Source organism: Streptomyces sp. RB17, assembly GCF_009604455.1.
Classification (GTDB): Bacteria; Actinomycetota; Actinomycetes; order Streptomycetales; family Streptomycetaceae; genus Streptomyces.
On the sequence record NZ_WEGL01000010.1, the window covers coordinates 171,412 to 286,754 of the forward strand.

Genomic DNA, 115,343 nt, shown 5'->3' on the forward strand with positions numbered 1-115,343 from the left:
CGCTGATGCGTCCGGACGAGGGCGGGTGCGCTGATCTGCGGAGAAGCTTCACAGCTCCTACCAAGCTGGTGCGTAGTCCGCGCTACGACCCCGCATGTAGACCCCGGTACGAGTGTCGGCGGCGGTTGCGCAAGAGACCTTTCGGCCGCTCTCGTCGTGAGGCCTCACTCCGGTCAGCGTCCGTGACGCGCGTGACGTTACCCCGCGCCGTCCGACCCCCCGGCACCGGCCGGTACCCCCGGAGCGGACACCGTACGGCCATCCAGGTTGCCGGGATGTGAAATCTCGCCACACCCGCGCCCGCACCCCAAGCAGGGCCCCACGACCCCTGGACGGGGCAGCGAGCCGGGAGTTACCTGGCATACGTGGGAAGTACGCGCGCACGGCACGGGGGCCACGCAACCGGGCACAGCGGTGAACTCTCGGCGGATTGGGGCGCTTATCCATGACACCTACGCTCGTGCGGCAGCACGTGCCTCACGCGGAGTCCGCACCCCGCGTGGGCCTGTGCGCACGCGCGCGTGACTGGTCCGAGATCCAGGAGCGGATGCTGGTGCCGCTCTACGAAGCCGTCTACGAACGACTCGAAGTGGGCCCCGCCACCCGGCTGCTGGGCCTGCGCTGCGGCGCCGGGCTCGCGCTGCTGCTGGCGGCCGGCAGAGGCGCCGAAGTGACCGGTGTCGACGCCGTCTCGCCCGAGCGGCTCGCCCTCGCCCGCGAACGCCTGCTGCCGGACGCCCGGCGCGGCGCCGCCGGAGGCGTCTTCGGCCTGCCCGGGGAGCAAGCGGAGCACGGGGGGAGCCGTGGCGGGCCGGGTGTGCCCGGCGGGCGCGATGCGCGCGGGGGTGGCGGTGACCGTCCCGGTCGGGCCGGGACGCAGGGCACCGACGACGCCGAGCGCGGCGTCCCCGGAACACATCGCGGCGCCGGATCCGCCGAGCCCGGTGTGCGTCGCGAGGGCACGGGGTGCGGCACGAGCGGCCGTACACGCGCGCGTGCCGCCGTGGAACTCGTCGCGGGCTCACCCGTCGACGCGGCCGGCGCGAAGACGGCCCCGTACACCCTGGTGACCGTCTTCGAGCCGATCGGGTGCCTCGCGGGCGACTCCGAGGGGCTCGGTGAGCTGCTGGCCGACGCGCTGCCGCTGGCCGCGCGCGGGGCCGCCGTGGTGCTGGCCGGCTGGGGCCCGCCGGAGCGCTGCGCCACCTCCTCGGTGCTGCGGGTGGCGACGAAACTGGCCGATCCCCTGCGCAGCGCGCGCAGCTGGCGGCCCGCCCGGCGGGACGACCTGGAGGAGGTCGCCCAGCGGGCGGGGCTGAAGCCGGACGGCTCGGGGCGGGTGGCCTGCCCGTTCGGGTACGCCGACGTCGACAGCGCCGTACGGGGCCTGCTGTCGACCGGTCTGTTCGACGCGGCGATCGCGGCGACGGACGCCAAGCAGGTCGACAAGGAGCTGACGGAGGCCCTGCACCCCTACCGGCGCCCGGACGGGACGGTGTGGATGCCGAACGTCTTCCGCTACCTGGTCGCGCGCGTGCCCTAGGTGCACTCGGCCCTGTCGTCGAACTGTCGAACTCCCCCAGCCCCGCGACGCCATGCGCACTCCCCCAGCCTCCGGCCGGGAGGTGCCCGCACTCGCCGCGGCGGGCGCGAGGCACGCCCTCCGGGCGGACGACGGGAGTTCGACGACAGGACCGGCCTAGGAGTCGCTCTCCTTGGTCAGGCGGGTGATCCCGGCGATCCGGTACGCGTCCGCCTCCTCAAGCGTCTCGTTCTCCAGCAGCGCCTGGGCGAGGGCGTCCAACTGGCCGCGGTGGTCGCGGAGTTTGCGGCACGCCTCCTCGTAGCAGCCGTCCACGATCCGCCGCATCTCGGTGTCGATCACGTCGAGGGTCTGCGGGGCGGCGGAGAGGCCGTAGGCCTGCTGGGCGTCGCTCGGGAGGGCGGACAGGCGGCCGACCCGCTCGCTCATCCCCCAGCGGGCCACCATCCCGCGCGCGATGTTGGTGACCTGTTCGAGGTCGTTCTCCGCACCCGTGGTGACCACTCCGTAGACGACGTCCTCCGCCGCCATCCCGCCCAGGGCGCCGATGATGCGGCCGCGCAGATAGTCCTCCGAGTGGGCGTACCGCTCCACCTCGGGCGTGGACATGGTCACCCCGAGTGCCCGGCCACGCGGCACGATGGTGATCTTGCGGACCGGGTCGGCGCCGGGCTGCAGCATGCCCAGGAGGGCGTGGCCGCTCTCGTGGTACGCGGTGCGCCGGCGGTCCTCCTCGGGCATCACCAGGGTGCGCTCGGCCCCCAGCTGGACCTTTTCCAGCGCCTCGGACATGTCCGAGGCGGTCACCTGCTCCTGCTTGCGCTTCACCGCGAGCAGTGCGCCCTCGTTGGCGAGATTGGCCAGGTCCGCGCCCGTCATGCCCGGGGTGACACGGGCCAGCTGGGCCAGGTCGACGTCGGGCGCGAGCGGGATCTCCCGGGTGTGGATGCGCAGGATCGCCTCACGGCCGCCGCGGTCCGGCGGGGCCACGTTGACCACCCGGTCGAAGCGGCCGGGACGGGTGAGGGCCGGATCCAGGATGTCCGCGCGGTTGGTCGCGGCGATGACGATCACACCCTCCGAGCCGGAGAAGCCGTCCATCTCCGTGAGGATCTGGTTCAGCGTCTGCTCGCGCTCGTCGTGCCCGCCCATCGAGGCACCGCCGGCGCGCGCCCGGCCGATGGTGTCGATCTCGTCGATGAAGATGATCGAGGGCGCCACCTTCCGGGCCTCGGCGAACAGTTCGCGGACGCGGGACGCGCCGACGCCGACGATCATCTCGATGAACTCGGACGCCGAGGCGGAGAAGAAGGGCACGCCGGCCTCGCCCGCGACCGCGCGTGCGAGCAGCGTCTTGCCGGTGCCGGGCGGACCCGCGAGCAGCACACCGCGAGGCAGCTTCGCGCCCATCCTGCGGTAGACGTCGGGGTGCTCCAGGAAGTCGACGACGTCGTCCAACTCGCCCTTGACCTCGTCGATGCCGGCCACGTCGGCGAAGGTCGTGCGCTCCGTGCCCGGCTGCAGCCCGACCGGTTTGGGCGGCGCCCGGCGGCCGAACAGGCCACCCGCGCCGGGCAGGGCCCCGCCGAGCCGCCGCGCGAAGAAGATCCACACCACGACCAGGACCGCGATCGGGATCAGGGACATCAGCACGTTGGCCAGGAGGCTGCGCTCCTGCACGACCGGCCGCGCGGTCACCGTCACCCCGTGGCTGGTCAGGTTCTGCCAGAGCCTGTCGTTCGCGAAGGCCGGGCGCTGTGTCTTGAACCTGGTGTACTTCCCGCCGCCCTCGGGGTTGGCCCGCGCGCTTTTGAGCTGGCCCTGGATCGCGTCGCCCTTGGAGTAGATCTTGGCGACGTTGCCGGCGGCGACCTGCCGGCTGAACTCCGTGTACGAGATGGTCGGCTGGTTGCCCTGGCCGAGATAGTTCAGTCCGACATAGGCCAGCAGGAAGACGATCACCGCGGTGACGAGCAGTCCCCACCACTTTCCGCCGCGGATCCGTCCGCCACCGGGCCGCCGGGGCGATTCGTCGGGGGTGCCCTCGGTGCGCCACGGCTGATCAGGCGTCTTGCGTGGTGGCGCCGCATCGCTCATATCTGGACGTTAAGGCATACGGCGGACCTCGGCATGCGCTGAGGGCGCCCCCCTTCGGCCGGGGGGCGCCCTCGGTGTCCTACGAGGGGAACTCAGCCCATGAACTTCTTGAACTCGTCCGGCAGCTCGAAGTCCTGGCCGCCCTGCTGCGGCAGCCCGAAGGCGTTCCCGCCCTGTGCGGCGGCCTCGCGGCGCTGGGCCTCCTCCAGTTCCTGCTGCTTGCGCTTCATCGGGTTGCCGGAGCGCTGCTTGCCCTTGGCCTTCTTCGTCTGCTTCTTCTGCCGGCCGGGGCCGCCGCCCATGCCCGGGATCCCCGGCATGCCCGGCATGCCGCCGCCCTGCGCCATGCGGGACATCATCTTGCGGGCCTCGAAGAACCGCTCGACCAGGTTCTTCACCGCGCTCACCTCGACACCGGAGCCCCTGGCGATACGGGCGCGGCGGGAGCCGTTGATGATCGTCGGGTCCTGGCGCTCGCCCGGGGTCATCGACTTGATGATCGCGGCGGTGCGGTCGACGTCCCGCTCGTCGATGTTGTTGATCTGGTCCTTGATCTGGCCCATGCCCGGGAGCATGCCGAGCAGCTTGCTGATGCTGCCCATCTTCCGGACCTGTTCCATCTGGGCCAGGAAGTCGTCCAGGGTGAAGTCCTGGCCCTTCTTGGACGCCAGCTTCGAGGCCATCTTGGCGGCCTCTTCCTGGCTGAAGGTCTTCTCCGCCTGCTCGATCAGGGTGAGCAGGTCACCCAGGTCGAGGATGCGGGAGGCCATCCGGTCCGGGTGGAATGCGTCGAAGTCGTCCAGCTTCTCGCCGTTCGACGCGAACATGATCGGCTTGCCGGTGATCTGCCGGATCGACAGGGCGGCACCACCGCGGGCGTCGCCGTCGAGCTTGGAGAGCACCACACCGTCGAAGCCGACGCCGTCGCGGAAGGCCTCGGCGGTGTTGACGGCGTCCTGACCGATCATCGCGTCGACGACGAACAGGATCTCGTCCGGGGAGACGGCGTCCCGGATGTCCGCGGCCTGCTGCATCATCTCGGCGTCGATACCGAGGCGGCCGGCGGTGTCCACGATCACGATGTCGTGGACCTTGGACTTCGCGAAGTCGATGGAGTCCTTGGCGACCTTGACCGGGTCGCCGACGCCGTTGCCCGGCTCGGGCGCGTAGACGGCGACACCGGCGCGCTCGGCGACGACGCTCAGCTGGTTGACGGCGTTCGGGCGCTGGAGGTCGGCGGCGACCAGCAGCGGCGAGTGGCCCTGCTCCTTGAGCCACTTGGCGAGCTTGCCCGCGAGGGTGGTCTTACCGGCACCCTGCAGACCCGCCAGCATGATCACGGTGGGCGGCTGCTTGGCGAAGCGCAGGCGCCGGGTCTCGCCGCCGAGGATGGTGACGAGCTCGTCGTTGACGATCTTCAGGACCTGCTGGGCGGGGTTCAGCGCGCGCGAGACCTCGGCGCCCAGTGCCCGTTCCTTGACGTTCTTGATGAAGGTCCGGACGACAGGCAGGGCGACGTCCGCTTCGAGGAGCGCGATACGGATCTCGCGCGCCGTGGCGTCGATGTCCGCCTCGCTGAGGCGCCCCTTGCCGCGGAGATTCTTGAAAGTCGCGCTGAGGCGGTCGGAGAGGGTATCGAACACGGTGGCGTCGGTCCTCGGGAGTCGGAGACGGTTCGGGCTGCCCTCCAGGGTATCCGGCCGGGCAAGCAATTCGTCCCCGCCCGGTGTGTCCGGCGCACGGGGACGCCCCACGCGCCCCCCGGGTCACGCCCGCAGCGTCTCCTCCAGCACCCGCGCCAGCGACCCGGCGTCCTCTCCCGGCAGCGGCTGCCCCGCGCCGGTCGTGACATAGAACGCATCCACCGCGTTGGAGCCCAGCGTCGACACGTGCATGCTCCGCACCCGCACCCCCGCCTTCTCCAGGGCCATCCCGATCCGGTACAGCAGGCCCGGGGCGTCCTGTGCGCGGACCTCGATCACCGTGGCGTGGTGGGAGGCCGCCGGAGCGACGGTCACCCTCGGTGGCGGGGCCACCCAGCCGCGCCGGCGGGGATAGGCCGCGTCCCGTTCGGCGAGGCGGCCGGCGATGTCCAGGGTGCCGTCCAGGGCGCGGACGAGGTCGGCGCGCAGCCGGGTGGCCTGCGGCAGCGAGCCGTACTCGGCGGCCACCCGCCAGTTGAGCAGCAGCACCGAGCCGTCGTCGACGTCGTCGGGCAGGCGCAGGGCGCGCAGCTCGGCCGTGCGAACCGTGAGCCGGTGCACGGCGAGGACCCCGGCGACGGCGGGCAGGACGGCGGGCTGGTCGGGTACGGCGATGAGCAGCTCGACACCGAGGGGTTCCTGGGCGGACTCCTGCTCCGGGACCGGTTCCGTCTGGGCGCGCAGCGCGAGGACCGGGCCGCCCGTGCGGTACGCCTCGATGGCCAGCCGCTCCTGCTCGGCCGTGGGCGCGGCGGGCTCCGGTTCGTCGGGGGCGTCGCCGGCGAGCACGGCGGATACCCGCCGGACCAGGTCGGCGACGAGGGAGCCGCGCCAGGAGGACCAGGCCGCGGGGCCGGTGGCGAGCGCGTCGGCCTCGGTCAGGGCGTGCAGCAGCTCCAGGGTGCTCTGGGTGCCGACCGCCTCGGCGACCGCGCGGACGGTGACCGGGTCGTCGAGGTCGCGGCGGGTGGCCGTCTCGATCAGCAGCAGGTGGTGGCGGACCAGCGCGGACAGCACGGCCACGTCCGCGCGGTCGAAGCCGATCCGCGCCGCGACGTCCTTGGCGATGATCTCGCCGGCCACCGAGTGGTCGCCGGGCCAGCCCTTTCCGATGTCGTGCAGCAGGGCGGCGACCAGGAGCAGGTCGGGGCGGCTGACGCGGCGGGTCAGTTCGGAGGCGCGGACGGCCGTCTCGATCAGGTGCCGGTCGACCGTCCACACATGGACGGCGTTGCGCTGCGGGCGGCAGCGGACCCGTTCCCAGTCCGGCAGCAGGCGGCTGATCAGGCCCTCCGCCTCCAGGGCTTCCCAGACGTCGACGGTCGGGCGGCCGGAGCCGAGCAGGGTGACCAGCTGCTCACGGGCCTCCGCGGGCCAGGGCGTGGGCAGGGGGCGCACGGTGGCGGCCATGCGCCGTACGGCGTGCAGGGAGAGCGGGAGGCCGGCCTGTGCGGCGGCGGCCGCGGCGCGCAAGGGGAGCACGGGGTCGCGTTCGGGGCGTGCGGCGCGGGCGAGCACCACCTCGCCGTCCTGCTCCACCACGCCCTCGGCGAGCGGGGAGCGCTCGGCGACGGGCTTGCCGCCGCCGAGCATGGCGCGCAGGCGGGGCCGTACGGCGCGCGAGCGCAGCACGCGCCCCACCTCGCGCCAGGTGACGTCACTGGCGTACGAGATGACCCGCGCCGCCTCGTAGACCTGCCGCAGCAGCGTGTCCGCGTCCAGCAGCCCCAGCTCGGCCGCCACCTGGTCCTGCTCCTGGAGCGCGAGCCGGTCGGTGGCGCGGCCCGTCGCCAGATGCAGCGCGTCCCGTACGTCGAGCAGGCGCCGGCGCGCGTCCGCGAGGCCCTCGCGCGGGGCGTCGGCGAGCCAGGAGGCGGCGACGGCGCGCAGCGCGGTGGCGTCCCGAAGCCCTCCGCGGGCCTCCTTGAGGTCCGGCTCCAGCAGGTACTGCAGCTCCCCCTGGCGTTCGGCGCGTTCAGCACAGAGTTCTTGCAGCTCGGGGAGGCGTTTGGGGGCCTGGTTGCGCCAGTCGGCGAGGACGGCGGTGCGCAGGCCGGCGGTGAGTCCGAGGTCGCCGGCGAGATGGCGGGCGTCCAGGAGGCCGAGTTGGACTTTCAAATCCTCCCCGGCGGTCTTGCGGGCCTCCGCGGGGGTGCGCACGGAGTGGTCGAGGGCGAGACCGAGGTCCCAGATGGGATACCAGAGGCGGTCGGCGACGGCGGCGACGGCCTTGGGGTCACTGCCGTCGTGCAGCAGGAGCAGGTCCAGGTCGCTGCGCGGGGACAGCTCGCCGCGGCCGTAGCCGCCGACGGCGACCAGGGAGGCCCCCGGGAGCCCTTCGGCGGCCGCCGTGAACAGTCCGGCGAGCCAGTCGTCGGTCAGTTCGGCGAGGGCGGCACGGCGCGGCGGCCCGGACCGCGCCCCCTCGGTGAGGAGGCGCAGCCGGGCCGCCGCGTAGCCGCTGGGTCCCGAGTCCTCTGCTTCGGTCCGCATGTCCGTACCCGTCACCCAGTGACTCCCGTTCTCGGAGATATCGGTCAGAGCGCGTCCGGGCCGCGCTCGCCGGTGCGGACCCGTACGGCCGTCTCGACCGGCAGCGACCAGACCTTGCCGTCACCGATCTTGCCGGTGCGGGCGGCCTTGACGACGACCTCGATCAGCTGCTCGGCGTCGTCGTCCTCGGCCAGCACCTCTATGCGGATCTTGGGGACCAGGTCGACGGTGTACTCGGCACCGCGGTAGACCTCGGTGTGTCCCCGCTGACGACCGTAACCGCTGGCCTCGGTGACCGTCAGACCGTGGACGCCGAAGGCCTGCAGGGCCTCCTTGATCTCGTCCAGCCGGTGGGGCTTGACGACGGCGGTGATGAGCTTCATGCGTCCACCTTCTTGGTCTGCGTGGCGGCCAGGGCGGGGGCGTGGGCGGTGGAGCCGATGACACCGCCGCCGGTGCCGCTGAAGTCGTAGGCGGTCTCGGCGTGCTCGGCCTGGTCGATGCCGGAGATCTCCTCGTCCTCGGTGACCCGCATGCCGATCGTCTTGTCGAGCAGGAAGGCGAGGACGGCGGAGACGATCAGCGAGTAGGCGAGGACCGCGCCGACACCGGCGCACTGCTTCCACAGCTGGGTGAACGTGTGGGGGCCGTAGAAGACGCCGGTCGCGGTGGACTGGCCCTTGCCGGTGGCGAAGAAGCCGATCAGCAGGGAGCCGATGATGCCGCCGACCATGTGGACGCCGACCACGTCGAGGGAGTCGTCGTACCCGAACTTGAACTTCAGGCCCACGGCCGCGGCGCAGGCGACACCGGCGATGGCGCCGACGCAGATCGCGCCGAGCGGGGAGACCGCGCCGCCGGACGGGGTGATCGCGACCAGACCGGCGACCGCGCCGGAGGCGGCGCCCAGCGTGGTGAACGCGCCGTGCCGGATCTTCTCGTAGGCGAGCCAGGCCAGCATGGCCGCGGCCGTCGCGACCTGCGTGTTGACGAACATCAGCGCGCCGACGCCGTCGTCGTTGCCGAGCCACGAGCCCGCGTTGAAGCCGAACCAGCCGAACCAGAGCAGACCGGCACCGAGCATGACCAGCGGGAGGCTGTGCGGGCGCATCGGGTCCTTCTTGAAGCCGACGCGCTTGCCGATGACGAGGATGACACCGAGCGCCGCCGCACCCGCGTTGATGTGGACCGCCGTACCACCCGCGAAGTCGATCACGCCGAGCTTGTAGGCCCAGCCGTCCGCGCCCCACACCCAGTGCGCGACCGGGACGTACACGAGCGTGAGCCACAGGGCGATGAAGAGCGACCAGGCCGAGAACTTGACGCGGTCCGCGAGGGCGCCGCTTATCAGGGCCGGCGTAATGATCGCGAACATCATCTGGAAGACCATGAACACGAAGATCGGGATGGTGTACCCGGGCCAGAGCTCGGTCAGACCGATCTTGCGGAGGCCGAACCAGTCGGAGTCCCAGCCGATGAGGCCGTTGTTCGTGCCGAAGGCGAGGGAGAAGCCGTAGAGCACCCACAGAATGGTGACGATGCCCATGCTGATAAAGCTCATCATGAGCATGTTCAGGGTGCTCTTGACGCGGACCATGCCTCCGTAGAAGAAGGCGAGACCCGGCGTCATGATCAGCACCAGGGCGGAAGCAATGAGCATGAAGCCTGTGTTCGCGGACGACAGCTTGGGTGCCTCCGCGGCAAGCGTGATGGCTGGTGCCATCGGCGTCTCCTCGTCGGTTGGTGCGGCCCCGTGCGGGCGGTGCCTGAGCGGTCCGGCGGGTCGTGGGGTGTGGGCCGGTTATGCGCCACGAGATTGACGCAGCGCGGTTTCGATGGAAGCCCCTGGTTGTTTCGCCGGGGTGACGAAGGCGCCTGGCGTGTTACACGTCCATGAACTGCCGGATCTCGGCCGCGCCGATCGTTATCGTGGCGCAACCTGCTTCGGCGGACCCTCGGGGTACACACAGGCCGGCCGCGGCGGGCCTCTCCGATGACCTGGCGTGGGGGAGCCGAGTCGGGCAGTTCGGGAGGACCGGCCGCGGCCGGGGCAGGGGAGCCGGGTGGGTCATACCGCTTCGGCGGTCTCCGGCAGGTCGACGGCGAGCTGATCGGTGAGGCCGACGACGGCGGCGAGGTCGCCGTAGTCGCGTACGGCCGTGTCGACCGTCTTTCGAATACGAGTGTTCACACGCTCGGAGCGGACTTTCTTGGCGATCTCCATGGCCTGGGCGGCATGGGTGGCGCTCCGCTCGGGCTCGCGCTGGAGCAGGTACACGGTGGCCATGCCGATCAGGTTCAGCGCGTACGACCGCTGGTGCTCGCTGTCCTGGGCGAACTTCTCCACCGCCTTGCGCATCAGCGGCTCGGCGAGGGAGGCGTAGGTGGGGCTGCGTCCGGCGACGTAGGCGAGGTCGCGGAAGGAGTGGGAGTTCTCGCCGTACAGCTCGGCCTCGGAGAAGAAGCGGATCCAGTCGGGGTCCGGCTCGTCCCACTCGTCGGCCTCGGCGAAGGTGTCCTCGGCCATGCGGACCGCGCGCTTGGTCTTGCCGGGCTGGCCCATGTTGGCGTAGGCGCGGGCCTCCATCGCATACAGCATGGACTGGGTGCGCGGGCTCGCGCAGTCGCGGCTGCCGTACTGGGCGAGGTGGATCAGCTCCAGGGCGTCGTCGGGCCGGCCGAGATGGATCATCTGGCGGCTCATGCTGGAGAGGATGTACGAGCCGAGCGGCTTGTCGCCGGCCTCCTTGGCCGCGTGCAGGGCGAGGACGAAGTACTTCTGCGCGGTGGGCTGGAGCCCCACGTCGTACGACATCCAGCCGGCCAGTTCGGCCAGTTCGGCGGCGACCTTGAAGAGCTTGCGGGTGGTGGCCTCGGGCTGGGGTTCCTGGAGCAGGTCGGTGACCTCGTGCAGCTGCCCGACGACCGCCTTGCGGCGCAGACCGCCGCCGCACTGGGCGTCCCACTGCCGGAACATCCGGGTGGTGGACTCCAGCAGGTCCAGCTCCGGCTTGGACAGCCGGCCGGGCCTGCGGGAGTCGAGGAGGGGCTCGGGCTCGACGGCGACCGGCGCGGTGGGGCCCGGGACGAGCCAGCGCTGCATGGGCTCGATGAGGGAGGGGCCGGCGGACAGCGCGAGGGAGGTGCCGAGGAAGCCGCGCCGGGCCAGCATCAGGTCGCTGCGCGAGAACTCGCCGAGCAGGGCGACCGTCTGCGGGGCCGTCCAGGGCAGGTCGACGCCGGACGCGGAGGGTGTCTGGCGGGCGGCGCGCAGGCCGAGGTCCTCGATGGAGACCACACAGCCGAAGCGCTCGGAGAACAGCTCCGAGAGGATGCGCGGGATCGGCTCGCGCGGGTTCTCCCCGTCCAGCCAGCGGCGCACGCGCGAGGTGTCGGTGGAGATGTGGTTGGCACCCAACTGGCGAGCCCGGCGGTTGACTTGGCGGGCCAGCTCGCCCTTGGACCAGCCACTGCGCACGAACCACGAGCCGAGCAGCTCATTGGGGCGCCTGTCAGCGTTCGCTCCGCTACCGCCGTTGCCGCTCACTGGAACGCCCCCATCCCTGAGACCACTTGTCGTCGAGTGCGCCAAGCCTTATCAGAATGCCGGTAAATACGGCCCCTTGTCCGCCGGTTCTCACCCTTCGAACGAGCTGACGACTCGCCTCCGGCATACCCATCCATGCATATGCCGCTCGGACTCGCACACTCACAGTAATCCTACGATCACCCGCTCAGCCACGGGGATCCCGGAAACGCCACCATTCGCCACCCCTTCGAATGAACTCACGGTCGCCCGTACGCGATTCACTTGACATAGGACGGCCGGAAGTGGGCGGAGTGATGCACAGGGGGGCGCGAGCACCTCGATGCGCCACCCCTTGCACCTCAAGGCGACGCCTTGGCCTGGCATCGACCGGGGGAGGCGGAGCCGTAGCGTTACGTTCCGCTTCCGTCTCGTTCCGTGTCGTAACCACCGGCGCGCTGGACCCGTTGGAGGGGGCATGGGCTTCACGATCGGCGGCATTCGCGAGATCCGCTCCGGCACGCGCCGGCGCGGCCGTTCGTCGGAGTGCACCGCCGTCGCCGAGTTCACCGGGCTGTGGGGCTGGGACGTGGTGCCGGGGGCGCGGGCCGCGGCGGGCGCGTGCTCGTGCGGACGCGCCGACTGTACGGCACCGGGCGCGCATCCGCTGGACTTCGCGCCCCAGGTACCGGCCGGGGCCACGCTGGACGAGGTGAGCAAGGCCTGGTCGGAGTTCCCGGGCTCCGCGGTGATGCTCCCGGTGGGCCGGGCGTTCGACGTCGTCGAGGTCTCCGAGGCCGCCGGCCGCCGCGCCCTGGCCCGCCTGGAGCGGATGGGTCTCCCCCTCGGTCCGGTGACCGCGACCCCGGACGGCCGCGCCCATTTCTTCGTCGCGCCCGGCGCCGCCGCCGACCTCCCCCGGCTGCTCTACCGCATGGGCTGGGACGACCCCTCGGCTCTGGACCTGCGGGGCCTCGGCCCCGGTGCGCACATCACCGCGCCGCCCTCCGACCGGGGCGGCCTGGGCCCGGTGCGCTGGCTGCGCCCGCCCGCGCTGGACTCGGCCACCCGGCCTCCGGCGGCCCGGCTGCTGCTGGGGACGCTGGCGTACGTTGCGCATCGGTCGCGGGCACGGGCCTGATCCACCGCCCAGGCACAGCAACCATCGATTGAGTCACCACGACGGCGAGCAACCACATCCGCGAGAGCGGCGCCGGTTCAGGCGCAAAAAGGCCGGCGCCCGACCCAACTGCACCTTGGGGCGGGCGCTTCTTCACACATAGCAATCTCGGTCAGCGGCCCTCAGTCACCGATCAGCGCGTCCACGAACGCCTCCGGCTCGAACGGCGCCAGATCGTCCGCGCCCTCGCCGAGTCCGACCAGCTTGACCGGCACGCCCAGCTCGCGCTGGACCGCGACGACGATGCCGCCCTTGGCCGTACCGTCCAGCTTGGTCAGCACGATGCCGGTGATGTCCACGACCTCCGCGAAGACGCGGGCCTGCACCAGGCCGTTCTGGCCGGTGGTGGCGTCGAGGACGAGCAGCACCTCGTCGAGCGGCGCGTGCTTCTCCACGACCCGCTTGACCTTGCCGAGCTCGTCCATGAGGCCGGTCTTCGTGTGCAGGCGGCCGGCGGTGTCGATGAGGACGACGTCGACCCCCATCTCCTTGCCTTCCTTGACCGCGTCGAAGGCGACGGAGGCGGGGTCGCCGGCCTCCGGGCCGCGCACGGTGTAGGCGCCGACCCGCTCGCCCCAGGTCTGCAGCTGGTCGGCGGCGGCGGCGCGGAAGGTGTCGGCGGCGCCCAGGACGACCGTGCGGCCGTCGGCGACCAGGACGCGCGCGAGCTTGCCGGTGGTGGTGGTCTTGCCGGTGCCGTTGACGCCGACGACCATCACGATGCCGGGCTTGCGGTCCGCGGGCTCGGTCTTGACCGTGCGGTCGAAGTCCGTGCCGACGACCTTGAGCAGCTCCTCGCGCAGCAGGCCGCGCAGGTCCTCGGGGGTGCGGGTGCCGAGCACCTTCACGCGCTCGCGCAGGCTCTCGACCAGTTCCTGGGTCGGTTGCACACCGACGTCGGCGGTGAGCAGCGTGTCCTCGATCTCCTCCCAGGTGTCGTCGTCCAGGTGCTCGCGCGAGAGCAGCGTGAGCAGTCCCTTGCCGAGGGCGGTCTGGGAGCGGGACAGGCGGGCGCGCAGCCGGATCAGCCGGCCCGCGGTGGGCTCCGGGATCTCGATCTCGGGAGCCTCGATGGACGGAGGCTCCTCCACGACGACCGGTGCGGGGCCGCCGGGGAGATCCACCTCCTCGATGGTCCGGCGCGGTTCTTCGCGCGGTGTCTCGGCCTCTTCGCCGACGTGCGGCTCGGCCGGGGGCGCGGTGATGTCGGGCGCCTTCGGGGGCGGCGGAGGCAGCGGCTTCTTGCGCCGGGTGCCCACCACCAGCCCGCCGAGCGCCACGATCACGACGACGGCGATGACTACAGCAAGGATGACGGTTTCCATAACGGCTCCAGTATCAGCCATGGGTTGCCGCCGGAGCCTGTTTGTGTGTTCCTCCGAGAGACAAACGCCACTTAATACCAGGACTCGGAGCAAAGTACGATGGTGGCGACTCCGTCGACGCGCGTAGAGTCCGACCGTCCCCGTCCCCCCACGTCTGGTGCCCCTTTTCCATGAGCAAAACCGTCGAGACCGAAGGCGCTCTCGAGACCCGAGGTATCGAGCAGGTCCCCGATCACGAGCGCACCGCGAAGACCCGTGAGCTGTTCCCCACCTGGGTCGGCGCCAACATCAGCGTGCTGCTGCTGACGATGGGCGCGAGCCTCGTCGTGGCGTACCACCTGAACATCTGGCAGGCGCTCGTCGTCGCGGTGGCGGCGCCGGTCGTGTCGTACGGACTGGTGGGGCTGATCGGTATCGCGGGCAAGCGCGGCGGCGCGCCCGGCATGGCGCTCTCGCGCGCGGTCTTCGGCCAGCGCGGCAACCTGCTGCCCGGCTCGCTGATCTGGGTGGCGCGCTGGGGCTGGGAGACGATCAACGCGGTCACCGGCGCCTACGCGATGCTCACCATCCTGAACATCCTGTTCGGCATCAAGGCGAACAGTGTGCTGGACATGGTGATGCTGCTGGTGTTCGTCGTGGCGACCTTCGCGATCTCGGGCCTCGGCATCAACGCCGTTCAGAAGTGCAACAAGTACGCCACGTACCTCTTCGGCGTCTTCTCGGTGCTGGTCCTGGTCTACCTGGTGGCGAACACCGACTGGTCGAAGGTGCTGCACCACGGCGGCGGCTCCGCGGCCGCCGTGATCACCGGTGTCGGCATGATCGCAGCGGGCGGTGTCAGCTGGATCCCGACGGCTCCCGACTTCACCCGCTACCTGCCGCGCACGGCGTCCTCGAAGGCGATCGTGGGTACGGCGGTCGGCGGTGCCGGCATCGTCGTGCTGCCCATGGTCCTCATGGGCGCGGTGATGGCGGTGTCGACGCCGGACCTGGCCTCGGCCACCGACCCGGTGTCCTTCCTCGGCCAGATCCTGCCGACGTGGATCGCGGTGCCGTACCTGTTCATCGCGCTGATCGGCATGCTGCTGATCAACTCGATGTCGATGTACTCCGCGGGCTTCACCGCGCAGACCCTCGGCTTCAAGGTGCCGCGCCACTGGGCGGTCTCGGTGAACGCCGTGATCTCCCTGGCCTTCGGCGGTGTGCTGATGCTGGTGGCGACGAGCTTCATGGGCTCCTTCATCGCCTTCCTGTCGCTGCTGGCGGTCGCGTTCTCCGCCTGGGTCGGCGTCTTCGGCGCGGACATGCTGCGCCGCACCGAGTACGACGGCGAGGCGATGACCGACACCACCCGCACCAGCGCCTACTGGTACAGGGGCGGCTTCTCCCCCGCCGCCGTGGCCGCCTGGGCGATCGGCCTGGTGTCGGGCCTGATGTTCACGACCTCGGACTGGTTCACCGGCCCGCTCGCGAAGAACAACGTCATCGGCGAGTACGGCCTCGGCTGGGTCGCCACGATCGTGATCTCGGGCCTGCTGTACCTGGCGCTGCCGAAGCCGGCGGTGACGAAGCCGACGGCGGTGGAGGCCGTCGAGCCGGCCGAGGAGCGCGCGACCGTCGACGCCTGACGGACGTCAGCCGGCGCAGATCCTCCGGATCGAGCCGGAGGGCGCCCCGGCCCCGACCGGCTTCCGCCCGCGGATCGGTGGGTACGGCGTCGGTCATCCCGCGAGCCCGCCGCCCGCCCCCATGGCTATCTGACGCTACGTCAGCTACCGTCCCCCTCCACCGCATAGCACCGGAGGGGGACTTCCCATGCCCGTCACGGTCGTCCGTTTCAACCTCGTCGCTCCCGGCGCCACCCCGGCCGCCCTCTCCGCCCGCTACCGGGCCGCCCTGGAAATGGCCGCGTACGCGGACGAGCACGGGATCAGCACCGTGCAGACCGAGGAGCACCACGGCGCCGACGACAACTGGCTGCCGTCGCCGTTCGCCTTCGCGGGCGCGGTGTTCGGAGCGACCCGCCGGATCGCGGTGACCGTGTCCGCGGTGATCGGCCCGCTGCACGACCCGCTGCGGCTGGCCGAGGAGATCGCCGTACTGGACCTGCTGAGCGGCGGACGGCTGGTGACGGTGGCCGGGATCGGCTACCGGCCCGAGGAGTACGCCCTGTTCGACGTCGACTACAAACGGCGAGGCCGGCTCCAGGACGAGTTGCTGGAGACGCTGCTGAAGGCGTGGTCCGGCGAGGAGTTCGCCTACCGGGGCCGCATGGTACGGCTCACCCCGCGCCCGTACACCGACCCGCACCCCCTCCTGCTGGTCGGCGGCTCCTCCAGGGCCGCCGCCCGCCGGGCCGCCCGCCTCGGCCTGCCGTTCTTCCCGAGCGCGCACCTGCCGGAGCTGGAGTCCTCCTACAAGGAGATGCTCACCGAGTACGGCACCGAGGGCTGGGTCATGATGCCCGCGGCCGAGACTCCCCTGCTGCACATCGCCGAGGACCCGGACCGGGCGTGGGCGGCGTACGGCGAGCACTTCCTCCACGAGGCCCGGACCTACGCCTCCTGGCAGTCGGGCGGGGTTCGCTCGGCGGTGAAGTCGGCGGCCACGACCGTGGCGGAGCTGCGCGCGGAGGGCGTGTACCGGATTCTCACGCCGGAGGACTGCGTGGCGCTGGGTGCCGACAGTCTCGTCCTGCATCCGCTGGCGGGCGGGATGCCGGTGGAGGAGGGGTGGCGCAGCCTCACGCTCTTCGCGGAGCGGGTGCTTCCGGCGCTGGAGGATCGAGCCGCGCGATGAGGGTGCGGCCGAGCCGCTGGAGTTCCTCGTCGTGCTCGACGCTCTGGAATCTGCCGCCGCGCCGGGGCCGGGCCAACCGCTCGCGGAGCAGGGGCGGGGCCGGTGCCGCGAGGGGACCCATCCGGTCCAGGCGTACGAGGACGGCGGCCCGGTCGGGCGTGGCGTCGTCGGCGGTCAGCTCGAACGGGAACGGCAGACCGGGCGCCGTGGACGGGTACACACCGCCCTGGTGGTGCACCGCGCCGTAGAACCGGTCGAGTGCCTTGCCGCGATTCTCCGCGTCCGGGGAGCGCAGCGCCGTGAGCAGCGCCGGGACCTCCTGGGCCGTGCCGTACGCGTGGTCCATCGACGCCCAGTCGAAGTCATGGAGTCCGTCGAACATGTGGATCACTGTGCCGGGCGGCACTGACAACGGGGGTGCGCCGTGGCGAGGGGCCGTACGACACCGCCGCCCCCGGTCCGGGCAGTGGCCGGACCGGGGGCGGCGGAGGGTACGAGGAGAGGGGCAGCGGGGACTTGGCCCTTCTCCTCGGGCTCACGGGGCGGTCAGCCCATCTCCTCCAGCGACTTGCCCTTCGTCTCCTTGACGAACTTCAGGACGAACGGGATCGAGAGCGCGGCGAAGACCGTGTAGATGACGTAGGTGCCGGAGAGGTTCCAGTCGGCCAGCGACGGGAAGCTCGCGGTGATGGCCCAGTTGGCGATCCACTGCGCGGCGGCGGCGACACCGAGCGCGGCGGCGCGGATCTTGTTCGGGAACATCTCGCCGAGCATGACCCAGACCACCACACCCCACGACAGGGCGAAGAACAGGACGAACACGTGGGCGGCGATCAGGGCGACCCAGCCCTGGGTGCTCGGGAGCCTGCCGTCGACGAGGTGGTACGAGAACGCCCAGGCCTCCAGCGCCAGGCCGACGGCCATGCCGACCGAGCCGATGAGGGCGAGCGGCTTGCGGCCGACGCGGTCCACGAAGATCATCGCGATCACGGTGCCGATGATGTTGATGATCGACGTCGTGAAGGAGTAGAAGAACGAGTCCGCCGGGTCGACGCCGACCGACTGCCACAGCGTCGAGGAGTAGTAGAACGCGACGTTGATGCCGACGAACTGCTGGAAGACCGACAGACCGATACCGACCCAGACGATCGGCTTGAAGAAGAAGCCGCCGCCGAGCAGGTCCTTGAAGGTGGACTTGTGCTCGCTCTTCATCGCGTGCTCGATCTCGGCGACGCGGGCGTCCAGTTCGACGTCCTTGCCCTCGACCTCGGCGAGGATCTCCTTGGCGCGCTCACGCTTGCCGACGGAGAGCAGGAAACGCGGGGACTCGGGGATCGCGAAGGACAGCATGCCGTAGAGGACGGCCGGGACGACCATGACGCCGAGCATGACCTGCCAGGCCTCCAGGCCCATCAGGTGACCGCGCTGGTTGCCGCCGGCGGCGTTGAGCAGGCCCCAGTTGACCAGCTGGGAGATGGCGATGCCGACGACGATCGCGGCCTGCTGGAAGGAGCCGAGCCGGCCGCGGTAGGCGGGCGGGGCGACCTCGGCGATGTAGGCGGGGCCGATGACGGAGGCCATGCCGATGGCGAAGCCGCCGACGATGCGCCAGAGGGCGAGGTCCCACAGGGCGAACGGGAGCGCGGAGCCGACGGCGCTGATCGTGAAGAGGACCGCGGCGATCTGCATGCAGCGGATGCGGCCGATCCGGTCGGCTATGCGGCCGGCGGTCGCGGCGCCGATGGCACAGCCGATCAGGGCGACCGCGATGACCTGGGCGAGGGCCGCGGAGCCGATGTCGTACTTGGTGCGGATGGCCTCGACCGCGCCATTGATCACGGAGCTGTCGTAACCGAAGAGGAAACCGCCCATGGCGGCAGCCGCCGCGATGAAGATGACATGCCCGAGATGCTCGGGCTGAGCCGTCCTGGCTCCTGACGTAGGTGCCTGCGTTGTGCTGGTCACGGATATCTCCTCGGGCCACGGCAGCGCTGCCGTGTGGGGTGAGCCCTTCCAGGTGAGTCCTGAAGGTAAAAGCAACGTTGCAGAGACTATGCCTTCAAGTTTCGAAGTCAATAGTTCAGCACTGTGACCTTTTCGATGAGCCCGAGGCACTTAATGTTCACTTCTTGAACACGGAGGGAAGGTTGATCTTGAGTGGCGGCGCTAGCGAAGGCGCTGGGAGATGACCTTGGAGACGCCGTCGCCCTGCATCGACACGCCGTAGAGCGCGTCGGCGACCTCCATCGTGCGCTTCTGGTGCGTGATCACGATCAGCTGCGAGGCCTCCTGCAGCTCCTGCATGATCCGGATCAGCCGCTGGAGGTTGGTGTCGTCCAGTGCCGCCTCGACCTCGTCCATGACATAGAACGGGCTCGGCCGTGCCTTGAAGATCGACACCAGCAGTGCCACGGCGGTCAGCGAGCGCTCGCCACCGGAGAGGAGGCTGAGCCGCTTGACCTTCTTGCCGGGCGGGCGCGCCTCGACGTCCACGCCCGTGGTGAGCATGTTGTCGGGGTCGGTCAGGACCAGGCGCCCCTCGCCGCCCGGGAAGAGGCGGCTGAAGACGCCCTCGAACTCCCGGGCCGTGTCCCGGTAGGCCTCGGTGAAGACCTGCTCGACGCGCTCGTCGACCTCCTTCACCACCTGGAGCAGGTCGGCGCGGGTCTTCTTCAGGTCCTCCAGCTGCTCGCTGAGGAACTTGTGCCGCTCCTCCAGCGCCGCGAACTCCTCCAGCGCCAACGGGTTGACCTTGCCAAGCTGCTGGTACGCCCGCTCGGCGGCCTTGAGCCGCCGCTCCTGTTCGGCGCGGTGGAAGGTCCTGGGCTGGTTGCGCGGGTGCTCGGGGTCGTCCGGCAGCACCTCGCCCTCGGCCGGCAGCGAGGGCGGCACGGGCTGGTGCGGGCCGTACTCGGCCACCAACCCCTCCGGTTCGACCCCCAGCTCCTCCAGCGCCTTGGTCTCCAACTGCTCTATGCGCAGCCGCTTCTCGGCGCCGAGCACCTCGCCGCGGTGGACGGAGTCGGTGAGTTTGTCGAGCTCGGCCTTGAGGTCGCGGCCCTGGGTGCGTGCGGTGCTCAGCTCCTGTTCCCGTCGCGCCTTCGCGGCCTCGGCGGCGGTGCGTTCCTGCTCGGCGCGGGCGAGGGACACCTCGATGTGCGCGAGCAGCTGCCGGGCGCCGGAGGCGACGGCCTCCGCCACGGCCGCCTCGTGCCGCAGTCGGGCGCGGCGCTGCTCGGCACGCACGCGTGCCTCGCGTTCCGCGCGGGCGGCCCGGTCGAGCGAGTCGGCCCGTCCGGCGAGCCCCTTCACCCGCTCCTCGTGGGTACGGACCTGGAGCCGGGCCTCCATCTCGGTCTGCCGGGCGTTGGCGCCGTCGGCGGCGAGCCGGTCGCGCACCGAGGTGTCCGGCTCGTCCTCGACCGGCATCTCCTCGGCGACCGCCAGCCGCTCGGCGAGTTCCTCGGCCTCCTGTACGGCCCGGTCCAGCGCCTCCTGCGCGCGTGCGGCGGCCGCGGCCGACCGCTCGGCCTCGCCCGCGGCGCCGCGTGCCTGTCCGGCCAGCCGGCCGAGCTGCTGGGCTACGGACGACTTCTCCCGGTCGGCGGCGCGGCGCCGCTCTGCGAGGTCTTCCACGCGCGCGGCGGCCTGCTTGCGGTGCTCGGCCGCCGTTCGCTGTGCCTCGGCCAGCTCCTCGCAGCGCACCGCCAGCTCGGTCAGCTCGGCAGCGGCCTCGTCGACGGAGGCCTGTACTTCCAGCAGGCTGGGCGCCCCGGCGGAGCCGCCGTGCGCGAAGTGCGCGCCGAGGAGGTCGCCTTCGGTGGTGACGGCGGTGAGTTCCGGGTGCGCGTAGACAAGGTCTTCGGCGTCCTCCAGGGTGCCGACGACCACGATTCCTCGCAGGAGGCGGTGGACGGCGGGCATCAGTTCGGCGGGGCCACGGACCAGGTCGGCGGCGAAGCGCCCACCGGGGGGTGCCGTGCGCTCCGCGGGGAGGGCGGTGACCGAAAGTTCGGCGGCCGCGGGTTCGTCGTGGCTGAGCGCGCCGTTCCCCGCGCCCCTTTGGGGCGCTGCCCACGGCGTCGGCTCCACGGACCCCGCCAGCAACAGCGCTGCCCGGCCCCCGTCCTGCTTGCGCAGCATGCGGATCGCCTCGGCCGCCGATGCGGGGGTCGCCACGGCGATCGCGTCCGCCGCCGCGCCGAAGGCCGCTGCCAGCGGCACCTCGTAGCCCGGGGTGACCGTCAGCAGCTCCGCCGCCGGGCCCAGGACTCCGGTGAGGCGGTCGCGGGCGCCGAGGAGTATGCCGGTGCCGTCCTTGCGGCGCAGACCCAGTGCGAGCGCCTCGTGGCGGGCCTGGGTCGCGGCGCGGGTGCGCTCGGTGGAGGTGAAGGCCTCGCGGGCCGCGCCGAGGGCCGCGTCGGCCTCCGTGAGCTGCCGCTTGGCCGCCTCGTGCTGTTCGGCCAGGTCCGCGTCGTCGGCGTCGAGGCCGTCCACCTCGGCCTTCAGGGCCTCGTACTCCTCCTGGGCCCGCACCGCGCGGTCCTGTGCCTCGTCGCGGGCCGTGGCCAGGCGGTCGATCTCGGCCTGTGCGGAGGCCGCCCGGGAGCGGGCCGCGTTGACCTGGCCGGACAGCCGGGCCAGGCCCTCGCGGCGGTCGGCGATGGCGCGGGCGACGTCCTTCAGCCGGCGTTCCTCGACGGCCAGCTCCCGCTCCAGTTCGGCACGGTGGGCGACGGTGTCCTCCAGCGCGCGCTCGGCCGCCTCCAGGGCCGCCTCCAGCTCGGCCTCCTGCTCACGGATCCGGGCGGCCTCGCGCTCCAGATCCTCGGGGTCGCGGCCGCGCCGCTCGTCGGGGGGCGCGGACGTCGCGCTCTTCACGCGCGCGTCGGCCAGCGAGATCGTGCCCCGGACGCGTTCGGCCAGCTGGGACAGCTCGTACCAGGTCTGCTGGGCGCGCTGGAGGCGCGGCGTGAGCTGCCGTACCTCGTCCTCCAGGAGGCCCTCGCGCTGCAGGGCCTTCTTCAGCTCCTGCTCGGCCGCCTCCTTGCGCTCCTTCAGGGCGGCCTCGTCGGCGATCTCGGCCTTGAGGGCCTCGCGCAGCCGTACGAGGTCGTCGGCCAGCAGCCGCAACCGTGCGTCCCGCAGATCCGCCTGGATCACGGCGGCCCGTCGCGCCACCGCCGCCTGCCGGCCCAGTGGCTTCAGCTGGCGGCGCAGTTCGTCCGTCAGGTCCTGCACGCGCGAGAGGTTGGCCTGCATCGCGTCCAGCTTGCGCAGGGCCTTCTCCTTGCGCTTGCGGTGCTTGAGGACGCCGGCGGCCTCCTCGATGAAGGCGCGTCGGCCCATCGGGTCGGCGTGCAGGACGGAGTCGAGCTGGCCCTGGCCGACGATGACGTGCATCTCGCGGCCGATGCCGGAGTCGGAGAGGAGTTCCTGGATGTCCAGCAGACGACACGTGTCGCCATTGATCTGGTACTCGCTGCCGCCGTTGCGGAACATGATCCGCGTGATGGTGACCTCGGCGTACTCGATGGGCAGCGCCCCGTCGGAGTTGTCGATCGTCAGGGACACCTCGGCGCGGCCCAGCGGGGGGCGGCCGGTGGTGCCGGCGAAGATGACGTCCTCCATCTTGCCGCCGCGCAGCGACTTGGCGCCCTGTTCGCCCATGACCCAGCTGAGCGCGTCCACGACATTGGACTTGCCCGAGCCGTTCGGACCGACGACACACGTGATCCCCGGCTCGAACCGGAGCGTGGTCGCCGAGGCGAACGACTTGAACCCGCGGAGGGTCAGGGCCTTGAGGTGCACGCCGCTGGACTCTACCGGGCGCCGCTATCTCACTCCACGAACACTCGCAACCCCACGGTTTCGCCATTGAACATGCAGGGCACACCGTACGTTAAAGACAGTGAAAGAATGCGCGGGACAAAGAAAGAAGGGACGCCGAAGCGTCCCTTGCAACTCTGACGGCCGGGTTGCGGTCGTCCGATCAACTGAGCGGTTGATTACGGCAGCCCGATCGCTGCGACTGCTGTCGTGGAGCGATGCAGGGATCAGGTGAGCGCAGGCTCCGCCTGGTGTGCGTCGATGCTCTCCATGATCCTGTCCTGAGAGGCGGCAGCCGTCAGCGCTTCGTTCTCCGCCTGGATCCGGACGAGCTCGGACTCCAGGTCCTGAACGCGCTGCTGCAGCCGTCGCATCTCGGCGAGGAGTCGAGGGTCGGAGCCGCCGACGTAACCGAGAAGCGCCTTTGCCATGATGGATGGTCCTCCACAATGAGTGACCGACCGATGCGGTGTGGGTCGTGAGGGATCGCACCCGCGGTGCTTGGCACATCCGGGTGTTGCTCTGCTGTTGCTCCATGCCAAACAGCTAAGGTGCGCGGGGCTTTCAGCGTCTCACCAAAAAGTTTGACGGTCAACACGATCACGCCCCGTATTGGCGGGCAAACCGGGGCGCGCGGCCGGAAAATCGGCGGCGCAGCGAGTCATCCGGGGCCCTCAGGGCGTGGCGATCAGCTTTTCCTGCGGAGCCTGCCATGCCGGGCCGTTCTTGGCAACCACCAGGTCGTTTCTGCTGTACGCATGTGCTCCCGGCAGCTTCCTGTGCGCCGGCCTGCGCGCCTTTACAGAACCGGCTCAGCGGATGGCGAAGCCGTCGTAGCCGCCGCGAGGTGTGTCCCAGATCTCGGTGACTCCGGCCACGTGTCCGGGCGTGTCGTCGCCCTGGAGCCAGTCCAGCAGGCCCTCGCAGCCCTCGCGCGAGCCCTCCGCTACCACCTGAACGCGGCCGTCGGCCAAATTGAGAGCAAAACCACTCAGGCCGCCGATCTCCAGCGCCTTGGCGCGCGTGAACCAGCGAAAACCCACGCCCTGCACGCGTCCACGCACCCAGGCGACCAGTCGTACATCCTCGCTCATGGGTGCAACCTAACCGGCCGATGTCGCTCGGGACACATCGCCCGTCGGCGGCATGCGGTACCGTCCCGACCCGATGCATCTCAGATGAAACTCACTCGATCGAGTGAATCGGGTTGGCCATGGGAGTCACTCGCCACGCACGGCGCCGGTCGACCGCGAGGACGAGGAAGAGGGCAAGGACATGGGTCGCCACCGACGCTCCCCCGCCGGCCGCGCCACCTCGGGCCGCGCCACAGGGGTCACCCGCACACAGCGGTCCGCCACCGGCAGCGGCACCCCGCAGGACCCGTTCCCCGGGGAGGCCTGGCAGGACCCGTTCCGGGGTGGGGCGTGGCCGGACTCGTTCGCACCGGACTCGTTCGCAGGTGAGGCCTGGCAGGGCACATACGAGGGTGGCGCCCTGCAGGATCCGTACGCAGGCGGGATATCCGGGCGGGATCCCTACACCGGTGAGATCGCCCGGCAGGACTCGTACGCAGGCGAGATCGCCCGGCAGGGCTCGTACGCAGGCGAGATCGCCCGGCAGGACCGGTACTCGGGTGAGATCGTCCGGCGCGGGCAGGCGCCCCGGGGAATCGCGCCGTATCTGAACCCTGAGGCCTACACCCCGGCGACCGGTCTGCGGCCGCTGGCCTACGCCGACGCGACCGCCAAGGCGCACGCCTATCTGTTCGCGGCGGAGGGCGACGGCCCGGGCGGCTTCGGGGGCGGTGGCCTCACCATGGCCCGCGACTCCTCCTCCGGCCACCGGCGCCGCAGGACGCGGCGGCCGGTGCGCTCGGGCCTGCTCGGGGTGTCCGTGGCCGTGGCCCTCGGTACGGCCGCGGTGGCCACCGGTGTGATACCGGGTCTGCAGAACTACCGGCTCGGCGGCGATACGCACACCACCGGCGGCGAGCGGGTGCAGGCGGCGGCCGCGCCGAGCAACACGGCCGCCGAGCAGGGCGGCACCTCGGGCAGCGCCGGCACCCCGGGGGGCGCCGCCGGCCTGAACTCCGGGCCCTCGACGTCCCCGATCCCGTCGAGCCCGTCCGCCTCCGCGTCGCAGTCCGCGTCCGCGTCGCAGTCCGCGTCCGCGTCGCAGTCCGCGTCGGCGTCGGCCTCTCCCGCGTCCACCCCGTCGAGGACGGCGTCCGGGACGCCGACGCCGGGGGCGACGCCGGCCGGCAAGCCGACGAGCACCCCGTCGCGTACGGCGTCCACGGCACCGAAGGCACCGACGGCGCCGAAGACGAGTACCGGACCGGTCGCGGTGTCCACGGCGAACGCCGCCGAGGCAGAGGTGCTGAAGCTCGTGAACGAGGAACGGGCGAAGGTCGGGTGCAGCCCGCTGGCGGCGAACTCCTCGCTGACGAAGCTGGCCGAGTCGTTCAGCGACGACATGGCGGCACGGGGCTTCTTCGACCACACCGACCCGGACGGCAGGACGCCGTGGGACCGGGCCGCCGCGGCGGGGATCACCGACCTCGGCGGCGAGAACATAGCCCGCGGCCAGGCCGACGCGGCGGCCGTGATGCAGGCCTGGATGAACAGCCCCGGCCACCGCGCCAACATCCTCAACTGCGACTTCAAGACCCTCGGCGTCGGCGTCCACTTCGGCCCGGGCGGGCCTTGGTGGACGCAGGACTTCGGGTACTGAGACACGTACCGGGCCACCGGACGGACGCCGGGCGCGATCACGACAAGGGAAGAACCCCGCTGTGGCCGGGGCGGCCGGCTCCACGACTTCAGCCGGCCACCTTCGGCGCCGAACGCGGCCTCGGACATGCGCACGGCTACGGATGGTCGACCCGGGTGCGCCCGGCGCCATCGGCCGCCGGCGGACCAGCGACCGAGGTGGGGGAGTTGAGCAGGCACAACGCCACGCAGGGACAGTGGTTCGAGCGGAACGCCGATGCGGTGAGCCGATGGTCTGAGCGGGTGATATTTCTCGGCGCCTGCGCCATCGGCATCCAACGCGTCCACCAACACGCCTTCATCCACGCCTGCCTGTGGTTCGCCGCCGGCGTTGGCGGCACATGGATGCACATCGCTGACGCACGACGCGCGAGGCGCGACGCCGAGCGAGCACGACAGCAGCAACTGCACAGGCTCGCCGAATTGCTCCGCGAGGCCTCAGCACGGAAGACGGAGCAAAGCCGCAGGTCGCAGGCCTGAACCGGCACTGAGCCCTCAGGCCGCGCGCCCCCGCGTGAACACGCGCGCCGTCTCGGTGACGCGGCGCCCCAGGTGCTCGGCCGTGGCGATGTCGGACTTGTGCACGGCGTCCGGGCCCTCGTCCACGTTGGTCTGGGCCGCCGCGCCCGCGAAGACGCCGAGGCGGTTGAGGTCGTTCTCGGAGCCCGCGCTGTTGTTCCAGCCGGGGTGCAGGCCGAGGTTGATCCAGTTCATCCCGTGCTGCGCGGCAAGGATCTGGAAGAACTGCAGGGTGTGCAGCTTGTCGCCGCTCTTGGAACCGGAGTTGGTGAAGCCGGCGGCCAGCTTGTCCTTCCAGTCCTGGCCGAACCAGCGCTTGGAGGTCGCCTCGGCGAACACGTGGAAGGCACCGGAGGCGGTGCCCATGTAGGTGGGCGAGCCGAAGACGATCGCGTCGGAGCGGTCCAGCGTCTCCCACTGCTCGTCGGTGATCTCGTCGACCTTGATCAGGTGCACCTCGGCGCCCGCCTCGGCGGCACCGGCGCGGACGGCCTCGGCGAGGACGGCGGTGTGGCCGTAGCCGGAGTGGTAGGCGATGGAAACGACAGGGGTGGTCACGATGCGTACTCCTGGGATGGGCAGGTCACTGGCACTGATGGAAGGAAAGCACTAACTTTTAGATAGTGCAACCCGCCGGTTAGCGCTGCGTTCGAGTACGCTTACGGGATGGACACCACGCAGGAGCGCACCGAGGCACAGGACCTCCCGTACAACGTGTTCGCCAAGGCCTGCCCCTCGCGCGGCACGCTGGAGCACGTCACAGGACGCTGGGGCGCGCTCACGCTGGGCGCGCTGCACGAGGGCTCACTGCGCTTCAACGAGCTGCGCCGCCGCGTGGACGGGGTGAGCGAGAAGATGCTGTCCCAGACGCTGCACGCGCTGGAGCGCGACGGCCTGGTGCACCGCGAGGCACAGCCCACCAACCCGCCGCGCGTGGACTACGAACTGACCCCCCTGGGCCGTCAGGTGGCCGAGCGGCTGCTGGCGCTCATCCACTGCGTGGAGGGCGCCATGGACGACGTCCTCACGGCACGCGCGCGTTACGACGAGACGCGCGGCGCCCTCTGACACTTCGGGCAGAAGTAGCTGGAGCGGTTCATCCAGGGGCGGCGGCGCATCGGGGTGCCGCACCGCTTGCAGGGCAGGCCCTCACGGCCGTACGCGTCCAGGGACCGGTCGAAGTACCCCGACTCGCCGTTGACGTTGACGTACAGGCTGTCGAAGCTGGTGCCGCCGACGGCGAGGGCGGCGTTCATCACGTCCCGGACGTGGCCCAGGAGTTCGGTCGTGACCGGTCGGGTGAAGTTCGCCGTCGGGCGCTCGTAGTGGATACGGGCGCGCCACAGCGCCTCGTCCGCGTAGATGTTGCCGACCCCGCTGATCAGCGACTGGTCCAGCAGGGCCCGCTTGATGGTGGTCCGCTTGCGGCGCAGCGCCAGGTGGAAGGCCTCGTCGTCGAACAGCGGGTCGAGGGGGTCGCGGGCGATGTGCGCGATGACGTCGGGCAGGCCGTCGGGGGTGTTGTCGTGCAACGACAGCCCGCCGAAGGTGCGTTGGTCGACGAAGCGGAGTTCGGTGCCGAGGGAGTCGGCGAACCGGACGCGGATGCGCAGGTGCTTCTCGTCCGGTGCCTCGTGCGGCTGCACCAGCAGCTGACCGCTCATCCCGAGGTGGGCGAGGACGGACTGGTTCGTCTCCTCCAGCGGCAGCCACAGGTACTTGCCACGGCGGCTGGGGGTGCCGATGTGGTGGCCCTTGAGCCGGTGCGCGAAGTCCTCGGGCCCCGCCAGGTGCCGGCGTACGGCGCGCGGATGCAGCACCTCGGCCTCGGCGACGGTGCGGTGGGCGACCCAGCGCGCGAGGCCGCGCCGGACGACCTCGACCTCGGGCAACTCGGGCATCGGAACCCCCGTACGAAGCGGTGGACGAGCTGAGCGCCCGCCCCGTCGGGAACGGCGGGGCGGGCGCTCGGTACTGCTGTGGATCAGGCGGGAGCGGACGACGACTCGCCGTCCTGGACAGCCTGCTTGGCCTCCGCGTCGGCCTGCTGGGCCTCCTGGGCTGCCTTGGCGCGCTCGTCCGCCGCGGCCCGGATGGACCGCCAGGCGGACTCGGCGGCCTGCTGCTCCGCCTCCTTCTTGCTGCGGCCGGTGCCGGTGCCGTACGAGACGCCTCCGACGCGGGCGGCAGCAGTGAAGGTCTTCTCGTGATCGGGGCCGGTCTCCGTGACCAGGTACTCGGGCACGCCGAGTCCTTCGGTCGCGGTCAGCTCCTGGAGGGAGGTCTTCCAGTCCAGGCCGGCACCGAGGTTCGAGGACTTCTCGATCAGCGGGTCGAAGAGCCGGTGCACCAGCTCGGACGCCGCGTCGAGGCCCTGGTCGAGATAGACCGCGCCGATCACCGCTTCCAGGGTGTCGGCAAGGATGGACGCCTTGTCCCGGCCGCCCGTGCCCTCTTCACCGCGGCCCAGCCGGATGAAGGAGCCCAGGTCGAGGCCGCGGCCGACCTCCGCCAGCGCACGCGAGTTGACCACCGCGGCCCGCAACTTGGCCAGCTGGCCTTCGGGCAGGTCGGGGTGGATGCGGTACAGCGTGTCCGTGACGACGAGGCCGAGCACGGAGTCCCCGAGGAACTCCAGCCGCTCGTTCGTCGGCAGACCGCCGTTCTCGTACGCGTAGGAACGGTGGGTCAGCGCGCGCACCAGAAGGGCGGACTCGACCTTGTAGCCGAGCCGCCCTTCCAGAAGCGTGTGGGACGAGGCCTGGTTGTCCGCCTTCTTCTTGGCGGGTGCGTCCGCCTTGGCGTCTTCCGCCTTCTTGGGACTGGACACAGTGCCTCTCACCAGCCCGCTCAGACTTCGAGGACCTGGCGCTTGTTGTAGGTGCCGCAAGACGGGCACGCGATGTGCTGCTGCTTGGGCTCGTGGCAGCGCTCGCACGCAACCAGGGTGGGGACCGCAGCCTTCCACTGCGACCGGCGGTGGCGCGTGTTGCTGCGCGACATCTTCCGCTTCGGAACAGCCACGGCTACTTCTCCTGCTTCTCGTCGGCGCGTGCTGACTGAGGCGCGCCGCCGCTCATCTCGTCCTTCTCGCCGTCTTCGAGTGAACCGGCGAGTCCCTGCAAAGCCGCCCAACGGATGTCGACGGCGTCGTGGTGGTGGTCCGGGTCGTCCGCGAGCCGCGCTCCGCACTCGGAGCACAGGCCCGGACAGTCTTCCTGGCACACCGGCTGCATCGGCAGTGCGAGCACCACCGCATCGCGCAGCAGAGGTTCGAGGTCGAAGAGTCCGTCCTCGAGGAAGAACCTGTCCTCGTCGTCCTCGGCGTCGTCGCCCGGTTCCGCGATCACACGGCCCCGGTCGTCGGCGTCAGGGTACGAGAACAGTTCCTGGAAGTCCGCTTCGAGCTCCAGCCCGACCGGCTCCAGACACCTTACGCACTCCCCCTCGGCCTGTGCACGGGCGGTGCCTGTGACGAGCACCCCTTCCATGACCGACTCGAGCCGGAGGTCGAGCTCCACCGGGGCGCCTTCCGGCACTCCGATGACCCCCTGGATGCCGAGATCGGCGGGAGCGTCGATCGTGCGGGTCAGGCGCTGGAGCGCGCCTGGACGCCGACCCAGCTCGTGCGTGTCGAACACGAGGGGGTTGCGGTGGTCGAGGCGGGCGTTGGAGGCCATTCCTGCTTTCGATCTTCGAACTCGGAGGGCCGCCGCCCGACGGTGTCGTGGGCAGCGGTGATCGCGGACGTACGCGCGACCGAAGAGCCAGGATACTGGACCTTTCGCTCAGGGCCCAATCCGGAGGTCGGCGGGCCGTCGCGTGGGGCGGCGTCCCGCCCGCCACTGGCCCGGCCCGCTACAGGCCCCGGCCCTGCTCGTACGCCCTCAGCTGCTCCGCGCTGATCATGCTGGTGTCGAAGAGGCTGGTCTCGTCGAGAGCGTAGCCCTGCTGCGCCTGGTGCTGGGGCTGCTGCTGGTGGGCCTGCTGGGGGTCGTAGGCGGCCTGCTGCTGGTCGTAGCCCTGATAGGCGGCGTACGGGTCCGCCTGCTGGTAGCCGTACGGGTCCTGCTGGCCGTAGGCGGGCTGCTGCGGGAAGCCGCCGTAGGGGTCCGGCTGCTGCTGGTCGTACGCATAGGCCGGCTGCGGCTCGTACGACGGCTGCTGCGGCTGCTGCACGGGCTGGGCCGGGCGCTCGGCCGGGGCGTCCTGCTCGGCGAGGGCGGCGAGGTCGGCGAGGTAGTCGGCGTCGCTGGAGTGCTGGAAGGTCGTGGTGTCGTCGGCGAGGGCGCCGAGGTCGTCCGTGGCGATCCGGCCGTGCAGCTTCTGCCGGCCGCGGCCGACGGCCTCCAGGGTCTTGGCGAGGACCGCCTCGAAGGCGCCCAGCTTGACGTCGACGTACTGGTCGGCGTTGTGGCGCAGGGTCTCCGGGTCGTGGCTGCGCTCGGGGGCGTCCTCGTCCTCGTAGCCGTTCTCGTCCAGGCCGGGGCCGGTGCCGAGCAGCTTCTCGCGGCCCCTGCCCACCGAGCCGAGGGTCTTGGTGAGGACGACCTCGAAGTTGGCGAGCTTGGAGTCGACGTAGTCGTCGGCCTCGGCGCGGATCTCCTCGGCCTCCTTGCGGGCCTCGGCGAGGATCCGGTCGGCCTCGGCCTGGGAGCGGCGGGCGACCTCGGTGTCGGAGATCAGCGAGCCGCGCTCGGCGTGCGCGGTCGAGATGATCCGCTCGGCTTCCTGGCGGGCCTGCTCGACCATCTGGTCACGGCCGCCGATCAGCTCCTGCGCCTGCGCCAGGGAGCCGGGCAGCGCCTGGCGCACCTCTTCGAGCATCGCGAGCAGATCGGCGCGGTTGACCACGCACGACGCCGACATGGGCATGGAACGGGCGCCGGAGACCGTGGAGACGATCTCGTCGAGCTTCTTCTGCACGTCCACCTGTGCTCGCCACTCTCTACAGCCGGGTTGGAGACGGACGGGACGACTGTAGCCCCATCAGTCCTTGCGCAGGCGCTTGTTCAGGGCCTCCAGCACCGGCGCGGGCACCAGGTGGGAGACGTCCCCGCCCCAGGCCGCGACCTCCTTGACCAGGGAGGAGGAGAGGAAGCTGTAGGTGGGGTTGGTGGGCACGAAGAGCGTTTCGACGCCGGTGAGGCCGATGTTCATCTGGGCCATCTGCAGTTCGTAGTCGAAGTCGCTGACGGCACGCAGGCCCTTGACGATGGCGGGGATGTCCCGCTGCTTGCAGAAGTCGACGAGGAGGCCGTGGAAGGCCTCGACCCGGACGTTGGCGTAGTCGGCGGTGACCTCGCGGATCAGCTCGATCCGCTCCTCGATCTCGAACAGGCCCTTCTTGGACTTGTTGATCATCACCGCGACATAGACCTCGTCGTACAGACGGGAGGCGCGGGCAATGATGTCGAGGTGTCCGTTGGTGATGGGGTCGAACGACCCGGGACAGACGGCGCGGCGCACTTGTGATCCCTCGCTCTCCGGTCCGGTCATCGTGCGTCTTCGCACGTAGAGGCGGCGCGACCGTACCAAAACGTTCCCTCGCCGTAGCGACGGGACCTGATCGCCTCGAATCCGTCCGGCCACTGGAATGCACCGCCTCTGGTGCTGCGCTCCACGGTGACGAGCGCTTGCTCAGCGAGCCAGCCTCCCGAGCGGAGTGTGAGGAGAATCTCCCGAAGATCGTGATCTGTGACAACGTACGGGGGGTCGAGGAAGACGAGGTCGTACGGCTCTTCCGGTGCCGGTTGCCTGATGATCTGTTCCGCTTTGCCCGCTCGGACTTCGGCGCCGGGCAGGCCCAGGTTTCTCACGTTTTCGCGCACGATTCTCGCCGCGCGGGCGTCGGCCTCGACGAGCAGCGTGTGGCTCGCGCCCCGGGAGAGGGCCTCCAGGCCTACGGCGCCCGAGCCGGCGTAGAGGTCGAGGACGCGTTCGCCGTCGAGGGGGCCGCCGAGGAGGGACTGCCAGGTGGAGAAGAGGCCCTCGCGTGCGCGGTCGGAGGTGGGGCGGGTGCCGGTGCCGGGGGGTACCGAGAGGCGCCGTCCGCCGGCCCGGCCGGCGATCACGCGGGTCATGTGGGGTCCTTCTTCGTGGGCGGCTTCACGATTCATTGTGGCTGGTCGCGCCCGCGGGGCGGTAGCCGCATACGGAGGACTCCCCGCGCCCCCGGGCAAGTCTCCTTCACCCCTTCTCCAAGTACTGCTCCCTTTCCTCGTCCAACAGGGCATCCAGGGCCGTCCGCAGGCCCGGAAGGCGCTCCAGCTCCGGATCCTCCGCCACCACCGCCGTCGCCTCCTCCCTCGCCTCCGCGATGACCTCCTCGTCCTCGATGACCGCGAGGACGCGCAGGGAGGAGCGGGCGCCGGACTGGGCCTGGCCGAGGACATCGCCCTCGCGGCGCTGTTCGAGGTCGATGCGGGAGAGCTCGAAGCCGTCGAGGGTGGCGGCGACGGCGTTCAGGCGCTGGCGGGCCGCGCTGGCCTCGGGCATCTCGGAGACCAGGAGGCACAGGCCGGGGGCCGAGCCACGGCCGACGCGGCCGCGGAGCTGGTGGAGCTGGGAGACGCCGAAGCGGTCGGCGTCCATGATGACCATCACCGTGGCGTTGGGGACGTTCACGCCGACCTCGATGACCGTGGTGGCGACCAGGACGTCGGTCTCGCCTGCGGCGAAGCGGCGCATGACCACGTCCTTGTCGTCGGGGTTCATACGGCCGTGGAGGACCTCCACCTTCAGGCCCTGGAGGGGGCCGCGGCCCAGCTGCTCGGCGATGTCCAGGACCGCGAGCGGCGGGCGCTTCTCCGCCTCGTCCTCGGGGGACTTCTGCTTGCCGGCCTTCTTCGGATCGGCCGCCTCGTCGATGTCGTCGCCGATGCGGGGGCAGACGACGTACGCCTGATGGCCGTTCTCCACCTCCTCGCGGACCCGCTCCCAGGCGCGGGCGAGGAAGTGCGGCTTGTCGGCGGCCGGTACGACATGGCTGGCGATCGGCGAGCGGCCGGCCGGGAGCTGGTCCAGGACCGAGGTCTCCAGGTCGCCGAAGACCGTCATGGCGACCGTGCGCGGGATCGGGGTGGCCGTCATGACCAGCAGGTGCGGCGGTTGCTTGCCCTTGCCGCGCAGGGCGTCGCGCTGCTCGACGCCGAAGCGGTGTTGTTCGTCGACCACGACCAGGCCGAGGTCGTGGAACTGGACCTTGTCCTCGATCAGGGCGTGCGTGCCGATGACGAGGCCGGCCTCGCCGGTGACCAGGTCCAGCAGCGCCTGGCGGCGGGCGGCGGCGCCCATGGAGCCGGTGAGCAGGACGACCTTGGTGGCGTGCTCGGCCCCGCCCAGCATGCCGCCCTCGGCCAGCTCGCCCATCATCTCGGTGATTGACCGGTGGTGCTGCTGGGCGAGCACCTCGGTGGGCGCGAGCATGGCGGCCTGCCCGCCCGCGTCGACCACGGCGAGCATGGCGCGGAGGGCCACCAGGGTCTTGCCCGATCCGACCTCGCCCTGCAGCAGGCGGTGCATCGGGTGCTCGGTGGCCAAGTCACCGAAGATCTCCTTGGAGACCTTCTGCTGGCCCTCGGTGAGGGTGAAGGGCAGGCGGTCGTCGAAGGCCGCGAGGAGGCCGTCGGGGCGCGGGCGGCGGGGGACGGCCGGGAGCTGGGTGTCCGTGTAGCGGCGGCGGGCCAGGGCGACCTGCAGAACGAAGGCCTCGTCCCACTTCAGGCGGGCGCGGGCGTCGGCGACGTCGTCCTTGGTGTGCGGGCGGTGGATCTTGAGCAGGGCCTCGGGGAGGGGAAGCAGGCCGCGCCCCTCGCGGAGGGAGGGCGGCAGGGGGTCCAGGGCTTCCTGCGCCGTGGGCAGCACCGTCTGGACGGCCTTGCCGATCTTCCAGGACTCCAGTTTGCCGGTGGCCGGGTAGATGGGGATCAGGGCGCCGGCCCAGCTCTCCACCGTTTCCTCACTGTCGCCTCGCAGCAACTCATAGGCAGGGTGGGCGAGTTGGAGGCGACGGTTGAAGACCGAGACCTTGCCGGCGAACATCGCGCGGGTGCCCGGCAGCAGCTCCTTGTGGGGCTTGTGGACGCCGTTGCCGAAGAAGACCAGCTGGAGCCGGCCGCTGCCGTCGGTGATCGTGACCTCCAGGCGCTGGCCCTTGCCGCGCGGGGCCTTGGCGGAGGCGAAGCTGTGCAGGCGTGCGTCGGCGACCTGGGCGACCACCGTGACGTGCTCGTCCATGGGGAGGTCGGCGAGTCGGGTGAGCTGGCCGCGCTCCTCGTATCTGCGCGGGTAGTGGTGGAGGAGGTCGCCGACGGAGTGCAGGCCGAGGTGCTCGGCCATCACCTTGGCGGTGGCGGGGCCGAGCACCGACTTCAGTGGCTGCTTCAGTGGTTCTTCCAGTCCGTGCACGAGATCCATTGCACACCACGGCACTGACAATGCCGTATACGTCCTGGGAAGCTCCTGGTCGGACGGGCTGTTCGGGCTCTAGGATGGCGCGCTCCGGCCATCCTTCGCGGTCACCACCCCACCCGGGACCGCCCGACCCCGCGCCGATGCTCCTCCCCCCTCCGGCGCTGCGACGATGGACTACCAGAGCTCACAGTCATCCCAGGGTTCCCTCCCACCCCATACGTTCCAGGTCGACCTGCGCGGTCTGGTGGACCTGCTCTCCCATCACCTCTATTCCAGCCCCAAGGTCTATCTGCGCGAGCTGCTGCAGAACGCCGTCGACGCCATCACGGCCCGGCGCGACGCGGAGCCCGGCGCCCCGGCCCGGGTGCGGCTGTACGCCGACGGCGGGAGCCTGCGGGTGGAGGACACCGGCGTCGGGCTCACCGAGTCGGACGTGCACAGCCTGCTCGCCACCATCGGGCGCAGCTCCAAGCGGGCCGAGGGCCTGCAGGAGGCGCGTTCGGACTTCCTCGGCCAGTTCGGCATCGGCCTGCTCGCCTGCTTCGTGGTCGCCGAGCGGATCCGGGTGGTCAGCCGCAGCTCCCGTACGCCCGGCGCGCCGCCGGTGGAGTGGACGGCGCGTGACGACGGCTCGTACACCGTGCGGACCCTGCCCGGCTCCGCGCGGCCCGAGCCCGGTACGACCGTCCACCTGACCGCGCGGCCCGGGGCGGCCGAGTGGCTGGCGCCGGAACGGGTCCTGACCCTGGCCCGGGACTTCGGTGCGCTGCTGCCGTACGACGTCCGGGTGGGCGAGGAGCCGGTCACCGAGCTGCCCGCGCCCTGGGACCGGCCGTATCCGAGCCCTGCGAGCAGAAGGGTGGCGCTGGCCCGGCACTGTCACGCGCTGTTCGGGTTCACGCCGCTGGACTCGATCGACCTGGACGTGCCGCTGGCCGGGATCCGCGGGGTGGCGTACGTGCTGCCGGCGGCGGTGAGCCCCGCCCAGCGGGCGAGCCACCGGGTGCATCTGAAGGGCATGCTGCTGACCGAGCGGGCCGAACAGCTGCTGCCCGACTGGGCGTTCTTCGTGCGCTGTGTGCTGGACACCGACAGCCTGCGGCCGACGGCCTCGCGCGAGTCGCTGTACGAGGACGAGACGCTGGCCGCCGTGCGGGAGGCGCTCGGGGAGAGGATCCGCTCGTGGCTCACGGGGCTCGCCGCCGGTGATCCGGAGCGGCTGACGGCCTTTCTCGCCGTGCACCACCTGGGGGTGAAGTCCCTGGCCCGGCACGACCACGGCATGCTGCGCACGATGCTGCCCTGGCTGCCGTTCGAGACGACCGACGGGCAGCTGTCGCTGGAGGAGTTCGCGCAGCGGCACCCGGTGGTGCACTTCACGCGCACCGTCGAGGAGTACCGGCAGGTCGCGCCGATCGCCTCCGCGCAGGGCGTCGGGGTGGTCAACGGCGGTTACACGTACGACGGCGACCTGGTCGAGGCGCTGCCGTCGGTGCGGCCGGGGACGGTGGTCGCCGAGCTGGACGCGGAGACCGTGACGGCGCACCTGGACGCGGTCGACCCGGGCGAGGAACTGGCCCTGTCCGGCTTCCTGGCGGCGGCGCGGGCGAAGCTGGACCCGCTGGGCTGTGATGTCGTCCTGCGCGCCTTCCACCCCCTGTCCGTGCCCGCGCTGCACCTGGACGACCGGGGCGCGCGGCACGAGCAGGCCCGTGCGGCGGCCGAGGAGCAGGCCGACGACCTGTGGGCGGGCATCCTCGGCTCGCTGCGCGGCGGCGCACCGCGCGCGCGTCTGGTGCTCAACCATCTCAACCCGCTGGTGCGGCGCATCGGTTCGCTCGAGGACGTGGAACTGATCGGCACCGCCACCGAGTCGCTGTACGGGCAGGCCCTGCTGATGGCGCAGCGCCCGCTGAGGCCGGCCGACTCGGCGCTGCTGAACCGGGCGTTCCTGGGCCTGCTGGAGTGGGCGACCCACGGGGAGGGTGACGGACGATGAGTGAGATCGCGGACTTCGACGCGCTGCGCCGGGCCATGGCGGAGAACTCCGAGCAGCCGGAGGGCCCGGCCCGCAACGCGCGCGCGGAGCGGCTGCTGGCCGAGGCGGAGGGCCTCGGCGTCCCGCTGGCCGTCATCGAGGCGCTCGGGCACCAGCTGAAGGTCTACAACTACAGCTCCGAGAAGGACAAGATGTTCGTCCCGTTCGCGCGGCTGCTGCGCATGTGGGACGAACGGCCCGAGGACTTCGACGCGTACGAGACGCACTCCCTGCACTGGGTCTTCAAGTGGATGTCGGCGGGCATGCTGGACCAGCCGCACGTCCCGCTCGCCTCGATCGAGAAGTGGCTCGGCGAGATGGCGCACCGCTACCGGCTCGCCGGGCACTCCGAACGGGCGGTGCGCAGCGCCGAGTTCAGCGTGGCCGCGCATGTCGGTGACGTCCCGCGCGCGAAGCGGGCGTACGCGGCCTGGCTGGCGGCGGACCGCGACGAGATGGCCGACTGCCACGCCTGCGAGCTGCACGGGCAGGGCTGGTGGCAGGTCGAGCGGGGGCGGGACGCGGAGGCGCTGCTGCTGTGGCGTCCGGTGCTGGAGGGCGAGTTCGCGTGCGCGCACGAACCGCACACCGTGCTGGCCTCCTCGCTGTCCCCGCTGCTGCGACTTGGCCGGCTGGACGAGGCCCGCGCGCACCACCTGCGGGGCTTCCGCCTCGTACGCCCGATGGAGTCGATGCGCGGCGCGTACGCCGACCATGTGGAGTTCTGCGCGCTGACCGGGAACGAGGCGCGCGCCCTGGAACTGCTCGCGGAGCGGCCGGCGTACTTCACGGACACCGGGCATCCGCGCAGCCGGCTGGAGTTCATGGCCGTGGTGACGCTGCTGATGGACCGGCTGACCGAGCTGGGGCTCGGCGGACAGCGGGTGCCGGGGCCGGCCGGGCGGTCCTGGACGGCGGGCGAACTCGCCGCTCACGCGCGCGTGGAGACGCTCGACCTGGCCGGGCGGTTCGACCGGCGCAACGGCACGTCGCACGTCGGCGACCGGGCACGCGCACGTATGGCCCAGCGGCCGCTGGTGGACCGTCTGCCGCTGGGCGTGCGCACGGTGCGCCCAGCGCCGGCCCCGGTGGCCGCGCCCCCGCCGCCGGAGGCGGCCGGCGAGCCCGACCTGGCGGCCCTGCTCGCCGAGGCACGACGGCTGTCGGACACCCTGCAGCCGCACGCCCTGGAGGCCTGGGCGGCGGCCGCGCGCGCCGCGCGCGGTACGGAACTGGAGCCGCGCGACCGCGCGGAGATCGCCGACCACGAGGCGATGGCCCGCGGCCCCGAAGGCATCGAGCTGTTCGAGCAGGCAGCGGCCCTGTACGCGGAGGCCGGCGACCCCGGCGAGGCCCTGGCGGCACGCGCGCGTGGAGCGTACGTCCGCGCCCTGACGGGCGAGGTGGACGCGGCCCTGGAGACGGTCACCGCCCTGTACGACGAGGCCCTGGCGTTGTACGCCGAGGAGGCCACCGGCGTACGGCAGGCGGCGTCGGTGGTGATGAGCCGGGCGCGGATCCTGATGCGGTGCGTGCACGAAGGATCCGCGCAGGAGGCCGCCCCGGAGACGATCGCGCGGGCCGAGCAGGCCGTGCGTGAGGTACTGGCGCTGGTCGGCGGGCATACCGGCGACGATGTGCGGCCGGCCGCGCGGGCCGCGGAGGCGCGGGGGATGCTCGCCGAGCTGGCGGGACTGCGTGGGGACGCCGGGCGGGCCGCGGAACTGTTCCGGCAGGCGGCCGACGCGTATGTGAGCGCCGGGCTGCCGTGGTTCGCCGTGGAGTACGAGGTGCAGGTCGCCGCGCTGGCCCACCAGGCCGGTGAGCCGGCCGAAGCGGAGCGGGCGTTGCGGGACGCGCTGGCGCACGGCGGGCCGTACGTGGAGCCGGTCGGGCGGGCCCAGCTGCATCTGCAGCTCGCCGAGGTCGTCGGCGCCCGGGGCGAGGTCGTCGAGGCCGCCGAACACGCCCTGGAGGCCGCGCACTGGGGCGACGAGGCGGGCGAGAGCGGCACGCTGGGCGCCTGGGCGCGGCAGCAGCTGGGCGGGTTCCTGCTGCGGCAGGGGCGGTACGCCGAGGCCGCCGAGGTGCTGGAGTCGGCGCTGGCCGACCTGTCCGCCGAGACGCACGGGGACGGGGCCGTCGTACAGGCGCAGTGGTGGCTCGGTGACTGCCTGAGCGAGCTGGGCGACCACCGCGCGGCCGCCGGACACCGGCTGCGGGCGGCCGACATCGCCCGGCACTGGCCCGAGCAGCAGGACCACGCCACGCTCGCCCATCTCGCCGCCGAGTCGCTGAGCAGGGCCGGTCTGCTGGAGGAGGCCGACCGGGCCTACGCGCGGGCGGGTGAACTGTGGCGCGGGCTGGACAATCCGGCCTTCCTCGTCCGCTCGCTGCGCGCCCGCGGCTGGCTGGCGCTGCGCGGGCAGGGCGGGGCGGAGCGTGCGCGGGAGCTGATGGCGGAGGCGGTGCGCGCGTGCGAGCGGGCGCTGGACGGCGCGGCCGACCCGGTGTCCCGGGAACAGCTCACGGACGAACTCGCTCACACACACCGGCAGTTCGGCGACCTGCTGGCCCGCTCGGCGAGCGAGGGGGAAGCCACGGAGGACGGAGAGAGCGAAGAGGTTGAAGAGGTCGAAGACAGTGTGATCCAGGCCGTGTTCGAGGCGGCGCTGGTCCAGATGGACCGGGCGGCCGCCTTGTTCGGCACGCTCGGCGCGGACGCACTGCACGACCGTGCCGGTGCCCAACTCGCCGCCGGATGGCTGGAGGCCGACCTCGGCCGGCCCGCCCGGGCGGCGGCACGCGCGCGTGCCGTGCTCGCGGCCTACGAGGACGCCGACGACGCGGACGAGACCGTACAGGCGCGACGGGCGGAGGCCGGCCGGCTGCTCGAAGCAGAGCGGTGAGTCCCGCGCCCGCTCACTCCACGCCGATGAGCAACAGGGTCCCCTGCCGGCCGCCCCGGTACACGACGGTGTCCACGGCGAGGTAGGACTCCCGTACCTGGGCCTCCAGGTGCTCGGCGACGGTCTCGGGGGCCCCGTCGCCGACGACCAGGGTGACCAGCTCGCCACCGGCCTGGAGCATGCGGTCCAGGACGGTCCGGGCGATGGCGGTGACATCGGCGCCGATCACCGCCACGTCTCCGTCGATCAGCCCGAGCACGTCCCCGGCCTGGCAGATGCCGGCCGTCGTCCAGGACTGGCGTTCGGCGACGACGACCTCGGCGTACCGGGTGGCGCCCGCCGCCGCGGTCATCTGCACCACGTCCTCGTCGAACCGGCGTTCCGGCGCGTGCACCGCGAGCGCGGCGATGCCCTGGACCGCCGAGCGGGTCGGGATGAGGGCCACCCGGATGCCCTCGGTGCGGGCCTGCTCGGCGGCGGCGGCGGCCGTGTGGCGCAGCTCGGCGTCATTGGGCAGCAGGACGACCTCGCGTGCGTGGGCCCGCCGTACGGCCTGTACCAGCTCCCCGCTGGCGGGCGGCTCCCCGGGGCGCGCGAGGACGGTCGTGGCGCCCGCCTCGGTGTACAGCCCGGCCAGGCCCTCGCCCGGTACGACGGCGACGACGGCCCGCTGGGCGCGCTCGCGCGGGGGCCGCTCGCCGCCGGTGTGCACGTCCCCGAGCCCGAAGTGGGTGATCCGGATCCGGTACGGCCGCCCGGCCTCCACGCCCGCCTCCACGGCGGCGCCCGCGTCGTCGACGTGCACATGGACGTTCCACAGCCCGTCGCCGCCGACCACGACGAGGGAGTCGCCGAGCGCGTCGAGGCGCTCCCGGAGCCGGTCCACGGCCGTGTCGCCGGCCTCCAGGAGATAGATCACCTCGTAGGCGGGCCCGCCGGCGTCGGCGCACAGGTCGGCGTCGGGGGCGGTCACGCGCGCGTGCGCGTCGGGACCGGCGTGCACGCGCGCGTGCACATCGGTGTCCGCACCGCTGCCCGCGCTGCTGCGAACCCCGGCCCCGCGCGCGTGCCCGCCGGAAACCGCGTCCGGGCCCTGCACGCCCTCCCCCACCGCCGCCACGCTCTCCCGGGCCGCCGGAGCCTCCCGTACCGCCTCCCCCGTGAACGCTTCCACCAGCGCCCCCAGCACCGCCACGAGCCCGCGTCCGCCCGCGTCGACCACCCCGGCCCGGCGGAGCACGGCCAGCTGGCCGGGAGTGGCCGCCAGGGCCGTCCGCGCGCCCTCGTAGGCCGCCCGCGCGACCGTGCCGCAGTCGCCCTCGGCCTCCTCGGCGGCCTCGGCGGCGGCCGAGGCGACGGTCAGCACCGTGCCCTCGACCGGGTGGGCCACGGCCTGCCGGGCGGCGTCGGCGGCCCGCCGCAGCGCCAGCCGCAGCCCCGCGCCGTCTGCGTGTGCCGCCTCGCCGCCGTCCGCCAGCACCTGCGCCATGCCCCGCAGCAGCTGCGCCAGGATCGTCCCGGAGTTGCCGCGGGCCCCGATGAGCGCCCCGTGGGCCATCGCGTGCACGGCGTCCGCCAGGGAGGGCTCCCCGGCGCCCGTCCCGTACCCGGCGAACACGGCCTCCACGGCGGTGGCCGCCGATTCCAGGGTGAGGTAGAGGTTCGTCCCGGTGTCGCCGTCGGCCACCGGGTAGACGTTGATCGCGTCGATCTCCTCGCGCGCGCGGCCGAGCGCGCCGAGCGCCAGACCGCACCAGGTGCGCACCGCGAGAGCATCGAGGAATGTCTGCGGTACCTGCGCCACCTGTGCCTCCCTGAGCTGGCTGAACGTGGGACGCAGCGTAGACCCCGAAGCGGTGTCCACCGGAAGAGGGCCGGGAGCGGGGCCCTGGGCTGCCATGGTAGTTTCGTTGTACGGGAGCAGCCGTTGTATGCTGCTCCGGTTGCCCGATCCTGATCGGGCCGTTCCCCTGGCAACGCCACTCAAGATCTCAGGTCTTAAGATCTCGATCCCGGCATGCCGGGATTAACCGTAAGTGCATCTGAAGTCTTTGGAGTGACCCGTGGCTGCCAACTGCGACGTCTGCGGCAAGGGGCCGGGCTTCGGCAACAACATCTCGCACTCGCACCGCCGTACGTCCCGCCGCTGGAACCCGAACATCCAGCGTGTGCGTACTGTGGTCGGCGGGACGCCGAAGCGCGTGAACGCTTGCACCTCGTGCATCAAGGCCGGCAAGGTCTCGCGCTGACGCTACAGCTGAGCGCGCGGCCACTGCCTGGTTCGCTGCAAAAAGCCGGTCCACCTGAGGGTGGACCGGCTTTTTGCCGTACCCGAGGCCCACAAGCACATCAGCCGCGCAACCGCCAGCCGTGGTCCACCGGCCCGATCCCCGCCCCGAGCGCGAACCCGGCCGCGATGGCCCCCGTGACGTACTCCTTGGCCGCCGTGACCGCCTCCGGCACGCTCAGGCCCTTCGCCAGCCCCGACGCGACGGCGGACGCCAGCGTGCAGCCCGTGCCGTGCGTGTGCCGGTTGTCGTGACGCGGGGCCCGCAGCCAGAGTTCCTCGGAGCCGTCGGTCAACAGGTCGACGGCCTGGTTCCCGCCCGCCCGCCCTGCGTCTCCCGCCAGGTGCCCGCCCTTGATCAGCGCCCAGCGCGGCCCGTACTCCAGCACGGCCGCGGCGGCCCGTCGTAGATCGTCCTCGGACCCGACCCGCACCCCGGTGAGTTGTGCCACCTCGTCGAGGTTCGGGGTCGCCACGGTGGCCACCGGGAGCAGCTTCGTCCGTACGGAGTCCAGCGCGGACGCGGCGAGCAGCGGGTCGCCGTGCTTGGAGACGCCCACCGGGTCGACCACGGCAGGCGCGTCCGTGCCGGAGATCAACTCGGCGACCGCCTCGACCAGTTCCGCCGAGGCCAGCATGCCGGTCTTCACGGCCTGGACGCCGATGTCGTCCACGACGCTGCGGTACTGGGCCCGCACGGCCTCCACGGGCAGTTCCCAGGCGCCCTGCACGCCGAGGGAGTTCTGCGCGGTCACCGCCGTGATCACACTCATCCCGTGCACGCCGAGCGCCAGCATCGTCTTCAGGTCGGCCTGGATCCCGGCCCCGCCCCCGGAGTCGGAGCCCGCCACGGTCAGCACACGGGGGATCACGACTCGATGCCCCCGAAGTGGTCCCAGCCGCCCTTGCTGGTCCAGGGCGCCCCGTCGACGGTCACCTGGGGCAGCGCGGAGGGGTTCAGGACCTCGCCGATGACCTTCCAGCGGGCCGGCAGCTTGGCGTCCGGCGGGAAGGTCGCGACGATCGCGTGGTCCTCTCCCCCGGTCAGCACCCACTGCAGCGGGTCGACGCCGACGGCCTGCCCGATGTCGTTCATCTGGGTCGGGATGTCGATCGCGCCCGAGCGGATGTCGATGCGGACCTTGCTGGCCTCGGCGATGTGCCCGAGGTCGGCGATCAGCCCGTCGCTCACGTCGCACATCGCGGTCGCGCCGAGCGCGGCGGCGGCCGGACCCGCGTGGTACGGCGGCTCGGGGCGGCGGTGGGCCTCCACGAAGGCGCGCGGCGAGCGGAAACCGCGGGAGAGGACCGCGTAACCGGCCGCGGACCAGCCCAGCCAGCCCGTGACGGCCACCAGGTCGCCGGGCTGGGCGCCGGCCCGCGTGACGGGCTCCTGGTTGCGCAGATCGCCGAGCGCGGTGATCGACACCATGATCGTGTCGCCGCGTACGACGTCACCGCCGACCACGGAGGCACCCGCGACCTGGCACTCGTCGCGCAGGCCGTCCATCAGCTCGCTGGGCCAGGTGACCGGGAGTTCAGCCGGGACGACCAGGCCGAGCAGCAGGGCGGTCGGTACGGCGCCCATCGCGGCGATGTCGGCGAGGTTCTGCGCCGCCGCCTTGCGGCCGACGTCGTAGGCCGTGGACCAGTCGCGGCGGAAGTGCCGCCCCTCCAGCAGGATGTCGGTGCTCGCCACCACCCGGCGGTCGGGCGCGGCGACCACCGCGGCGTCGTCGCCGGGGCCGACCCGGACCGCCGGGGTGGTGGTGAGACGGGAGGTGAGCTCCCTGATGAGCCCGAACTCCCCGAGCTCACCAACAGTGCCCTTCATTGCGCTTGCTCCCCTTCTCTGCCATGCCGTGCCCAGTCGCGCGTCATCAGTGTCCCCGATACCGTCGAGATGACCGTCGATACGGTCCGGATGACCGTCGGAACGGTCTTACGACCGTCAACTTCCGTCGTGCCTGCACCCTGGCGCGCAAGCCCGGTTCCCGCAGGTCTCCCCGCGGGGAGCGGCAACGCGATACCGTGGCGTTCCTTTTCCCCACATGATCCTCGTGGCCGCCCTGGAGGTTCCGTGGTACAGGCGTACATCCTGATCCAGACGGAGGTCGGCAAGGCGTCGACCGTCGCCGAGACGATCAGCAAGATCCCTGGAGTGATCCAGGCCGAGGACGTGACGGGACCGTACGACGTCATCGTGCGCGCCCAGGCCGACACGGTCGACGACCTCGGTCGCATGGTGGTCGCCAAGGTCCAGCAAGTGGACGGCATCACCCGCACCCTGACCTGTCCGGTCGTGCATCTGTAGCCCCCGTCTACGCTTGGCCGGTGAAGTTCTTCGGTCACCGGCCCTTCGGCCTGCTCGCGCCCGCGCTGCTGATCGCGGTCGCGGGCTGCTCCTCGGCAGACGACAGCGCCGCCGTGGCGGTTCCCAGCCCCGACGCGAAGACGGCGCCGGTGTGCCGGGAACTGCACCGGACGCTGCCGCAGAAGCTCGACGGGCGAAGCCGCAACGACCCCGAACCCCGGTCCGCCTACACGGCGGGCTGGGGAAACTCGGCGATCATACTGCGCTGCGGTGTCGTACGGCCGCCGAAGATGATCGATCCCAAGGTGGCCAAGGGCGACGACCCGGACGCCATCGCGGGGGGCGTGAACGGCGTCGACTGGCTGATGGAGAAGCAGGGCGACGGCACCTGGCGGTTCACCACCGCGGGCCGCGTGGCCTATGTGCAGATCGGCCTGCCCGAGGGGATGTCCGCGCAGGAGGAGGGCACGGCGATCCTCACGGATCTCGCCCCGGCCGTGAAGAAGGCGATCCCCAAGGGGATCGCCTCCATGCGCGGGTGATGCGTCGGCTGCTCAGCGCAGGCCGGTCGAGCGGCGCAGCGCCGCCTGCACCAGGCGGTCGATCAGCTCCGGGTAGCTGACGCCGCTGGCCTGCCACATCTGCGGGTACATCGAGATCGGCGTGAAGCCGGGCAGGGTGTTGATCTCGTTGATCACGAACTCGCCGTCCTCGGTGAGGAAGAAGTCCGCGCGGACCAGACCCTCGCAGGAGACCGCCTCGAACGCCTCGACCGCGAGCCGCCGCACCTCGGCGGTCTGCTCCTCGGTGAGCGGCGCCGGGACGATTCCGGGCGTGGAGTCGATGTACTTGGCCTCGAAGTCGTAGTACGCGTGCGCGTCCGGCGGCGGGATCTCGGCCGGGACGGAGGCGCGCGGGCCGTCCTCGAACTCCAGGACGCCGCACTCGATCTCGCGGCCCCGCACGGCGGCCTCGATCAGGATCTTCGGGTCGTGGGCCTGCGCGGTGGCGATCGCCTCGTCCAGGCCGGACAGGTCGTCGACCTTGGTGATGCCGATGGACGAGCCCGCGCGCGCGGGCTTCACGAACAGCGGCCAGCCGTGCTCGCCGGCGAAGTCGATGATCTTCTTGCGGGCGGCGGACTCGTCCCGTTCCCACTCGCGCGGCCGGATCACCACGTACGGGCCGACCTCGAGCCCGTAGGAGGTGAAGATCCGCTTCATGTACTCCTTGTCCTGGCCGACGGCCGAGGCGAGCACACCGGCACCCACGTACGGCACCCCGGACAGCTCCAGGAGGCCCTGCAGGGTGCCGTCCTCGCCGTACGGGCCGTGCAGCACCGGGAAGACCACGTCGACCTCGCCGAGCGCCTTGGGCACCGAGCCGGGCTCGCTGTAGACGACCTCGCGGTTGGCGGGGTCGACGGGGAGCACCACGCCGCCCTCGTGCGACTCCGCCAGTTCCTCGACGGCGGGCAGGCGGCGGTCGGTGATGGCCATCCGCTCCGGCTCGTCGGCGGTGAGCACCCAACGGCCCTCCCGCGTGATGCCGATCGGCAGGACGTCGTACTTCGTCCGGTCGATGGCCTTGAGGACCGCGCCGGCGGTGACCATGGAGATCCCGTGTTCGGAGCTGCGCCCGCCGAACACGACGGCCACACGCGGCTTGCGCGCCGGCTGCTCAGGGCTCTGGGGAAGGTTCTCGGTGCTCATATCGCGTTGAGAGTACCCGGTGGTATCCCACGAGTCAGCGCCCACTTGGCCGCCGTGACTCCGTGTCCCCCGGGCGGTCGCTCAGCGTCGCGCGGGAGGCGGTTCAGCGCCTCTCGGGCTTGGCGCTGCGCGACATCAGCTCCTTGACGGCGACCACGGGGGACTTGCCCTCGTGGACGATGGCGACGACCGTCTCGGCGATGGGCATGTCGACGCCGTGCCGGCGGGCCAGATCCAGCACGGACTCGCAGGACTTGACGCCCTCGGCGGTCTGCTTGGTGACCGCGATGGTCTCCTGCAGGGTCATGCCCTTGCCGAGGTTGGTGCCGAAGGTGTGGTTGCGGGACAGCGGCGAGGAGCAGGTCGCCACCAGGTCGCCGAGGCCCGCGAGTCCGGAGAAGGTCAGCGGGTCGGCACCGAGCACGACACCGAGCCGCGCGGTCTCTGCGAGGCCCCGGGTGATGAGCGAGCCCTTGGCGTTGTCGCCGAGCCCCATGCCGTCCGCGATGCCGACGGCGAGCCCGATGACGTTCTTCACCGCACCGCCCAGCTCGCAGCCCACCACGTCGGTTTCCGTGTACGGCCGGAAGTACGGCGTGTGGCAGGCGGCCTGGAGACGCTGGGCCACGGCCTCGTCGGTGCAGGCGACGACGGCGGCGGCCGGCATGCGGGCGGCGATCTCGCGGGCCAGGTTGGGCCCGGTGACGACCGCGATGCGGTCGGAGCCGACCTTGGCGACGTCGTCGATGACCTCGCTCATCCGCATGGCGGAGCCGAGTTCGACGCCCTTCATCAGGGAGACGAGCACGGTGTCCGGGGCGAGCAGCGGGGTCCACTCGGCGAGGTTGGCGCGCAGGGTCTGGGAGGGGACGGCGAGGACGGTGAAGTCCGCGTCGCGCAGGGCCTCGGCCGGGTCCGAGGTCGCTACGAGATTCTCCGGGAGTTCGACCCCGGGCAGGTAGTCGGGGTTGGTCCGCGTCGAGTTGACGGCCTCGGCCAGTTCGGGGCGACGGGCCCACAGGGTCACCTCGCAGCCCGCGTCGGCGAGGACCATACCGAAGGCGGTGCCCCACGAGCCGGTGCCCATGACCGCCGCCTTGACCGCCTTGCTCACTTGCCCTGCCCCTCCGGTTCCTTGCCCTGGGTCTGCGCCGACTGTGCCGACTGTGCCGTCTGTGCCGTCTGCGCCTTGGTGCGGCGCCGCTGTTCGATCCGCTCGCGGCGCGGGTCGTAGGGCGTCTCGGGCGCCTTCTCGCCGCGGATCTCCTCCAGCCGGCGGGTGATGGCCGCCATGATGACCTCGGTGGCCTCCTTGAGCAGGTCCGGGGTCATCTCCTTGTCGTAGAAGCGCGAGAGGTCCACGGGCGGGCCCGCGAGCACGTGATGGGTCTTGCGCGGGAAGAGGTTCGGCTTCTTGGCGTACGGCGGCAGCAGTTCGTTGGCGCCCCACTGGGCGATCGGGACGACCGGGCACTTGGTCTGCAGGGCGACGCGGGCGGCGCCGGTCTTGCCGGTCATGGGCCAGCCGTTCGGGTCGCGGGTGAGAGTGCCCTCGGGGTAGAAGGCGACGCACTCGCCGCGCTCCACGGCGTCGATCGCGGCCCGGAAGGCGCTGAGCGCGTCCGTGGACTCGCGGTAGACGGGGATCTGCCCGGTTCCGCGCATGGCGGCGCCGACGAATCCCTTCTTGAAAAGTCCGCTCTTCGCCAGGAATCGCGGAACCCGCCCGGTGTTGTACTGATAGTGCGCATACGCGAAGGGATCCACGTGGGAATTGTGGTTCACCACCGTGATAAATCCGCCCTCGGCCGGAATGTGCTCCATTCCACGCCAGTCCCGCTTGATCAGAGCCACCAGCGGCGGTTTGCAGATCACCGCGGCGAAGCGGTACCAGAAGCCGATTCTGCGGCGGGGCACAAGGACACCTTCCTCTAGGGGCTGCCACCCCGGCGGGGGCCGCACGATTGTCGCCCCGAGCCGCCGGTCTGTCGAGAACACGGTACGCCCCGCCACCGACGGCGCCGGATGGCGCGGGGACAATGATCGTGACGAGAGAGGGGCGGTACGCCGGTGCAGTGGACCTTGGTCATCCCCCTGAAGCCCCTGTCGCGGGCCAAGAGCAGGCTCTCGGACACCGCGGGCGACGGGGTGCGCCCGGGGCTGGCGCTGGCGTTCGCGCAGGACACGGTGGCCGCGGCGCTGTCGTGTACGGCTGTGGCGGATGTGGTGGTCGTCACGGACGACGAGCGGGCGGCGCGCGAGCTGACGGCGCTGGGCGCGCGGATCCTCCCGGACACACCGGCGAGCGGCCTGAACGCCGCGCTGGCGCACGGGGCGGCCGCCGTACGGGAAATGCGCCCGCGCACACCGGTCGCGGCCCTGAACGCCGATCTGCCGGCGTTGCGTCCGGCGGAACTTGCCGCCGTCCTGGGTGCGGCGGGGGAGTTTCCCCGGGCGTTTCTCGCGGATGCGGCGGGGGTTGGGACGACATTGCTCGCGGCCGCGGGTGATCATGAATTGACCCCGGCTTTCGGCCTGGATTCACGGAACCGGCATCGCGCGTCCGGAGCCGCGGAACTCCCACTCGCGGAGGTGGATTCGGTACGGCAGGACGTGGACACCGGGCACGATCTGCGCGCGGCGCTGGCGCTGGGGGTGGGGCCGTACACCGCCGCGCTTTCGGCGGGGTTGCTGATCCCGGAGTCCTGAGCGCACCCGCGCTGGGGCTGAGCAGAGGTTCGGGGCGCGGCCAGGGCGCGAATGCGGGTGCGGCGGCTGCAACCCCCTGGGGGCGCGGGGAACTGCGCGACCGGCCGCAGCGGACCCGCAGCCCGCAGACGGCCGCGGCCCCACGGCGCATCCCGCACCGGCGGACATTAGGCTGGCCGTCATGCAGGCCACCGCATACACCTACGACGCCGAAACCCGCAGCGGGCAGGTGCTCCTCGACGACGGCACCCCGGTGCCCTTCGACGCCGCCGCGTTCACCGCCGGAGGCCTGCTGCTGCTGCGCCCCGGGCAGCGCGTGCGCATCGAGACCGAGGGACAGGGCGACTCCCTGCGCATCACCCTCGTAACCCTTCAAACCCTGTAACTTCCCTTACACACGCCGCGGGCCGGACTCCTCAGGGGAGTCCGGCCCGGCGCGTGAGTGCCTCGGCGTCCCTACGACGTCGCCTTGCGTGCGGTGGCCTTCTTGGCGGTGGTCTTGCGGGCCGACGACTTCTTGGCCGGGGCCTTCTTCGCGGTGACCTTCTTCGCCGGGGCCTTCTTGGCCGCCGCCTTCTTGGCGGTGGTCTTCTTCGCCGCGGCGGTCTTGGCGGCGGCCGTGGTCTTCTTGGCCGGAGCCTTCTTCGCCGTGGTCTTCTTCGCGGCGGCCGCCTTCTTCGTCGGCGCCGCCTTCTTGGCCGTGACCTTCTTCGCGGCCGCCTTGGTGGTCTTCTTCGCGGCGGCCTTCTTGACCGTCGCCGCGGCGCCGCCGGTCAGGCTGCCCTTCGGCGCCTTCTTGACCGCGACCTCGCCACCGCGCGGCAGCTTCTTCGAGCCGCTCACCAGGTCCTTGAAGCCCTGACCGGCGCGGAAGCGCGGAACGGAGGTCTTCTTGACCCGAACCCGCTCGCCCGTCTGAGGGTTGCGGGCGTAACGGGCGGGGCGGTCCACCTTCTCGAAGGACCCGAAGCCGGTGACCGAGACCCGCTCGCCCGCGACGACCGCGCGGACGATGGCGTCCAGGACATGATCGACAGCCTCGGCGGCCTGCTGGCGGCCGCCCACCTTGTCGGCAATCGCTTCTACGAGCTGCGCCTTGTTCACGTCTTCCCCTTCGGAGACATCGCCAGAACGAAAGTGTTCAAGCTTTTTCGCACGTTAGGCAGATATATACCGCAAATCAAACACGAAACGGGCTAATCACCCTTGTGCCGCAACCGACTCGGCGCTCTCGGGCTGTTCAGTCGTCCTCGCCGGGGATACGACCCTGGTCGAGGTCCGCGTTGAACCGCTCGAGCCGCCTTGCCGCAGCGGCGAGATCGTGCTTGGCCGCGGCCGTAATGACCAGCAGCTTCCGGGTCAGCGCCATCCGTACGCCCTCCGGGACTTGCAGTGCGCGCACCTTTGCATGCGCTTCCTTGAGTTGGTCCGCGACCGCCGTGTAGAGCTGGAGTTGGCCGTCGTGTTCCATGCACAGATTGTGCCATCTGGGGCGAGTTGTCGCCTGCGCAGGGGGCAACTGCCGCCTCGAATGGCCTTCCAGGCACTTGCGGAGGGCGCGGTCCCAGCACTCACGTACCCAGGCAACCGCCTTCGTAACGTGGCGAGTTGAGCGTGAAGCGAGAAGCTCACGGGGCCGTTCGGGTGCAGACACGGCCGTACCCCCGATCGTGGCGATCGGGGGTACGGGCGGGGTGTTGGGGTGGCCGAAACACGACCCAAACGGGGGTCTGGATCAGGCCTGGAGCGTTCGCGGCTTGTACGACGGCCGCTTCGCCTCGTACGCGGCGATGTCGGGCTCGTTCCGGAGCGTGATGGAGATGTCGTCGAGGCCGTTCAGCAGCCGCCAGCGGGAGTTCTCGTCCAGCTCGAAGGAGGCGGTGATGCCCTCGGCGCGAACCTCACGCGCCTCAAGGTCCACAGTGACCTCAGCAGTGGGGTCCTGTTCCGTGAGCTCCCACAGCGCGTCCACGATCTTCTGGTCCAGGACGACCGTGAGCAGGCCGTTCTTCAGCGAGTTGCCCCGGAAGATGTCCGCGAAGCGGGAGGAGATCACGGCCTTGAAGCCGTAGTTCTGCAGCGCCCAGACTGCGTGCTCGCGGGAGGAGCCGGTGCCGAAGTCGGGGCCGGCGACCAGGACGGTCGCGCCCTGCCGCTCGGGGCGGTTGAGGACGAACTCGGGGTCCTTGCGCCAGGCCTCGAACAGCCCGTCCTCGAACCCGTCCCGCGTGACCTTCTTGAGCCAGTGAGCAGGGATGATCTGGTCGGTGTCGACGTTGCTGCGGCGCAGCGGGACGGCCCGGCCGGTGTGGGTGGTGAAGGCTTCCATGGCTGATCAGACTCCAGCGGGCACAGAGGTGTCGGACAGGTCGGCGGGCGAGGCCAGGTGGCCCAGGACGGCGGTCGCGGCCGCGACCTGCGGCGACACCAGGTGCGTACGGCCGCCCTTGCCCTGCCGGCCCTCGAAGTTGCGGTTGGAGGTGGAGGCGGAGCGCTCGCCCGGGGCCAGCTGGTCGGGGTTCATGCCGAGGCACATCGAGCAGCCCGCGTGCCGCCATTCGGCGCCGGCCTCCTTGAAGACCACGTCCAGACCCTCGGAGACGGCCTGCAGACCCACGCGCGCGGAGCCCGGGACGACCAGCATCCGTACGCCGTCGGCGACTTTGCGACCCCGCAGCAGGTCCGCGGCGGCGCGCAGGTCCTCGATGCGGCCGTTGGTGCAGGAGCCTACGAAGACGGTGTCCACCTTGATGGACCGCAGCGGCTGCCCGGCCTCCAACCCCATGTACTCCAGGGCCTTTTCGGCGGCGAAGCGCTCCGAAGCGTCTTCGTACGAAGCCGGGTCGGGGACGGACGCCGAAAGCGGGGCGCCCTGGCCGGGGTTGGTGCCCCAGGTGACGAACGGGGACAGCGCGTCGGCGTCGATCACGACCTCGGCGTCGAACTCGGCGTCGTCGTCCGTCTTCAGCGTCTTCCAGTACGCGACGGCCGCGTCCCAGTCGGCGCCCTCGGGGGCGTGCGGGCGGCCCTTGAGGTACTCGAAGGTGGTCTCGTCGGGGGCGATCATGCCCGCGCGGGCGCCGGCCTCGATCGACATGTTGCAGATGGTCATCCGGGCCTCCATCGAGAGCTTCTCGATGGCGGAGCCGCGGTACTCCAGGACGTAGCCCTGGCCGCCGCCGGTGCCGATCTTCGCGATGATCGCCAGGATCAGGTCCTTGGCGGTGACGCCCTCGGGCAGCTCGCCCTCGACGGTGATGGCCATGGTCTTGGGACGGGCCATCGGCAGCGTCTGGGTGGCCAGCACGTGCTCGACCTGGGAGGTGCCGATGCCGAACGCCAGGGCGCCGAAAGCGCCGTGCGTGGAGGTGTGGGAGTCACCGCAGACCACGGTCGTACCGGGCTGGGTCAGACCCAGCTGGGGGCCGACGACGTGCACGACGCCCTGCTCGACGTCGCCCAGCGGGTGCAGGCGCACCCCGAACTCGGCGCAGTTCTTGCGCAGCGTCTCCAGCTGGACGCGGGAGACCGGGTCGGCGATGGGCTTGTCGATGTCGAGGGTCGGGGTGTTGTGGTCCTCGGTGGCGATGGTGAGGTCGAGGCGGCGCACCTGGCGGCCGTTCTTGCGCAGCCCGTCGAAGGCCTGCGGGCTGGTCACCTCGTGCAGCAGGTGCAGATCGATGAAGAGGAGGTCGGGCTCGCCCTCGGCGCGCCGGACGACATGGTCGTCCCAGACCTTCTCCGCGAGTGTCCTACCCATCGCTTTCCCTTCGGCCGGCAATCGTCCACCGGCCCAACTAGAGATCTTGAGGATGCGGTGGCTGCCCGTGTGCGGGCCCCATGAAGTCGTGATTCCGGGCGTCCACCGCCGGGCCCGTTGGTCTGCGGGCCGCTGTGTGATTCCAGAGTGGCGCGTTCCACGGAAAATTGAACTTGCGTTTCACAGAGTGAGACGCGAGTATCGTTGCATGGACAACAGTAGCGGCGTCGGCGTTCTGGACAAGGCGGCCCTCGTCCTGAGCGCTCTGGAGTCCGGTCCGGCCACCCTCGCGGGTCTCGTCGGCGCGACCGGACTGGCACGACCCACGGCTCACCGCCTGGCCGTGGCCTTGGAACACCACCGCATGGTGGCACGCGACATGCAGGGCCGTTTCATTCTCGGCCCGCGTCTCGCGGAACTGGCGGCGGCGGCCGGCGAGGACCGCCTGCTCGCGACGGCGGGCCCCGTGCTCACCCACCTCCGCGATGTCACCGGCGAGAGTGCACAGCTCTACCGACGCCAGGGTGACATGCGGATCTGTGTGGCCGCGGCGGAGCGCCTGTCCGGCCTCAGGGACACCGTCCCGGTCGGCTCCACGCTCACGATGAAGGCCGGCTCCTCGGCGCAGATCCTGATGGCCTGGGAGGAGCCCGAGCGCCTGCACCGCGGCCTGCAGGGCGCCCGCTTCACGGCGACGGCCCTGTCGGGCGTACGGCGGCGCGGCTGGGCCCAGTCCATCGGCGAGCGCGAGCCGGGCGTCGCGTCCGTCTCCGCGCCGGTGCGCGGCCCCTCCAACCGCGTGGTGGCCGCGGTGTCCGTCTCCGGCCCGATCGAGCGCCTGACGCGCCATCCCGGCCGTATGCACGCCCAGGCGGTCATCGACGCCGCCGCCCGCCTCTCGGAGGCCCTGCGCCGCTCGGGCTGAACCCGGACCCGGGAACGCCGAGGAGGGCCTGCCTCAACGCCGCGGCAGGCCCTCCTCGCTCCCCCGATCCCCCTGCTTTCAGCCCGTCTTCTCGGCCACCGGCGCCTGCTGCGAGCGGTACGCGAACCGGTCCTTGGCGTACCGGCCCCGCCTCTCCAGCGGAACCTGCCCGTGCGCGGCGGCCAGCCCGAACGCCGGCATGTCCCCGTAGATCGCCTCGTACGACCCCTCGGGCACGACATAGGCCTCGTGCCAGATACCGACCTGCCCGCGCAGCTTCCCGGTCCGCTCCTTGCGGTTCAGCCGCGCCCAGGCCTTGTGGTGGAAGGCGTCGGGCGCGGTCGCGTAGGCGTACAGCTTCTCCTTGGACTCCCAGTACTGCACGATGTAGTACGTCCGCGGCGACGCCGTCAGCAGGACCCGGCTGAGCAGGCCCCGCACGGGGTCCTTCGCCAGCTCCCGCAGCATGCGGAACATCGCCAGCATGACCGGCAGCCACAGGTGCACCGCCCAGAAGCGGTTGATGCGCATGCCGATCAGCAGGACGACGACCTCGCCCTTCGCGTCGGCGGTCGTACGGGACACCATGACCATTCCCCCTGGTTGGTGAGCGGCGCTATCCAAGTACCAATGATTGGATAGTGCCCTTATCCAAGAAGGAGCGCAAGACATGCGGCTGGCCGAACTGAGCAGACGCAGCGGTGTGTCCACCGCGACGATCAAGTACTACCTGCGCGAAGGCCTGTTGTCGCCGGGCCACCAGATCAACACGACGACGGCGGAGTACGGCGACGGGCATCTGCGCCGGCTGCGGCTGGTGCGCGCGATGATCCAGGTCGGCGGGCTCCCGGTGGCCACGGTCCGCGAGGTGCTGCGGAACGTCGACGACGACTCCCTCGGCCGCACGATCCGGCTGGGCGCGGCCCTGTGGGCGCTGCCGCAGGTGCCGGAGCCGGACGAGGACGACGCGTTCGTGCGGGCGGCACACCGCGAGGCGGACGAGCTGCTGGACCGGGTGGGCTGGTCGAACGCGAAGGAGCTGACAACGATCTCCCCCGCGTACCGCTCCCTGGTGGTCGCGGTGGCCGCGTTCCGCCGGCTCGGTTACGAATGGGGGCACGAACTGCTTGTGTCCTACGCCAGGTTGATGCACGAGGTGGCCAAACTCGACCTGGACTTCGTGGAGACGCATCCGTCGGAGGCGGAGAGGGTGGAGACCGCGGTGCTCGGCGCCGTACTGACCGAGCCGATACTGCAGGCGCTGCGCCGGCTGGCCCAGGAGGAGGAGTCCGCGCGCCGCTACGGTTTCGCGTAGCGCCCGGATACGGCGGTACGGCGAAGGCCCCCCACCGAAGTGGAGGGCCTTCCCTGTGCGTACCCCCGACCGGATTCGAACCGGCGCTACCGCCTTGAGAGGGCGGCGTGCTAGGCCGCTACACAACGGGGGCGTGGACTCTGCGTTTCCGCAGGCCCGAGCTGGTCTACCTGGACTCGAACCAAGACTAACTGAACCAGAATCAGTCGTGCTGCCAATTACACCATAGACCAATGATGGTTTAGACCAGTCAGTACCCCCGACCGGATTCGAACCGGCGCTACCGCCTTGAGAGGGCGGCGTGCTAGGCCGCTACACAACGGGGGCCCTAGCGGATCCCGACAAGATCAGGATCAGTACCCCCGACCGGATTCGAACCGGCGCTACTGCCTTGAGAGGGCAGCGTGCTAGGCCGCTACACAACGGGGGCTTTGCAGATGAGCTCTGCGAGCTGGCCTACCTGGACTCGAACCAAGACTAACTGAACCAGAATCAGTCGTGCTGCCAATTACACCATAGGCCACTGGAACTCAAGCCCCTGCGGGGTTCTCGTTCTAGCATGCTCCTCGGGGCTCCGGCCTTCCGGCCTGCTCCCCTCGGCGCAGGAAGAACATTACCCGAAGGTGGACGGGGCTCCAAAACGGGTATCCGCGCGGACGAGGGCGGGGAGTTCGGCGAGGGTCGAGATCCGGCGGCAGACGACCTCCCCGACGGCCTGTGCGGAGCCCGTCCCGCGATCGATCCACACGGACAGCAGTCCGGCCTCGGCGGCGCCCCGCCCGTCGATCTCCGGGTGGTCGCCGACGTACGCCACCTCGTGCGGGGGCAGCTCCAGCGCCTCGCACGCCGCCAGGAAGGCGCCGGCCTGCGGCTTGGAGACGCCCAGCTCGGCGGCGCACAGCACGACCTCGAAGCGGTCGAGGAGACCGAGGGTGCGCAGCTTGTGCTCCTGGACCCTGAGGCTGGAGTTGGACAGCACCGCGTGCCGGTGGCTGAGGGAGAGGATCTCCAGGGCGGGCAGGACGTCCGGGAAGAGGCTCCAGGCGGCCTCGTAGTGCCCGATGTAGCGCTGGAACCAGGCGTCGCACTCGGCGTCGGTGAGTTCGGCGTCGAGAAACACCCGTACGCGATCACGCCGCTGGCCCTCGAACGTGACCTCCCCCGCCGAGAACCGCCCCCACTGCCGGTCGGTGATCTCCCGCCACCGGCCGAGCGCCTCCTCGGGGCTGCCGTACCCCGCGAGCAGCCCTTCCGCCGCCAGATGCGCCCGCATGCCCTCGCGGTCGGCGGTCGTGTAGTCGAACAGGGTGTCGTCCACGTCCCAGACCACGGCTCTGATCGTCATGCCACCGACGGTACCGCCGAACGGCTGGGAGACTGGGCGGTATGAGGGACGTCCAGTGCACCGTCGAGGCCCGCGCCACGTACGACACCCTGCCCGCTGAGCGCCGGGCCCAGCTGGACAAGGCGGTGCGCATACTGGCCCGAGACCCGTTCCGGAAGACCTCGACCGCGCCGCTGGGACCGGACGAGCACCTGCGCCGGGCGTACGTCGCCCCTGGTCTCAAGCTGGAGTACATGGTGGACGAGGCCGACGCCCAGTGACCGACGCAACAGGGGCGGCACCCGGAACCCTCCGGATGCCGCCCCTGACGCATGGGTCGGCTACGCGCTCAGCTTCACCAGTGCCGCGTCGATGCGGGCCAGGGTCTTCTCCCTGCCCAGGACTTCCAGGGACTCGAAGAGGGGCAGGCCGACGGTGCGGCCGGTGACGGCGACGCGGACCGGGGCCTGGGCCTTGCCGAGCTTGAGCCCGTACACCTCGCCGGCGGCCAGGACGGCCTCCTTCAGGGACTCGGGGGAGCTCCAGTCGGCCGACTCCAGCTTCTCGCGGGCCGTGCGGAGCAGGGCGTCGGAGCCCTCCTTCATCGCCTTGGTCCAGGAGGCCTCGTCCTCGACCGGCTCCGGCAGGAAGAGGAAGTCGACGTTGTCGGTGATCTCCGACAGCACCTTCAGGCGGGTCTGGGCGTGCGGCGCGATCGCCTGCCACTTGACCTCGTCGAAGGCCTCGGGCGCCCAGGGCGCGAACGGGGCCTTCAGCCACGGGCGGCAGCGCTCGGTGAACTCCTTCACATCCAGCATGCGGATGTGGTCGCCGTTGATCGCCTCGCACTTCTTCAGGTCGAAGCGCGCCGGGTTGGGGTTCACGTCGCAGATGTCGAACGCGGCGACCATCTCGTCGATCGTGAAGACGTCCTGGTCCGCGGAGAGCGACCAGCCCAGCAGGGACAGGTAGTTGAGCAGGCCCTCGGGCAGGAAGCCCTGCTCGCGGTAGAGGTTCAGGGACGACTGCGGGTCGCGCTTGGAGAGCTTCTTGTTGCCCTCGCCCATCACGTACGGCAGGTGGCCGAACTGCGGGGTCTGCTTGGCGATGCCCAGCTCCGTCAGCGCCTTGTAGAGGGCGATCTGGCGGGGGGTGGAGGAGAGCAGGTCCTCGCCGCGCAGGACGTGGGTGATCTCCATCAGGGCGTCGTCGACCGGGTTCACCAGCGTGTACAGCGGGGCGCCGTTCGCGCGGACGATGCCGTAGTCCGGCACGTTCTCCGGGGTGAAGGTCAGCTCGCCGCGCACCAGGTCGGTGAAGGTGATCGTCTCGTCCGGCATGCGGAAGCGGACGATCGGGGTGCGGCCCTGGGCCCGGTACTCCTCGACCTGCGCCTCGGTCAGGTCGCGGCAGTGGCCGTCGTAGCCGGACGGTTTGCCGGCGGCGCGGGCGGCCTCGCGGCGGGCGTCCAGCTCCTCCTGGGAGCAGTAGCAGTGGTAGGCGTGGCCGGCGTCCAGGAGCTTCTGGGCGACGTCCTGGTAGATGCCCATGCGCTGCGACTGGCGGTACGGCGCGTGCGGGCCGCCGACCTCCGGGCCCTCGTCCCAGTCGAAACCGAGCCAGCGCATCGCGTCGAGCAGCTGGTGGTAGGACTCCTCGGAGTCGCGGGCGGCGTCGGTGTCCTCGATCCGGAAGACCAGGGTGCCCTGGTGGTGCCGGGCGAACGCCCAGTTGAACAGGGCGGTGCGGACCAGGCCCACGTGCGGGTTACCGGTGGGCGAGGGACAGAAACGGACGCGTACGGGTGAGCCGGATGCGCTAGCCACGCTTGACAACCTTGTTGGTGAGAGTGCCGATGCCTTCGATGGAGACGGCGACCTCGTCGCCGACGTTCAGGAGGCCGACCCCCGCGGGGGTGCCGGTGAGGATGACGTCGCCGGGAAGCAGGGTCATGGCCTCGGAGATGTTGACGACCAGGTCCTCGATGGGATGGATCATCTCGCTCGTACGGCCCAGCTGGCGCTGTTCGCCGTTGACGGTGAGCTGGACGGTGAGGTCGTTGGCACGCTCGAGGTCGAGGTCGGTCTCCACCCAGGGGCCGAGCGGGCAGGAGGAGTCGAAGCCCTTGGCCCGGGCCCACTGCTTCTCGCGGCGCTGCACGTCACGGGCGGTGACGTCGTTGGCGCAGGTGTAGCCGAAGATCACGTCCTTGACGCGCTCGCGCGGCACCTCGCGGCACATGCGGCCGATCACGACGGCCAGCTCGGCCTCGTGGTGCAGTTCCTCGGAGAAGGAGGGGTACTGGATGTCGTCGCCGGGGCCGATCACCGAGGTGGACGGCTTGAAGAAGGCGAAGGGGGCGTCCGGCACCTCGTTGCCCAGCTCGCGCGCGTGCTCGGAGTAGTTGCGGCCGAAGGCCACGACCTTGCTGGGGAGCACCGGCGGGAGCAGCCTGACCTTGCTCAGCGGCACCTTCGTGCCGGACAGCTCGTAGTCCGCGAACGGGATGCCCTTGATGATGTCGAGGACGAGCTCGTCCTGCTTGTCGCCCTCGACCGCGCCGAAGGCGACGTTCCCGTCGATGGAGAACCTGGCGATGCGCACGGGATCCTTGCGCCCCTTACTGAGAACCGGCGTACTGACGCCCCAGGTTAACCGGTGGGAGCGCCGGAGCCCGGCCGGAAAAGCGGCACGGCCCTGTCGCAGGGAGTCCCGGGAGGGCCGTACCGTGCGCCGCCGGCCGCGGGAGCGTCGCCGCCGGTGTGATTCGGCATGATCGCCGTGGCGCCCGTCGGCTACTCTGCCGTGGCCGTCGCGCCGGCCGGGACGTCCACCAGCACCGTGCGCCGGGGGTTGGCCGTCTGGGCGGGAAGGTCGACGGAGTGCTCCGGCTGCTCGGGCGTCTGCAGTTCGCCGGCGTCGTCCAGATGCGCCAGGGTGGTGCGTCGCGGGTTGGCGATCTTGTGGAACATCATCGTCGTCTTCACGGTTGTACGAGTCCTGGTTCTGTGTCGGCGGGCTTACAGACGCTTCCCTCTTGTAAAGCGTCAGGCTAAACATCCGATTCCCTGCCGAAGGCGCCAACTGCCCATGAGGCGCGTGTGAGTTTGCTCACGAGCTCGCGGACAATTCGGTCATATCTCACAGGCAACACGGCTCAGCGAAACGGACATTGACCCCCTGAACCCATCATTCCGCTCCTGATCATGGCGACTCAGACACCTGACCGCGAGCAGGACCCCGCAGAGATACGCCCGATATGTTGAGGATTGGCCTCCACTGCTGGTGACGCGGCACTCACAGCCCGTCACGTAGGTCACAGCTAGGGACACGGCCCTTGTTGGAGATCCGGCACTGTGCTGGAATTCCACGGACCGCCGCGGGGTCTGGCCGGCGCACAGGGGGCGCTAAGCAGCGCCGAGTGGCGGGCGAGACAGGGGGGAACCAGCGCCGGTCACTCCAGACCAACGGGGGGCGTATTCAGGGCGCTCCCCAACGCCGACACCGTGTCCTTCCGTTCGCGCGGAGGGGCGCCTGGTCCAGAGGTTGCGACGCTAGTGCAGGGACGTTTCAAGAGGGATGGCAGCGCTTCGGCGGAGCCGGAGTCGCACGACGGGACTGGCCCCATGAAGGGCAGCTCCTCGCCCCAGCACGCCCAGAACCCGGGCCCGGCCTTGTCCGCGGACGGCGGTGAGCGCGGCGGACGCCCCGGCGCGTCGGCCACGTCGGCCGCCACCGGGACCGGCGGCTCCGGCGGCTCCGGCGCTTCCCCCGCGCCGGACATCAAGCCCGCCCAGGGCCCCACCGGCCCCGGCTCCCGCATGGCCCTGCGCAACTGGCGCATCTCCACGCGTCTGGTGTCGCTGCTCGCCCTGCCGGTGGTCGCGGCCACCTCGCTGGGCGCGCTGCGCATCGACCAGAACATCACCGACATCCAGCAGCTCGACAACATGAAGCTGCTGACGGACATGACCAAGCAGGCCACCGAGCTGGCCCAGGCCCTCCAGGACGAGCGCGACCAGTCCGCCGGTCCCCTGGCGCACGGCCTGAACGCGAGCGACTACACGGTCAAGGCCTACCGGGGCAAGACCGACCGGGCCCTGTCGAACTTCGAGAACTCCACCCAGGAGATCGACGACGCCAGCAAGAACGGCCAGCTCCAGGGCGTCCGTGACAACCTCGTCGGTATCTTCAACCAGCTCGACCAGCTGGCCAAGATCCGCAAGGGCGCCTACTCGACGAAGGACAACTCGACCCAGACGATCGAGTCGTACCACCGGCTGATCACCCAGCTGATCGACCTGTCCCAGGACATGGCGCAGGCGTCCAGCAACCCCGAGATGATCTCGCGCACCCGCGCCCTGGCGGCCTTCTCCACCGCCAAGGAGTACGCCTCCGTGCAGCGCGCCACCATCGCAGCCGCGCTGCCCGCGACCCCGTCCACGAAGGGCGACCTGTCGACGAACGACCGCCTCTACGGCCAGTCGGCGTACCAGGACGAGAACTCCGAGATCGCGATCTTCCGGAAGATCTACGCGAACAACAACGCTGAGGAACTCCTCAGCCCGATCGACTCCGGCAACCCGACGATCCAGACCGCGGACACCTACGCCAAGCGCGTCTTCGACTCCCCCGACGGCCTCCAGAGCCTGAACGCCCGCTCGTACAAGGACTGGGTGGACGACAGCTCGACCAAGATCGACCAGATGAAGAAGATCGAGCACACGCTGCTCGAGGACATGGAGCAGAAGGCCCGCGAGCTGAAGAGCGCCACCCAGCGTGACGCCATCATCTCCGGTGCGCTGATCCTCCTCGTGCTCGGTGTGTCGCTGGTCGGCGCCTTCGTCGTGGCCCGGTCCATGATCCGCTCGCTGCGCCGGCTGCAGGAGACCGCGACCAAGGTCGCCCAGGACCGCCTGCCCGAGCTGGTCAAGCAGCTGTCGGAGTCCGACCCGCAGGACGTAGACACCTCCGTGCAGTCGGTCGGTGTGCACTCCCGGGACGAGATCGGCCAGGTGGCCGCGGCCTTCGACGACGTGCACCGCGAGGCGGTCCGCCTCGCCGCCGAGCAGGCCCTGCTGCGGGGCAACGTCAACGCGATGTTCACCAACCTCTCGCGCCGCTCCCAGGGCCTCATCCAGCGCCAGCTGTCGCTGATCTCCGAACTGGAGTCCCGCGAGGCCGACCCGGACCAGCTGTCCTCGCTGTTCAAGCTCGACCACCTCGCGACGCGTATGCGCCGTAACGGTGAGAACCTCCTCGTCCTCGCGGGTGAGGAGCCCGGCCGCCGCTGGACCCGCCCGGTCCCGCTGGTCGACGTGCTCCGCGCCGCCGCGTCCGAGGTGGAGCAGTACGAGCGCATCGAGCTGGCCTCCGTGCCGACCACCGAGGTCGCCGGCCGCGTGGTCAACGACCTCGTGCACCTGCTCGCCGAGCTGCTGGAGAACGCCACCTCGTTCTCCTCGCCGCAGACCAAGGTCAAGGTCACCGGTCACGCCCTGCCCGACGGCCGCGTGCTGATCGAGATCCACGACACCGGTATCGGCCTGTCCCCCGAGGACCTCGCGGCGATCAACGAGCGGCTCGCCTCGCCGCCCACCGTGGACGTGTCGGTCTCCCGCCGCATGGGCCTCTTCGTGGTCGGCCGCCTCTCCCAGCGGCACGGCATCCGCATCCAGCTGCGCCCGTCCGACTCCGGTGGTACGACCGCGCTGGTCATGCTGCCCGTGGACGTGGCCCAGGGCGGCAAGAAGCCCGCTCCGGGCAAGCCGGGCGGGCCCGGTGCGACCGGTGGCCCGGCCGCCGCGCAGGCGGCCGCCGGTGCGGCCGCGGCCCGGCGCCAGGCCGGCAACGCGGGCGGCGGTGCCCTCGGCGGCGCCCCGTCGGGTGGCGGTCTGCTCGGCGCGGGTCCCGCGCCGCGCGGCCAGGTCGGCGCCGGCCAGGGTCCCCGGGCCGCGCTGCCCGGCACCGGCCAGGGCGGCCGTCCCGGTGCGCCGGGCGGTGCCCGCGGTCCCCAGGGCGGTCCCGGCGCTCCCGGTCTCGGCGGCCAGCAGGGCCGGCCGGTGCCCGCGGGTTCCGGTGCGGGCGGCTTCGGTGGTCAGCCGGGCCAGGCGCCCGGCGCCCCGCAGGGCCTGCAGGCCGCGAACCCGGGCAACCCGCAGCAGGACGGCTTCGGCGGCCGTGGCCAGCAGCGGCCCGGCGCCGCCTCCGACCAGGGCCGCCAGCCCCAGCTGCCGCCGCGCGGCGGCCCGCGGGCCGAGCTGCCCGGCGGTGACCAGCAGCCGCGCACCCCGGACTGGGGCGACCCCCAGGCTCCGCTGTCGCGTGCCTCGCTGGACGCCCCGCGCGGCCACGACGAGCAGGACCCGGCGCACACCGCGCGCATGCCGCGCGTCAACGACCGGCAGGGCCCGGGTTCGACCGCGGAGATACCCAGGATCGACGCACAGGGCCCGGCCGCCACCGGCGAGTTCCCGCGCCCGGACCTGAACGGCCTGGGCGGCCCCCAGCAGACCGGCCAGTTCACGCGCCCCGAGAACCCCCAGCAGACCGGCCAGTTCACGCGCCCCGAGAACCCGCAGCAGACCGGCCAGTTCGCCCGCCCCGACGCCCCCCAGCTGCCCGGACGGTTCGACCGTCCCGCCGGCGGGGACGGCTCGGGTCAGTTCGTCCGCTCCGACGTCTTCGGCACGCCGGCGCCGCGGCAGGACGACCCCGCGCGCAACTCGGGCCGGAACACCGGCCAGTTCGCCGCTCCGCAGGGCTTCGACGGCGGCTACGACGGCAGCTCCACCGGTCGGCACGCCCTGCCCGGGCACCAGAACCCGGCCCAGACCGGTCAGTTCGAGCGCCCGCAGCCGGCCGGCCGGGACGACTTCGGCGCCCCGCGTCCGCAGGCCCCGCAGCAGCAGCGCCCGGCGTACCGTGAGCCGGAGGCCCTGCCGCCGGCCACCGGCCCGGGCGACGGCCGTACCCCGCTGTACGACACGCTGGAGACCAACTGGTTCCACGGCAGTCAGCAGCAGGAGCCCGCGCCGCAGCAGCCGGCGCCCGCCCCGGCTCCGCAGCGTCCCGCGGGCCCGAACGGAAACGGCTCCACCACCGGCTCCTGGCGCACCTCGCCGAACGACGAGTTCGTCCGCCAGGCCGAGCGCGTCCGGCAGCCCGCGGCGGGCGGCGTCACCACCTCCGGCCTGCCGCGCCGGGTGCCCCGGGCCAACCTCGTCCCGGGCACGGCTCAGCAGCAACAGCACCAAGCCGGTCCGCAGGTCTCGCGTGCGCCCGATGACGTACGCGGACGGCTGACCAACCTCCGTCGGGGCATCGCTCAGGGCCGTCAGGCCGGCAGCGGCCAGACCGGCAGCTTCCCGAGCCCCACTCACCAGCAGGAGCGTTAGTTGAGAGCGATGAGCCAGGCGGCACAGAACCTGAACTGGTTGATCACCAACTTCGTGGACAACACCCCCGGGGTGTCCCACACGGTGGTGGTCTCCGCCGACGGCCTTCTGCTGGCGATGTCCGAAGGCTTCCCGCGGGACCGCGCCGACCAGCTGGCGGCCGTCGCGTCCGGGCTGACCTCCCTCACGGCCGGGGCCTCCCGGATCTTCGAGGGCGGCGACGTGGCGCAGACGGTCGTCGAGATGGAGCGCGGGTTCCTCTTCCTCATGTCCGTCTCGGACGGGTCGTCCCTCGCGGTCCTGGCCCACCCCGAGTGCGACATCGGCCTCGTCGGCTACGAGATGGCACTGCTCGTCGACCGCGCAGGGGCGGTACTCACCCCGGACCTGCGCGCCGAACTCCAGGGCAGTCTGCTTCACTGACCGCCCCCGGCACCACCCACCTCACGAAAACACCGTCCGGCCGCCACAATCCCCCCACCGGCCTCGTCCGACGGCTCGACTGACCGACTTGCTGTCCCGCCCGGAGGATTCGATGACCCCGCCCACCGCCCATCATGATCCGTACGCGGAGCCGTACGGGGACGAGGGCGACCAGCCGCTGGTCCGTCCGTACGCGATGACCGGCGGCCGGACCCGACCGCGCTATCAGCTCGCGATCGAGGCGCTGATCAGCACGACGGCCGACCCGGCAGCGCTCATGGGACTGCTCCCGGAGCACCAGCGCATCTGCCATCTGTGCCGTGAGGTCAAGTCGGTCGCGGAGGTCTCCGCGCTGCTGACCATGCCGCTCGGAGTGGCCCGGATCCTGGTCGCCGACCTCGCCGAGGCCGGCCTGGTCGCCATCCACCAGCCGGGTGGCGACGAGAACAACGGCGGCGCTCCGGACGTGACGCTGCTCGAAAGGGTGCTCAGTGGACTTCGCAAGCTCTGACGGAGGGCGGGCGACCACCTCCGCGAAGATCGTGGTGGCGGGTGGATTCGGCGTCGGCAAGACGACCTTCGTCGGCGCCGTCTCCGAGATCAACCCGCTGCGCACCGAGGCCGTCATGACGTCCGCTTCGGCCGGCATCGACGACCTGACCCACACCGGGGACAAGACCACCACCACGGTGGCCATGGACTTCGGCCGCATCACCCTGGACCAGGACCTGATCCTGTACCTCTTCGGCACCCCCGGCCAGGACCGGTTCTGGTTCATGTGGGACGACCTGGTACGCGGTGCGATCGGTGCGGTGGTGCTCGTGGACACCCGGCGCCTCGCCGACTGCTTCCCCGCGGTCGACTACTTCGAGAACAGCGGGCTGCCCTTCGTCGTCGCCCTCAACGGCTTCGACGGACAGCAGCCGTACCAGCCCGAGGAGGTGCGGGAGGCCCTGCAGATCGGGCCCGACACCCCGATCATCACGACCGACGCCCGGCACCGGGCCGACGCGAAGAGTGCGCTGATCACGCTGGTCGAGCACGCCCTGATGGCACGGCTCAAGTAGCACCGGCGTCCGTACTCAAGTACGACGTCACATACGGCAGTTGTCGTAAAGGAAACCGGAGCCGACTGTGGCCTTTGACACGGTCGGCTCCGGTGTTCATAACAGTTCGGCAGAGGAATCCCCCGGCATCACCACGCGACGCGGTCGCGCAGTACCGCTGTGCGCACAAACGCCCCGCCATTTGCCGGGGCTCGCTCTTTATGACCGTTTTATCTGGGACTTACAAGTGCGTCACACGGGGTTTCCGCTGTTTGGAAGAGCACTGGTCCACGTGCTGGAATGCCTGAACTGCCCAATAGTCAAAGACGTACTCAGTAGTCGATGACGAACCGGGCTCTGAGAGACTGCGGCACGACGTAGGTGCCGACCGCCGAGAGGTTGTTGGTCGAGTGAGGCGAAGCAAGAACGGTCCCGAGCCGTCGGCGCGGGGCAACTTCACCCCGCCGCCGCGCGCTGCGGCGCCCACCCCTGTGACCGGTGCGGATCCGGCGGCCGCTCCCGCGCCGAGCGGCGGCCGGTTCTCCCCGCGCAACTGGCGCGTGCCGACCAGGCTGAACGCGATCCTGCTGATTCCCGTGACGGTCGGTCTCGTCATGGGCGGCTTCCAGGTGAAGAGTTCGATCGACACCTGGCAGCAGGCCCGGGACGCCGAGAACACCGCCCGCCTGGTGCGTGCCTCCCTCACGTATGCCAACGCGCTGGAGAACGAGCGTGACATCACCGCGGGCCCGCTGCTGAAGGGCAAGCTGGCGAAGCCCGAGGACAAGGCGACCATCACGGCGGCCCGCAACACAACCGACCAGGCCGCCGACGCCTTCGACCAGGCCGCGCAGAACATGCCGCACGAGTCGGGCCTGGAGCGCCGGCTGAAGCTGTTCCGCAAGGCGGAGCCCTTCCTGCAGACGCTGCGGAAGGACGCGTACACCTCCAATTTCACCGGTGTGCAGACCGAGGAGGGCTACGTCGCGGTCGCGCACCCGTTGATGGAGTTCGCCAACGAGCTGGGTCTGGGCACCGGCAACATCACCTCCTACGGCCGTACCGTCTACGCCATCTCGCTCACCAAGGCGGCGCTGTCGCTGGAGCGCTCGATCGGCATGCACATGCTGATCAAGCCGGGTCCGGACGCCCCGAACCTGGCGAGCCAGCGCGTCGCCCTCTCTTCCTACGCCTATCTGGAGGGCATCGCCGTCGAGGAGTACCAGGGCGGTGGCACCGAGGCCGACGCGGCGAAGCTGGAATCGGAGAAGGCGGACATCCAGGCCAAGGCCGCCGCGATGGTCCAGCAGGCCAAGGCCAAGGACCCGAACTACGTGGCGCCGCCGTCCAAGCCGGAGGTCATGATCACGGACCTCGCCACGCTGGAGTCCACCAGCCCGCTCGCGCGTCAGCAGCTCGCTCTCAAGGGCGTCACCTACCAGAACTGGTGGGCGGTCAACACCCTCAAGTTCGACGCCTACCGCCAGATCGAGTCGGACATGGCGGACAAGGCGGTGAACGAGGCCTCCGGCATCGCCGACGACGCCAAGAACTCCGCGTTCATCACCGGTGCCGTCGTCGTGGTCGCGCTGCTGCTCGCCTTCATCCTGGCCGGTGCCGTGGCCCGCCAGATGAGCCGCTCGATGCGCCAGCTGCGCAACGCCGCCTTCGGCATCGCCGAGCAGCGGCTGCCGATGCTGGTCGACCAGCTCTCCCGCACCGACCCCGGCCGGGTCGACACCCGGGTCGCCCCGATCCCGATCACCACCAAGGACGAGATCGGCGAGGTCGCCCGCGCCTTCGACCAGGTCCACCGTGAGGCGGTCCGGCTCGCCTCCGAGCAGGCCCTGCTGCGGGGCAACATCAACGCGATCTTCACCAACCTCTCGCGCCGCAACCAGTCGCTGATCGAGGGCCAGCTGACCCTGATCACCGACCTGGAGAACAACGAGGCCGACCCGGACCAGCTGGAGAACCTCTTCCGCCTGGACCACCTCGCCACCCGTATGCGCCGCAACGGCGAGAACCTCCTGGTCCTCGCCGGCGAGGAGCCCGGCCGCCGCTGGGACCAGCCGGTCCCGCTGGTCGACGTGCTGCGCGCCGCCTCCTCCGAGGTGGAGCAGTACGAGCGCATCGAGCTGTCCGGCGTCCCGGAGGCCGAGATCCACGGCCGCGCCGTCACCGACCTCGTGCACCTGCTGGCCGAGCTGCTGGAGAACGCCACCACGTTCTCCTCCCCGCAGACCAAGGTCCGCGTCACCGCGACCCGGCTGCCCGACGGCCGCATCATGATCGAGATCCACGACAAGGGCATCGGCCTGACCGCCGAGGACTTCGCGGACATCAACCACAAGCTGGCCAACCCGCCGACCGTGGACGCCGCGATCTCGCAGCGCATGGGCCTGTTCGTGGTCGGCCGGCTGTCCGACCGGCACGGCATCCGGGTCCAGCTGCGCCCCTCGGGAGAGCAGGCCGGTACGACCTCGCTGGTCATGCTGCCGGACGCGATCACGCACGGCGGTGGCGGCGAGACCCCGCTGGACCGCGAGGAGTTCACCGTCTCGCAGATCATCCCGGAGCAGCAGTTCCAGGGTGAGAACTTCCAGCAGATGCAGCCGATGCGCACCGCCGCCGAACTGGGCTTCGACGACAGCCGGTACGTGGACGTCCCCGACGACATCCGCGAGCTGGACCCGGTCGGCCGCTCCCTGATGCGCGAGGAGCGCAGGGCAGCCCTGGAGGCGCAGACGTTCGGCCAGCCGGCCCAGCCGAAGCAGGAGGCCACGGATGCCCCCGCCGGCTACGCCGACCCGCTCTTCGACGGCCCGCAGGGCTACCAGGAGCAGCAGCAGACGTCGTACGAGGAGCAGGCCTACCAGGAGCAGCAGCAGACGTACGGGGAGCAGACGTACGCCGAGCCACGGCAGGCCTCGTTCGAGGAGCAGTCGTACGACAAGCCGTACGACGAGCAGTACTACGCGCCGAACGGTGGCTACCCGGACCCCGGCTATGCGGAGCCGGCCCCGGCCCCGTCCTTCCAGGACGACTGGCCGCAACAGCCGCAGCAGGACGGCTACCGGAACGGCTATCCGGCCCATTACGCTCCGGAAACGGAATCGTCGCAGGCCGCTGACGCGAGTGAGCGGAACCGCGTAGGCTTCGACCGTCCGGAACCGGCCTCTTCCGCCGCCCACGAGCTGACCGACGCCGGGCTGCCCCGCCGCGGATCCGGCGCGAGCGGTTCCAACGGCTCGGCTCCCGCGGGTGGCACGGCGCGCGTGCAGCAGGAAGCTCCGGCACCGGGCAACCCCCCGGGTGCGGGCAACGACAACGGCTGGCGTTCGCAGAACGACGAGCGCTGGCAGCAGGCGTCGCAGCTCCGGAAGCCCAAGGCAGGCGGGGTCACCGCCTCGGGCCTGCCGCGGCGGGTGCCCAAGGCCAACCTGGTCTCGGGTGCCGCCGAAACCACCCCCCAGGGGGGCCCACAGGTCTCCCGCGCCCCGGAGGACGTCCGGGGCAGGCTGAGCAACCTGCGTCGGGGCGTCCAGCGCGGACGCAGCGCAGGCAGTGAAACGAACGGCCAGGGCTTCGGTCCTGACAGCACCTACAACCAGGAGCGTTAGTGTGAGCCCGATGAGCCAGGCGGCACAGAACCTGAACTGGTTGATCACCAACTTCGTGGACAACACCCCGGGGGTGTCCCACACGGTGGTGGTCTCCGCCGACGGACTCCTTCTGGCGATGTCCGAAGGCTTCCCCCGCGACCGCGCCGACCAGCTCGCGGCCGTCGCCTCCGGTCTGACGTCTCTGACGGCAGGCGCCTCCCGGATCTTCGAGGGGGGCAGCGTGAATCAGACGGTTGTGGAGATGGAGCGGGGATTCCTCTTCATCATGTCCATCTCCGACGGCTCGTCCCTTGCGGTGCTCGCCCACCCGGAAGCGGACATCGGTCTCATCGGGTACGAGATGGCCCTTCTGGTGGACCGTGCGGGCACGGTCCTGACCCCGGATCTCCGTGCGGAGCTCCAGGGAAGCCTTCTCAACTAACAGACCAGCGGTGCGTATACGCGTCCCGGGGCCGTAAGGTTTCGGGACGCGGCTCCACACGGATGGGTGCCCGGCACAGTCGGAGGAGGAGAAAGTGGCAACACCCCCAGGCGGTTCGCATTCGGGTAACTGGTCGTACGGTCCTGCCCAGGGCCAGGGCGACGGCTCGGCGAACCGGTACAACTTCCCCTCCACCCCGAGCCACCGGCAGCCGTACGCCCCGCAGGGCCCCGGCCCCTCGCCGTACGACCAGCCGCCGGCCCCGCGGATCCAGCCGGTACAGCCCCAGCGCCGCCCCGAGCCGGCGCCGGCCACGGCATCCAACAACCCCCTGGTGCGTCCGTACGCCATGACCGGCGGCCGGACCCGCCCGCGCTACCAGCTCGCCATCGAGGCGCTGGTGCACACCACCGCCGCTCCGCACCAGATGCAGGGTCAGCTGCCCGAGCATCAGCGGATCTGCAACCTCTGCCGTGAGATCAAGTCGGTGGCGGAAATCTCCGCGCTCCTGACAATCCCCCTCGGCGTGGCCAGGATCCTCGTCGCCGACTTGGCGGAGGCGGGCCTGGTCGCCATCCATCAGCCCGGCGGCGACGAGAACGCCGGTGGCCAGCCAGACGTGACACTGCTCGAAAGGGTGCTCAGTGGACTTCGCAAGCTCTAGCGGCGGTCCTTCCCGCTCCACCACCTCCGCGAAGATCGTGGTGGCGGGCGGCTTCGGCGTGGGCAAGACCACGTTCGTCGGCGCCGTCTCGGAGATCAACCCGCTGCGCACAGAGGCCGTCATGACGTCCGCTTCGGCCGGCATCGACGACCTCACCCACACCGGAGACAAGACGACCACGACGGTCGCCATGGACTTCGGCCGTATCACCCTCGACCAGGACCTGATCCTCTACCTCTTCGGTACGCCGGGCCAGGACCGGTTCTGGTTCATGTGGGACGACCTGGTACGCGGTGCGATCGGCGCGGTGGTGCTCGTGGACACCCGGCGCCTCGCCGACTGCTTCCCCGCGGTCGACTACTTCGAGAACAGCGGCCTGCCCTTCGTCATCGCGCTGAACGGCTTCGACGGCAACCAGCCGTACAACCCGGACGAGGTCCGCGAGGCGCTGCAGATCGGGCCGGACACGCCGATCATCACGACGGATGCCCGTCACCGGGCCGACGCCAAGTCCACGCTGATCACGCTCGTGGAGCACGCTCTGATGGCTCGGCTTCGGTAGTTCGGCCACTGGGCTGCCACGGCAGGTCGTACGCCGTCTGCGGGTGGTTCCTGGTTGCTCGCGCAGTTCCCCGCGCCCCTTACGGGGCGCGGGGTTTCTTGTTCCTCGGCGGCGTACACGCCAAGAAGGGCCCCTCCGCAGTGGAGGGGCCCTTCAAGAACCGGTGGAGCGGCGCAGCCTAGCCGTGCCAGCTGTGTGGGGCACGGAAGCCGCCCTCGCGTTCCAGGCGGCGCCAGCCGGCCTTGGCGCGGGCTCGGTGGGTGTGGGCCGACGGCGTCGGCTGGGCGGCCGCGCGGGCCAGGAGGACGGCCGTGATGGCGGCGACTTCCTCGGGCTCGGCGTGGCCCTTCTCGACGCGGATGTCAGGAGTGCTCATGGGTGTCAGTCTCCGTGAGAGAGAGGTCCGCGGGGTTGCCGCGGCGGGTCCGCTCGGTTACTGCGGGGGGTTGCCGTGCTTGCGCGAGGGCAGGTCGGCGTGCTTGGACTGCAGCATGGCCAGGGACTTGACCAGGACCTCACGGGTCTCGGCGGGGTCGATGACGTCGTCCACGAGGCCGCGCTCGGCCGCGTAGTACGGGTGCATCAGCTCGGCCTTGTACTCCTTGACCATCTTCTGGCGCGTGGCCTCGGGGTCCTCCGCCTGCGCGATCTGGCGGCGGAAGATGACGTTCGCGGCGCCTTCCGCGCCCATGACGGCGATCTCGTTGGTCGGCCAGGCGTAGGTGAGGTCGGCGCCGATCGACTGGGAGTCCATGACGATGTAGGCACCTCCGTACGCCTTGCGCAGGATCAGCGAAATCCTCGGCACGGTCGCGTTGCAGTAGGCGTACAGCAGCTTCGCGCCGTGGCGGATGATTCCGCCGTGCTCCTGGTCGACACCGGGGAGGAACCCCGGCACGTCCAGGAAGGTGACGATCGGGATATTGAAAGCGTCACACATCTGGACAAAGCGCGCAGCTTTTTCACTCGCCTCGATGTCCAGGACGCCGGCCAGCACCTGCGGCTGGTTGGCGATGATGCCGACCACCTGGCCGTCCAGACGGGCCAGCGCACAGATGATGTTCCGCGCCCAGCGCTCGTGGACCTCCAGGTACTCGCCGTCGTCGACGATCTCCTCGATGACCTTGGCCATGTCGTACGGCCGGTTGCCGTCGGCCGGGACCAGGTCGAGCAGGACGTCACTGCGGCGCTCCACCGCGTCGGACGACTCCACCCGGGGCGGGTTCTCCCGGTTGTTCTGCGGCAGGAGCGACAACAGGTACCGCACCTCGGCGATGCAGGTCTCCTCGTCGTCGTACGCGAAGTGGCACACGCCGGAGGTCTCGGCGTGGACGTCGGCGCCGCCCAGGCCGTTCTGGGTGATCTCCTCGCCGGTGACCGCCTTGACCACGTCCGGGCCCGTGATGAACATCTGGGACGTCTCACGGACCATGAAGACGAAGTCGGTCAGGGCGGGCGAGTAGGCCGCGCCGCCGGCGCACGGGCCGAGCATCACCGAGATCTGCGGGATGACACCGGACGCCTTGGTGTTGCGCTGGAAGATGCCGCCGTAGCCGGCGAGGGCGGAGACGCCTTCCTGGATGCGGGCGCCCGCGCCGTCGTTCAGCGACACGAGAGGCGCGCCGGCCGCGATGGCCATGTCCATGATCTTGTGGATCTTGGTGGCGTGGGCCTCGCCCAGCGCACCGCCGAAGATCCGGAAGTCGTGGGCGTAGACGAAGACCGTACGGCCCTCCACCGTGCCCCAGCCGGTGATGACACCGTCGGTGTACGGCTTCTTCGCCTCCAGGCCGAAGCCCTGCGCACGGTGCCGACGCAGCTGCTCGACCTCCTGGAAGGACCCCGGGTCCAGGAGCAGCTCGATCCGCTCCCGCGCCGTCAGCTTGCCCTTGGCGTGCTGCGCCTCGGTCGCCTTCTCGCTGGGGCCCGCCACGGCCCGGGCACGAATGTCGTGCAGCTCGGCGACCCGTCCGCGCGCGTCCGTCGGCTCGCCGGTCGGCTCACCCGTCGTCTCTTCCAAAACGGTCATGTAGCGACCTTACGAAGGACACCAAGGAAAGCGAGCCGTTGACTCCGTACAGTCTCCGGCCCGTTTTCCTGGTACCAGTGAACAGAACCGTGGCCGCGTGCAGCCGTTCCGACTGCTTACGGGGCATCGGGGTTGTGGAGGAGCCACAAAGGCGCCGCGTGAGAGCCGCCCCACATTCATGGCCGGCGCGTGCATCCCCCGGAGTGACACGGCCCCCTCGGACGGCGGCCCACCCCGAAGGACCGTGACTTGAGGTTACCGCAGAGTCACCCTGCGGATGATGTTGAAAACCGGACGGAATAGGTCTACGGTCGGAAGCGTTAGGTTGGTTGAACGTTAAACAGAAATCTCCAGGAGGACATCATGGGCATCTTCAGCCGCAAGGACAACACCACCCCGCAGACCCCTGCCGCCGGTCCCGACCGGACCGCGCTGACCGGTGACTACACGATCGACCCGGCGCACACCACGATCGGTTTCGTGGCGCGCCACGCGATGGTGACCAACGTCAAGGGCGCCTTCCAGGACTTCACCGGCACCCTGCACCTGGACGGGGCCGACCCCGGCAGTTCCACCGCCACGCTCGACGTCAAGATGGAGAGCATCGACACCGGCAACACCGACCGGGACGGCCACCTGAAGTCCTCCGACTTCTTCAAGACCGACGAGTTCCCGGTCATGACCTTCCGCTCCACCAAGGCGGAAGCCCTGGGCGGCGACGACTACCGCATCACCGGTGACCTCTCCCTCCTCGGCGTGACCAAGCCGATCACCATCGACCTGGAGTTCAACGGCGCCGCGAAGGACCCGTTCGGCAACGAGCGCGTCGGCTTCGAGGGCAAGGCCGAGATCCTGCGCTCCGAGTGGGGGCTCACGTGGAACGCGGCGCTGGAGACCGGCGGGATGCTCGTCTCCGACAAGATCAAGCTGAACTTCGACATCTCGGCGATCAAGCAGGCCTGAGCCTTAGGCGGTTCGGCCTCCGACACGCGAGCGCGCCCGCTCCCCGGAAACGGGAGGCGGGCGCTCGTGTGTGCTGCCGGCTTGGCGCCACCGCGGGAGCGCGGCACCGACCGGATGCCGGCCGGGGAGCGGAAGGGCGCTGTGCCGGCTCGGGCTGCGTCCCGGTCAGCCGGCCTCGCTGGTCAACGGGCCTTCTCCGCCTGCCTGGTGGCAGTCTGCCGGTGAACGGTACGCCCGTCGGCGCGGCCGGTGACGGGCAGGAGCCACCACGCCGCCGCGATCGACAGGGCCGCGCCCAGCGCGATCGCGGCCAGCCGGGTCGGGAGCAGGTCCGTCGCGTCCTGGCCGAAGTAGCCGAGGAGGAGGGACAGGGCCGTGGTCATTCCGGCAGCCCAGTAGGCGTAGGTGAGCGGGCGCAGCCACAGGGCGACGGCGAGGACCGCGAACATCACCGCCACCGACGCCCGGCCGGTGATGCCCGCGGCCGCCACGCCGGTGGCCAGCAGCGTCCCCACGGTCGCACCGGCGAAGCGCTCGACTCCCTTGCGCAGTACGTCCCCTCGACCCCGGTTGCCGCCGGCGGCGACGTACACCGTGAGAACGGCCCAGGGCCAGTGGTCGTCGAAGAGGAGCCGGCCGCAGAGGAACGCCGCCGCCACCGCGGCCGCCAGTTGCACGGCCATGCGGGTGCTGGGGCGCGGGTGCAGACGGGAGGCCCTGCGGGGCGCGGCCGGCTCGGGCTCCGGCCGCCAGGGGCCGTACCGGTCGGCGAGACCCTGGACCAGCCAGACGCAGGCGCAGGCCAGAACGGCGATCACCGCCGACCAGAACCAGCTCACCAGCCCGCTCTCGGCGGCGGTCGGCAGCGCCGGTCCGGGGACGACGAGCAGCGCCACGAACGGCAGGGTCATCAGCGTGCCCGCCCTGCTCGCCGCGGGGCCGTAGCGGCGGATCCAGACGCACAGCGAGATGCCCAGCGTGAAGACGGCGGCGCCGAGGGCGTAGTCGTGCATGATCAGGCGGCCCAGGAACTGGGCGCCGGCGGCCGTCGCGGGCAGCAGCACGAGGGCCGCCGCCCTGCGGCGCGCGGGCGCGGTGCGTTGCGTCGAGGACAGGGGCAGGGTCAGGGCGACCGCGAGGACGGGGACGTCGGTGTGCAGTCCGGCGGCGCCCTCCAGCCACAGGGCGGCTCCCCAGCACAGCAGGACCGCCGTCATCGTCAGCAGAGATTCGTACGCGTTGCGTATGAGTTTTCGACCCACCATTCGACCATACAGGGGACTGAACTCAAGACTAGTAAGCAGTTGCGTACGATCTTCCCATGGATCACCTCTCCGAAGCCGCCCGGCTCCGTCGCGCCGTCGTCCTGCTCAACCGGCGTCTGCGGCAGGAGCGCGGGGACGGGAGTCTCAGCCCCAACCAGCTCGCCGTGCTCGGATATCTGCACCGGCACGGGCCGTCGACGCCCGGTGACATCGCGGCGGAGGAGCGACAGCGGCCGCAGTCGCTCACCCGGGTCTACGCCGACCTGGAGGCCGAGGGGCTGATCGTGCGGGAGCGGGGCACGGACGACCGGCGCCAGTCCGTGCTGTCGCTCACCGGGTCCGGACGGCAGGCGCTGGGGCGGGACATGGCCGAGCGGGACGCCTGGCTGGCCGTGGCCCTCGGGTCGCTCGGCGAGACCGAGCGCGGCGTACTCGCGCTGGCGGCCGGGCTGATGGAACGGCTGGGGTCCCTGGAGACGGGCGAAGAGGGCGAGCGCCGTTGACGGACGGGGACGGCCCGCGCACAGCGACCCCCTGCACCCCTCAGAAACCCCCGCCGAAGTCGCCGCCGCCCCCGTCTCCGCCGCCGAAGTCCCCACCGTCCCCGAACCCGCCCCCGAAGTCCTCGGCGTCGAAGTCCGTGCCGGAGACGTCGCCGCCCTGGTGGTCGCCCCCGAAGTCGCCACCGTAGCCGGGGCCGAAGTCGCCGTACCCGGCGCCGTAGTCGGCCGCGTACGAGGGGGTGGCCATGATGCTGCCGAGGAGGGTGCCGACGAGCAGGCCGGGCAGGATGCCGCCGCCGAAGTAGCCGCCCGCCCAGGGGCCGTAGGCGGGGCCCGCGTCCCAGTAGGGGCGGCGGCCCTGGTCGGTGTCGACCTCGCGGATGACCGGGTCACGGCCGTCGGCCAGCCGGGTGGCGTCGGCCGCGCAGACCGGCACCCGGCGCGGGGCGCCGCCGGGCGGGGTCCAGTCGGCGTCGGCCACCGAGGGGCCGTGCCGCGGATCGAAGAAGCAGGGCGGACGGCGCTCGGGCAGGGGGCGGCCCTCGCGGCGGGCGGCGAGGCGGGCCAGGGAGAACCGGCCGTCCTCCAGGGCCTCGGTGACCGTGCGGACGTCCTCGGGGCGGCTCGCCTGCGCCATCCGCTGTTTGGCGGTGTCGTAGGCGTCGAGGGCGTGTGTGTAGTCGTCGCGCATCGCGTCGTCGGCGCCGGGGTCGGCCGGCTGGAAGTCGAGGCGGTCCAGTTCCTCGCCGAAGGCGGTGATGTCCTCGTCCACGACCACCCGGAGGCGGTCCAGGGCGGCCCGTTGCTCCTCCTCGCGCCGGCGGCGGCTGCGGCGCACCAGTACGTAGGCCCCGGCACCGCCCGCCACCAGCACCGCGGCCACCGCGATCAGGGCCGTCGCGGAGGATCCCCCGGCGGAGCCGCCCCAGCTCGTCGGGGCGTGGCCGCCCATGTTCGCCAGGGCGCGGTCGGTGAAGTCGGTGAGCTGGGCCCCCGCCGGCTCACCCTGGACGCTCGACACCAGGTTCCGCCGGGCCGTCGCCGACATCACGGAGGAGTCGGCCCGCGCGTCGAAGCGGTCGCCGAGGCGGATGCCGTACAGGCCGGTGATGCCGGTGGCCGCCCGCAGGTCGGAGAAGAGGTTCGCGGTCGGGTAGCCGGCCGGGAGCACCGCGATGAACAGCGGTTTGTCCGCGCCCTTGATGCGTCGGGCGAGCGCGTCGGCATCGGCCTTCGGCAGCTGGGCCGAGGCGGCCGGATCGACGTAGACCGGGCTCTTGCGGAGGGCCTGGGCGATGGCGGAGATGCTCGTGTCCGCGCTCGCCCCGGGGGCGAACACGGTCGCGACGACCAGGGTGAGGGCAGCCAGCAGCAGGGCTGGGAGGCTTCGGGTCCGCAGGACGGCCTTCATCCTTCGAAGCTACCCGAAGCCCCCCTTAATCGGTCATACCGTCCGGGTCTATGCGGCCCCGTACGCCTCGATCAGCTTCTCCACCGCCTTTCCGTACCGGCCGGTCAGCAGCAGATGGTCGGCGTCGGCGAACGGCTCGGCCACCGCCTGGCGCATCCGCTCGCCCGCCTTCTGCTGGACGAGCAGCCGCGCCTTGGTCACCAGCTCACGGCCGGCCCGGTCGTCACCCCTGCGCTCGGCGACCGTCGCCGCCGCAGCCAGCGCCTTCAGGGTGGCCGTGCCGCCGCGTGGGACGTCGGTGAGCGTGGTCAGGCCCCAGCCGTACGGGAACTGCGGGTCGTACGACGCGTCGCCGACGTTGATCGGCAGCTGGGACTCGGACTTCGGCCAGGTGACGGGGAGTTGTCCGGTGAAGGGGCGCTTGCCGTACAGGACGTCGGCGACGCCCTCGCCCTCGGTGCCGGGCAGCCAGGAGGCCACCAGCGCGTCGATCTCGCCGAGCCGGTCGCCGATCAGCTGCGGGCGGCCGGAGACGATCAGCACCGCGCACTTCATGGCCGCGCACACCTTGTCCACGGCCGCCTGGTCGGCCGCCGACAGCTGCAGCGAGTGCCCGTTGCCGACGTCGCCGACACCCTCGGCGTACGGGGTCTCGCCGACGACGACCACGCCGACGTCGTAGCCGTCGGTCGGGGCGGAGGCGTCCTTGGAGTAGGTGACGTCTCCCCCGGCGTCCCGCATCCCCTGCACGACGGTCGTGCCCTGGGTGTGGGTGCCGGACGCGCCCTGCCAGGTGAGGGTCCAGCCGCCGGTCTGGTTGCCGAGGTCGTCGGCGTTGGACCCGGCGACGTACACCTTCTCGCTCTTCTTCAGCGGCAGCAGCCCGCCGCTGTTCTTCAGCAGCACCTGCGACTCGGCGGCGGCCCGGCGGGCGACCGCCCGGTGGGCCGGGGAGCCGATGGCGGCGGCGCCGCTGGTGTCGGCGTACGGGTGCTCGAAGAGGCCGAGCCTGAACTTCTGGGTGAGGATGCGGGAGACGGCGTCGTCGATCCGCTTCTCGCTGATCCGGCCCGCCTTCACCTCGTCGACGAGCGTGCCGCTGAAGTCCTTGTAGGAGTACGGCACCATCATCATGTCGACGCCCGCGTTCACCGCCGTGCGGACGTGGGTCGCGTAGTCGCCGGGGAGCTGGTCGATGGCGTTCCAGTCGCTGATGACGAAGCCGTCGAAGCCCATCCGGTCCTTGAGCACGCCGTTGATCATGTCGCCGCGGGCGTGCATCTTCACCGCGCCCTTGCCGTCGCCGACGATGTCGAGCGAGGAGTACGACGGCATGACCGTGCCGATGCCCCGCTCGACGGCGGTCCTGTACGGCGCCAGGTGGATGTCCTCCAGCTGCTGCCGGGTGACCGTGGTGACACCCTGGTCGACGGTGTAGGTGCCGGTGGTGGAGGAGCCGTAGGCGGTGCCGCCGTCGCCGGCGAAGTGCTTGGCGGTGGCGAGCACCTTGTCGTTCCGGCTCAGGTCACCGCCGTCGGCCCGGCCCTGGAGGCCCTGGATGACGGTCTCCATGGACTGCACGAGGGCGGGGTCCTCGCCGAAGGACTCGTAGGAGCGGCCCCAGCGTTCGTCGCGGCTCACGCACAGGCAGGGCGCGAAGTCCCACGGGATGCCGGTGGCCCGGACCTCGGCCGCCGTCACCGCCCCTTCCTGGTAGGCGAGTTGGGGGTCACGGCTGGCGCCGATGCCGATGTTGTGCGGCATGATCGTGGCGCCGCTCAGGTTGTTGTGGCCGTGGACCGCGTCGACGCCGTAGATCAGCGGGATCTGCAGGCGGGTGGCCTGCGCCCGGAGCTGGAAGCCGTCGATCATCTTCGCCCAGGCCTCGGGCGTGTTGGGCGTGGGCGTGGAACCGCCGCCGGACAGCAGCGAGCCGAGGGCGTACGTCGCGATGTCGCCCCCGCCCCCGACGGCCCCGCGCTCGGCCTGGGTCATCTGCCCGGCCTTCTCCTCGAGGGACATCCGGGACAGCAGATCGGCGACGCGCTGCTGCACGGGCAACCTGCTGTTCAGGTACGGCAGTCCGTGCGCGTCGATGACGACCTGCGGGGTCTCGGCGGGGGCCTTGGCGCCGGTGACCGAGAGCTTGACCGGGATGGTCTTCGCGGCTGCGGCGCCCTTGTCCTTCAGGGTCGGCACCTCGATGGTCCGCGTCGCGCCCGAGGCGGTGCCGGCCGGGAAGGTGAGGGTGCCCTCGGTCGGGGTGTAGTCCCGGCCGGCGGTGGCGGTGCCGCCCTCCGTCGAGTACGTGACCGTCACCGGGTCGTCGACGGGCCGGTCCCCGGTGGTGGCCAGGGTGACCTCGACCTCTGCGGTGCCGCCCGCCCTGACCGGGTACACCGGCGCGTCGGTGCCGACGGAGGCGCGCAGCGACTGGTCGGCCTTCCCGTACAGCTCGACGTCGTCCATGGCGAAGTCGCCCTTGGTGCCGGCCGGGAGCGTGACCGCGTACCCCCACATCCGGGTGAGGCCGAGGACGTGGTCGATGCCGCCGACGGGCTGGTAGTCGGTGCGGTACTGGAAGTCGGTGAACGGGATCTCGATCTGCTTCCAGCCGGTGAAGTCGTCGGCGAAGGACGTCGTCCAGAGTTCGGAGGCCTCGCCGTTCGCGCCGCCGTCCTTGATCTCGAAGGCGATCTTCCGGCCGTTGTCCCGGCCCTCCCACCAGAAGCGGATGCCCTGGTGAGCGGACCAGTCGTGGGCGGGCTGGTCGGCGGCGAAGTCGTGGGTGAAGCCGCCGTAGCCGCTGATGTCGTAGGTGCCGGTGAGGACCTTGGCGCCCTCGGGGGCGTCGGAGCGGTCGGTGAGGTGCAGGGTGGGCGGGTCGTCGGCGTCGCTGCCCCAGGTGAAGATGCCGTCGGCGGGCTGGGAGGCGAAGGGGACCTCGCCCTCGAAACGGTCGACCGGGGTGGGCGCGGGGTCGTCGGCGGCATGCGCCGCAGCGGACAGGGGCAGCAGGGCGGCGAGCAGGGCCCCGGACACGAGCAGGGCGGTTCTCGGCATAGACCTTCCCTCGGCTCTCATGGTTCACTCATGGCTTAGATCATGCCGTGAGTTAACTAACGGCTCCCCAACCCGTCAAGACGGCACGTCAGTTGTGCCTCACCGGTTCTGTCGACCCGAGAGGAAGGGCGACGCACATGAGGAGTACCCCCCGCACGGTCCGGCTGCTGCTGGCCGGACTGCTCTCCGCCGCCGGCTTCACCGCCGCCGTACCCCCCGCGCACGCGGCCGGCGAGCAGGTCACGGCCTGGCTCACCACCACCGACGACTCCGCCGGCCGGCATGTCGTACGCGGTCTGCAGGCCCAGACGCCGTTCGCCTTCCAGTCCGGCACGAGCGGCGGCGGCACGAACATCACCGTCGACGAGAACACCCGCTACCAGACCTTCACCGGCGGCGGCGCGTCCTTCACGGACACCGCGGCATGGCTGATGAACAGCAGCGGGGCACTGTCCCAGACGACCCGGGACGCGACCATGCGCAAGCTGTTCTCGCCGACGGACGGGATCGGACTGTCGTTCCTGCGCAACCCGATGGGCGCCTCGGACCTCGCACGGTACGGCTACACGTACGACGACGTGCCGTCCGGGCAGACGGACCCGTCGCTGTCGCAGTTCTCGATCGCCCACGACCTCGCCGACGTCGTACCGCTCACCAGGCAGGCGCTCCAGCTCAACCCCTCTCTGACGGTCATGGCCTCGCCATGGACCGCCCCGGCCTGGATGAAGGACAGCGGCTCGCTCAACGGCGGCTGGCTGAAGGCCGAGGACTACGGGGCGTACGCCTCCTACTTCGTGAAGTACCTCCAGGCGTACCAGGACCAGGGGATCGACGTCTCGTACGTCACCCCGCAGAACGAGCCGACCTGCTGCTCCGGCTACCCGTCGATGAGCTGGAACGCGAGCGGTCTCGACTACTTCCTCAAGAACGACCTGCTGCCGCAGCTGCAGTCGGCGGGGCTGAGCACCAAGGTGCTGGCCCACGACTGGAACTGGGACACCTACGACTCCTACGCGGCCCAGAGCGTCGACGACCCGGCGATCCAGAACCACCCCAACTTCGGCGGGATCGCCTGGCACGGCTACGGCGGTGACGTGACCAAGCAGACCACCGTGCACGACCAGTACCCCTCGCTGGACGCCTTCGGCACCGAGCACTCCGGCGGCACCTGGATCGCGAACCAGCAGCGCGAGGACATGTCCAACATCATCGACTACACCCGCAACTGGGCGAAGTCGGTGACCAAGTGGTCGCTGGCCGTGGACCAGAACGGCGGTCCCCACAACGGGGGTTGCGGCACCTGCACGGGCCTGGTCACCGTGCACGACGGCGACGGCGCGAGCGGCACCGTGGACTACACCGTCGAGTACTACGACATGGGCCACCTGACCAAGTTCGTCCGGCCCGGCGCCCAGCGGATCGCCTCCACGGCGTCCACCACCGTGCCGAACGTCGCCTGGCGCAACCCCGACGGCAGCAAGGCCCTGATCGCCTACAACGACTCCTCCTCGGCCCAGACCGTCACGATCGACTGGGGCTCGGAGCACGCCACGTACTCGCTGCCCGGCAAGACCTCGGCCACCTTCACCTGGTCCGGCACCCAGTCCGGCGGCGGCTCGCAGACCGGCTCCTTCGTCGGCCTGGCCGGCAAGTGCCTGGACGTGGCGGGCGGTTCGAGCGCCGACGGCACCGCCGTACAGCTCTACGACTGCAACGGCACCGCCGCCCAGCGGTGGACGGTGATGGCCGACGGCTCGGTCCAGGCGCTCGGCAAGTGCCTGGACGTGACGTCGGGTTCGACGGCGGACGGCGCCAAGGTGCAGTTGTACGGGTGCAACGGCACCGGCGCCCAACAGTGGTCGTACAACTCTTCGACCGGCGATGTGGTCAATACCGCGGCGGACAAGTGCCTCGACGTGACGGACAACTCGTCGGCGAACGGGGCACGGGCACAGATCTGGTCGTGCACGGGGGCCGCGAACCAGAAGTGGCACCTGCAGTAGGGCGCCCTGCCAGGGGGCTCCGCCCCCTGGCCCCCCGGGCCCATGCGGTTCGGTCGGCCGAAACACGGGCTCGTCGTGCTGCGTTTCCGGCGGCCGCGGCACATGGTAGGGGTATGACCACACCGCAGGATCTGTTCCTCGTCAGCCTCGACGTGCCCGGCGAGCACCCCGTAGAAGCGGGCGATCTGTCGCTGGCGCTCGCGGGGGCCGAGCTGATCGACCTTCTCGGGGCACGGGCGCTCACTCTGGAGGGTGAGCGCATCGTGCCGGGTCCCGTGCTGACCACGGGTGACCGGATGCTGGACGAGGCCGGGACGGCGCTCGTGCGCAAGGAACCGTACGAGACGGTCGAGGACTGGCTGTGGCGCCGGGGGGAGGGGCTGGCCACGGCCTACCGCGACGTCCTGGACGCCGAGGGGAAGCTCTCCGGGAAGCGGCACCGCTGGCCGCACCGGGCGGACAAGGCGGCGGCCGCCGACACCCCGGCCCGCCGGCACGCCGCCGACCGCTGGTGGTCCCGCGAGCCGGTCCTCGCCGGGCTCGCCGCCACCCTGGGCATCCAGGGCGAACGGCCGCCCGAGGAGGAGCCCGGGGAGGAGGCGGTGGTCACCGTTGTGGTGACGGTCGGCGACGCGGTGACGGAACTGGGGGCCGTGCGGGAGCGGCGGCGCATCGAGAACGCGGCATTCGACAACATCTGGCGCGCGCCCTAGCGCTCCGCTCGGGGGCGCTGCTACTCCGCCGGTTCCACCCCCGCCCGCAGCAGCCCGTACGTGTACGCGTCCTCCAGCGCCTGCCACGACGCGGCGATGACGTTCTCCGCCACGCCGACCGTGGACCACTCGCCGGAGCCGTCGGAGGTGGAGATCAGGACGCGGGTGGTGGAGGAGGTGCCGTGCACGCCCTCCAGGATGCGGACCTTGTAGTCGACCAGGTCCAGCTTGGCGAGCTGCGGGTAGATCTTCTCCAGGGCGACGCGCAGCGCGCGGTCGAGGGCGTTGACCGGGCCGTTGCCCTCCGCCGTGGCGACGATCCGCTCGCTCTTGGCCCACAGCTTCACCGTGGCCTCGTTGGCGTGGGTGCCGTCGGGGCGGTCCTCGACGATGGCCCGCCAGGACTCCACGTCGAAGTACTTCAGCGGGCGGCCCTCGACCTCGGCCCGCAGCAACAGCTCGAAGCTCGCGTCGGCCGCCTCGTAGGTGTAGCCCTTGAGTTCGCGCTCCTTCACCCGCTCGACCACCCGGCCGACCAGTTCCCGGTCGCCGCCGAGGTCGATGCCGAGCTCCTTGCCCTTGAGCTCGACCGAGGCGCGGCCCGCCATGTCGGACACCAGCATGCGCATGGTGTTGCCGACCAGCTCGGGGTCGATGTGCTGGTACAGGTCCGGGTCGACCTTGATCGCGGAGGCGTGCAGTCCGGCCTTGTGCGCGAAGGCCGACACGCCCACGTACGGCTGATGGGTGGAGGGCGTGAGGTTGACGACCTCGGCGATGGCGTGCGAGATCCGGGTCGTCTCGCGGAGCTTGCCCTCGGGCAGCACCTGCTTGCCGTACTTCAGCTCCAGGGCGGCGACGACCGGGAAGAGGTTGGCGTTGCCGACGCGCTCGCCGTAGCCGTTGGCGGTGCACTGGACGTGGGTCGCGCCCGCGTCGACGGCGGCGAGGGTGTTGGCGACCGCGCAGCCGGTGTCGTCCTGGGCGTGGATGCCGAGCCGGGCGCCGGTGTCGGCGAGGACGGTGGCGACGACGGCGTGGACCTGGGCGGGCAGCATGCCGCCGTTGGTGTCGCACAGGACGACGACGTCGGCACCGGCCTCCGCCGCCGTACGGACGACGGCCTTGGCGTACTCGGGGTTGGCGCGGTAGCCGTCGAAGAAGTGCTCGCAGTCCACGAAGACCCGGCGGCCCTGGTCCTTCAGGTAGGACACCGTGTCGCGGACCATCTCCAGGTTCTCGTCGAGCGTGGTGCGCAGCGCCAGTTCCACATGCCGGTCGTGCGACTTGGCGACCAGGGTGATCACCGGGGCGCCCGACTGGAGGAGGGCCTTGACCTGCGGGTCCTCGGCGGCTTTGGCGCCGGCGCGGCGGGTGGCGCCGAAGGCGACCAGCTGGGCGTGCTTGAAGTCGATCTCCGCCTGCGCGCGGGCGAAGAACTCGGTGTCACGGGGGTTCGCGCCGGGCCAGCCGCCCTCGATGAAGCCGACGCCGAAGTCGTCCAGGTGCCGTGCGATGGCGAGCTTGTCCGCGACGGTGAGGTTGATTCCCTCGCGCTGCGCGCCGTCGCGCAGCGTGGTGTCGAAGACGTGGAACGAGTCGTCGAGCTCGCTGGTTGCCGTCTCGGTCATGGTCTCAAGGCTCCTGTTGTGGATCTTCGGTCTTACCGGAATGACCGGCTCCACCGTCCCCCCAATGGTCCCTCGCGCTCCGTTGCCGGCTGCAGGTGGGCCGGAAAACGAAAAAACCCCTCGCGGGTGCGAGAGGTCTGCGCGCGGGTCGAGGACGACGGTGGCCACCCGCACCTGGTCGTACGAGGTGGTCACTGCGGACCGGCGCGCCTGCTGCCAATAATCATGGCGAACGAGAGCACGGGGGCAGTCTGGCACAATCCCGCCCCCGACTCGCCGTCCGTCTCAGGATGCGGGCGTCAGACTGGAATCCGCGCGGTCCCTCACCCGGGCGAGGTCCAGGTCCTTCGTCTCCCGCATGGTGACGTACACCACGAGCGACACGGCGGCGCAGCCCGCCACGTACCAGGAGAAGCCGGACTCGATCCCGGCCTTCTTGAACCACAGGGCGACGTATTCCGCGGTACCGCCGAACAGGGCGTTGGCGAGGGCGTACGGCAGGGCCACGCCCAGGGCGCGGATGCCGGTCGGGAACAGCTCGGCCTTCACGCAGGCGTTGATCGAGGTGTAGCCGGTGACGACGACCAGCGCGAGCAGGGCGAGACCGAGGGCCGGCCAGAAGCTGCCCGCGTGCTTGAGGAGGGTCATGATCGGCACGGTGAGGACGGTGGAGCCGACCGCGAAGGTGATCAGCAGCGGGCGGCGGCCGATCCGGTCCGACAGGGCGCCGGCGAGCGGCTGGAGTGCGGCGAAGACGATCAGCGCGGTGAAGGACACGAGCGTCGCCGTCTCCTTGGACAGTCCGGCCGAGTTGGAGAGGTACTTCGTCAGATAGGTGGTGTACGTGTAGTACGCGACCGTGCCGCCCATGGTGAGGGCGATGACCAGGAACGCCTCCCGCCGGTGCTGCCACAGGGCCCGCAGGGTGCCGCGCTCCTCGGCGTGTGCGGCGTCCTCCTCGTACAGCTCGGTCTCCAGCATGCTGCGGCGCAGATAGAGGACGACGGCGGCGCCGAGCGCGCCGACGACGAACGGGATCCGCCAGCCGTAGCTGTGCAGCGCGCTGTCGGACATGGTCCGCTGGAGGATGATCTGCAGCCCGAGGCCGATGATCTGGCCGGCGGTCATGGAGACGTACTGGAAGCTGGAGGCGAACCCGCGCCGCTTCGGGTCGGACGCCTCGGTCAGATAGGTGGCGCTGGCCGCGTACTCGCCGCCGACCGACAGTCCCTGCAGCAGCCGGGCGACGAGCAGCACGAGCGCGCCGCCGTAGCCGGCGACCGCGTAGGTCGGCGCGACGGCGATGAGGATCGCGGACGCCGACATCAGCGTGACGGTCAGCGTCAGCGCCGCCTTACGGCCCTTGCGGTCACCGACCCTGCCCAGCAGCCAGCCGCCCACGGGGCGCATGAAGAACCCGACGGCGAAGATGCCGGCGGTGTTCATCAGCTGGGCGGTGGGGTTCCCGCTCGGGAAGAACGCGCCGGCGAAGTAGGTGGCGAAGCTCGCGTACACGAACCAGTCGAACCACTCGACCATGTTGCCCGCCGAGCCGACCCAGATCTTCTTCCAGTGTTGTCGTCCCATGCGGCGTTACTTGCCCTGCGACGGAGGAAACGATTCCTTTACCCATGCAGCCGACGGCGCGGGGAGCGCCCCAAAGGGGCGCGGGGAACTGCGCGACCAGCCACGACGGCGCGGCGGCTACGCGACCACGAGCGCATCCTCGATGAACTCTCTCACGTGCGCGAGCACTTGCTCCCGATCCGTGCCGCGCAACCCGATGGCCACATGGATGGAGAACCCGTCGAGCAGCGCACGCAACCGCGTCGCGAAGCGGTCCGCGTCCACCGGCCGGAACTCCCCGCGAGAGATCCCCTCGGCGATCAGCGCGACCAGGTCGCGATGCCAAGCACCCTCGATGGCCACCTGCCGGGCACGCGCGTCGTCGTCGGCGTTCTGCGACCGGTTCCAGACCTCCAGCCACAGCGTCCAGTGCGGGTCGCGGTGGCCGTCGGGGACGTACAGGTCGACGTACGCGGACAGACGTTCCCGCGCGGTCCCGGGACGGGTCAGCAGTCGCCCCCGCTCGGCGCCCAACCGCCCCTCGCTCCACTCCAGGGTCCGCAGCAGCAGCTCGTCCTTGGAGCGGAAGTAGTACAGGAGATGGCCGCTGCTCATCCCGACCTCGCGGCCGAGCGCCGCCATGGTGAGCTTCTCCAGGCCGCGCTCGGCGATCATGTCCATGGCGGCGACGAGGACGTCCTCGCGGGGCGGGGCGGGGGTACGGCGGCGGGGGGACCGGTTCTCGCTCATGCGGGGACCGTCCGTACGGCGTCGGGCAGGAAGTGGGTCTCGTAGGGGCCGGTGCACGAGCTGAACGACGACGCCGCTCCCACCCCGCAGCCGGGACACACCCCGTCAGGTCCGTCGCCTTCCGGAAGGCTGCGGCACCCGTTCGACCGGACGTCCGCGTTGGGGGAGAGGAAGCCCCTGTCGTCGGCAGGGTGGACGACGAGCGTGTCGCGCGGCCCCGCCGACATCAGGCACCCCGGACTGTCGGGATCCAGCATGACGGCGCCGGGGCGGGCCGCCCCCATCCACTCCGGGTCCGGATGCGGCACGTACGGCCCCCCGGACGGCTCGGGATCCACCGCGTAAGTGCCGCGTGGCACGGTCGACGGGGCCTGCCGCGCTCCGTCCTGCCCGTCGTACTCCGGACGTTCGGGCAGCTCGGGCAGCAGCCGCAGCGGCGGGCTGAGACGGCGGCCGCAGGCCGCGCACACCAGGACGTTCACCCGTATGTTCTACCCGAAGCGGGCCGTCACCGGACCTTCGGCTGCTGCTGGGTGACGCAGTGGATGCCTCCGCCTCCGGCGAAGATCTGGCGCGCGTCCACCAGGGTCACCGTGCGCTCGGGGAAGAGCCGGCGGAAGATCCCGGCGGCGATCTCGTCGCGCGGGTCGTCGAAGCCGCACAGCACCAGGCCGCCGTTGCAGATGTAGTGGTTGATGTAGGAGTAGTCGGCCCAGTGGCCGTCCGCCTCCAGGACGGTCGGCGCGGGCACCTCCACGACCTCCAGGGCGCGGCCCCGGGCGTCCGTCTGGGAGCGCAGGATGCCGATGACCTCCTTGGTGACCTCGTGGTCGGGGTGGGCCGGGTCCGGCTGGGAGTGGGCCACCACGACGCCCGGCCGGGCGAAGGCGGCCACGATGTCCACGTGGCCCAGCGTTCCGAAGCCGTAGGGCGGGTAGTCGCCGGTGAGGCCCCGCGGCAGCCAGATCGCCTTCTCCGTGCCGAGGTGGGCGTGGATCTCCGCCTCGACCTGCTCCTTCGACCAGTGCGGGTTGCGCTCGGGGCCGAGCTGCACGGTCTCGGTGAGCAGCACGGTGCCCTCGCCGTCGACGTGGATCGCGCCGCCCTCGTTGACCAGCTTCGAGGCGTACGTCTTCGCGCCCGCGAGGTCGGAGACGTACGCGGCGATCTTGGAGTCGTGCTCCCAGCGGGCCCAGTCCTGGGCTCCCCAGCCGTTGAACGTCCAGTCGACGGCGGCCAGTCCGCCCTTGCCGTCGGTCAGGAAGGTGGGGCCGATGTCCCGCATCCAGGCGTCGTCCAGGTCGCGTTCGACGGTGTCGATGTCCGGGCCGAGCAGCGCCTGTGCCTGCGCCGACTGACCGGGACCGCAGACGACCGTCACCGGCTCGAAGCGGCGGATCGCGCGGGCCGCCGAGGCCCAGGCCGCGCGGGAGGCGGCGAGGTCGTCCGGGTCGTCGAAGGTGGGGTTGGGGCCCGGCCACGCCATCCAGGTGCGCTCGTGCGGGGTCCACTCGGCGGGCATACGGAAGCCGTCGGCGGCGGGGGTGGTCATGTGAAATCCCTGATGACTAGAGGAAGTAGAGGCGGTTGAGGGAGACCGAGTCGGCCGGTTCGGAGCGCAGCGGGTCGCCGTCGAGGGTGACCAGACCGGTGCGCTGGTCGACGTCGACCGCGCCGATCCGGGCGTTCAGCCGCAGGTCGGCCGGCCCGATGCCCCGGGTGCCGCGCACGGCGACCCTTCTGCGCCGCGTGGGCATCGTGTCGTTGCCCTGGTCCACGGCCGCCCGGGCGACGAACGCGACCGAGAGGTCGGCCGCCGTGGCGCCGTACGAGCCGAACTGCGGGCCCAGCACGAGGGGTTCGCAGGTGTCGGTGGCCGCGTTGGGGTCACCGGTCACGCCGTAGGCCGGGAAGCCGGACTTGAGGACGAGCTGCGGCTTGGCGCCGAAGTACTCCGGGCGCCACAGCACGATGTCCGCGAGCTTGCCGACCTCGATCGAGCCGACCTCGTGGGAGAGGCCGTGGGCGATGGCCGGGTTGATGGTCAGCTTGGCCATGTAGCGCAGGACACGGGCGTTGTCGTCGCCCTCGCCGTCGCCGTCCATGGGGCCCAGCTCGGTCTTCATCTTGCCGGCCATGGCGAAGGTACGGCGCACGGTCTCACCGGCCCGGCCCATGCCCTGGGCGTCGGAGGAGGTGATGCCGATCGCGCCCAGGTCGTGCAGCACGTCCTCGGCGCCCATGGTGCCGGCCCGGATGCGGTCGCGGGCCATGGCGGCGTCGCCGGGCAGGTCGGGCTTGAGGTCGTGGACGGACACGATCATGCCGTAGTGCTCGGCGACCGCGTCCCGGCCGAAGGGCAGGGTGGGGTTGGTGGAGGAGCCGATGACGTTCGGGACGCCGGCCATCTTCAGCACGTTGGGCACGTGTCCGCCGCCGCAGCCCTCGATGTGGAAGGCGTGGATGGTGCGACCCTCCAGCACCTTCAGGGTGTCCTCGACCGACAGGCACTCGTTCAGGCCGTCGCTGTGCAGGGCGACCTGGACGTCGTGCTCCTCGGCGACCCGCAGGGCCGTGTCGAGGGCGCGGGTGTGGGCGCCCATGTCCTCGTGCACCTTGAAGCCGGAGGCTCCCCCTTCAGCCAGCGCCTCCACCAGGGGCGCGGCGGAGGACGAGGAACCCCGGCCCAGGAAGCCGATGTTGACCGGCCAGGCGTCGAAGGCGTTGAAGGCGTGCCTGAGCGCCCAGGGCGAGTTGACGCCGACGCCCCAGACGGGTCCGAACTCCTGCCCGATGATCGTGGTCACGCCGGAGGCGAGGGAGGCCTCCATGATGCGCGGCGACAGCAGGTGGACGTGGGTGTCGACGGCACCGGCGGTGGCGATCAGCCCCTCGCCGGAGACGATGGAGGTGCCGGTGCCGACGACGACGTCCACGCCGTCGAGGGTGTCCGGGTTGCCGGCCCGCCCGATGGCGCAGATGCGCCCCTCGCGGATGCCGATCGACACCTTGCGGATGCCCTGCACCGGGTCGATCACCACGACGTTGCTGATCACGACGTCACACGTGGCGCGGACGGCGGCGGCCTTCAGGTGCAGTCCGTCGCGGGCGGTCTTGCCGAAGCCGGCCAGGAACTCGTCGCCGTGGCGCTGGGAGTCGGACTCGACCCGGACGGTGAGCCCGGAGTCGCCGAGGCGGATGCGGTCACCGGCGCGCGGGCCGTGGGTGGCGGCGTACTCGTAGGGGTTCATCGGTTCTCCGTTCCCAGGTATCCGCAGGCCGCGGCCCTGCGCAGGGCCTCCTCCCGCGCGCCGGGCGCGTCCAGCGGCCCGTCGACCAGCCCGGCGAAGCCGATCGCGATGCGGTCGCCGCCGATCGGCACCAGGCCCACCTCGACGCTCTCGCCGGGGCCGAAGCGCATCGAGGAGCCCGCGGGAACGGCGAGGCGCATCCCGTAGGCCTTCTCCCGCGCGAAGTCCAGCCGCGGGTTGGCCTCGAAGAAGTGGAAGTGGGAGGTGACGGAGACCGGCACGGTCGCCGTGTTGGTGACCCGGAGCCGCATGACCGCCTCCGGCTCGGCGTGCCCGGGCGCCGGGAGCAGAGCGCCGGGTGCCCGCTCGCCGAGGCCGCCGCCGATGGGGTCGGAGACCACCGCGAGCCGGGAGCCGTCGTCGAAGACCGCCTCGACCATCACCTCGGTGACGACGTCGGCGACGCCCGGCAGCACGTCCTCGGGGCCGAGCACGGAGCGGGCCGCCTCGATGGCCTCAGCGAGCCGCCTACCGTCCCGTGCCGCCTCGCACACGGTGTCCGCGATCAGCGCGGTCGCCTCCGGCACGTTCAGCTTCAGGCCGCGCGCCCGACGGGCCCGGGCCAGCTCGGCGGCCCCGAAGAGCAGCAGCCGGTCACGCTCCGTAGGGGTCAGTCTCACGACGCGGCACCTCCTTGTCTTCCCTGCTTTAGAACATCACTCTAAACACGGAATTCATGAAACGGAAGCATTGACCCCGGACAAGGCTTCACGTCACATTGAACGTCGCTCAAACCGAACCGGCAGGAGTCGAAGGAGACCAGCCATGCCGATAGAACAGCGCGGAGTCGACACCATCCCGGACGAGGAGCGGACCAGCGGTCCGCGCGACCTCGTCTCGATCCTGCTCGGCTCCAACCTCTGCCTCGGGGTGATCATCTTCGGCTGGCTGCCCCCGTCCTTCGGACTCGGCTGGTGGGCGTCGGTCACCTCGATCGTGGCGGGCACGGTCGTCGGTACGGCGGTGACGGCACCGCTGGCCCTCATCTCCCTGCGCACCGCGACCAACCTCTCCACCTCCTCCGGCGCCCAGTTCGGCGTCCGGGGCCGGCTGGTCGGCTCGGTCGTCGGCCTGCTGCTCGCCCTCGGCTACACGGCGCTGACGGTGTGGATCGGCGGCGACGTGATGATCGGCGTGCTGGGCCGGATGTTCGGGCTGCCCGAGGACGGGGCGTCGTACGCCGTGGTCTACGCGCTGCTCGCCGGTGCCACGGTCGCGGGCGCGGTGTACGGCTACCGGGTACTGCTGAACATGTCCAAGGTGCTGTCCATCGGCATGACCGTCCTGCTGGTGCTCGGCGTCTTCGCCTACGCCCCGCACTTCACCACCGCCGCGCTGCCCCAGACGGGCGGCTATCTGCTCGGCTCCTTCTGGCCGACCTGGTTCCTGTCCGCCGTGGCCGCCGGCCTGTCCGGCCCGATCGCCTTCATCACCCTGCTCGGCGACTACACCCGCTACATCTCCCCCGCCCGGCACTCCAACCGCCGTGTCCTGCGGGCCACTTGGCTGGGCCTGACCCTGGGCCTGCTGGTGCCGCAGCTGTTCGGCACCTTCACGGCGTACGGCGCCCACGCGGCGCTCGACTACGCCGGTCCGCTGGTGGCGGCCTCCCCGTCCTGGTACCTGATCCCGCTGCTGCTGTCCGCCTCGGCCGGCTCGGTCGGCAACGCCGGTCTGATGCTGTACTCCATGGGCCTCGACCTGGACGCCATCCTGCCCAGGGCGTCCCGCGCCCGCGCCACCTACACGGTCGCGATCGTCGCCACGGCCTGTGTCTTCGTCGGCCACTACGCCTGGAACGCCCAGTCCGCGATGACGTCCTTCGTCCTCCTCCTCACCGCCATCGGCACCCCGTGGGCCGTGATCACCCTCATCGGCTTCGCCCGCTGCCGGGGTGTGTACGACGCCGACGCCCTGCAGGTCTTCAACCGCCGCTCGCGGGGCGGGATCTACTGGTACCGGGCCGGCTGGAACATCCGGGCGACCGTCTCCTGGGCGCTGGGCGCCGGCGTCGGCCTGCTGGCCGTGTCCCTGCCGTCGTACCAGGGCCCGCTGCTGCACCTGACCGGCGGCGTCGACTGCAGCTTCCTGCTGTCGGGCGCGGTCGGCGGCGTGATCCACCTGGCCCTCACGACCCGGACGGCACCGGCCCGCGCCGAGGCCGCACAGGAACCGGTCGGCGCGGAGAGCCGGGGCTAGGTCCTGTCGTCGAACTCCCGTCGTCCGCCCCGAGGGCGTGCCTCGCGCCCGCCGCGGAGCGGCCATGTACGTCGAAGGTGCGTGCTCTGGGGTCCCCCGGCCGAAGGCTGGGGGAGGGAGTCCGACGACAGGACCTAGGGAGTCACCCCACCTCCAGACCCGGCAGGAAGTGGTCCGCGCCGAAGGCCGGCTTCAGGTCGGTGAACCAGGTCGCGCCCTCGTCGTGCGCGGCGAAGAACGGCCGGTCCACCAGTTCGGGGTCGCGGGCCTGGATGAGGTGGAGGACGAAGACCTTCTCGCCCGCCACCTCGGCGACGCCGTCCACGCAGACCTTGCCCGGCATCGCCGACATCACCGGTCCGCGCACCGTGCGGGCGAGCCCGGAGACCCGGGCGTAGGCGTCACGGAAGATCGCGTGGCCGCGGGCCAGCGGCACCCCGAAGTAGCCCTGCGGGCCGGTGTCCCGCTCCACGAACTGGTAGTACGGCACCGCCCCCAGTGTGGTCGTCTCCTCCCAGAGCTCCGCCCATGCCTCGGCGCTGTCGTTGATCCCGGCGACCAGCGGGCCCTGGCAGCGGATCACGGCGCCGGTGTCCCGCACCCGTCTCATCGCCTCTCGCACCGCCGGCGGGCGCAGTTCCTGCGGGTGCGTGAAGTGGGCCATGAGCGCCAGGTGGCGGCCGCTTGCCACGACCTTCTCGAAGAGCCGCAGCAGATCGTCGGCGTCCCGGTCGGTCAGGAAGCGGTACGGCCAGAAGGCGAGCGCCTTGGTGCCGATCCGGACCGAGCGGACGGTGTCGATGCCGAGCAGCGGCTCCACATAGCGGCGCAGCACCTCGGTGCTCATCACCAGCGGGTCGCCGCCGGTGATGAGCGTGCTGCTCACCTCCGGGTGGGCACGCAGATAGGCGCTGGTGGCGGCGATGTCGTCGGTGGCGATACGCAGCTCGGACTCGCCGACGAACTGCGGCCAGCGGAAGCAGTAGGTGCAGTAGGCATGGCAGGTCTGGCCCTGCCGCGGGAAGATCAGCACCGTCTCGGGGTACTTGTGCTGAAGCCCCGTCAGACGGCGGCCCTCGTGCACGGGGACGTTGGCGTCGAGCTGGCCGGAGGGATGCGGGTTGAGCCGCATCCGGATCTCGTGCGCGGCGCGCCGGACCTCGGCGGCCGGCGCGTCCTGGGCGAGCAGGTCCGCCATCCGGCGCAGTTCGGGCGCGGGCAGCATGCCGCTCTGCGGGAAGGTCAGCCGGAAGACGGGGTCCTCCGGGACGGCCGACCAGTCGATCAGTTCGTCCACCACGTAGGAGTTCGTACGGAAGGGCAGGACCGCCGACACAGCCCGCAGTGCGAGCCGCTCGGCGGGCGGCAGGGACACCCGGTCCAGCAGTCCGTCCAGGTCACGGGGGGTGAAGGCGCGATACCGGGGTCTCGCGTGCAAAGCGGGGTGGAGCGCTGAACTCATCTGTGCCAGTGCCTCAATTCTGTGCCGGGTCCGCTACTCCGTGACCAGGACCGGCGGTCGCAACTCCACGAACGCGGCCGCCGACGCATCGTACTTCTCCGTGAAGTGCTGGATGAGGAGCGCGTGCAGCGGACTTTCGTCGTCGACCACGATCAGCTCGTGTCCGCCGGGCACGGCCAAGGCCTCACTGTGGGCGGAGAGTTGGTCGAGGCGGTGCCGGGCCATGTACGACACCAGGTCGGGCCCGGCGACGTACAGGCGGTCTTCGAGGGACACGAACGGGCAGCGGAACTCCCGGCGGCCGTCGGAGGCGTCGACCAGGGTGAGCGGCATCCGGGTGAAGTGCTCCATCGGCTTGCTCTGCCCCCACAGCTCGTCGAAGCGTTGCTCCACGAAGGTGCCGAGCGGGGAGCGGACGGCGACCTCCAGCTGGACGCCCTCGCCGGACAGCCGGCCCACCGTCAGGAAGGAGACCAGACAGCGCTCGTCCCAGCGGTAGAGCGTCACGCCGGGGGACGTCTGGCACAGGCGGACCTCCAGCAGGGCACGGGAGGTGTCGTCCAGGCGGCGCGCGAAGTGGTCCAGGGTGCGCAGGTTGCGCATGATGTCGCGGCGGATGTCGGCGCTCTGCTCGCCCAGTTCACGGCCGCGCAGGATGACGGCGAGCGAGTCGGGGTCGAGCAGCAGGATCTGCACCCGTGCCCCGTCGGCGGTGGCCGCCCTGATCCCCCGGAAGAGACGCTCGGAGAACTGCGGCCCGAACAGGTTGGAGAAGGTGTCCAGCACCTTCACGCAGGCCGTCGCGCCGTGCACCTGGGAGGCGAACCACTCGTAGTCCAGCCGGGTGTGCTCACGGACCCGGCCTTCCTGGGCGCGGGAGATCAGCGGGCCGATCACGAACACGGTGATGACCACGCCGACGAGGTCGGTACCGAGATTGAGGGCGAGGTTCTGCTGGTAGGCGTCCATGCCGTGAGCGGTCCACAGCAGCAGGGCCGCGCAGCCGGTGAGGGCCGCGAGCGCGGTGAGGCTCTGCGGCCGGCGCGGAGTGCGTAACGCCCGCAGTAACCAGCGCAGTCTTGGCACCGGCGACCATGCGTTCACGTGCGCCCCTCCCCCGTGTCGGGTGTCACCCCGGATGTGTGTCCGCGGGGGCACGCGCCCCCGCGGAAGGGGTGGATACCCGGACGGGAATGGGGGTACGCCTCGAACGCGCGCGCCATTCGCTTCCGTCGGGCGGCCGGTGCGGCGGACCTCAGCCGATGGTGTGCATCCAGCCGTGCTTGTCGTCCGTCACGCCGCGCTGGATGCCGAGGAGGGCCTCGCGCAGGCGGAGGGTGACCTCGCCGGGGGTGCCGTCGCCGTGGGTCCAGGCGTCCGTCTTGGTCTTGACGTGGCCGATGGGCGTGACCACGGCGGCGGTGCCGCAGGCGAAGACCTCGGTCAGGGCACCGGAGGCGGCGTCCGCACGCCACTGCTCCAGGCTGATCACGCCCTCCTCGGCGGTGTAGCCGAGGTCGCGGGCGACCTGGAGCAGGGAGTCGCGGGTGATGCCCTCCAGGATCGAGCCGGTCAGCTCGGGGGTGACGATCCGGTCGCCGTAGACGAAGGCGACGTTCATGCTGCCGCTCTCCTCGACCTTGGTGCGGGTGACCGCGTCGAGGTAGACGACCTGGTCGCAGCCGTGCGCGGCGGCCTCGGCCTGCGGCAGCAGCGACGCGGCGTAGTTGCCGCCGGTCTTGGCGTCGCCGGTGCCGCCGGGGACGGCGCGGACGTGGTCCTCGGAGACCCAGATGGTGACCGGCCTGACGCCACCGGAGAAGTACGCGCCGGAGGGCGAGGCGATGAGCATGAACAGGTACTCGTTCGCCGGGTGCACACCGAGCGCGGCCTCCGTGGCGAACATGAACGGCCGCAGGTACAGGGACTGTTCGCCACCGTGCGGCGGGACCCAGTCGGCGTCCTGGGTGAGCAGCGCGTCCAGCGCGGCGATGAACAGCTCCTCGGGCAGCTCGGCCATGGCCATGCGGCGGGCGGAGTTGCGGAAGCGGCGGGCGTTCGCCTCGGGGCGGAACAGCGCGATCGAGCCGTCGGGCTGGCGGTAGGCCTTCAGTCCCTCGAAGATCTCCTGGCCGTAGTGCAGGACGTGGGTGGAGGGGTCGAGGGAGATCGGGCCGTACGGGACGAGCTGGGCGTCGTGCCAGCCACGGCCCTCGGTCCACCTGATCGTCACCATGTGGTCGGTGAAGTGGCGGCCGAACCCGGGGTCGGCCAGGATCGCCTCGCGCTCGGCGCGGGCGAGAGGGCTGGCGGAGGGCTTGAGCTCGATCGTGGGCGTCGTCATGAGTGGTTTGTCCTTCACCGGTTGTAGTGACGGGCCGCGCTCACGCCCCGTCACTGCGACCTGCCAGTGTTAGGACGTCCGAGCTTTCCCTCATACCGCGGCTCCGCGTTCGATTATCGCGCGGGGCCCACGGCGGAAGGAATGGGGGTGAAAGCGGCCCAGGGGTCGATGGTGGCACCCGGCGGGGACAGGCGAAAGCCGCCGGGCGGTCGTACGGCCCGGCGGCTTCTCGTGGGTGGAGCGCCGGGTCAGCCGGCTACTCGGGCGGCGAGCGCGTCGCCGATCTGCGAGGTACCGCGGGCACCCAGCGCGGCACGCTCGGTGAGGTCCGCGGCGACCGCCGCGTCGATGCGGTCGGCCTCGCTGTGGTAGCCGAGGTGGCGCAGCAGCAGGGCGACGGACAGGACCGTGGCGGTGGGGTCGGCCTTGCCCTGGCCGGCGATGTCGGGCGCGGAACCGTGGACCGGCTCGAACATCGAGGGGAACTCGCGGGAGGGGTTGATGTTCCCGCTCGCGGCCACGCCGATGCCGCCGGAGACGGCCGCGGCGAGGTCGGTGATGATGTCGCCGAAGAGGTTGTCGGTGACGATCACGTCGAACCGCGCGGGGTCGGTGACGAGGTAGATCGTCGCCGCGTCGACGTGGATGTAGTCGGTGGTGACCTCGGGGAACTCCTTGGCCACCTTGGTGAAGACGTTCGTCCACAGGTGACCCGCGAAGGTCAGCACGTTGTTCTTGTGGACGAGGGTGAGCTTCTTGCGCGGGCGGGCCTGGGCGCGGGCGAAGGCGTCACGGACCACGCGCTCGACACCGAAGGCGGTGTTGACGGAGACCTCGGTGGCGACCTCGTGCTCGGTGCCCTTGCGGATGGTGCCGCCGTTGCCGGTGTACGGACCCTCGGTGCCCTCGCGGACGACCACGAAGTCGATCTCCGGCTGACCGGCGAGCGGGGTGGCGACACCGGGGAGGAGCTTCGACGGGCGCAGGTTGACGTGGTGGTCGAAGGCGAAGCGGAGCTTGAGGAGGAAGCCCCGCTCCAGGACGCCCGACGGCACCGACGGGTCACCGATGGCACCGAGCAGGATGGCGTCGTGCTGCTTCAGCGCGTCGAGGTCGGCGTCGGTGAGGGTCTCACCGGTGGCGTGGTAGCGCTTGGCGCCGAAGTCGTACTCCTTGGTCTCCAGCTTCACATCCTGCGGCAGGACGGCGGAGAGGACCTTGAGACCCTCGGACACGACTTCCTGTCCGATGCCGTCCCCGGGGATCACTGCGAGATTGATGCTGCGAGACATGCGGGCACCCTACTCCTCGTCCCAGGTGATGACACGGCCCGTCCATCATATGGACGACGGCCGGCGTCGGCCGCGGGCTCAGTGGCCGGTCTCGCCGCCGTTGTCGCGGCGGTCGAGGGCGCGCTGGAGGGCGGCGGCGGCGTTCTTACGGTCGGACTCGCTCGTACGGGTCACGTGGCGGACCCGGCGGCGGACGGTCGTCTCGGCCATGGGGATCGACTCCTTCGGCAAACACGGAGCACGGCAATGGGAGATTGCGAGACGCCGGAAGGGGCGGGGAGCCGAAGGGCCGCAGGGGTTGCCTGCACCGGGCCCGGCTCACGACCGCCATTCGCTTGATCGAGCGAGACGTTCGGCTCCTACAAACGTAAGGGAGCGGCCCGGTTCTGTCTGCACAATTACTCGGACTTCCTACTATCTGAGACGGCCGGCCGCGTCACACCGCCCTGAGCTGGGCTTTCGTGCGTTCGGGTGACGGTTCGCCGAGGGAACGCAGGGTGCGGATCAGGGCCCGTACGGCGGCCGTGGCGGCCAGTTCGGCGGCGGTGACGTAACCGACGGAGCGGTACGGCCGGTCCGGCCCGAGGTCGGTGATCCCGACGGCGGGCGGCGCCCCGGTGAGGGAGAGCGCGGGCATGATGGCCATGCCGAGCCCGCTGCCCACCATCGACAGCACCGCCCCGTCGTCCTCGGCGTTGACGGTCGCCGCCGGGATCCAGTCCTGGGCGGCCCACCAGGCGCGGGTACAGGAGCCGCAGTTCTCGGCCCAGTCGACGAGCGGGAGGGTACGCGGATCCGGGTGTCCGGCCGGATGCACCAGGGCGTACGGCTCCCGCAGCAGCACCCCTCCGACCAGTCCGGCCGGCGGCGGCCCGCTCAGGGTGGCGATCCCGAGGTCGGCCCGTCCGGCGGCGACCTCGCCCGCGGTGCCGGCGCCCAGTTCCCGTACGACGGAGACGCTCACCTCGATGCCGGGATGCTGTTCCGCGAGCCGTTCCAGGGCGGGCGGCAGCAGGCGCAGGGCGGCGCTGCGGAAGGCGGCGATCCGCAGCGGCCCGGAGAGCTCACCGGTGACCGCCCCGCGGGCGTCGGCGTCCAGCGCCCGGAGCATGCGCAGTACTCGCCGCGCATGGGCGGCCGATCGCTCCCCCGCGGCCGTCGGCCGGGCTCCGAACCGGCCGCGCTCGAAGAGCACGACACCCAGCTTCCGCTCGATGCCGCGCACGGCGTGGGAGACGGCGGACTGGGTGGCCCCGAGCCGTTCGGCAGCGGCGGAGAATCCCCCCTCCTCGGCCACGGCGACGAGGATGCGCAGTTCCCGCGGGCCAAGGTCTGCTGCTGTCACTGTGGGCTCCCACCTGCACATATGAGCCGGATTCATGCTTCGGCGCGTTCCATGAACCCAACCCCCTGCCCCCGCCCCACATTCCTGCCTACCGTCCACAGCCATGACCGAGATCGCGCTCACCGTGCAGCAGACCGCCCGCCCCACCGGCTTCCCCACCGCCGGCCACTTCCGCTTCGCCGAGTCCCCGGTGCCCGAACCGGCGCCCGGTACCGCCCTGGTGGAGAACCTGCTGTGGTCCGTCGACCCGTACCACCGCGAAATGATGGACGGGGCCTTCGCGTTGAACGCCCCGCTGGAGGGCCGCACGCTGGGCCGGGTCATCGCCTCCCGCACCGCTGAGCCGGCCGAGGGCGAGATCGTCTTCCACCGCCAGGGCTGGCGCACGCACTCCGTGGTGCGCCCGGAGGAGGTGCGGCGGCTCCCGCACCACCCGGGCGTGCCGCTGTCGGCGTATCTGGGCGTGCTGGGCGGCACGGGCCTGACGGCGTACGTCGCCCTGACCCGGATCGCCCGGCTGCGCGCGGGCGAGGACGTGTTCGTCTCCGGCGCGGCGGGCGGCGTCGGCACGGCGGCCGGCCGCTTCGCCCGGCTGCTCGGCGCGGGGCGGGTGATCGGCAGCGCGGGCACCGCGGAGAAGGTGAAGTACCTGACGGAGCAGGTCGGTTACGACGCCGCCTTCGACTACCGCGCGGCCCCGGTCGCCGGCCTGCTGGCCCAGGCCGCCCCCACCGGCATCGACGTCTTCGTGGACAACGTCGGCGGCGACCAGCTCGGCGCGGCGATCGGCGCGCTGCGCGAACGGGGCCGGGTGGTGCGGGTCGGCACGATCAGCCAGTACAACACCCCGGACGCCCCGCCCGTCCGCTTCGATCACGCGGACGTGGTGGAGAGGAGCCTGCGCATCGAGGGCTTCCTGGTGAAGGACCACCGGGACGCACAGGAGGAGCTGTACGACTTCGCCGTACCGCATCTGGGCAGCGGGGCGCTGGCGGCGGACGAGACGGTGGTCGACGGGTTCGAGCGGATCGTGGAGGCGTTCCTGCTGATGCTGCGCGGCGGGAACATGGGGAAGATCCTGGTTCGCGCGCGGAACTGACCATTCGTCAGGCGATGTCTCCGTCCCGCCAGTCGAGGACCAGCTCCCCGGCTGGGTCGAGCGGGCCGGCGAGCGCGGGCCGTACGTACACGCCCCCCTCCTCCTCCGGCAGCCGTACGATCCCGTCCGGCGACAGGGCGTGCACCTGTCCGCCCCACTGCTGCCAGCCCCGGGCGGCGTACAGCCGGGCCCCCTCCTCGGTCGCGGAGAGCGCGCCGAGGTCGTACGCCCGGTCGATCACCCGCTCCAGCTCCGCCATCACCCGCCCGCCCATCCCGGTGCGCCGCGCGTCCGGCCGTACGGCGACGGCCTCGACGTACCCGGTGCGCAGCCAGCGCCCCCGGTGCCGGAGGCGCCGCATCACCACGGACCCGTGCGCGGCGAGCCCGGAACGGTCCCGCAGCAGCACATGCATCCCGCCGAGCCCGTGATCCCAGTCGTCGTCGGAGAAGCCCCCGTCGAACGCCTCGTCCAACAGGGCGCGGGCGGCGTCGAGTTCGGCGGGTTCGAGGTCGGCGGTGTGGGCGAGACGCAGTCGGACGACCATGGCCCCACTATCTCCTGCCCGACTCTGCTCCGGATTGGAAACGGGCCGGGGAGCCTGCTCGGTGTCAGGCTTCCCGGCCCGTCGTTCGGGGGGCTGAGGGTCAGCCCATGTGCGGGTAGGAGTAGTCGGTCGGCGGGACCAGGGTCTCCTTGATGGCGCGGGTCAGGGTCCAGCGCAGGAGGTTCTGCGGGGCGCCGGCCTTGTCGTTGGTGCCGGAGGCGCGGCCGCCGCCGAAGGGCTGCTGGCCGACGACGGCGCCGGTCGACTTGTCGTTGATGTAGAAGTTGCCCGCCGCGTAGCGGAGCTTCTCCATCGTGTACGCCGCGGCGGCGCGGTCGCCCGCGACGACCGAGCCCGTGAGCGCGTAGTCGGACACCGACTCCATCTGGGTCAGCATCTCGTCGTACTGGTCGTCCTCGTAGACGTAGACGCCGAGGAACGGGCCGAAGTACTCCGTGCGGAAGATCTCGTTCTCCGGGTCGGTGGAGACGACGACCGTCGGGCGGACGAAGTAGCCGACCGAGTCGTCGTAGCTGCCGCCCGCGACGATCTCGCAGGTCGGGTCCGACTTCGCACGGTCGATCGCGGCCTTGTTCTTGGCGAAGGCACGGTCGTCGATCACAGCGCCGACGAAGTTCGACAGGTCGGTGACATCACCCATGGTGAGGTAGTCGACCTCGGCCGCGAACTCCTCCCTGAAGCCGCTGTTCCAGATCGACGCCGGGATGTACGCCCGGGAGGTCGCGCTGCACTTCTGGCCCTGGTACTCGAAGGCACCGCGGGTCAGGGCGGTCTTCAGCACCGCGCGGTCGGCGCTCGGGTGGGCGACCAGGAAGTCCTTGCCGCCGGTCTCGCCGACCAGACGCGGGTACGAGCGGTACTTCTCGATGTTGTTGCCGACCGTCTTCCACAGGTACTGGAAGGTCTTGGTCGAGCCGGTGAAGTGGATGCCGGCCAGGTCGCGGTGCTCAAGGGCGACCTCGGAGACCTCGATGCCGTCACCCGTGACGAGGTTGATGACGCCCTTGGGGAGACCGGCCTCCTCCAGGAGCTGCATCAGCAGCACGGCGGCGTGGGTCTGGGTCGGGGACGGCTTCCAGACGACGACGTTGCCCATGAGTGCGGGCGCGGTGGGCAGGTTGCCGGCGATGGCGCTGAAGTTGAACGGCGTGATCGCGTAGACGAAGCCCTCCAGCGGGCGGTGGTCCAGGCGGTTCCACACGCCCGGGGAGTTCGCCGGGGGCTGCTCGGCGAGGATCTGGCGGGCGTAGTGCACGTTGAAGCGCCAGAAGTCGACCAGCTCGCACGGCGTGTCGATCTCCGCCTGCTGGGCGGTCTTCGACTGGCCGAGCATGGTGGACGCGGCGATCGTCTCGCGCCAGGGGCCGGCCAGCAGCTCGGCGGCGCGCAGGATGATCGCGGCGCGGTCGTCGAAGGACATGGCGCGCCAGGCCGGGGCGGCGGCCAGGGCCGCGTCGATGGCGTCCCGGGCGTCCTGCTGGGTGGCGTGGCGGCCGGTGCCGATGACGGCCTTGTGGTTGTGCGGCTGGACCACCTGGAAGGTCTCGCCGCCGCCCATCCGCTTCTCGCCGCCGATGGTCATCGGCAGCTCGATCGGGTTCTCGGCCAGCTCCTTGAGCTTGGTCTCCAGCCGGGCGCGCTCGGGCGAGCCGGGGGCGTAGCCGTGCACCGGCTCGTTGACCGGGGTGGGGACCTGGGTCACAGCGTCCATGGGTTCCTTGACTCCTTGTACGTGAGCGGGTGTTCGGACTCAGCCCTTGCTGACCATCGAGCGGAGGAAGAAGCGCAGGTTCGCCGGCTTCTCCGCGAGACGGCGCATGAAGTAGCCGTACCAGTCGGTGCCGTAGGCGGTGTAGACGCGCATGCGGTGGCCCTCGGCGGCCAGGCGCAGGTGCTCGTCGCCGCGGATGCCGTACAGCATCTGGAACTCGTACTCGTCGAGCTTGCGGCCGGCCTTGTGGGCCAGCTCCTGGGCGATGGCGATCAGGCGCGGGTCGTGCGACCCGATCATCGGGTACCCCTCGCCCTCCATCAGGATCCGCAGGATACGGACGTACGCCTTGTCGATCTCGTGCTTCTGCTGGTACGCGACCTCGGCGGGCTCCTTGTAGGCGCCCTTCACCAGGCGGACGCGGCTGCCGGAGGCGGCGAGCCTGCGGGCGTCGGCCTCGGTGCGGAACAGGTAGGCCTGGATGACACAACCGGTCTGCGGGAAGTCCTTCCGCAGCTCCTCGTGGATGGCGAACATCGAGTCGAGGGTGGTGTGGTCCTCGGCGTCCAGCGTCACGGTCGTACCGATGGCGGCGGCGGCCTCGACGACCGGGCGGACGTTGGCGAGCGCCAGCTCGTGCCCGCCTTCGAGCGCCTGACCGAACATGGAGAGCTTGACGGACATCTCGACGCGCTCGCCGAGCTCCAGCTCCTCGAGGTGGTCGATGAGCGCGAGATAGGCGTCCCGGGCGGCGGCGGCCTGCCCGGGGGTGGTGATGTCCTCGCCGACGACGTCCATCGTCAGCTCCAGGCCCTTGTCCGTCAGGTCCTTGATGATCGGCACGATGTCGTCGACGGTCTCGCCGGGGATGAAGCGGTCGACGACCTGCTTGGTCACCGGGGCCGCCGAGATCAGGCGTCGCATCCGGTCGCTTCGCGACGCGGCGAGAATCACGGGACCCAGCACGGGGCACCTCCACAGACAAGCATCAAATAGGCCATTACCCAACGCCTCGGGTACGGCACGGAGAACCACCGTGAAACCTAGGGATCTCTCCGATCGTGAGCCATCGACAGCTGTCACGCATCCGTGCACGGGATCTCAGACAGATGTATGAAGGCCACCGGAAAATGAGGGAGAATGCCCGAGTGGCGGCGGATTTCAAGGCTTTCAGGGGTGACTACCAGGAGCTCGTGGACGAGATCTCGGAGCTGCTCGGGGTCCCGGCGACCCTGGAGAACCGCGACTTCGAGCTGATCGCCTTCGGGGCGTACGACAGCGACGACGAGCTGGATCCCTCCGCGCTGGACCCGGTGCGCACCCGCTCGATCCTGACCCGGCGCTCCACGGCGACCGTGCGCGCCTGGTTCGAGGGCTTCGGCATCACCCGCGCGACCGGCCCGGTGCGGATCCCGCCGAGCCCGGAGGCGGGGGTCTACCGCGGCCGGATCTGCCTGCCGGTACGGCATCGGGGTGTCGTCCTCGGGTACGTCTGGCTGCTGGACGGCGATCCGGGACTGACGGACGCGCAACTGGCCGCCGCGATGGAGGTGGCCGGCCGGATCGGGGCGCTGCTCGCGGACGAGGCGGAGGCGGGGGCCGGGCTGAGCCGGGAGCTGCGGGCGGTGCTCACCGCCGAGCGCGGCTGGCAGCAGGACATGGCGGTGGCGGAACTGCGTACCGCGCTCGGCCCCCGTGCCGACGGCCCGCTCACCCTCGTCTGTGTGGCGCCCTGGCCGTCGGCCGACCCGGAGGACGCCCCCGCCGCCCGTACGATCCCGCACGCCACCGCGCTGTGCACGCTCCCCTGGGGGACCTCGCAGCAGAGCCTCGCACTGCTGGTACGGCTGCGCACGACGGAGGTGAGCACCCCCGCCCTGGCGGCGGCCACACGGTTGCTGAAGGAGGCCGAGGGGGCTCACCTCGCGCCGGGAAGCGGGGCGCGGGGCGGCGGGGCGACGGGCAGCGGGGCGGTGGGAGGAACGGGCCGCGGGGCTGGTACGGCAGGTGGAGCGGCGCGGGGGGCAGAGGCGGCCCCCGGGACAGGGGCGACGGGAGGAACGGCGCGCGGGGCACAGGCCGGGGTAGGGCCCGCTGCGATGGGCAAGGCGGCACGTGGAGCCGGGGCGCGGGCGGCTGCGGCGGCGGCAGGGGTCACCGGAGCGGCCCGGGCCGGGGGCGCGGGGTGCGCCGCCGGGGTCGGTGATCCCCGGGTCGGCCTCGCGGAACTGGGCACGGTCTGGCAGGAGGCCGCCGCCGCCACGCGCGCCGCGCTGGCCGAGCCGCGGTTCGGGCCGGTCGCACAGTGGGCGCGCATCGGGCCGTACCGGCTGCTGACCGCGCTGCCACCGGAGGCCGCCCACGACCCCGTGGCCGGCCCCCTGCTCTCCCCCGCACACCGGGAACTGGCCCGCACCGCCGAGGTCTACCTCGACTGCGCGGGCCAGGCCGCCCGCACCGCCGCCGAACTGGGCGTCCACCGGCAGACTTTGTACTACCGGCTGTCCCGGGTGGAGCAGTTGACGGGCCTGGACCTGGACGACGGCGAGGACCGCCTGCTGCTGCACATGGCGTTGAAACGGGCACGGCTGTAACCATTCTGCCCGGTCTCGGCACAGCGGCAGCTCACCGGGTGCCGTCCGCGCCCGCCGCCGCGGTGATCCGCCGCAGGCCCTCGGTGAGCTGCTCGGCGGTGGTCGCCGAGTCCGGGTCGAAGAGCCACTGGACCATGAGGCCGTTGAGGAGGGTCAGGTAGAAGCGGCCCTCGGTCTCGGCGGCCTCCTCGTCGAGGTCGGCCTCCGGGATGCCGCTGAACAGGGACACCAGCCCTGAACGGCCCTCCTTCTGCGCCTCGGCCAGCAGCTTGCGCACCTCCGTGATCCGGTCGTCGTCCTGGAACATCAGCTCGAAGCTGAGCAGCCAGATCGCCCGTGACTCGGGGACGGTGCGGATGATGGTCGTCCACACCTCCTGGAAGCGCTCCAGCGAGCCCGGCGACTGGCTGAACTCGCCGCCGTAGGCCGGATCGAACCTCTCGCCCACGCCCTCGATCAGCGCGACATAGGCCTGCACCAGCAGCGCGTCCTTCGACCCGTAGTGATAGCCGATCGACGCCAGGTTGGTCCCCGACTCCTTGACGATGTCCCGCGCGGTCGTGCGCAGGAACCCCTTCTCCAGCAGGCAGCGCTTGGCGCCCTCGAGCAGATCCTCACGGTGTCCCATGCCCACCACCCTAGCGCCGGTCCATACGACCGTCCTAGACAGATGACTTATACACTCGTTCTAGACAAGCGTTTAAGACGCTCGTACAGTCACTGGCATGACGAACTCGACGAGCACCACCACCTCCGCCGGCGCCGACAGCGCCGCCCCCGCCCGCGCCGGGCGCCGCGAGTGGACCGCTCTCGGCGTGCTGATGCTGCCGCTGCTGCTGGTCTCGATGGACGTCTCGGTCCTGTACTTCGCGACCCCCGCGATCAGCGCGGACCTGCACCCGGGCGGCACCCAGCAGCTGTGGATCTTCGACGTCTACGGCTTCGTCCTGGCCGGCCTGCTGATGACGATGGGCTCCCTCGGCGACCGCATCGGCCGCCGCAAGCTCCTGTTGACGGGCGCCGCGGCCTTCGGCGGCGCCTCGCTCCTCGCGGCCTACGCCGACAGCGCCGAGACCCTGATCGCGGCCCGCGCGATCCTCGGCATCGGCGGTGCGACCCTGATGCCGTCGACGATGGCGCTGCTGCGCACGATGTTCACCGACCCCGCCCAGCGGGCGAAGGCGATCGGCCTGTGGTCCGGCGTGATGACCGGCGGCATCGCGCTCGGCTCGGTGATGAGCGGCATCCTCGTCGAGCACTTCTGGTGGGGCTCGGTCTTCCTGGTCAACCTGCCCGCGATGGCCCTGCTCCTGCTCCTCGGCCCGGTGCTGCTGCCCGAGTCGAAGGACCCGAACCCCGGCCGCTTCGACTGGGTGAGCGTCCCGCTGTCGATGGCCGCCGTGCTCCCCGTGATCTACGGCCTGAAGGAGATCCCCTCCGAGGGCTGGCACCCGCTGTACGTCGTCTCGGTCACCGTCGGCCTGCTCTTCGCGGCCCTGTTCGTCCACCGGCAGCGCACCAGCGCCTCCCCGCTGATCCCGCCGGCCCTGCTGAAGGGCCACGGCTTCACCCCGGCGCTGGTCCTCAACCTCATTGCCGCCCTCGCCATGATGGGCTCCGCCATCTTCACCACGCAGTACCTGCAGTCGGTCCTCGGCAAGAGCCCGCTGGCGGCCGCCCTCTGGAGCCTGCTGCCCTCGGTGTTCATCGGCTTCGCCGGTCCGGTCACCGCAATGCTCATCCAGCGGGGGGTCAACCGGGGGTACGTCGTCTCCGGTGGCTTCGCGGCCATGGCCGCCGGTTACTCCATGCTCGCCCTCGTCGGCACCGACTCGTTGTGGCTGGCGCTCGCCGGAGCCGGCGTCCTCGCCTGCGGGATGGTCGCGATCGTCTCCCAGCTGACCGACCTGGCGATGAGCTGCGCCCCGGTGGAGCGGGCGGGCACGGCCTCCTCCCTGCTGGAGACCAGCGCCGAGTTCGGCGGCGCGCTCGGCATGGCGGTCCTCGGCTCGATCGGTACGGCGGTCTACCGCCACGAGATGCCGGCCACCGCCCCGGCCGGGGCCCGCGAGACCCTGGGCGACGCCCTCGCCACGGCCGCGCAGCTGCCCGGCCGGGCCGGACAGTCCCTCCTCGCCACGGCCCGGGAGGCGTTCACCACCGGCATGCACGGCGCGGCGCTGGCCGGGGCGGTGATCCTGGTGCTGGCGGCAGTGGGAGCGGCGCTGTCCCTGCGGAGGATCGAGGTGCGGAACGACGCGTAGGACACCACAGAAGAACGCCGGACGGGCTGACGAAAGTCAGCCCGTCCGGCGTTGGAGGCTCTCTCAGGCGAGGTTCACCGAGCGGGCGGACGTCGCGCCGATCTCGGAAGCGACCTCGGCCAGCACGGCGGAGCCCACCGTGTCGTCCACGGTCAGCACGGCCAGCGCCTCGCCGCCGGCGACCGCGCGAGCGACCTGCATGCCGGCGATGTTGATACCCGCCTCGCCGAGGATGCGGCCGACGGTGCCGACGACACCGGGGCGGTCCTCGTAGCGCAGGACGACCATGTGGTCGGCGAGGGCGAGGTCGACGTCGTAGTCGCCGACCGCGACGATCTTCTGGACGTGCTTGGGGCCGGCCAGCGTGCCGGAGACCGACACCTCCTCGCCGTCCGCGAGCGTGCCGCGCACGGTGACGACGTTGCGGTGCTCGGCCGACTCGGAGCTGGTGGTCAGCCGGACCTCGACGCCCCGCTCCTGCGCGAACAGCGGCGCGTTGACGTACGACACGGTCTCGTCGACGACGTCCTCGAAGACACCCTTGAGCGCGGACAGCTCCAGCACCTTCACGTCGTGCTGGGTGATCTCGCCGTAGACCTCGACGTCGAGGCGGACCGCGACCTCGCCGGCGAGCGCGGTGAAGATCCGGCCGAGGCGCTCGGCGAGCGGCAGACCCGGCTTGACGTCCTCGGCGATGACACCGCCCTGCACGTTGACCGCGTCCGGCACCAGCTCACCGGCGAGGGCGAGGCGTACGGACCTGGCGACCGCGATGCCCGCCTTCTCCTGGGCCTCGTCGGTGGAGGCGCCGAGGTGCGGGGTGCAGACGACCTGGTCCAGCTCGAACAGCGGGGAGTCGGTGCACGGCTCCTTGGCGTACACGTCGAGGCCGGCGCCGGCGACGCGGCCCTCCTTCAGCGCCGAGTACAGCGCCGCCTCGTCCACGATGCCGCCGCGCGCGGCGTTGACGATGCGCACGCTCGGCTTGACCTTGCGCAGCGCCTCGTCGCCGATCAGGCCGAGGGTCTCGGGGGTCTTGGGCAGGTGGACGGTGATGAAGTCGGAGACCTCCAGCAGCTCGTCCAGGGACAGCACCTTGACGCCCATCTGCGCGGCCCGCGCGGGCTGGACGTAGGGGTCGTAGGCGACGACCTTCATGCCGAAGGCGGACATGCGCTGGGCGACCAGGGCGCCGATGCGGCCGAGGCCGACGACACCGAGGGTCTTCTCGGCCAGCTCGACGCCCGTGTACTTGCTGCGCTTCCACTCGCCGTTCTTCAGCGCGGCGTTGGCCTGCGGGATGTTGCGGGCGGAGGCCAGGATCAGACCGCAGGCCAGCTCGGCGGCGGTCACGATGTTGGAGGTCGGGGCGTTGACGACCATCACGCCGGCCTTGGTGGCGGCGGAGACGTCGACGTTGTCCAGGCCGACGCCGGCGCGGGCGACGACCTTGAGCTTCTTCGCCGCGGCGATGGCCTCGGCGTCGACCTTGGTGGCGGAACGGATCAGGATCGCGTCGACATCGGCGATGGCGGGGAGCAGTTCGGCTCGGTCCGCTCCGTTGGCGTGCCGGATCTCGAAGTCCGGGCCGAGTGCGTCCACGGTCGCGGGCGACAGCTCTTCAGCGATGAGTACGACGGGTTTCGAGCTCACGTGAGGTCCTCACAAGTCCAGAGCATGCGGACGGCCGTCCCGACGGCCGCAGGCGGAGGAGGGGGGCTAGCCGCGGAAGACGCACGACGCTGTGGGCCTGACGCGTGTTGTGTGCAGCAGTCTAGTGGCGTGGCGGCGGGCGGAATGCGCCTCCACGGAAGGATCACCCGGACGGGCAGCTCCATTTTGTACGGAGGCTTCGCCCCGGATGGACGAAGGGGGCCGGAGCAGCATGCCCCGGCCCCCGACATGAGGCCTACGCCTCCTCGTTCACCCAGCTCATCAGCTTGCGCAGCTGCTTGCCGGTGGTCTCCAGCAGGTGCTCGGAGTCCTGCTGCTTGTACTCGTTGTACTTCTTCAGGCCGCCGTGGTACTCGTCCATCCACTGCTGGGCGAAGGAGCCGTCCTGGATCTCGGCGAGGACCTGCTTCATCTCGGCCTTGGTGGCGTCGGTGATGATGCGCGGGCCGGTGACGTAGTCGCCCCACTCGGCGGTCTCGGAGATGGACCAGCGCATCTTCTCCAGGCCGCCCTCGTACATGAGGTCCACGATCAGCTTCAGCTCGTGCAGGCACTCGAAGTAGGCGATCTCCGGCTGGTAGCCGGCCTCGGTCAGGGTCTCGAAGCCCGCCTTGACCAGCGCGGCCGTACCACCGCAGAGGACGGCCTGCTCGCCGAACAGGTCGGTCTCGGTCTCCTCGGTGAAGGTCGTCTTGATGACGCCGGCGCGGGTGCCGCCGATGCCCTTGGCGTAGGACAGGGCGAGCGCGAAGGCGTTACCGGAGGCGTCCTGCTCGACGGCGGCGATGCACGGAACGCCGCGGCCCTCCTCGTACTGACGGCGCACCAGGTGGCCCGGGCCCTTGGGGGCGACCATGCAGACGTCCACGCCGGCCGGGGGCTTGATGAAGCCGAAGCGGATGTTGAAGCCGTGGCCGAAGAACAGCGCGTCGCCGTCCTTCAGGTTCGGGGCGATGGACTCCTCGTAGACCTGGGCCTGGATCGGGTCCGGGACCAGGATCATGATGACGTCGGCCTCGGCGGCGGCCTCCGCCGGCGTCACCACGCGCAGGCCCTGCTCCTCGGCCTTGGCCTTGGACTTGGAGCCCTCGTGCAGACCGACGCGGACGTCGACACCGGAGTCACGCAGCGACAGCGCGTGGGCGTGGCCCTGGCTGCCGTAGCCGATGACCGCGACCTTGCGGCCCTGGATGATGGACAGGTCGGCGTCAGCGTCGTAGAACAGCTCGGCCACTTTGGGTTCTCTCCTTGGTGTGCAGGTTGTGCGTCCCACCGTATGACGGTGAGGGGAAGGGAAGTCTCGGGGTCTCGGCATCCGGGCGGACGGCGTGTCGCCGACCGCCCGGTTTCAGCCGTACGTCAGTTGTACGCCTCGGCCTTACGCGGAGCGGTCGAGGGCGCGCAGCGAGCGGTCGGTGATGGAACGGGCGCCGCGGCCGATCGCGATGGTGCCGGACTGCACCAGCTCCTTGATGCCGAACGGCTCCAGCATCTTGAGCATGGCGGACAGCTTCTCGCCGGAGCCGGTGGCCTCGATGGTGACGGCCTCCGGGGAGACGTCGACGGTCTTGGCGCGGAACAGCTGGACGATCTCGACGATCTGGGAGCGGGTCTCGTTGTCGGCGCGGACCTTCACCAGGACGAGCTCGCGCTGCACGGCCTGGCCGGGCTCCAGCTCGACGATCTTCAGCACGTTGACGAGCTTGTTGAGCTGCTTGGTCACCTGCTCCAGCGGCAGGTCCTCGACGCCCACCACGATGGTGATGCGGGAGATGTCGGGGTGCTCGGTGACACCCACCGCGAGCGAGTCGATGTTGAAGCCGCGGCGCGAGAACAGGGCGGCGATCCGGGCGAGGATGCCCGGCGTGTTCTCCACCAGGACGGAGAGCGTGTGCTTGGACATGGTCTTTTTACGTCTCTCTCGCTCAGTCGTCTTCGTTGTCGCCGAAGTCGGGGCGGACGTCCCGGGCGGCCATGATCTCGTCGTTGGAGGTGCCGGCGGCGACCATCGGCCACACCATCGCGTCCTCGTGGACGATGAAGTCGACGACGACGGGGCGGTCGTTGATGGAGTTCGCCTCCTGGATGACCTTGTCCAGGTCCTCCGGGCGCTCGCAGCGCAGGCCCACGCAGCCCATCGCCTCGGACAGCTTCACGAAGTCCGGCACGCGCGTGCCCTTGGCCTCCGGGTTGATGTCGTCGGGGCCGCTGTGCAGCACGGTGTTGGAGTAGCGCTGGTTGTAGAACAGGGTCTGCCACTGGCGGACCATGCCGAGGGCGCCGTTGTTGATGATGGCGACCTTGATCGGGATGTTGTTCAGGGCGCAGGTGGTCAGTTCCTGATTGGTCATCTGGAAGCAGCCGTCGCCGTCGATCGCCCAGACGGTCTGGTCCGGCGCGCCGGCCTTGGCGCCCATGGCGGCCGGGACCGCGTAGCCCATGGTTCCGGCGCCGCCGGAGTTCAGCCAGGTGGCGGGCCTGTCGTACTGGATGAAGTGCGCGGCCCACATCTGGTGCTGGCCGACGCCCGCGGCGAAGATCGTGCCCTCGGGCGCGAGTTGGCCGATGCGCTCGATGACCGCCTGCGGGGAGAGCGAGCCGTCCTCGGGCTGGTCGTAGCCGAGCGGGTAGGTGTCGCGCCAGCGGTTGAGGTCGCTCCACCAGGCGGTGTAGTCGCCCTTGTGGCCCTCGCTGTGCTCCTTCTGCACGGCCTGGACCAGGTCGGCGATGACCTCGCGGGCGTCGCCGACGATCGGCACGTCGGCGGCGCGGTTCTTGCCGATCTCCGCGGGGTCGATGTCGGCGTGGACGATCTTGGCGTACGGGGCGAAGCTGTCCAGCTTGCCGGTGACGCGGTCGTCGAAGCGGGCGCCGAGGGCGACGATCAGGTCGGCCTTCTGCAGCGCGGTGACGGCCGCGACCGCACCGTGCATGCCCGGCATTCCCACGTGCAGCGGGTGGCTGTCGGGGAACGCGCCGAGCGCCATCAGGGTGGTGGTGACGGGCGCTCCGGTGAGTTCGGCGAGGACCTTCAGTTCGGCGGTGGCGTGCGCCTTGAGGACGCCGCCGCCGACGTAGAGGACGGGCCGCCTGGCGGAGGTGATCAGCTTGGCCGCCTCGCGGATCTGCTTGGCGTGCGGCTTGGTCACCGGGCGGTAACCGGGCAGGTCCATGGTGGGCGGCCAGGTGAAGGTGGTCTTCGCCTGCAGGGCGTCCTTGGCGATGTCGACCAGGACCGGGCCCGGACGGCCGGTGGAGGCGATGTGGAACGCCTGCGCGATGACCCGCGGGATGTCCTCGGCCTTGGTGACGAGGAAGTTGTGCTTGGTGATCGGCATGGTGATGCCGACGATGTCCGCCTCCTGGAAGGCGTCCGTGCCGATCGACTTCGAGGCGACCTGGCCGGTGATCGCGACCAGCGGGACGGAGTCCATGTGGGCGTCGGCGATCGGCGTGACCAGGTTGGTGGCGCCCGGGCCGGACGTGGCCATGCAGACGCCGACCTTGCCGGTGGCCTGCGCGTAGCCGGTGGCCGCGTGGCCGGCGCCCTGCTCGTGGCGGACCAGCACGTGACGGACCCGCGTCGAGTCCATCAGGGGGTCGTACGCCGGCAGGATCGCGCCGCCGGGAATGCCGAATACCGTGTCAGCGCCGACCTCCTCGAGGGAGCGGATGAGGGACTGCGCACCCGTGACGTGCTCGACGGGGGCGGACTGCTGTCCTCCGGATCGGGGCCGCGGCTGCGGATGGGCCCCGGTGGCCTGCTCGGTCATCGGCATTCTCTTCTCGATGCTGAGGGTTTTTGCGAGGTTTGTGCGGAGTTCAGGCGCTGCACGAATGGCACTCGTGCAACAAAAAACCCCTCGTGCCGCAAGGCAAGCGAGGGGAGCGCGCCGGTGTGGTCGCTGGGGTTTCCGGATCGTCCTCCGGTGGGTCCCAGCTCAGCCGACGCGCTGTCCAAGTACGAGAATTCGGGTGCGCATGGCACTGACCCTCCCCCCGACGCGCACCACGTGTCAAGTGGGTGGGACGGGAGTCTCAGAATGTGAGCGTAGGGCACCGCCGCCTCCGAAGACAGCCGTAACACCCCCTGTGTACACCCCTGAGTGCCCCTTCGGCTCGCTCACACTCCCCGCGAACGCCGGTTCGGCCGGTGCGTGCGGCACCGGGTAGTGACCGGACCCGAGCGCCCGGCGCAGCCGGTACTCGTCCAGCGGCCCCGCGAACGCCATGCCCTGCCCGTGCGTGCAGCCCATCGCGCGCAGCGCGACGACCTGCTCCGGCAGGTCCACCCCCTCGGCCACGGACTGCAGCCCGAGATCGCCGGCGATCCGCAGCAGACCGCTGGTGATCTTGTGCAGCCGCGCGGACTCCACGACGCCCTCGACCAGACCGCGGTCCAGTTTCAGGATGTCCACCGGGAGCCTTCTGAGGGCGGTGATGGCCGCATAGCCGCTGCCGAAGCCGTCCAGTGCGATCCGCACCCCGAGCCGGCTGAGCGCGGTCAGCCGCCGCTCCAGCTCGTCCAGGGGGATCCGCGGATCGGTGTCGGACAGTTCCAGGAGCAGCGCTCCGGGCGGCAGCCCGTGCCGGGTCAGCAGCGCCTCCACGGAGCCGAGCGGCATCGAGCGGTCCAGCAGCCGCCGGGCGCTCGTACGGACGGCCACCGGTACGACGGTCCCGGTCGCGGCCCGCTCGGCCGCCTGCTCGACGGCCTCCTGCAGGATCCAGCGGTCCAGCTCGGCGGTCTTGTCGCCGTCCTCGGTGACCCGCAGGAACTCGGCCGGGGTGAACAGCACCCCCTGCGAGGAGCGCCAGCGTGCCTGCGCCGAGACCGCCGTGATCCGGCCGCTCGCCAGGCACACCACCGGCTGGTGCAGCAGGGCGAACTCGCCGTCGTGCAGCGCGGCACGCAGCCGGGTGGCCAGCTCCGCCTTGCGTACGACGTCCTGCTGCATCTGCGGCTTGTACAGCTCGACCCGGCCCTTTCCGGCCGCTTTCGCGCGGTACATCGCGAGGTCGGCGTTGCGCAGCAACTCCCCCGCGCCGAGACCCTGCTCGGCGAAGGCGACACCGATGGAGGCGTTGACCCGCACGTCGCTGCCGTCGATGGCGTACGGCTGGGAGAGGGTCACCCTGAGGCGGTCGGCGAGCTCCAGGATGTTCCGCTCCCGGGCGGCATGCTCCCGGGTGCCGTCCCCGACGATCAGGGCCGCGAACTCGTCGCCGCCCAGCCGGGACGCGGTGTCCCCCTGCCGGACCGCGTCCTGGAGTCTGCGGGCGGCCTGGACGAGCAGCTCGTCCCCGGCCTGGTGCCCGATCGTGTCGTTGACGGCCTTGAAACCGTCCAGGTCGATGAAGAGCACGGCCGTGCCCCGCAGGGCGGCGCCCCGGTCGGTGGCGCGGCGGCCGGACAGGGCCTGCTGCACGCGCCGGGTGAACAGCGCGCGGTTGGGCAGGTCGGTCAGCGGGTCGTGCTCGGCGTTGTGCTGCAGCTGCGCCTGCAGGCGGACGCGCTCGGTCACGTCCCGGCTGTTGAAGATCAGGCCGCCGTGGTGGCGGTTGACGGTCGACTCGACGTTGAGCCAGCCGCCGTCCCCGGACCGGAAGCGGCACTCGATGCGGGTGGTGGGTTCCTCCAGGGGGCTGGAGGCGAGGAAGCGGCGCACCTCGTGCAGCACGCAGCCCAGGTCCTCCGGGTGGATGAGGCCGGCCAGCTCCGTGCCCACCAGGCCCTCGGCGGGGCGGCCGTAGACACCGGCGGCGGCCGGGGAGACGTACCGCAGGACGCCGTTGGGCGCGGCGATCATGATCACGTCGCTGGAGCCCAGCACCAGTGAGCGGAAGTGGTTCTCCTTCTGCGCCAGTTCCTGGGTCAGGGTGATGTTGTCCAGCAGCATGATGCCCTGCCGGATGACGAGCGCGAGCACGACGGCGCCCGCGGTGATCAGCACGACATGGTCGGGCCGGCGCCCGTTGAGGACGTTGTACAGGATGCCCAGGGTGCACACCGCGGCGGCGAGGTACGGCGTGAGGGCGGCGAGGGAGCCGGTGAGCGGCCGGCCGGCCGGATACCGGCTGTGATCACCTCCCGGGGCGGGCACGGACACGTGGTGGAGGCCGGTGCCGCGCAGTCCGGGCACGTGCTCGTGGACCACGCGCGTGTGCCCGTCCGGTACGTGCGCCTCCTGTGCGCCCTTGCGGCGGGGTGCGGCCCAGGGGGCGTAGGCGAGCAGCAGCGATCCCGCGAACCAGCCGGCGTCCAGCAACTGCCCGGAGTGGTAGCTGCTGTGCAGCAGCGGCGAGGTGAACAGCGCGTCGCACATCACGGTCAGCGCGAGCGCGCCGATCGCCGTGTTCACCGCGGTGCGGTTGCCCGGGGTGCGCCGGAAGTGCAGCGCGAGCACCATGCTGACCAGCGCGATGTCGAGCAGCGGGTACGCCAGCGACAGCGCGGTGTGCGCCACGCTCGGTCCGTCGAACCGGGCGGCCTGGGCGAGCGCCAGGCTCCAGGACAGCGTGAGCAGCGAGCCGCCGATCAGCCAGGCGTCCAGCGCCAGGCAGATCCAGCCGGCCTTGGTCACCGGCCGCTTGGCGATCACCAGCAGGCCCACGATGGCCGGCGGCGCGAAGCACAGGAAGAACAGGTCGGCGTAGGAGGGGCTGGGCACCGGCCGGCCGAGGACGACCTCGTACCAGCCCCAGACCGCGTTGCCGAGGGCCGCCATCGCCGAGGAGAGGGCGAACAGCAGCCAGGCCGAGCGGAAGCGGACGCGCCGGCTGCGGGCGTACAGGAAGCACGAGACGGCCGCGGTGCCCGCCGCGGCGCTCAGCCCGAAGTCGCCCATGATCAGTGCCACTTCGTCCGTACCCCAGTCGAAGGCGGCCCCGACGGCGTAGGCCGCGCAGACCAGGGCGAGAACGAGTTGCTGCATCGTGCGCGTACGCTCACCGGCGGCCGGCCGGCGGCGCGGCGGCGCCTGCTGCGGACGCGGTGCGCACACCGCCGCGTCGAGGGCGGTCGTCACCGAGGGCGGCGCGCTCACCGGGGCCTCCCGGTCCGCGCCGATCCCCGGCCCCGACGGTCCCGGTGCGCTGGGTGCGCATGCCTCCTGCGACCGCTGTGCCTGCGCTGCTGATGGCTGTGATGGCAGGTGTGATGGCCGCGTCTGCGCGCGGCCGTGCGCCAGGGTCGTCGGCGGCTCCGCCGCGTCGGATCGTTCGTCCATAGGCCGTGCATCGCCCGTCGCCCCCCTCACAAATCTGAAATGTCCATCCCCGGCGCCGAACGGTAGGCGGCGCAGCCCCTGTCGGGACGATACACCAGGATCGTCACTCAGGGACATAGCTTCTCTACGCTCCGTGACGACCAGCGGGGATACGGGTACGGGCCGCATCCGGGGGGTTGCGGAGGGTGCAGGAAGCGGATTACGCGCCTGTCGTCAGGATCACGTTCCGCAGCGGCTCGTGGTTCACGAACCGGGTCAACTGGTTGACGAGCAGCCGCTCGGCGCGCGGCAGGAAGGCGGAGGTGGGCCCGCCCACGTGCGGGCTGATGAGCACGCCGGGGGCCTGCCAGAGCGGGTGTCCGGGCGGCAGCGGCTCGGGGTCGGTGACGTCCAGGGCCGCGGTGACACGGCCGCTCTCCAGCTCCGCGAGCAGGGCCTTCGTGTCGACGACGGGACCACGCGCGACGTTCACGAGCAGCGCCCCGTCCTTCATCCGCGCCAGGAATTCGGCGTCCACCAGGCCCCGCGTCTGCTCCGTCAAGGGCGTGGAGAGGATCACGACGTCGGCGTGTGGAAGCAAAGAAGGCAATTCGGTGAGCGGATGCACCGGACCGCGCGCCGTGGTGCGCTCAGAGCGCGCGACGCGCGCCACCCGCGCGAGCTCAAAAGGCGCGAGCCGGTCTTCGATGGCGGCGCCGATGGAGCCGTAGCCGACGATGAGG

At 71.1% G+C, this 115,343-nt stretch carries 97 protein-coding genes and 5 tRNA genes (1 of these 102 running past the window's edge); 33 read left to right on the forward strand and 69 right to left on the reverse strand.

Going from position 1 to position 115,343, the window contains the following annotated elements:
* Positions 1-547: 547 nt before the first annotated feature.
* Entirely contained in the window at positions 548-1,543 is a 996-nt protein-coding gene (locus tag SRB17_RS46885; protein WP_228396487.1) for an SAM-dependent methyltransferase, read from the forward strand.
* Positions 1,544-1,699: 156 nt separating this feature from the next.
* On the opposite strand, the gene ftsH is transcribed toward SRB17_RS46885, so the two are convergent.
* The 6 genes from ftsH to SRB17_RS36970 form a co-directional block, all read right to left on the reverse strand.
* On the reverse strand, positions 1,700-3,640 hold the full coding sequence (gene ftsH, locus SRB17_RS36945) for an ATP-dependent zinc metalloprotease FtsH (RefSeq protein ID WP_153545264.1): 1,941 nt from the start codon (positions 3,638-3,640) through the stop codon (positions 1,700-1,702).
* A 92-nt stretch (positions 3,641-3,732) separates the two neighbouring features.
* Complete coding sequence (ffh, locus tag SRB17_RS36950) at positions 3,733-5,283, reverse strand: signal recognition particle protein (protein ID WP_323376961.1); 1,551 nt, start codon at positions 5,281-5,283, stop codon at positions 3,733-3,735.
* 123 nt (positions 5,284-5,406) lie between these two features.
* Positions 5,407-7,851 carry a [protein-PII] uridylyltransferase gene (locus SRB17_RS36955; RefSeq protein WP_323376963.1) on the reverse strand — a complete coding sequence of 815 codons (2,445 nt, stop codon included), beginning with the start codon at positions 7,849-7,851 and terminating at the stop codon, positions 5,407-5,409.
* Positions 7,852-7,880: 29 nt separating this feature from the next.
* Positions 7,881-8,219 (reverse strand): P-II family nitrogen regulator, encoded by a 339-nt coding sequence (locus tag SRB17_RS36960; protein ID WP_039656487.1) that lies wholly within the window; start codon positions 8,217-8,219, stop codon positions 7,881-7,883.
* Positions 8,216-9,559 carry an ammonium transporter gene (locus SRB17_RS36965; protein ID WP_153545268.1) on the reverse strand — a complete coding sequence of 448 codons (1,344 nt, stop codon included), beginning with the start codon at positions 9,557-9,559 and terminating at the stop codon, positions 8,216-8,218. Before SRB17_RS36965 ends, SRB17_RS36960 begins: the two co-directional genes overlap by 4 nt.
* A gap of 345 nt (positions 9,560-9,904) precedes the next feature.
* The gene (locus SRB17_RS36970) at positions 9,905-11,383 is read right to left on the reverse strand and encodes a hypothetical protein (RefSeq protein ID WP_323376965.1); all 1,479 of its coding nucleotides are present in this window, start codon (positions 11,381-11,383) and stop codon (positions 9,905-9,907) included.
* A gap of 457 nt (positions 11,384-11,840) precedes the next feature.
* On the opposite strand from SRB17_RS36970, the gene SRB17_RS36975 reads away from it, so the two are divergent.
* On the forward strand, positions 11,841-12,503 hold the full coding sequence (locus SRB17_RS36975; RefSeq protein WP_153545272.1) for a bifunctional DNA primase/polymerase: 663 nt from the start codon (positions 11,841-11,843) through the stop codon (positions 12,501-12,503).
* Positions 12,504-12,664: 161 nt separating this feature from the next.
* Here SRB17_RS36975 and ftsY read toward each other — a convergent pair whose 3' ends face one another.
* Entirely contained in the window at positions 12,665-13,867 is a 1,203-nt protein-coding gene (gene ftsY / locus SRB17_RS36980) for a signal recognition particle-docking protein FtsY (protein ID WP_153545274.1), read from the reverse strand.
* A gap of 170 nt (positions 13,868-14,037) precedes the next feature.
* Here ftsY and SRB17_RS36985 point away from each other — a divergent pair, with 170 nt between their 5' ends.
* A complete protein-coding gene (locus SRB17_RS36985; protein ID WP_153545276.1) occupies positions 14,038-15,495 on the forward strand; it encodes a cytosine permease in 1,458 nt (485 codons plus the stop codon).
* A 187-nt stretch (positions 15,496-15,682) separates the two neighbouring features.
* Entirely contained in the window at positions 15,683-16,666 is a 984-nt protein-coding gene (locus SRB17_RS36990; protein WP_153545278.1) for an LLM class flavin-dependent oxidoreductase, read from the forward strand.
* Here SRB17_RS36990 and SRB17_RS36995 read toward each other — a convergent pair.
* The 5 genes from SRB17_RS36995 to SRB17_RS37015 all read right to left on the reverse strand — a co-directional run bounded on the left by SRB17_RS36995 (position 16,611) and on the right by SRB17_RS37015 (position 23,589).
* Positions 16,611-17,048 carry a hypothetical protein gene (locus SRB17_RS36995; protein WP_153545280.1) on the reverse strand — a complete coding sequence of 146 codons (438 nt, stop codon included), beginning with the start codon at positions 17,046-17,048 and terminating at the stop codon, positions 16,611-16,613. The two genes, SRB17_RS36990 and SRB17_RS36995, sit on opposite strands and share 56 nt — an antisense overlap.
* Positions 17,049-17,212: 164 nt before the next feature.
* Complete coding sequence (locus SRB17_RS37000) at positions 17,213-18,631, reverse strand: sugar porter family MFS transporter (RefSeq protein WP_323376967.1); 1,419 nt, start codon at positions 18,629-18,631, stop codon at positions 17,213-17,215.
* A gap of 201 nt (positions 18,632-18,832) precedes the next feature.
* The gene (gene smc, locus SRB17_RS37005) at positions 18,833-22,477 is read right to left on the reverse strand and encodes a chromosome segregation protein SMC (RefSeq protein ID WP_323376969.1); all 3,645 of its coding nucleotides are present in this window, start codon (positions 22,475-22,477) and stop codon (positions 18,833-18,835) included.
* Between the two features lie 245 nt (positions 22,478-22,722).
* The gene (locus SRB17_RS37010; protein WP_014675251.1) at positions 22,723-22,926 is read right to left on the reverse strand and encodes a hypothetical protein; all 204 of its coding nucleotides are present in this window, start codon (positions 22,924-22,926) and stop codon (positions 22,723-22,725) included.
* Positions 22,927-23,307: 381 nt separating this feature from the next.
* Positions 23,308-23,589, reverse strand: a complete 282-nt coding sequence (locus SRB17_RS37015; RefSeq protein WP_153545282.1) for an acylphosphatase — start codon at positions 23,587-23,589, stop codon at positions 23,308-23,310.
* Positions 23,590-23,770: 181 nt separating this feature from the next.
* Here SRB17_RS37015 and SRB17_RS37020 point away from each other — a divergent pair, with 181 nt between their 5' ends.
* Positions 23,771-25,228 (forward strand): CAP domain-containing protein, encoded by a 1,458-nt coding sequence (locus SRB17_RS37020; protein WP_153545284.1) that lies wholly within the window; start codon positions 23,771-23,773, stop codon positions 25,226-25,228.
* A 206-nt stretch (positions 25,229-25,434) separates the two neighbouring features.
* Positions 25,435-25,746 (forward strand): hypothetical protein, encoded by a 312-nt coding sequence (locus tag SRB17_RS37025; protein WP_153545286.1) that lies wholly within the window; start codon positions 25,435-25,437, stop codon positions 25,744-25,746.
* A 15-nt stretch (positions 25,747-25,761) separates the two neighbouring features.
* Here SRB17_RS37025 and SRB17_RS37030 read toward each other — a convergent pair whose 3' ends face one another.
* Complete coding sequence (locus SRB17_RS37030; RefSeq protein ID WP_323376971.1) at positions 25,762-26,343, reverse strand: flavodoxin family protein; 582 nt, start codon at positions 26,341-26,343, stop codon at positions 25,762-25,764.
* 108 nt (positions 26,344-26,451) lie between these two features.
* On the opposite strand from SRB17_RS37030, the gene SRB17_RS37035 reads away from it, so the two are divergent.
* The gene (locus SRB17_RS37035) at positions 26,452-26,853 is read left to right on the forward strand and encodes a winged helix-turn-helix transcriptional regulator (RefSeq protein WP_153545290.1); all 402 of its coding nucleotides are present in this window, start codon (positions 26,452-26,454) and stop codon (positions 26,851-26,853) included.
* Here the strand turns inward: SRB17_RS37035 and mutM are convergent.
* From mutM to recG, 8 genes are all read right to left on the reverse strand, one after another.
* On the reverse strand, positions 26,826-27,686 hold the full coding sequence (mutM, locus tag SRB17_RS37040) for a bifunctional DNA-formamidopyrimidine glycosylase/DNA-(apurinic or apyrimidinic site) lyase (protein WP_153545292.1): 861 nt from the start codon (positions 27,684-27,686) through the stop codon (positions 26,826-26,828). The two genes, SRB17_RS37035 and mutM, sit on opposite strands and share 28 nt — an antisense overlap.
* 83 nt (positions 27,687-27,769) lie before the next feature.
* Positions 27,770-28,627 carry a ribonuclease III gene (gene rnc / locus SRB17_RS37045; protein ID WP_323376973.1) on the reverse strand — a complete coding sequence of 286 codons (858 nt, stop codon included), beginning with the start codon at positions 28,625-28,627 and terminating at the stop codon, positions 27,770-27,772.
* Positions 28,628-28,635: 8 nt separating this feature from the next.
* Positions 28,636-28,809, reverse strand: a complete 174-nt coding sequence (rpmF, locus tag SRB17_RS37050; RefSeq protein WP_003951102.1) for a 50S ribosomal protein L32 — start codon at positions 28,807-28,809, stop codon at positions 28,636-28,638.
* Between the two features lie 2 nt (positions 28,810-28,811).
* The gene (locus SRB17_RS37055; protein WP_153545294.1) at positions 28,812-29,465 is read right to left on the reverse strand and encodes a YceD family protein; all 654 of its coding nucleotides are present in this window, start codon (positions 29,463-29,465) and stop codon (positions 28,812-28,814) included.
* Between the two features lie 178 nt (positions 29,466-29,643).
* Entirely contained in the window at positions 29,644-30,717 is a 1,074-nt protein-coding gene (locus SRB17_RS37060) for an ATP synthase F0 subunit B (RefSeq protein WP_323376984.1), read from the reverse strand.
* 57 nt (positions 30,718-30,774) lie between these two features.
* The gene (coaD, locus tag SRB17_RS37065) at positions 30,775-31,254 is read right to left on the reverse strand and encodes a pantetheine-phosphate adenylyltransferase (protein ID WP_323376986.1); all 480 of its coding nucleotides are present in this window, start codon (positions 31,252-31,254) and stop codon (positions 30,775-30,777) included.
* A 26-nt stretch (positions 31,255-31,280) separates the two neighbouring features.
* Positions 31,281-31,868, reverse strand: coding sequence for a 16S rRNA (guanine(966)-N(2))-methyltransferase RsmD (gene rsmD, locus SRB17_RS37070; protein ID WP_153545298.1), 588 nt, complete (start codon positions 31,866-31,868; stop codon positions 31,281-31,283).
* A 106-nt stretch (positions 31,869-31,974) separates the two neighbouring features.
* On the reverse strand, positions 31,975-34,203 hold the full coding sequence (gene recG, locus SRB17_RS37075) for an ATP-dependent DNA helicase RecG (protein WP_153545300.1): 2,229 nt from the start codon (positions 34,201-34,203) through the stop codon (positions 31,975-31,977).
* A 166-nt stretch (positions 34,204-34,369) separates the two neighbouring features.
* Here recG and SRB17_RS37080 point away from each other — a divergent pair, with 166 nt between their 5' ends.
* Together SRB17_RS37080 and SRB17_RS37085 are read left to right on the forward strand one after the other, a co-directional pair.
* Positions 34,370-36,199 carry an HSP90 family protein gene (locus tag SRB17_RS37080; protein ID WP_153545302.1) on the forward strand — a complete coding sequence of 610 codons (1,830 nt, stop codon included), beginning with the start codon at positions 34,370-34,372 and terminating at the stop codon, positions 36,197-36,199.
* Entirely contained in the window at positions 36,196-39,147 is a 2,952-nt protein-coding gene (locus SRB17_RS37085) for a tetratricopeptide repeat protein (RefSeq protein ID WP_153545304.1), read from the forward strand. The genes SRB17_RS37080 and SRB17_RS37085 overlap by 4 nt, the downstream gene beginning before the upstream one ends.
* 13 nt (positions 39,148-39,160) lie before the next feature.
* On the opposite strand, the gene SRB17_RS37090 is transcribed toward SRB17_RS37085, so the two are convergent.
* A complete protein-coding gene (locus tag SRB17_RS37090) occupies positions 39,161-40,951 on the reverse strand; it encodes a DAK2 domain-containing protein (RefSeq protein ID WP_323376988.1) in 1,791 nt (596 codons plus the stop codon).
* 259 nt (positions 40,952-41,210) lie between these two features.
* Here SRB17_RS37090 and rpmB point away from each other — a divergent pair, with 259 nt between their 5' ends.
* Positions 41,211-41,396: a 50S ribosomal protein L28 gene (gene rpmB, locus SRB17_RS37095; RefSeq protein ID WP_003993230.1), complete on the forward strand. Its 186-nt coding sequence runs from the start codon at positions 41,211-41,213 to the stop codon at positions 41,394-41,396.
* 100 nt (positions 41,397-41,496) lie between these two features.
* On the opposite strand, the gene thiD is transcribed toward rpmB, so the two are convergent.
* Together thiD and SRB17_RS37105 are read right to left on the reverse strand one after the other, a co-directional pair.
* Positions 41,497-42,306, reverse strand: a complete 810-nt coding sequence (thiD, locus tag SRB17_RS37100; protein ID WP_323376991.1) for a bifunctional hydroxymethylpyrimidine kinase/phosphomethylpyrimidine kinase — start codon at positions 42,304-42,306, stop codon at positions 41,497-41,499.
* Positions 42,303-43,268: a thiamine-phosphate kinase gene (locus SRB17_RS37105; protein ID WP_153545309.1), complete on the reverse strand. Its 966-nt coding sequence runs from the start codon at positions 43,266-43,268 to the stop codon at positions 42,303-42,305. The genes thiD and SRB17_RS37105 overlap by 4 nt, the downstream gene beginning before the upstream one ends.
* A 246-nt stretch (positions 43,269-43,514) precedes the next feature.
* Here SRB17_RS37105 and SRB17_RS37110 point away from each other — a divergent pair, with 246 nt between their 5' ends.
* Complete coding sequence (locus tag SRB17_RS37110) at positions 43,515-43,748, forward strand: Lrp/AsnC family transcriptional regulator (protein ID WP_003997603.1); 234 nt, start codon at positions 43,515-43,517, stop codon at positions 43,746-43,748.
* Between the two features lie 20 nt (positions 43,749-43,768).
* Positions 43,769-44,290 carry a DUF3515 domain-containing protein gene (locus SRB17_RS37115; RefSeq protein WP_323376993.1) on the forward strand — a complete coding sequence of 174 codons (522 nt, stop codon included), beginning with the start codon at positions 43,769-43,771 and terminating at the stop codon, positions 44,288-44,290.
* Positions 44,291-44,302: 12 nt separating this feature from the next.
* On the opposite strand, the gene SRB17_RS37120 is transcribed toward SRB17_RS37115, so the two are convergent.
* From SRB17_RS37120 to SRB17_RS37130, 3 genes are all read right to left on the reverse strand, one after another.
* Positions 44,303-45,460, reverse strand: coding sequence for a D-alanine--D-alanine ligase family protein (locus SRB17_RS37120; RefSeq protein WP_153545311.1), 1,158 nt, complete (start codon positions 45,458-45,460; stop codon positions 44,303-44,305).
* Positions 45,461-45,563: 103 nt separating this feature from the next.
* Entirely contained in the window at positions 45,564-46,574 is a 1,011-nt protein-coding gene (locus tag SRB17_RS37125) for an NAD(P)H-dependent glycerol-3-phosphate dehydrogenase (protein WP_323376995.1), read from the reverse strand.
* On the reverse strand, positions 46,571-47,377 hold the full coding sequence (locus tag SRB17_RS37130) for a lysophospholipid acyltransferase family protein (protein ID WP_323376997.1): 807 nt from the start codon (positions 47,375-47,377) through the stop codon (positions 46,571-46,573). Before SRB17_RS37130 ends, SRB17_RS37125 begins: the two co-directional genes overlap by 4 nt.
* Before the next feature lie 153 nt (positions 47,378-47,530).
* Here SRB17_RS37130 and cofC point away from each other — a divergent pair, with 153 nt between their 5' ends.
* Positions 47,531-48,169, forward strand: coding sequence for a 2-phospho-L-lactate guanylyltransferase (gene cofC, locus SRB17_RS37135; RefSeq protein WP_323376999.1), 639 nt, complete (start codon positions 47,531-47,533; stop codon positions 48,167-48,169).
* A gap of 181 nt (positions 48,170-48,350) precedes the next feature.
* A complete protein-coding gene (locus SRB17_RS37140; RefSeq protein ID WP_153545313.1) occupies positions 48,351-48,554 on the forward strand; it encodes a hypothetical protein in 204 nt (67 codons plus the stop codon).
* A gap of 71 nt (positions 48,555-48,625) precedes the next feature.
* Here the strand turns inward: SRB17_RS37140 and SRB17_RS37145 are convergent, their stop codons facing one another.
* The 4 genes from SRB17_RS37145 to leuC form a co-directional block, all read right to left on the reverse strand.
* Complete coding sequence (locus SRB17_RS37145) at positions 48,626-49,273, reverse strand: HU family DNA-binding protein (RefSeq protein WP_323377001.1); 648 nt, start codon at positions 49,271-49,273, stop codon at positions 48,626-48,628.
* 136 nt (positions 49,274-49,409) lie between these two features.
* Complete coding sequence (locus tag SRB17_RS37150) at positions 49,410-49,640, reverse strand: hypothetical protein (RefSeq protein WP_153545315.1); 231 nt, start codon at positions 49,638-49,640, stop codon at positions 49,410-49,412.
* A 264-nt stretch (positions 49,641-49,904) separates the two neighbouring features.
* Complete coding sequence (leuD, locus tag SRB17_RS37155; protein WP_153545317.1) at positions 49,905-50,498, reverse strand: 3-isopropylmalate dehydratase small subunit; 594 nt, start codon at positions 50,496-50,498, stop codon at positions 49,905-49,907.
* Positions 50,499-50,504: 6 nt separating this feature from the next.
* Positions 50,505-51,929, reverse strand: coding sequence for a 3-isopropylmalate dehydratase large subunit (gene leuC, locus SRB17_RS37160; RefSeq protein WP_153545319.1), 1,425 nt, complete (start codon positions 51,927-51,929; stop codon positions 50,505-50,507).
* A 208-nt stretch (positions 51,930-52,137) separates the two neighbouring features.
* On the opposite strand from leuC, the gene ndgR reads away from it, so the two are divergent.
* Positions 52,138-52,854: an IclR family transcriptional regulator NdgR gene (ndgR, locus tag SRB17_RS37165; RefSeq protein ID WP_009320373.1), complete on the forward strand. Its 717-nt coding sequence runs from the start codon at positions 52,138-52,140 to the stop codon at positions 52,852-52,854.
* Between the two features lie 78 nt (positions 52,855-52,932).
* Here ndgR and SRB17_RS37170 read toward each other — a convergent pair whose 3' ends face one another.
* The gene (locus SRB17_RS37170; RefSeq protein WP_153545321.1) at positions 52,933-53,442 is read right to left on the reverse strand and encodes a DUF4188 domain-containing protein; all 510 of its coding nucleotides are present in this window, start codon (positions 53,440-53,442) and stop codon (positions 52,933-52,935) included.
* An 82-nt stretch (positions 53,443-53,524) separates the two neighbouring features.
* Between SRB17_RS37170 and SRB17_RS37175 the strand changes: the two genes are divergently transcribed.
* A complete protein-coding gene (locus SRB17_RS37175) occupies positions 53,525-54,169 on the forward strand; it encodes a MerR family transcriptional regulator (protein ID WP_153545323.1) in 645 nt (214 codons plus the stop codon).
* A gap of 60 nt (positions 54,170-54,229) precedes the next feature.
* On the opposite strand, the gene SRB17_RS37180 is transcribed toward SRB17_RS37175, so the two are convergent.
* From SRB17_RS37180 to SRB17_RS37205, 6 genes are all read right to left on the reverse strand, one after another.
* Positions 54,230-54,302, reverse strand: a tRNA-Glu gene (locus SRB17_RS37180).
* Positions 54,303-54,330: 28 nt separating this feature from the next.
* Positions 54,331-54,402: transfer RNA gene (locus SRB17_RS37185), tRNA-Gln, on the reverse strand.
* A gap of 21 nt (positions 54,403-54,423) precedes the next feature.
* Positions 54,424-54,496 (reverse strand) — tRNA-Glu (locus SRB17_RS37190).
* Positions 54,497-54,526: 30 nt separating this feature from the next.
* Positions 54,527-54,599 (reverse strand) — tRNA-Glu (locus SRB17_RS37195).
* A gap of 21 nt (positions 54,600-54,620) precedes the next feature.
* Positions 54,621-54,692 (reverse strand) — tRNA-Gln (locus tag SRB17_RS37200).
* Between the two features lie 90 nt (positions 54,693-54,782).
* On the reverse strand, positions 54,783-55,514 hold the full coding sequence (locus SRB17_RS37205) for an HAD family hydrolase (RefSeq protein WP_153545325.1): 732 nt from the start codon (positions 55,512-55,514) through the stop codon (positions 54,783-54,785).
* 41 nt (positions 55,515-55,555) lie between these two features.
* On the opposite strand from SRB17_RS37205, the gene SRB17_RS37210 reads away from it, so the two are divergent.
* On the forward strand, positions 55,556-55,774 hold the full coding sequence (locus SRB17_RS37210; RefSeq protein WP_153545327.1) for a hypothetical protein: 219 nt from the start codon (positions 55,556-55,558) through the stop codon (positions 55,772-55,774).
* A 60-nt stretch (positions 55,775-55,834) separates the two neighbouring features.
* Here SRB17_RS37210 and gltX read toward each other — a convergent pair whose 3' ends face one another.
* The 3 genes from gltX to SRB17_RS37225 form a co-directional block, all read right to left on the reverse strand.
* Positions 55,835-57,319, reverse strand: a complete 1,485-nt coding sequence (gene gltX / locus SRB17_RS37215; protein WP_323377005.1) for a glutamate--tRNA ligase — start codon at positions 57,317-57,319, stop codon at positions 55,835-55,837.
* The gene (locus tag SRB17_RS37220) at positions 57,312-58,097 is read right to left on the reverse strand and encodes a fumarylacetoacetate hydrolase family protein (protein ID WP_323377007.1); all 786 of its coding nucleotides are present in this window, start codon (positions 58,095-58,097) and stop codon (positions 57,312-57,314) included. Before SRB17_RS37220 ends, gltX begins: the two co-directional genes overlap by 8 nt.
* A gap of 191 nt (positions 58,098-58,288) precedes the next feature.
* Complete coding sequence (locus SRB17_RS37225) at positions 58,289-58,480, reverse strand: hypothetical protein (protein WP_194294254.1); 192 nt, start codon at positions 58,478-58,480, stop codon at positions 58,289-58,291.
* Positions 58,481-59,050: 570 nt separating this feature from the next.
* Here SRB17_RS37225 and SRB17_RS37230 point away from each other — a divergent pair.
* From SRB17_RS37230 to SRB17_RS37265, 8 genes are all read left to right on the forward strand, one after another.
* Entirely contained in the window at positions 59,051-62,890 is a 3,840-nt protein-coding gene (locus SRB17_RS37230) for a nitrate- and nitrite sensing domain-containing protein (RefSeq protein WP_323377009.1), read from the forward strand.
* A gap of 9 nt (positions 62,891-62,899) precedes the next feature.
* On the forward strand, positions 62,900-63,313 hold the full coding sequence (locus tag SRB17_RS37235) for a roadblock/LC7 domain-containing protein (protein ID WP_005479910.1): 414 nt from the start codon (positions 62,900-62,902) through the stop codon (positions 63,311-63,313).
* Between the two features lie 112 nt (positions 63,314-63,425).
* Positions 63,426-63,824, forward strand: coding sequence for a DUF742 domain-containing protein (locus SRB17_RS37240; RefSeq protein WP_030168425.1), 399 nt, complete (start codon positions 63,426-63,428; stop codon positions 63,822-63,824).
* Positions 63,805-64,380, forward strand: a complete 576-nt coding sequence (locus tag SRB17_RS37245; RefSeq protein WP_323377011.1) for a GTP-binding protein — start codon at positions 63,805-63,807, stop codon at positions 64,378-64,380. The genes SRB17_RS37240 and SRB17_RS37245 overlap by 20 nt, the downstream gene beginning before the upstream one ends.
* Positions 64,381-64,769: 389 nt before the next feature.
* Positions 64,770-67,982: a nitrate- and nitrite sensing domain-containing protein gene (locus SRB17_RS37250; protein WP_323377013.1), complete on the forward strand. Its 3,213-nt coding sequence runs from the start codon at positions 64,770-64,772 to the stop codon at positions 67,980-67,982.
* Between the two features lie 10 nt (positions 67,983-67,992).
* Positions 67,993-68,406 (forward strand): roadblock/LC7 domain-containing protein, encoded by a 414-nt coding sequence (locus tag SRB17_RS37255; protein WP_004983065.1) that lies wholly within the window; start codon positions 67,993-67,995, stop codon positions 68,404-68,406.
* A 94-nt stretch (positions 68,407-68,500) separates the two neighbouring features.
* Positions 68,501-69,070 carry a DUF742 domain-containing protein gene (locus tag SRB17_RS37260; protein ID WP_323377019.1) on the forward strand — a complete coding sequence of 190 codons (570 nt, stop codon included), beginning with the start codon at positions 68,501-68,503 and terminating at the stop codon, positions 69,068-69,070.
* On the forward strand, positions 69,051-69,632 hold the full coding sequence (locus SRB17_RS37265; protein WP_031224757.1) for a GTP-binding protein: 582 nt from the start codon (positions 69,051-69,053) through the stop codon (positions 69,630-69,632). The genes SRB17_RS37260 and SRB17_RS37265 overlap by 20 nt, the downstream gene beginning before the upstream one ends.
* A 178-nt stretch (positions 69,633-69,810) precedes the next feature.
* Here SRB17_RS37265 and SRB17_RS37270 read toward each other — a convergent pair whose 3' ends face one another.
* Together SRB17_RS37270 and SRB17_RS37275 are read right to left on the reverse strand one after the other, a co-directional pair.
* Entirely contained in the window at positions 69,811-70,008 is a 198-nt protein-coding gene (locus SRB17_RS37270; RefSeq protein WP_153545333.1) for an acyl-CoA carboxylase subunit epsilon, read from the reverse strand.
* 57 nt (positions 70,009-70,065) lie between these two features.
* Positions 70,066-71,661, reverse strand: coding sequence for an acyl-CoA carboxylase subunit beta (locus SRB17_RS37275; protein WP_153545335.1), 1,596 nt, complete (start codon positions 71,659-71,661; stop codon positions 70,066-70,068).
* Positions 71,662-72,024: 363 nt separating this feature from the next.
* Between SRB17_RS37275 and SRB17_RS37280 the strand changes: the two genes are divergently transcribed.
* On the forward strand, positions 72,025-72,624 hold the full coding sequence (locus SRB17_RS37280) for a YceI family protein (RefSeq protein WP_153545337.1): 600 nt from the start codon (positions 72,025-72,027) through the stop codon (positions 72,622-72,624).
* A gap of 182 nt (positions 72,625-72,806) precedes the next feature.
* Here SRB17_RS37280 and SRB17_RS37285 read toward each other — a convergent pair whose 3' ends face one another.
* Positions 72,807-73,841 carry an FUSC family protein gene (locus SRB17_RS37285; RefSeq protein WP_194294245.1) on the reverse strand — a complete coding sequence of 345 codons (1,035 nt, stop codon included), beginning with the start codon at positions 73,839-73,841 and terminating at the stop codon, positions 72,807-72,809.
* Positions 73,842-73,945: 104 nt separating this feature from the next.
* On the opposite strand from SRB17_RS37285, the gene SRB17_RS37290 reads away from it, so the two are divergent.
* A complete protein-coding gene (locus tag SRB17_RS37290; protein ID WP_153545341.1) occupies positions 73,946-74,392 on the forward strand; it encodes a MarR family winged helix-turn-helix transcriptional regulator in 447 nt (148 codons plus the stop codon).
* A gap of 40 nt (positions 74,393-74,432) precedes the next feature.
* Here the strand turns inward: SRB17_RS37290 and SRB17_RS37295 are convergent, their stop codons facing one another.
* Together SRB17_RS37295 and SRB17_RS37300 are read right to left on the reverse strand one after the other, a co-directional pair.
* The gene (locus tag SRB17_RS37295) at positions 74,433-75,803 is read right to left on the reverse strand and encodes a hypothetical protein (RefSeq protein ID WP_153545343.1); all 1,371 of its coding nucleotides are present in this window, start codon (positions 75,801-75,803) and stop codon (positions 74,433-74,435) included.
* Between the two features lie 48 nt (positions 75,804-75,851).
* Positions 75,852-78,866, reverse strand: coding sequence for a glycoside hydrolase family 3 protein (locus tag SRB17_RS37300; protein ID WP_153545346.1), 3,015 nt, complete (start codon positions 78,864-78,866; stop codon positions 75,852-75,854).
* A gap of 137 nt (positions 78,867-79,003) precedes the next feature.
* Between SRB17_RS37300 and SRB17_RS37305 the strand changes: the two genes are divergently transcribed.
* Both SRB17_RS37305 and SRB17_RS37310 read left to right on the forward strand, forming a co-directional pair.
* The gene (locus SRB17_RS37305) at positions 79,004-80,869 is read left to right on the forward strand and encodes a ricin-type beta-trefoil lectin domain protein (RefSeq protein ID WP_153545348.1); all 1,866 of its coding nucleotides are present in this window, start codon (positions 79,004-79,006) and stop codon (positions 80,867-80,869) included.
* A gap of 113 nt (positions 80,870-80,982) precedes the next feature.
* On the forward strand, positions 80,983-81,582 hold the full coding sequence (locus tag SRB17_RS37310; protein WP_153545350.1) for a GPP34 family phosphoprotein: 600 nt from the start codon (positions 80,983-80,985) through the stop codon (positions 81,580-81,582).
* A 20-nt stretch (positions 81,583-81,602) separates the two neighbouring features.
* Here SRB17_RS37310 and cimA read toward each other — a convergent pair whose 3' ends face one another.
* The 7 genes from cimA to ureA all read right to left on the reverse strand — a co-directional run bounded on the left by cimA (position 81,603) and on the right by ureA (position 89,460).
* A complete protein-coding gene (gene cimA, locus SRB17_RS37315) occupies positions 81,603-83,213 on the reverse strand; it encodes a citramalate synthase (protein WP_153545352.1) in 1,611 nt (536 codons plus the stop codon).
* 285 nt (positions 83,214-83,498) lie between these two features.
* On the reverse strand, positions 83,499-84,800 hold the full coding sequence (locus SRB17_RS37325) for an MFS transporter (protein WP_153545356.1): 1,302 nt from the start codon (positions 84,798-84,800) through the stop codon (positions 83,499-83,501).
* 117 nt (positions 84,801-84,917) lie between these two features.
* A complete protein-coding gene (locus SRB17_RS37330) occupies positions 84,918-85,529 on the reverse strand; it encodes a TetR/AcrR family transcriptional regulator (RefSeq protein ID WP_153545358.1) in 612 nt (203 codons plus the stop codon).
* Positions 85,526-86,011, reverse strand: coding sequence for a hypothetical protein (locus SRB17_RS37335; protein WP_323377022.1), 486 nt, complete (start codon positions 86,009-86,011; stop codon positions 85,526-85,528). Before SRB17_RS37335 ends, SRB17_RS37330 begins: the two co-directional genes overlap by 4 nt.
* A gap of 26 nt (positions 86,012-86,037) precedes the next feature.
* A complete protein-coding gene (locus tag SRB17_RS37340) occupies positions 86,038-87,081 on the reverse strand; it encodes an agmatine deiminase family protein (RefSeq protein ID WP_153545360.1) in 1,044 nt (347 codons plus the stop codon).
* Between the two features lie 16 nt (positions 87,082-87,097).
* On the reverse strand, positions 87,098-88,780 hold the full coding sequence (locus SRB17_RS37345; RefSeq protein ID WP_153545362.1) for an urease subunit alpha: 1,683 nt from the start codon (positions 88,778-88,780) through the stop codon (positions 87,098-87,100).
* A complete protein-coding gene (gene ureA, locus SRB17_RS37350; protein WP_323377024.1) occupies positions 88,777-89,460 on the reverse strand; it encodes an urease subunit gamma in 684 nt (227 codons plus the stop codon). The genes SRB17_RS37345 and ureA overlap by 4 nt, the downstream gene beginning before the upstream one ends.
* Before the next feature lie 145 nt (positions 89,461-89,605).
* On the opposite strand from ureA, the gene SRB17_RS37355 reads away from it, so the two are divergent.
* Positions 89,606-91,039 carry a cytosine permease gene (locus tag SRB17_RS37355; RefSeq protein ID WP_153545364.1) on the forward strand — a complete coding sequence of 478 codons (1,434 nt, stop codon included), beginning with the start codon at positions 89,606-89,608 and terminating at the stop codon, positions 91,037-91,039.
* A gap of 142 nt (positions 91,040-91,181) precedes the next feature.
* On the opposite strand, the gene SRB17_RS37360 is transcribed toward SRB17_RS37355, so the two are convergent.
* The 6 genes from SRB17_RS37360 to SRB17_RS37385 all read right to left on the reverse strand — a co-directional run bounded on the left by SRB17_RS37360 (position 91,182) and on the right by SRB17_RS37385 (position 97,482).
* Positions 91,182-92,501, reverse strand: coding sequence for a KamA family radical SAM protein (locus SRB17_RS37360; protein ID WP_194294246.1), 1,320 nt, complete (start codon positions 92,499-92,501; stop codon positions 91,182-91,184).
* A gap of 33 nt (positions 92,502-92,534) precedes the next feature.
* Positions 92,535-93,605, reverse strand: a complete 1,071-nt coding sequence (locus SRB17_RS37365) for a hypothetical protein (protein ID WP_153545368.1) — start codon at positions 93,603-93,605, stop codon at positions 92,535-92,537.
* 151 nt (positions 93,606-93,756) lie between these two features.
* Positions 93,757-94,845, reverse strand: coding sequence for a branched-chain amino acid aminotransferase (locus tag SRB17_RS37370; RefSeq protein ID WP_153545370.1), 1,089 nt, complete (start codon positions 94,843-94,845; stop codon positions 93,757-93,759).
* A gap of 248 nt (positions 94,846-95,093) precedes the next feature.
* Entirely contained in the window at positions 95,094-96,137 is a 1,044-nt protein-coding gene (locus tag SRB17_RS37375) for a 3-isopropylmalate dehydrogenase (protein ID WP_153545372.1), read from the reverse strand.
* Positions 96,138-96,215: 78 nt separating this feature from the next.
* Positions 96,216-96,347, reverse strand: a complete 132-nt coding sequence (locus tag SRB17_RS47755; protein WP_153545374.1) for a hypothetical protein — start codon at positions 96,345-96,347, stop codon at positions 96,216-96,218.
* A gap of 226 nt (positions 96,348-96,573) precedes the next feature.
* Positions 96,574-97,482, reverse strand: coding sequence for a LysR family transcriptional regulator (locus SRB17_RS37385; protein WP_323377026.1), 909 nt, complete (start codon positions 97,480-97,482; stop codon positions 96,574-96,576).
* Positions 97,483-97,585: 103 nt separating this feature from the next.
* Between SRB17_RS37385 and SRB17_RS37390 the strand changes: the two genes are divergently transcribed.
* Positions 97,586-98,581, forward strand: coding sequence for an MDR family NADP-dependent oxidoreductase (locus SRB17_RS37390; protein WP_153545376.1), 996 nt, complete (start codon positions 97,586-97,588; stop codon positions 98,579-98,581).
* A 7-nt stretch (positions 98,582-98,588) separates the two neighbouring features.
* On the opposite strand, the gene SRB17_RS37395 is transcribed toward SRB17_RS37390, so the two are convergent.
* The 3 genes from SRB17_RS37395 to SRB17_RS37405 all read right to left on the reverse strand — a co-directional run bounded on the left by SRB17_RS37395 (position 98,589) and on the right by SRB17_RS37405 (position 101,826).
* Positions 98,589-99,128, reverse strand: coding sequence for a GNAT family N-acetyltransferase (locus SRB17_RS37395; RefSeq protein WP_153545378.1), 540 nt, complete (start codon positions 99,126-99,128; stop codon positions 98,589-98,591).
* Positions 99,129-99,228: 100 nt separating this feature from the next.
* Positions 99,229-100,860, reverse strand: coding sequence for an L-glutamate gamma-semialdehyde dehydrogenase (pruA, locus tag SRB17_RS37400; protein ID WP_153545380.1), 1,632 nt, complete (start codon positions 100,858-100,860; stop codon positions 99,229-99,231).
* Between the two features lie 39 nt (positions 100,861-100,899).
* Positions 100,900-101,826, reverse strand: coding sequence for a proline dehydrogenase family protein (locus tag SRB17_RS37405; protein WP_323377028.1), 927 nt, complete (start codon positions 101,824-101,826; stop codon positions 100,900-100,902).
* Positions 101,827-101,990: 164 nt separating this feature from the next.
* Here SRB17_RS37405 and SRB17_RS37410 point away from each other — a divergent pair, with 164 nt between their 5' ends.
* Positions 101,991-103,454, forward strand: coding sequence for a helix-turn-helix domain-containing protein (locus tag SRB17_RS37410; RefSeq protein ID WP_153545382.1), 1,464 nt, complete (start codon positions 101,991-101,993; stop codon positions 103,452-103,454).
* A 31-nt stretch (positions 103,455-103,485) separates the two neighbouring features.
* On the opposite strand, the gene SRB17_RS37415 is transcribed toward SRB17_RS37410, so the two are convergent.
* Positions 103,486-104,082 carry a TetR/AcrR family transcriptional regulator gene (locus tag SRB17_RS37415; protein WP_153545384.1) on the reverse strand — a complete coding sequence of 199 codons (597 nt, stop codon included), beginning with the start codon at positions 104,080-104,082 and terminating at the stop codon, positions 103,486-103,488.
* A gap of 97 nt (positions 104,083-104,179) precedes the next feature.
* On the opposite strand from SRB17_RS37415, the gene SRB17_RS37420 reads away from it, so the two are divergent.
* Positions 104,180-105,718, forward strand: a complete 1,539-nt coding sequence (locus tag SRB17_RS37420; protein WP_153545386.1) for an MFS transporter — start codon at positions 104,180-104,182, stop codon at positions 105,716-105,718.
* A 63-nt stretch (positions 105,719-105,781) separates the two neighbouring features.
* Here SRB17_RS37420 and serA read toward each other — a convergent pair whose 3' ends face one another.
* The 6 genes from serA to SRB17_RS37455 all read right to left on the reverse strand — a co-directional run.
* Positions 105,782-107,371, reverse strand: a complete 1,590-nt coding sequence (serA, locus tag SRB17_RS37425) for a phosphoglycerate dehydrogenase (RefSeq protein ID WP_323377030.1) — start codon at positions 107,369-107,371, stop codon at positions 105,782-105,784.
* A 256-nt stretch (positions 107,372-107,627) separates the two neighbouring features.
* Entirely contained in the window at positions 107,628-108,626 is a 999-nt protein-coding gene (gene ilvC / locus SRB17_RS37430) for a ketol-acid reductoisomerase (RefSeq protein ID WP_323377032.1), read from the reverse strand.
* A 144-nt stretch (positions 108,627-108,770) separates the two neighbouring features.
* Positions 108,771-109,295: an acetolactate synthase small subunit gene (ilvN, locus tag SRB17_RS37435; protein ID WP_018544678.1), complete on the reverse strand. Its 525-nt coding sequence runs from the start codon at positions 109,293-109,295 to the stop codon at positions 108,771-108,773.
* Between the two features lie 22 nt (positions 109,296-109,317).
* Entirely contained in the window at positions 109,318-111,165 is a 1,848-nt protein-coding gene (locus SRB17_RS37440; protein ID WP_194294247.1) for an acetolactate synthase large subunit, read from the reverse strand.
* A 243-nt stretch (positions 111,166-111,408) separates the two neighbouring features.
* Positions 111,409-114,621: an EAL domain-containing protein gene (locus SRB17_RS37450; protein ID WP_153545392.1), complete on the reverse strand. Its 3,213-nt coding sequence runs from the start codon at positions 114,619-114,621 to the stop codon at positions 111,409-111,411.
* A 199-nt stretch (positions 114,622-114,820) separates the two neighbouring features.
* Positions 114,821-115,343: the 3' portion of a 2-hydroxyacid dehydrogenase gene (locus tag SRB17_RS37455; protein WP_153545394.1), read on the reverse strand. It continues 431 nt past the right edge of the window; only the last 523 of its 954 coding nucleotides appear in the window; its start codon lies beyond the right edge, outside the window; its stop codon occupies positions 114,821-114,823.

Coding starts and splice junctions, on each gene's coding strand:
- SRB17_RS37305 (WP_153545348.1), top strand. CDS start 79,004: ATGAGGAGTACCCCCCGCACGGTCCGGCTGCTGCTGGCCGGACTGCTC.
- SRB17_RS37210 (WP_153545327.1), top strand. CDS start 55,556: ATGAGGGACGTCCAGTGCACCGTCGAGGCCCGCGCCACGTACGACACC.
- SRB17_RS37280 (WP_153545337.1), top strand. CDS start 72,025: ATGGGCATCTTCAGCCGCAAGGACAACACCACCCCGCAGACCCCTGCC.
- SRB17_RS37240 (WP_030168425.1), top strand. CDS start 63,426: ATGACCCCGCCCACCGCCCATCATGATCCGTACGCGGAGCCGTACGGG.
- SRB17_RS37150 (WP_153545315.1), bottom strand. CDS start 49,640: ATGGAACACGACGGCCAACTCCAGCTCTACACGGCGGTCGCGGACCAA.
- SRB17_RS37170 (WP_153545321.1), bottom strand. CDS start 53,442: ATGGTGTCCCGTACGACCGCCGACGCGAAGGGCGAGGTCGTCGTCCTG.
- SRB17_RS37105 (WP_153545309.1), bottom strand. CDS start 43,268: ATGAAGGGCACTGTTGGTGAGCTCGGGGAGTTCGGGCTCATCAGGGAG.
- SRB17_RS37410 (WP_153545382.1), top strand. CDS start 101,991: ATGAGGGAGAATGCCCGAGTGGCGGCGGATTTCAAGGCTTTCAGGGGT.
- cimA (WP_153545352.1), bottom strand. CDS start 83,213: ATGACCGAGACGGCAACCAGCGAGCTCGACGACTCGTTCCACGTCTTC.
- ftsY (WP_153545274.1), bottom strand. CDS start 13,867: ATGGAAACCGTCATCCTTGCTGTAGTCATCGCCGTCGTCGTGATCGTG.
- SRB17_RS36995 (WP_153545280.1), bottom strand. CDS start 17,048: ATGTTCGACGGACTCCATGACTTCGACTGGGCGTCGATGGACCACGCG.
- leuD (WP_153545317.1), bottom strand. CDS start 50,498: ATGGAAGCCTTCACCACCCACACCGGCCGGGCCGTCCCGCTGCGCCGC.
- SRB17_RS37285 (WP_194294245.1), bottom strand. CDS start 73,841: ATGACGGCGGTCCTGCTGTGCTGGGGAGCCGCCCTGTGGCTGGAGGGC.
- SRB17_RS37420 (WP_153545386.1), top strand. CDS start 104,180: ATGACGAACTCGACGAGCACCACCACCTCCGCCGGCGCCGACAGCGCC.
- SRB17_RS37140 (WP_153545313.1), top strand. CDS start 48,351: ATGCAGGCCACCGCATACACCTACGACGCCGAAACCCGCAGCGGGCAG.
- SRB17_RS37010 (WP_014675251.1), bottom strand. CDS start 22,926: ATGGCAAAGGCGCTTCTCGGTTACGTCGGCGGCTCCGACCCTCGACTC.
- SRB17_RS37255 (WP_004983065.1), top strand. CDS start 67,993: ATGAGCCAGGCGGCACAGAACCTGAACTGGTTGATCACCAACTTCGTG.
- SRB17_RS37415 (WP_153545384.1), bottom strand. CDS start 104,082: ATGGGACACCGTGAGGATCTGCTCGAGGGCGCCAAGCGCTGCCTGCTG.
- SRB17_RS37205 (WP_153545325.1), bottom strand. CDS start 55,514: ATGACGATCAGAGCCGTGGTCTGGGACGTGGACGACACCCTGTTCGAC.
- SRB17_RS37330 (WP_153545358.1), bottom strand. CDS start 85,529: ATGAGCGAGAACCGGTCCCCCCGCCGCCGTACCCCCGCCCCGCCCCGC.
- SRB17_RS37370 (WP_153545370.1), bottom strand. CDS start 94,845: ATGACGACGCCCACGATCGAGCTCAAGCCCTCCGCCAGCCCTCTCGCC.
- SRB17_RS37290 (WP_153545341.1), top strand. CDS start 73,946: ATGGATCACCTCTCCGAAGCCGCCCGGCTCCGTCGCGCCGTCGTCCTG.
- pruA (WP_153545380.1), bottom strand. CDS start 100,860: ATGGACGCTGTGACCCAGGTCCCCACCCCGGTCAACGAGCCGGTGCAC.
- SRB17_RS37325 (WP_153545356.1), bottom strand. CDS start 84,800: ATGGGACGACAACACTGGAAGAAGATCTGGGTCGGCTCGGCGGGCAAC.
- SRB17_RS36975 (WP_153545272.1), top strand. CDS start 11,841: ATGGGCTTCACGATCGGCGGCATTCGCGAGATCCGCTCCGGCACGCGC.
- SRB17_RS36985 (WP_153545276.1), top strand. CDS start 14,038: ATGAGCAAAACCGTCGAGACCGAAGGCGCTCTCGAGACCCGAGGTATC.
- SRB17_RS36960 (WP_039656487.1), bottom strand. CDS start 8,219: ATGAAGCTCATCACCGCCGTCGTCAAGCCCCACCGGCTGGACGAGATC.
- SRB17_RS37345 (WP_153545362.1), bottom strand. CDS start 88,780: ATGAACCCCTACGAGTACGCCGCCACCCACGGCCCGCGCGCCGGTGAC.
- rsmD (WP_153545298.1), bottom strand. CDS start 31,868: ATGACCCGCGTGATCGCCGGCCGGGCCGGCGGACGGCGCCTCTCGGTA.
- SRB17_RS37300 (WP_153545346.1), bottom strand. CDS start 78,866: ATGCCGAGAACCGCCCTGCTCGTGTCCGGGGCCCTGCTCGCCGCCCTG.
- SRB17_RS37360 (WP_194294246.1), bottom strand. CDS start 92,501: ATGAGTTCAGCGCTCCACCCCGCTTTGCACGCGAGACCCCGGTATCGC.
- SRB17_RS37390 (WP_153545376.1), top strand. CDS start 97,586: ATGACCGAGATCGCGCTCACCGTGCAGCAGACCGCCCGCCCCACCGGC.
- SRB17_RS37120 (WP_153545311.1), bottom strand. CDS start 45,460: ATGAGCACCGAGAACCTTCCCCAGAGCCCTGAGCAGCCGGCGCGCAAG.
- SRB17_RS37340 (WP_153545360.1), bottom strand. CDS start 87,081: ATGACCACCCCCGCCGCCGACGGCTTCCGTATGCCCGCCGAGTGGACC.
- SRB17_RS37085 (WP_153545304.1), top strand. CDS start 36,196: ATGAGTGAGATCGCGGACTTCGACGCGCTGCGCCGGGCCATGGCGGAG.
- ilvN (WP_018544678.1), bottom strand. CDS start 109,295: ATGTCCAAGCACACGCTCTCCGTCCTGGTGGAGAACACGCCGGGCATC.
- SRB17_RS37270 (WP_153545333.1), bottom strand. CDS start 70,008: ATGAGCACTCCTGACATCCGCGTCGAGAAGGGCCACGCCGAGCCCGAG.
- SRB17_RS37235 (WP_005479910.1), top strand. CDS start 62,900: ATGAGCCAGGCGGCACAGAACCTGAACTGGTTGATCACCAACTTCGTG.
- leuC (WP_153545319.1), bottom strand. CDS start 51,929: ATGGGTAGGACACTCGCGGAGAAGGTCTGGGACGACCATGTCGTCCGG.
- SRB17_RS46885 (WP_228396487.1), top strand. CDS start 548: ATGCTGGTGCCGCTCTACGAAGCCGTCTACGAACGACTCGAAGTGGGC.
- SRB17_RS37020 (WP_153545284.1), top strand. CDS start 23,771: ATGGGTCGCCACCGACGCTCCCCCGCCGGCCGCGCCACCTCGGGCCGC.
- recG (WP_153545300.1), bottom strand. CDS start 34,203: ATGGATCTCGTGCACGGACTGGAAGAACCACTGAAGCAGCCACTGAAG.
- SRB17_RS37275 (WP_153545335.1), bottom strand. CDS start 71,661: ATGACCGTTTTGGAAGAGACGACGGGTGAGCCGACCGGCGAGCCGACG.
- SRB17_RS37310 (WP_153545350.1), top strand. CDS start 80,983: ATGACCACACCGCAGGATCTGTTCCTCGTCAGCCTCGACGTGCCCGGC.
- SRB17_RS37175 (WP_153545323.1), top strand. CDS start 53,525: ATGCGGCTGGCCGAACTGAGCAGACGCAGCGGTGTGTCCACCGCGACG.
- SRB17_RS37440 (WP_194294247.1), bottom strand. CDS start 111,165: ATGACCGAGCAGGCCACCGGGGCCCATCCGCAGCCGCGGCCCCGATCC.
- SRB17_RS37015 (WP_153545282.1), bottom strand. CDS start 23,589: ATGAGCGAGGATGTACGACTGGTCGCCTGGGTGCGTGGACGCGTGCAG.
- SRB17_RS36965 (WP_153545268.1), bottom strand. CDS start 9,559: ATGGCACCAGCCATCACGCTTGCCGCGGAGGCACCCAAGCTGTCGTCC.
- SRB17_RS37080 (WP_153545302.1), top strand. CDS start 34,370: ATGGACTACCAGAGCTCACAGTCATCCCAGGGTTCCCTCCCACCCCAT.
- SRB17_RS37355 (WP_153545364.1), top strand. CDS start 89,606: ATGCCGATAGAACAGCGCGGAGTCGACACCATCCCGGACGAGGAGCGG.
- SRB17_RS37295 (WP_153545343.1), bottom strand. CDS start 75,803: ATGAAGGCCGTCCTGCGGACCCGAAGCCTCCCAGCCCTGCTGCTGGCT.
- SRB17_RS36990 (WP_153545278.1), top strand. CDS start 15,683: ATGCCCGTCACGGTCGTCCGTTTCAACCTCGTCGCTCCCGGCGCCACC.
- SRB17_RS37450 (WP_153545392.1), bottom strand. CDS start 114,621: ATGGACGAACGATCCGACGCGGCGGAGCCGCCGACGACCCTGGCGCAC.
- ndgR (WP_009320373.1), top strand. CDS start 52,138: ATGGACAACAGTAGCGGCGTCGGCGTTCTGGACAAGGCGGCCCTCGTC.
- SRB17_RS37375 (WP_153545372.1), bottom strand. CDS start 96,137: ATGTCTCGCAGCATCAATCTCGCAGTGATCCCCGGGGACGGCATCGGA.
- SRB17_RS37395 (WP_153545378.1), bottom strand. CDS start 99,128: ATGGTCGTCCGACTGCGTCTCGCCCACACCGCCGACCTCGAACCCGCC.
- mutM (WP_153545292.1), bottom strand. CDS start 27,686: ATGCCCGAGTTGCCCGAGGTCGAGGTCGTCCGGCGCGGCCTCGCGCGC.
- SRB17_RS47755 (WP_153545374.1), bottom strand. CDS start 96,347: ATGGCCGAGACGACCGTCCGCCGCCGGGTCCGCCACGTGACCCGTACG.
- SRB17_RS37035 (WP_153545290.1), top strand. CDS start 26,452: ATGGACACCACGCAGGAGCGCACCGAGGCACAGGACCTCCCGTACAAC.
- SRB17_RS37055 (WP_153545294.1), bottom strand. CDS start 29,465: ATGGCCTCCAACGCCCGCCTCGACCACCGCAACCCCCTCGTGTTCGAC.
- ftsH (WP_153545264.1), bottom strand. CDS start 3,640: ATGAGCGATGCGGCGCCACCACGCAAGACGCCTGATCAGCCGTGGCGC.